General features: G+C 65.3%; 104 protein-coding genes and 1 tRNA gene (1 of these 105 running past the window's edge). 60 read left to right on the top strand and 45 right to left on the bottom strand.

The window, feature by feature from the left end:
• The 10 genes from B5F40_RS03490 to B5F40_RS03450 all read left to right on the top strand — a co-directional run.
• Nucleotides 1–1,152, top strand: partial view of a MiaB/RimO family radical SAM methylthiotransferase gene (locus B5F40_RS03490; RefSeq protein ID WP_087192990.1) — the 3' portion only. Its footprint begins 171 nt before the window's first position; only the last 1,152 of its 1,323 coding nucleotides appear in the window; its start codon lies off the left edge, out of view; its stop codon occupies nt 1,150–1,152.
• Complete coding sequence (locus B5F40_RS16575) at nt 1,152–1,757, top strand: hypothetical protein (protein ID WP_239442892.1); 606 nt, start codon at nt 1,152–1,154, stop codon at nt 1,755–1,757. The genes B5F40_RS03490 and B5F40_RS16575 overlap by 1 nt, the downstream gene beginning before the upstream one ends.
• A gap of 3 nt (nt 1,758–1,760) precedes the next feature.
• Nucleotides 1,761–2,222 (top strand): C39 family peptidase, encoded by a 462-nt coding sequence (locus B5F40_RS16570; protein ID WP_239442891.1) that lies wholly within the window; start codon nt 1,761–1,763, stop codon nt 2,220–2,222.
• 93 nt (nt 2,223–2,315) lie between these two features.
• Entirely contained in the window at nt 2,316–3,272 is a 957-nt protein-coding gene (locus B5F40_RS03480) for a PhoH family protein (protein ID WP_087192989.1), read from the top strand.
• A gap of 5 nt (nt 3,273–3,277) precedes the next feature.
• Nucleotides 3,278–3,739 carry an rRNA maturation RNase YbeY gene (gene ybeY / locus B5F40_RS03475; RefSeq protein WP_087192988.1) on the top strand — a complete coding sequence of 154 codons (462 nt, stop codon included), beginning with the start codon at nt 3,278–3,280 and terminating at the stop codon, nt 3,737–3,739.
• Nucleotides 3,740–3,771: 32 nt separating this feature from the next.
• Nucleotides 3,772–4,221, top strand: a complete 450-nt coding sequence (locus B5F40_RS03470) for a diacylglycerol kinase family protein (RefSeq protein ID WP_087192987.1) — start codon at nt 3,772–3,774, stop codon at nt 4,219–4,221.
• A gap of 16 nt (nt 4,222–4,237) precedes the next feature.
• Entirely contained in the window at nt 4,238–5,152 is a 915-nt protein-coding gene (gene era, locus B5F40_RS03465; RefSeq protein WP_087192986.1) for a GTPase Era, read from the top strand.
• Between the two features lie 355 nt (nt 5,153–5,507).
• Nucleotides 5,508–7,037 carry a PASTA domain-containing protein gene (locus tag B5F40_RS03460; protein WP_087192985.1) on the top strand — a complete coding sequence of 510 codons (1,530 nt, stop codon included), beginning with the start codon at nt 5,508–5,510 and terminating at the stop codon, nt 7,035–7,037.
• Between the two features lie 5 nt (nt 7,038–7,042).
• The gene (gene recO / locus B5F40_RS03455; protein ID WP_087192984.1) at nt 7,043–7,810 is read left to right on the top strand and encodes a DNA repair protein RecO; all 768 of its coding nucleotides are present in this window, start codon (nt 7,043–7,045) and stop codon (nt 7,808–7,810) included.
• A gap of 22 nt (nt 7,811–7,832) precedes the next feature.
• Nucleotides 7,833–8,126, top strand: coding sequence for a TIGR03905 family TSCPD domain-containing protein (locus B5F40_RS03450; RefSeq protein WP_087192983.1), 294 nt, complete (start codon nt 7,833–7,835; stop codon nt 8,124–8,126).
• Here B5F40_RS03450 and B5F40_RS03445 read toward each other — a convergent pair.
• Nucleotides 8,111–8,896, bottom strand: coding sequence for a C39 family peptidase (locus B5F40_RS03445; protein WP_087192982.1), 786 nt, complete (start codon nt 8,894–8,896; stop codon nt 8,111–8,113). The genes B5F40_RS03450 and B5F40_RS03445 overlap by 16 nt on opposite strands.
• A gap of 174 nt (nt 8,897–9,070) precedes the next feature.
• Here B5F40_RS03445 and B5F40_RS03440 point away from each other — a divergent pair, with 174 nt between their 5' ends.
• The 7 genes from B5F40_RS03440 (at nt 9,071) to pnp (ending at nt 14,989) form a co-directional block, all read left to right on the top strand.
• The gene (locus B5F40_RS03440) at nt 9,071–9,751 is read left to right on the top strand and encodes a response regulator transcription factor (protein WP_087192981.1); all 681 of its coding nucleotides are present in this window, start codon (nt 9,071–9,073) and stop codon (nt 9,749–9,751) included.
• A gap of 19 nt (nt 9,752–9,770) precedes the next feature.
• Nucleotides 9,771–10,925, top strand: a complete 1,155-nt coding sequence (locus B5F40_RS03435) for a sensor histidine kinase (protein ID WP_087192980.1) — start codon at nt 9,771–9,773, stop codon at nt 10,923–10,925.
• A 77-nt stretch (nt 10,926–11,002) separates the two neighbouring features.
• Complete coding sequence (locus B5F40_RS03430) at nt 11,003–11,302, top strand: nucleotidyltransferase family protein (RefSeq protein ID WP_087192979.1); 300 nt, start codon at nt 11,003–11,005, stop codon at nt 11,300–11,302.
• Nucleotides 11,299–11,631: a HepT-like ribonuclease domain-containing protein gene (locus tag B5F40_RS15815; RefSeq protein ID WP_140396397.1), complete on the top strand. Its 333-nt coding sequence runs from the start codon at nt 11,299–11,301 to the stop codon at nt 11,629–11,631. The genes B5F40_RS03430 and B5F40_RS15815 overlap by 4 nt, the downstream gene beginning before the upstream one ends.
• A complete protein-coding gene (locus B5F40_RS03425) occupies nt 11,628–12,080 on the top strand; it encodes a GNAT family N-acetyltransferase (RefSeq protein WP_140396396.1) in 453 nt (150 codons plus the stop codon). The genes B5F40_RS15815 and B5F40_RS03425 overlap by 4 nt, the downstream gene beginning before the upstream one ends.
• A 215-nt stretch (nt 12,081–12,295) precedes the next feature.
• A complete protein-coding gene (gene rpsO, locus B5F40_RS03420; protein WP_087192977.1) occupies nt 12,296–12,583 on the top strand; it encodes a 30S ribosomal protein S15 in 288 nt (95 codons plus the stop codon).
• Between the two features lie 174 nt (nt 12,584–12,757).
• On the top strand, nt 12,758–14,989 hold the full coding sequence (gene pnp / locus B5F40_RS03415; RefSeq protein ID WP_087192976.1) for a polyribonucleotide nucleotidyltransferase: 2,232 nt from the start codon (nt 12,758–12,760) through the stop codon (nt 14,987–14,989).
• Between the two features lie 184 nt (nt 14,990–15,173).
• On the opposite strand, the gene B5F40_RS03410 is transcribed toward pnp, so the two are convergent.
• On the bottom strand, nt 15,174–15,380 hold the full coding sequence (locus B5F40_RS03410) for a hypothetical protein (protein WP_087192975.1): 207 nt from the start codon (nt 15,378–15,380) through the stop codon (nt 15,174–15,176).
• Between the two features lie 221 nt (nt 15,381–15,601).
• Between B5F40_RS03410 and dapB the strand changes: the two genes are divergently transcribed.
• The 16 genes from dapB (at nt 15,602) to hflX (ending at nt 36,021) form a co-directional block, all read left to right on the top strand.
• Nucleotides 15,602–16,369 carry a 4-hydroxy-tetrahydrodipicolinate reductase gene (gene dapB / locus B5F40_RS03405; RefSeq protein ID WP_087192974.1) on the top strand — a complete coding sequence of 256 codons (768 nt, stop codon included), beginning with the start codon at nt 15,602–15,604 and terminating at the stop codon, nt 16,367–16,369.
• Nucleotides 16,370–16,479: 110 nt separating this feature from the next.
• Nucleotides 16,480–17,379, top strand: a complete 900-nt coding sequence (gene dapA / locus B5F40_RS03400) for a 4-hydroxy-tetrahydrodipicolinate synthase (protein ID WP_087192973.1) — start codon at nt 16,480–16,482, stop codon at nt 17,377–17,379.
• A gap of 195 nt (nt 17,380–17,574) precedes the next feature.
• The gene (locus B5F40_RS03395; RefSeq protein ID WP_087192972.1) at nt 17,575–19,470 is read left to right on the top strand and encodes a ribonuclease J; all 1,896 of its coding nucleotides are present in this window, start codon (nt 17,575–17,577) and stop codon (nt 19,468–19,470) included.
• Nucleotides 19,471–19,568: 98 nt separating this feature from the next.
• Nucleotides 19,569–22,091 carry an FtsK/SpoIIIE family DNA translocase gene (locus B5F40_RS03390; protein WP_087192971.1) on the top strand — a complete coding sequence of 841 codons (2,523 nt, stop codon included), beginning with the start codon at nt 19,569–19,571 and terminating at the stop codon, nt 22,089–22,091.
• Nucleotides 22,092–22,104: 13 nt separating this feature from the next.
• Nucleotides 22,105–23,178 (top strand): helix-turn-helix domain-containing protein, encoded by a 1,074-nt coding sequence (locus tag B5F40_RS03385; protein WP_087192970.1) that lies wholly within the window; start codon nt 22,105–22,107, stop codon nt 23,176–23,178.
• A gap of 144 nt (nt 23,179–23,322) precedes the next feature.
• Nucleotides 23,323–23,820 carry a YajQ family cyclic di-GMP-binding protein gene (locus B5F40_RS03380; protein ID WP_087192969.1) on the top strand — a complete coding sequence of 166 codons (498 nt, stop codon included), beginning with the start codon at nt 23,323–23,325 and terminating at the stop codon, nt 23,818–23,820.
• An 11-nt stretch (nt 23,821–23,831) separates the two neighbouring features.
• Nucleotides 23,832–25,178 (top strand): 30S ribosomal protein S12 methylthiotransferase RimO, encoded by a 1,347-nt coding sequence (rimO, locus tag B5F40_RS03375; protein WP_087192968.1) that lies wholly within the window; start codon nt 23,832–23,834, stop codon nt 25,176–25,178.
• Between the two features lie 29 nt (nt 25,179–25,207).
• Complete coding sequence (pgsA, locus tag B5F40_RS03370) at nt 25,208–26,359, top strand: CDP-diacylglycerol--glycerol-3-phosphate 3-phosphatidyltransferase (RefSeq protein WP_239442890.1); 1,152 nt, start codon at nt 25,208–25,210, stop codon at nt 26,357–26,359.
• A 306-nt stretch (nt 26,360–26,665) separates the two neighbouring features.
• The gene (gene recA / locus B5F40_RS03365; protein WP_087192966.1) at nt 26,666–27,724 is read left to right on the top strand and encodes a recombinase RecA; all 1,059 of its coding nucleotides are present in this window, start codon (nt 26,666–26,668) and stop codon (nt 27,722–27,724) included.
• A gap of 325 nt (nt 27,725–28,049) precedes the next feature.
• Nucleotides 28,050–28,466 carry a regulatory protein RecX gene (locus B5F40_RS16565; RefSeq protein WP_239442889.1) on the top strand — a complete coding sequence of 139 codons (417 nt, stop codon included), beginning with the start codon at nt 28,050–28,052 and terminating at the stop codon, nt 28,464–28,466.
• A 604-nt stretch (nt 28,467–29,070) separates the two neighbouring features.
• Entirely contained in the window at nt 29,071–30,603 is a 1,533-nt protein-coding gene (rny, locus tag B5F40_RS03355; protein ID WP_087193048.1) for a ribonuclease Y, read from the top strand.
• Nucleotides 30,604–30,615: 12 nt separating this feature from the next.
• Nucleotides 30,616–31,713: an ATP-binding protein gene (locus B5F40_RS03350; protein WP_087192964.1), complete on the top strand. Its 1,098-nt coding sequence runs from the start codon at nt 30,616–30,618 to the stop codon at nt 31,711–31,713.
• Nucleotides 31,714–31,852: 139 nt separating this feature from the next.
• Nucleotides 31,853–32,197 carry a stage V sporulation protein S gene (locus tag B5F40_RS03345; RefSeq protein ID WP_087192963.1) on the top strand — a complete coding sequence of 115 codons (345 nt, stop codon included), beginning with the start codon at nt 31,853–31,855 and terminating at the stop codon, nt 32,195–32,197.
• Between the two features lie 7 nt (nt 32,198–32,204).
• Nucleotides 32,205–33,566, top strand: a complete 1,362-nt coding sequence (miaB, locus tag B5F40_RS03340; RefSeq protein ID WP_087193047.1) for a tRNA (N6-isopentenyl adenosine(37)-C2)-methylthiotransferase MiaB — start codon at nt 32,205–32,207, stop codon at nt 33,564–33,566.
• Entirely contained in the window at nt 33,556–34,518 is a 963-nt protein-coding gene (miaA, locus tag B5F40_RS03335) for a tRNA (adenosine(37)-N6)-dimethylallyltransferase MiaA (RefSeq protein ID WP_087192962.1), read from the top strand. The genes miaB and miaA overlap by 11 nt, the downstream gene beginning before the upstream one ends.
• A gap of 186 nt (nt 34,519–34,704) precedes the next feature.
• Nucleotides 34,705–36,021 carry a GTPase HflX gene (gene hflX, locus B5F40_RS03330; RefSeq protein ID WP_087192961.1) on the top strand — a complete coding sequence of 439 codons (1,317 nt, stop codon included), beginning with the start codon at nt 34,705–34,707 and terminating at the stop codon, nt 36,019–36,021.
• 559 nt (nt 36,022–36,580) lie between these two features.
• Here the strand turns inward: hflX and lexA are convergent.
• Nucleotides 36,581–37,219, bottom strand: a complete 639-nt coding sequence (lexA, locus tag B5F40_RS03325; RefSeq protein ID WP_087192960.1) for a transcriptional repressor LexA — start codon at nt 37,217–37,219, stop codon at nt 36,581–36,583.
• 823 nt (nt 37,220–38,042) lie between these two features.
• Here lexA and nrdR point away from each other — a divergent pair.
• From nrdR to B5F40_RS03295, 5 genes are all read left to right on the top strand, one after another.
• Nucleotides 38,043–38,489: a transcriptional regulator NrdR gene (gene nrdR / locus B5F40_RS03315; RefSeq protein WP_087192958.1), complete on the top strand. Its 447-nt coding sequence runs from the start codon at nt 38,043–38,045 to the stop codon at nt 38,487–38,489.
• A complete protein-coding gene (gene dut, locus B5F40_RS03310; protein ID WP_087192957.1) occupies nt 38,486–38,935 on the top strand; it encodes a dUTP diphosphatase in 450 nt (149 codons plus the stop codon). Before nrdR ends, dut begins: the two co-directional genes overlap by 4 nt.
• 72 nt (nt 38,936–39,007) lie before the next feature.
• Nucleotides 39,008–39,397, top strand: coding sequence for a MerR family transcriptional regulator (locus tag B5F40_RS03305; protein WP_087192956.1), 390 nt, complete (start codon nt 39,008–39,010; stop codon nt 39,395–39,397).
• Between the two features lie 174 nt (nt 39,398–39,571).
• A complete protein-coding gene (locus B5F40_RS03300) occupies nt 39,572–40,057 on the top strand; it encodes a hypothetical protein (RefSeq protein ID WP_087192955.1) in 486 nt (161 codons plus the stop codon).
• A gap of 736 nt (nt 40,058–40,793) precedes the next feature.
• Entirely contained in the window at nt 40,794–41,363 is a 570-nt protein-coding gene (locus tag B5F40_RS03295; RefSeq protein ID WP_087192954.1) for a hypothetical protein, read from the top strand.
• A gap of 137 nt (nt 41,364–41,500) precedes the next feature.
• Here B5F40_RS03295 and B5F40_RS03290 read toward each other — a convergent pair whose 3' ends face one another.
• The 3 genes from B5F40_RS03290 to B5F40_RS03280 are packed head-to-tail and all read right to left on the bottom strand — an operon-like array spanning nt 41,501 to nt 43,012.
• Nucleotides 41,501–42,046: a phosphatase PAP2 family protein gene (locus B5F40_RS03290; RefSeq protein WP_087192953.1), complete on the bottom strand. Its 546-nt coding sequence runs from the start codon at nt 42,044–42,046 to the stop codon at nt 41,501–41,503.
• A gap of 10 nt (nt 42,047–42,056) precedes the next feature.
• On the bottom strand, nt 42,057–42,533 hold the full coding sequence (locus tag B5F40_RS03285) for a low molecular weight protein-tyrosine-phosphatase (protein ID WP_239442888.1): 477 nt from the start codon (nt 42,531–42,533) through the stop codon (nt 42,057–42,059).
• Nucleotides 42,530–43,012: an acyl-CoA thioesterase gene (locus tag B5F40_RS03280; RefSeq protein ID WP_087192952.1), complete on the bottom strand. Its 483-nt coding sequence runs from the start codon at nt 43,010–43,012 to the stop codon at nt 42,530–42,532. Before B5F40_RS03280 ends, B5F40_RS03285 begins: the two co-directional genes overlap by 4 nt.
• Nucleotides 43,013–43,053: 41 nt before the next feature.
• On the opposite strand from B5F40_RS03280, the gene B5F40_RS03275 reads away from it, so the two are divergent.
• The 3 genes from B5F40_RS03275 (at nt 43,054) to B5F40_RS03265 (ending at nt 45,722) form a co-directional block, all read left to right on the top strand.
• On the top strand, nt 43,054–44,226 hold the full coding sequence (locus B5F40_RS03275) for an Mbeg1-like protein (RefSeq protein WP_087192951.1): 1,173 nt from the start codon (nt 43,054–43,056) through the stop codon (nt 44,224–44,226).
• Between the two features lie 110 nt (nt 44,227–44,336).
• Nucleotides 44,337–45,230, top strand: a complete 894-nt coding sequence (locus tag B5F40_RS03270) for a prenyltransferase (protein ID WP_087193045.1) — start codon at nt 44,337–44,339, stop codon at nt 45,228–45,230.
• Nucleotides 45,231–45,245: 15 nt separating this feature from the next.
• Nucleotides 45,246–45,722: a hypothetical protein gene (locus B5F40_RS03265; protein WP_087192950.1), complete on the top strand. Its 477-nt coding sequence runs from the start codon at nt 45,246–45,248 to the stop codon at nt 45,720–45,722.
• A gap of 166 nt (nt 45,723–45,888) precedes the next feature.
• Here the strand turns inward: B5F40_RS03265 and gluQRS are convergent, their stop codons facing one another.
• The 19 genes from gluQRS to B5F40_RS03170 all read right to left on the bottom strand — a co-directional run bounded on the left by gluQRS (nt 45,889) and on the right by B5F40_RS03170 (nt 65,699).
• A complete protein-coding gene (gluQRS, locus tag B5F40_RS03260) occupies nt 45,889–46,830 on the bottom strand; it encodes a tRNA glutamyl-Q(34) synthetase GluQRS (protein ID WP_087192949.1) in 942 nt (313 codons plus the stop codon).
• 279 nt (nt 46,831–47,109) lie between these two features.
• The gene (locus B5F40_RS03255; RefSeq protein ID WP_239442887.1) at nt 47,110–48,474 is read right to left on the bottom strand and encodes a phenylacetate--CoA ligase family protein; all 1,365 of its coding nucleotides are present in this window, start codon (nt 48,472–48,474) and stop codon (nt 47,110–47,112) included.
• Nucleotides 48,475–48,479: 5 nt separating this feature from the next.
• Nucleotides 48,480–48,914 carry an amino acid-binding protein gene (locus B5F40_RS03250; protein ID WP_087192947.1) on the bottom strand — a complete coding sequence of 145 codons (435 nt, stop codon included), beginning with the start codon at nt 48,912–48,914 and terminating at the stop codon, nt 48,480–48,482.
• On the bottom strand, nt 48,911–49,522 hold the full coding sequence (locus B5F40_RS03245; RefSeq protein ID WP_087192946.1) for an indolepyruvate oxidoreductase subunit beta: 612 nt from the start codon (nt 49,520–49,522) through the stop codon (nt 48,911–48,913). Before B5F40_RS03245 ends, B5F40_RS03250 begins: the two co-directional genes overlap by 4 nt.
• Nucleotides 49,515–51,269: a thiamine pyrophosphate-dependent enzyme gene (locus B5F40_RS03240; protein WP_087192945.1), complete on the bottom strand. Its 1,755-nt coding sequence runs from the start codon at nt 51,267–51,269 to the stop codon at nt 49,515–49,517. The genes B5F40_RS03245 and B5F40_RS03240 overlap by 8 nt, the downstream gene beginning before the upstream one ends.
• A gap of 86 nt (nt 51,270–51,355) precedes the next feature.
• Entirely contained in the window at nt 51,356–51,796 is a 441-nt protein-coding gene (locus B5F40_RS03235) for an FHA domain-containing protein (RefSeq protein ID WP_087192944.1), read from the bottom strand.
• A gap of 23 nt (nt 51,797–51,819) precedes the next feature.
• Nucleotides 51,820–53,052, bottom strand: a complete 1,233-nt coding sequence (locus B5F40_RS03230; RefSeq protein ID WP_239442886.1) for a D-alanyl-D-alanine carboxypeptidase family protein — start codon at nt 53,050–53,052, stop codon at nt 51,820–51,822.
• 157 nt (nt 53,053–53,209) lie between these two features.
• Entirely contained in the window at nt 53,210–53,638 is a 429-nt protein-coding gene (locus B5F40_RS03225) for an amino acid-binding protein (protein ID WP_087192942.1), read from the bottom strand.
• A 3-nt stretch (nt 53,639–53,641) separates the two neighbouring features.
• The gene (locus tag B5F40_RS03220) at nt 53,642–54,946 is read right to left on the bottom strand and encodes a phenylacetate--CoA ligase family protein (protein WP_087193044.1); all 1,305 of its coding nucleotides are present in this window, start codon (nt 54,944–54,946) and stop codon (nt 53,642–53,644) included.
• A gap of 156 nt (nt 54,947–55,102) precedes the next feature.
• Complete coding sequence (locus B5F40_RS03215) at nt 55,103–55,750, bottom strand: CDP-alcohol phosphatidyltransferase family protein (protein ID WP_087192941.1); 648 nt, start codon at nt 55,748–55,750, stop codon at nt 55,103–55,105.
• A gap of 228 nt (nt 55,751–55,978) precedes the next feature.
• A complete protein-coding gene (locus B5F40_RS03210) occupies nt 55,979–56,335 on the bottom strand; it encodes a 4Fe-4S dicluster domain-containing protein (RefSeq protein ID WP_087192940.1) in 357 nt (118 codons plus the stop codon).
• Between the two features lie 7 nt (nt 56,336–56,342).
• On the bottom strand, nt 56,343–57,431 hold the full coding sequence (locus B5F40_RS03205; protein ID WP_087192939.1) for a hydrogenase large subunit: 1,089 nt from the start codon (nt 57,429–57,431) through the stop codon (nt 56,343–56,345).
• 1 nt (nt 57,432) lies between these two features.
• Nucleotides 57,433–58,167 (bottom strand): NADH-quinone oxidoreductase subunit C, encoded by a 735-nt coding sequence (locus tag B5F40_RS03200; RefSeq protein WP_087192938.1) that lies wholly within the window; start codon nt 58,165–58,167, stop codon nt 57,433–57,435.
• A 3-nt stretch (nt 58,168–58,170) separates the two neighbouring features.
• Complete coding sequence (locus tag B5F40_RS03195) at nt 58,171–58,614, bottom strand: NADH-quinone oxidoreductase subunit B family protein (protein ID WP_087192937.1); 444 nt, start codon at nt 58,612–58,614, stop codon at nt 58,171–58,173.
• 16 nt (nt 58,615–58,630) lie between these two features.
• Nucleotides 58,631–59,512 (bottom strand): complex I subunit 1 family protein, encoded by an 882-nt coding sequence (locus tag B5F40_RS03190; protein WP_087192936.1) that lies wholly within the window; start codon nt 59,510–59,512, stop codon nt 58,631–58,633.
• 18 nt (nt 59,513–59,530) lie between these two features.
• Nucleotides 59,531–61,480, bottom strand: a complete 1,950-nt coding sequence (locus B5F40_RS03185; protein WP_087192935.1) for an NADH-quinone oxidoreductase subunit 5 family protein — start codon at nt 61,478–61,480, stop codon at nt 59,531–59,533.
• Nucleotides 61,481–61,636: 156 nt separating this feature from the next.
• A complete protein-coding gene (locus B5F40_RS03180; RefSeq protein ID WP_239442885.1) occupies nt 61,637–63,055 on the bottom strand; it encodes an MATE family efflux transporter in 1,419 nt (472 codons plus the stop codon).
• 532 nt (nt 63,056–63,587) lie between these two features.
• Entirely contained in the window at nt 63,588–63,839 is a 252-nt protein-coding gene (locus B5F40_RS03175) for a GlsB/YeaQ/YmgE family stress response membrane protein (RefSeq protein WP_087192933.1), read from the bottom strand.
• Between the two features lie 387 nt (nt 63,840–64,226).
• The gene (locus B5F40_RS03170) at nt 64,227–65,699 is read right to left on the bottom strand and encodes a helix-turn-helix transcriptional regulator (RefSeq protein WP_162610870.1); all 1,473 of its coding nucleotides are present in this window, start codon (nt 65,697–65,699) and stop codon (nt 64,227–64,229) included.
• 320 nt (nt 65,700–66,019) lie between these two features.
• Here B5F40_RS03170 and B5F40_RS03165 point away from each other — a divergent pair, with 320 nt between their 5' ends.
• From B5F40_RS03165 to B5F40_RS03155, 3 genes are read left to right on the top strand one after another with little or no spacing between them, the layout of a single operon-like run.
• On the top strand, nt 66,020–68,878 hold the full coding sequence (locus tag B5F40_RS03165; RefSeq protein WP_087192931.1) for a molybdopterin-containing oxidoreductase family protein: 2,859 nt from the start codon (nt 66,020–66,022) through the stop codon (nt 68,876–68,878).
• Between the two features lies 1 nt (nt 68,879).
• A complete protein-coding gene (locus B5F40_RS03160) occupies nt 68,880–69,563 on the top strand; it encodes a 4Fe-4S dicluster domain-containing protein (protein WP_087192930.1) in 684 nt (227 codons plus the stop codon).
• Nucleotides 69,564–69,565: 2 nt separating this feature from the next.
• Nucleotides 69,566–70,453, top strand: coding sequence for a dimethyl sulfoxide reductase anchor subunit family protein (locus B5F40_RS03155; protein ID WP_087192929.1), 888 nt, complete (start codon nt 69,566–69,568; stop codon nt 70,451–70,453).
• Nucleotides 70,454–71,604: 1,151 nt separating this feature from the next.
• Here B5F40_RS03155 and B5F40_RS03150 read toward each other — a convergent pair.
• Both B5F40_RS03150 and B5F40_RS03145 read right to left on the bottom strand, forming a co-directional pair.
• Complete coding sequence (locus B5F40_RS03150; protein ID WP_087192928.1) at nt 71,605–72,171, bottom strand: hypothetical protein; 567 nt, start codon at nt 72,169–72,171, stop codon at nt 71,605–71,607.
• Between the two features lie 31 nt (nt 72,172–72,202).
• Entirely contained in the window at nt 72,203–73,396 is a 1,194-nt protein-coding gene (locus B5F40_RS03145; RefSeq protein ID WP_087192927.1) for a hypothetical protein, read from the bottom strand.
• 67 nt (nt 73,397–73,463) lie between these two features.
• Here B5F40_RS03145 and B5F40_RS03140 point away from each other — a divergent pair, with 67 nt between their 5' ends.
• Complete coding sequence (locus tag B5F40_RS03140) at nt 73,464–73,682, top strand: helix-turn-helix domain-containing protein (protein ID WP_087192926.1); 219 nt, start codon at nt 73,464–73,466, stop codon at nt 73,680–73,682.
• 382 nt (nt 73,683–74,064) lie between these two features.
• Here the strand turns inward: B5F40_RS03140 and B5F40_RS03135 are convergent.
• Together B5F40_RS03135 and B5F40_RS03130 are read right to left on the bottom strand one after the other, a co-directional pair.
• Nucleotides 74,065–74,141, bottom strand: a tRNA-Pro gene (locus B5F40_RS03135).
• A 77-nt stretch (nt 74,142–74,218) separates the two neighbouring features.
• Nucleotides 74,219–75,802: a response regulator transcription factor gene (locus B5F40_RS03130; RefSeq protein ID WP_162610869.1), complete on the bottom strand. Its 1,584-nt coding sequence runs from the start codon at nt 75,800–75,802 to the stop codon at nt 74,219–74,221.
• Between the two features lie 217 nt (nt 75,803–76,019).
• Here B5F40_RS03130 and B5F40_RS03125 point away from each other — a divergent pair, with 217 nt between their 5' ends.
• Nucleotides 76,020–77,999: an FAD-binding protein gene (locus B5F40_RS03125; RefSeq protein WP_087192925.1), complete on the top strand. Its 1,980-nt coding sequence runs from the start codon at nt 76,020–76,022 to the stop codon at nt 77,997–77,999.
• A 147-nt stretch (nt 78,000–78,146) separates the two neighbouring features.
• Here the strand turns inward: B5F40_RS03125 and coaBC are convergent, their stop codons facing one another.
• The 5 genes from coaBC to ileS all read right to left on the bottom strand — a co-directional run bounded on the left by coaBC (nt 78,147) and on the right by ileS (nt 85,085).
• Nucleotides 78,147–79,361 carry a bifunctional phosphopantothenoylcysteine decarboxylase/phosphopantothenate--cysteine ligase CoaBC gene (gene coaBC, locus B5F40_RS03120; RefSeq protein ID WP_087192924.1) on the bottom strand — a complete coding sequence of 405 codons (1,215 nt, stop codon included), beginning with the start codon at nt 79,359–79,361 and terminating at the stop codon, nt 78,147–78,149.
• Nucleotides 79,354–80,376, bottom strand: a complete 1,023-nt coding sequence (gene hemH, locus B5F40_RS03115; RefSeq protein WP_087192923.1) for a ferrochelatase — start codon at nt 80,374–80,376, stop codon at nt 79,354–79,356. Before hemH ends, coaBC begins: the two co-directional genes overlap by 8 nt.
• 221 nt (nt 80,377–80,597) lie before the next feature.
• On the bottom strand, nt 80,598–81,632 hold the full coding sequence (locus B5F40_RS03110) for an RluA family pseudouridine synthase (RefSeq protein WP_087192922.1): 1,035 nt from the start codon (nt 81,630–81,632) through the stop codon (nt 80,598–80,600).
• On the bottom strand, nt 81,629–82,240 hold the full coding sequence (gene lspA, locus B5F40_RS03105) for a signal peptidase II (protein WP_087192921.1): 612 nt from the start codon (nt 82,238–82,240) through the stop codon (nt 81,629–81,631). Before lspA ends, B5F40_RS03110 begins: the two co-directional genes overlap by 4 nt.
• Before the next feature lie 4 nt (nt 82,241–82,244).
• Nucleotides 82,245–85,085, bottom strand: a complete 2,841-nt coding sequence (ileS, locus tag B5F40_RS03100) for an isoleucine--tRNA ligase (protein WP_087192920.1) — start codon at nt 85,083–85,085, stop codon at nt 82,245–82,247.
• A gap of 1,051 nt (nt 85,086–86,136) precedes the next feature.
• Here ileS and B5F40_RS03095 point away from each other — a divergent pair.
• Nucleotides 86,137–87,009 (top strand): DegV family protein, encoded by an 873-nt coding sequence (locus tag B5F40_RS03095; RefSeq protein WP_087193042.1) that lies wholly within the window; start codon nt 86,137–86,139, stop codon nt 87,007–87,009.
• Nucleotides 87,010–87,214: 205 nt separating this feature from the next.
• Here B5F40_RS03095 and dinB read toward each other — a convergent pair whose 3' ends face one another.
• Nucleotides 87,215–88,453, bottom strand: coding sequence for a DNA polymerase IV (dinB, locus tag B5F40_RS03090; RefSeq protein ID WP_239442896.1), 1,239 nt, complete (start codon nt 88,451–88,453; stop codon nt 87,215–87,217).
• Between the two features lie 321 nt (nt 88,454–88,774).
• Between dinB and B5F40_RS03085 the strand changes: the two genes are divergently transcribed.
• A complete protein-coding gene (locus tag B5F40_RS03085) occupies nt 88,775–89,905 on the top strand; it encodes a pyridoxal phosphate-dependent aminotransferase (RefSeq protein ID WP_087192919.1) in 1,131 nt (376 codons plus the stop codon).
• 323 nt (nt 89,906–90,228) lie between these two features.
• Here B5F40_RS03085 and B5F40_RS03075 read toward each other — a convergent pair whose 3' ends face one another.
• Both B5F40_RS03075 and B5F40_RS03070 read right to left on the bottom strand, forming a co-directional pair.
• On the bottom strand, nt 90,229–92,850 hold the full coding sequence (locus B5F40_RS03075) for a heavy metal translocating P-type ATPase (protein ID WP_087192917.1): 2,622 nt from the start codon (nt 92,848–92,850) through the stop codon (nt 90,229–90,231).
• Between the two features lie 131 nt (nt 92,851–92,981).
• Complete coding sequence (locus B5F40_RS03070) at nt 92,982–93,284, bottom strand: metal-sensing transcriptional repressor (RefSeq protein ID WP_204217313.1); 303 nt, start codon at nt 93,282–93,284, stop codon at nt 92,982–92,984.
• Between B5F40_RS03070 and B5F40_RS03065 the strand changes: the two genes are divergently transcribed.
• The 5 genes from B5F40_RS03065 (at nt 93,261) to B5F40_RS03045 (ending at nt 98,063) form a co-directional block, all read left to right on the top strand.
• Nucleotides 93,261–94,142: an SOS response-associated peptidase family protein gene (locus tag B5F40_RS03065; protein WP_342395011.1), complete on the top strand. Its 882-nt coding sequence runs from the start codon at nt 93,261–93,263 to the stop codon at nt 94,140–94,142. The genes B5F40_RS03070 and B5F40_RS03065 overlap by 24 nt on opposite strands.
• A gap of 663 nt (nt 94,143–94,805) precedes the next feature.
• Nucleotides 94,806–95,036: a hypothetical protein gene (locus B5F40_RS03060; RefSeq protein WP_087192914.1), complete on the top strand. Its 231-nt coding sequence runs from the start codon at nt 94,806–94,808 to the stop codon at nt 95,034–95,036.
• Nucleotides 95,037–95,413: 377 nt separating this feature from the next.
• Entirely contained in the window at nt 95,414–95,698 is a 285-nt protein-coding gene (locus B5F40_RS03055; RefSeq protein ID WP_087193040.1) for an ArsR/SmtB family transcription factor, read from the top strand.
• Nucleotides 95,699–95,797: 99 nt separating this feature from the next.
• The gene (locus tag B5F40_RS03050; RefSeq protein ID WP_015538806.1) at nt 95,798–96,016 is read left to right on the top strand and encodes a cation transporter; all 219 of its coding nucleotides are present in this window, start codon (nt 95,798–95,800) and stop codon (nt 96,014–96,016) included.
• Nucleotides 96,017–96,140: 124 nt separating this feature from the next.
• Nucleotides 96,141–98,063, top strand: coding sequence for a heavy metal translocating P-type ATPase (locus tag B5F40_RS03045; RefSeq protein ID WP_087192913.1), 1,923 nt, complete (start codon nt 96,141–96,143; stop codon nt 98,061–98,063).
• Between the two features lie 282 nt (nt 98,064–98,345).
• Here B5F40_RS03045 and B5F40_RS03040 read toward each other — a convergent pair whose 3' ends face one another.
• The 4 genes from B5F40_RS03040 to B5F40_RS03025 form a co-directional block, all read right to left on the bottom strand.
• Nucleotides 98,346–99,320 (bottom strand): sensor histidine kinase, encoded by a 975-nt coding sequence (locus B5F40_RS03040; RefSeq protein WP_087192912.1) that lies wholly within the window; start codon nt 99,318–99,320, stop codon nt 98,346–98,348.
• A gap of 23 nt (nt 99,321–99,343) precedes the next feature.
• Nucleotides 99,344–100,123 carry an ABC transporter permease gene (locus B5F40_RS03035; RefSeq protein ID WP_087192911.1) on the bottom strand — a complete coding sequence of 260 codons (780 nt, stop codon included), beginning with the start codon at nt 100,121–100,123 and terminating at the stop codon, nt 99,344–99,346.
• A complete protein-coding gene (locus B5F40_RS03030) occupies nt 100,120–101,037 on the bottom strand; it encodes an ABC transporter ATP-binding protein (RefSeq protein ID WP_087192910.1) in 918 nt (305 codons plus the stop codon). Before B5F40_RS03030 ends, B5F40_RS03035 begins: the two co-directional genes overlap by 4 nt.
• A 287-nt stretch (nt 101,038–101,324) precedes the next feature.
• Nucleotides 101,325–102,026, bottom strand: coding sequence for a response regulator transcription factor (locus B5F40_RS03025; protein ID WP_087192909.1), 702 nt, complete (start codon nt 102,024–102,026; stop codon nt 101,325–101,327).
• A 184-nt stretch (nt 102,027–102,210) separates the two neighbouring features.
• Between B5F40_RS03025 and B5F40_RS03020 the strand changes: the two genes are divergently transcribed.
• The 5 genes from B5F40_RS03020 to B5F40_RS03000 all read left to right on the top strand — a co-directional run bounded on the left by B5F40_RS03020 (nt 102,211) and on the right by B5F40_RS03000 (nt 108,038).
• The gene (locus B5F40_RS03020) at nt 102,211–102,615 is read left to right on the top strand and encodes a hypothetical protein (protein WP_087192908.1); all 405 of its coding nucleotides are present in this window, start codon (nt 102,211–102,213) and stop codon (nt 102,613–102,615) included.
• Between the two features lie 81 nt (nt 102,616–102,696).
• Entirely contained in the window at nt 102,697–103,389 is a 693-nt protein-coding gene (locus B5F40_RS03015; RefSeq protein ID WP_087192907.1) for a response regulator transcription factor, read from the top strand.
• Nucleotides 103,386–104,390: a sensor histidine kinase gene (locus B5F40_RS03010; RefSeq protein WP_087192906.1), complete on the top strand. Its 1,005-nt coding sequence runs from the start codon at nt 103,386–103,388 to the stop codon at nt 104,388–104,390. The genes B5F40_RS03015 and B5F40_RS03010 overlap by 4 nt, the downstream gene beginning before the upstream one ends.
• Before the next feature lie 98 nt (nt 104,391–104,488).
• Nucleotides 104,489–105,169 carry an ABC transporter ATP-binding protein gene (locus B5F40_RS03005; protein ID WP_087192905.1) on the top strand — a complete coding sequence of 227 codons (681 nt, stop codon included), beginning with the start codon at nt 104,489–104,491 and terminating at the stop codon, nt 105,167–105,169.
• 1 nt (nt 105,170) lies between these two features.
• Nucleotides 105,171–108,038, top strand: a complete 2,868-nt coding sequence (locus tag B5F40_RS03000; protein WP_087192904.1) for an ABC transporter permease — start codon at nt 105,171–105,173, stop codon at nt 108,036–108,038.
• A 220-nt stretch (nt 108,039–108,258) separates the two neighbouring features.
• Here the strand turns inward: B5F40_RS03000 and B5F40_RS02995 are convergent, their stop codons facing one another.
• The 3 genes from B5F40_RS02995 to B5F40_RS02985 form a co-directional block, all read right to left on the bottom strand.
• The gene (locus B5F40_RS02995; protein WP_162610868.1) at nt 108,259–110,100 is read right to left on the bottom strand and encodes a DEAD/DEAH box helicase; all 1,842 of its coding nucleotides are present in this window, start codon (nt 110,098–110,100) and stop codon (nt 108,259–108,261) included.
• 885 nt (nt 110,101–110,985) lie between these two features.
• Nucleotides 110,986–111,972 carry a hypothetical protein gene (locus B5F40_RS02990; RefSeq protein ID WP_087192902.1) on the bottom strand — a complete coding sequence of 329 codons (987 nt, stop codon included), beginning with the start codon at nt 111,970–111,972 and terminating at the stop codon, nt 110,986–110,988.
• Complete coding sequence (locus tag B5F40_RS02985) at nt 111,959–112,363, bottom strand: PadR family transcriptional regulator (protein WP_087192901.1); 405 nt, start codon at nt 112,361–112,363, stop codon at nt 111,959–111,961. The genes B5F40_RS02990 and B5F40_RS02985 overlap by 14 nt, the downstream gene beginning before the upstream one ends.
• A 312-nt stretch (nt 112,364–112,675) precedes the next feature.
• Here B5F40_RS02985 and B5F40_RS02980 point away from each other — a divergent pair, with 312 nt between their 5' ends.
• A complete protein-coding gene (locus B5F40_RS02980; RefSeq protein ID WP_087192900.1) occupies nt 112,676–113,071 on the top strand; it encodes a metallopeptidase family protein in 396 nt (131 codons plus the stop codon).
• Here the strand turns inward: B5F40_RS02980 and B5F40_RS02975 are convergent.
• Nucleotides 113,065–114,033, bottom strand: coding sequence for an EamA family transporter (locus B5F40_RS02975; protein WP_239442883.1), 969 nt, complete (start codon nt 114,031–114,033; stop codon nt 113,065–113,067). The genes B5F40_RS02980 and B5F40_RS02975 overlap by 7 nt on opposite strands.
• Nucleotides 114,034–114,416: 383 nt before the next feature.
• On the opposite strand from B5F40_RS02975, the gene B5F40_RS02970 reads away from it, so the two are divergent.
• On the top strand, nt 114,417–114,857 hold a 441-nt coding region (locus tag B5F40_RS02970; protein WP_239442882.1), incomplete at its 3' end, for an ATP-binding protein.

Raw genomic sequence — 114,857 nt, 5'->3', positions numbered from 1 at the left:
GTCCGACGCGCCCTGCGGGCGAACGACCGGGCGCTCGTGGTCGTGACTGGCTGCGCCGCCGCGCTCGACCCTTCGTTCTTCGAGGGGCTCGACGATCGCGTGGAGGTGGTGGGGAAAGCCGCGCTGCGCGAGCGCATTGCGGAAGTGGCCGACGCCCTGTCCTCATCGCAAGCGACCCTCGGCGAGGGCGACGCGGTCGCGGCGGAGGAGGCGTCCGTGCCCGTGGCCCATGACGGTGCGTCCCTCCTTCGCGTTGGGACGGGGTTCCGCACGCGCGTGGGCGTGAAGGTGCAGGATGGCTGCGACAACGCGTGCTCGTTCTGCATCGTGCACGTGGCCCGCGGGCGAGCGGCGAGCCGCCCTGCCGACGAGGTCGTGCGCGAGTGCGCCGCCTACGCCGCCGCCGGCGCGAAGGAGATCGTGCTCACGGGCATCAATCTAGGGTCGTATCGCGACGTTGGCGCGTCCCGCTGCGATGCGCGAGAGACGCGCCTTCCCGATTTGCTGGAAATGCTCCTCGACGAGACGGCCGATCTGCGCGCGCCGAACGAGCCGCCCGTGCGCTTCCGCATCTCGAGCATAGAGCCGCGCGATGTGGGCGGCGATCTCGTCGAGGTGCTGGCGCGTTCCGAGGGCCGTGTGTGCCGCCATCTGCACCTGCCCCTGCAGTCCGGCAGCTCAAAGGTGCTGCGCGAGATGGCGCGCCCTTACGACGCCGCAGCGTATTTAGCGCTCGTGCACGAGCTGCGCGAGCGCGTTTCGGGCATCGCGCTGTCGACCGACGTCATCGTGGGCTTTCCAGGAGAGACGGACGGGGACTTCCAGGAGACGCTTTCGCTCTCGCGAGCTTGCGGCTTCTCGAAGATCCACGTGTTTCCGTACTCAAGGCGCGCAGGGACTCCTGCGGCGGCGAGGGAAGACCAGGTAGGTGCCGCTGCGAAGGCCGCGCGCGCCGCGCGTTTGCGCGCGCTGTCCGACGAGCTGCGCCGCGCCGATTACGCTCGGCGCGCGGGTTCGGTCGAGCTCGCCCTTGTCGAGGAGGACGGTCTCGCCACTGTCGAAAGCCATCATCGCGTGGCCGCCCCGCCCGGTGCTGCGCTGGGGTCTCTCGTGCCAATCCGCCTGCCCGAATGTCCCGCAGAGGAGCTCTGATGCCCATGATCGGCCCTGATCGTGAAGAGACGCGCGAACTCGCTCGACGGCGCCTCGAGGACCGGCGCGCCCGCATGCGAGAGCGTCAGAGCCCCCCGCGTCGAAAGATCGCGCGCTTCGATGCGTCCGCGCTTGTCGAGGTCGCGTCTAGGACTGCCGAACGCCTCGGTCCCAAGGGCCTTGCGGCGCTCGGCGCGGCATTCGCCGCCATTTTGGCCCTTGCCGTCCTCGCCGCAAGAGGATGCTCGGCATCGTACGAGCCCGATTCGGCTCCTTCGCCGGCGCCCGAGCCCTCCGTCGCGCCGGCGCCCGAGCCCGAACCCGATCCGGTGGACGAGGCCGCGCTCGCGGCGATCCTCGGAGGCGACCTTGCCGCTTCCCTCGTTCAGGCGGCCGAGTCGGGTGGGGACGAGGCTTGGATCGCCGCGCACCCGGAGGCTTTCGCCGTGGACGGCGAGGCCGTGCAGCGCAAGCTTCTCAAGCTGGCCGCCGAGGAGCCGCTAGCGGTGCCGTTCGTTCGCTCTTTTCCCGATCTGTACCCCGCCGAGACGGCCGACCCGTGCGACGCTCCTGCTCAGGGCGAGGTTCCTCGGCTCTACCAGTGAGATGTGCGCTGGGGCGGCACCGTGTACTCGTCGACGGCCTTCGCGCTCACGGGCTGCTGTCCGACGTCTCTTTCGATGGTCTATCAGGGACTTACCGGCAAGGGCGATCTGTCGCCCTACGACATGGGACAGCGTGCGCGCGAGGGCGGCTACGAGACGGAGTTCGATGGCACGGATCAAACCTTCCTTGTCGCCGAAGCACCGAGCTTGGGCCTTTTCTGCGAGCAGATCACCGTAGACGCCGATGCCCTGCGCGGCGCCCTCGCGGCCGGCCGGATCGTCATCTGCAACGTCGGTCCTGGTGACTTCACCGAAGGCGGTCACTTCTTCGTGATCACCGGTGTTGACGACGAGGGGAGGCTTAGGATCAACGATCCCTACTCGGCCGTGCGATCCGATCAATCATGGGATGTCGACCAGGTGATCTCCCAGACCATGGCGCTCTACGCCTATTCCGCTGCCTGACGTCGCGCTTTCCGCCGCATCCTGCGACGGACCGTTTCGTCTCGGTTCGGTATCGCCCGCGCGGCTCGGCGGACGACGTGGTACAATGCCCTCATGACAGACCAGACGCAAATCACCCTCACGGCCCCGCGCAGCGTGAACATGGCGCTCATCGTGGGACCGGCCGACGAGATACTCCATGTCGTGCAAGACGCCTTCGCCGCCCGCATCACCGTGCGCGGCGACACCATCGTGCTCGAGGGCGACCCGCTCGAGGTGCAGTCGCTCACGGCGCTGTTCTCCGACCTCATCAAGCTCGTGGAAGGCGGCGGCGAGCCCACGCTCGAGTACGTGCGCCACGCCATCGACCTCTTGCGCACGGCCGAGTTCAGCCCTGCTGCGCTGCGCGAGGACATCCTGCTCACGTACCGCGGGCGGGCCATCCGCCCCAAGACCGCGGGTCAGAAGCGCTACGTGGACGCCATCCGCGAGCACACCGTCACCTTCGGCATCGGTCCGGCGGGCACCGGCAAGACCTACCTCGCCATGGCCATGGCCGTGGCCGCGCTCAAGCGCAAGGAGGTCGGCCGCATCATCCTCACGCGCCCGGTGGTGGAGGCGGGGGAGAGCCTGGGCTTTCTTCCGGGCACGCTCACCGAGAAGGTGGACCCCTACATCCGCCCGCTCTACGATGCGCTGTTCGACATGACCGACATGGAGCGCGCCACCCAGCTCATCGACAGCGGCGTCATCGAGATCGCCCCGCTCGCGTTCATGCGCGGGCGCACCCTGAACGACAGCTTCATCATCCTCGACGAGGCGCAGAACACCACGCCCGAGCAGATGAAGATGTTCCTCACGCGCCTGGGCTTCGGCTCGAAGATGGTGGTGACGGGCGACGCGACCCAGCTCGACCTGCCGCGCGGCGTCTCGGGGCTCAAGGGCGTGCGCGACGTGCTCGACGGCATCGAGGACATCGCGTTTTGCGGGTTCTCCGGCAAGGACGTCGTGCGCCATTCGCTCGTGGCAGCCATCGTCGCGGCCTACGATCGGGCAGAAAGAAAGGCTTGAACACCATGGACATCCAGATCAACTACGATTACCGCAAAGACGACCTCGAGAAACTGCCCTTGCACGAGCTCGTCCAGTTCGTGCTCGCCCGCGAGGGAAAGCCCGAGAGCACGGAGGTGTCCGTGAGCTTCGTCACCGACGAGGCCATCGCCGAGCTCAACGAGCGCTATCGCCGGAAGTCCGGCCCCACCGACGTGCTGTCCTTCGAGTGCGATGGGGCCGATGACGACCTTTCGCTTACGGCTCAGGAGGCGGCTCCCGTCTTCGAGCTGGGCGACGTCGTCATCGCGCCCGACGTGGCGGCGCGTCAGACGCGCGAATTCGGAACCACGTTCGAGGAGGAGGTCAGCCTGCTTCTCGTGCACGGCCTTTTGCATCTGTGCGGTTACGACCATGTCGCCGACGACGAGGCCGAGGTCATGGAGAGGCGCGAGGCCGAGATCCTCGGAGCCTGGTCGAAGCGCTGAGGACGACGATCGCCGTGGAAGGACCTTGCGCCATGGACGAGGAGGAGCGCCGCCGGGCCGCGCGCACGGCGAGCGGCTTCGTCCGAAACGACGAGGATAAAGCGAGCGGATCGCGCGCGCGCTTTCCGCTGACCCGCGCGTTCGGATGCGCTTGGAGCGGAGTCGTCTACGCCGCGCGCTCTCAGCGCAACATGAAGATACACCTCGTCGTTGCTGCGGCGGCCGTCGTGTTGGGGTGCGCGCTGCGTATCGATGGCCCGTCATGGGCGGCCGTGCTCGTGTGCGTGGGATCCGTGATAGCCGCCGAGCTCGCGAACACGGCCGTCGAGTCGGTGGTGGATCTCGTCTCTCCCGAGTACCACGAGCTCGCCCGTCGCGCGAAAGACTGCGCTGCGGGCGCCGTGCTCGTCTTGTCCCTCGCCGCAGTTGCGGTGGCATGCGCTGTGTACCTGCCGCCCATCTTGGCGATTCTGACCTCATAGCACGCAGGTGGAAAGGATGTCTGTGGAAACAAACGAACCGTTCAAGTCGGGCTTCGTCACGCTCGTGGGAAGGCCGAACGCCGGCAAGTCGACGCTCGTGAACGCCATCATGGGCAAGAAGATCGCCATCACGTCGAACACGGCGCAGACGACGCGCCACCGTTTCCGCGCGGTGCTCACCCGCGAGGGCTTCCAACTCGTCCTCGTGGACACGCCGGGGCTGCACAAGCCCCACGACGCGCTCGGCGAGGAGTTGAACACATCTGCGCTCAAGGCGCTCGAAGACGTGGACGTGGCAGCCTTCCTCGTGGACGCGTCCAAGCCCGTGGGCACGGGCGACGAATGGGTGGCGGCGCAGCTTTCTCGCACCCGCTCGAAGAAGATCCTCGTGCTGTCGAAGATCGACCTCGTGGACGACGCCGAGCTCGACAGGCAGCGTTTCGCCGCTGTGCGGCTAGGGTCGTGGGACGCGGTGATGGAGCTGTCGAGCGTGACCGGCGAGCATGTGCAGGACTTTGTCGACACGGTGGTGTCGCTGCTGCCCGAGGGGCCCGCATGGTTTCCCGCCGACATGGAGACCGACCAGCCCATCGAGGTGGTGGTGGCCGAGTTCATCCGCGAGAAGATACTGCGTTCCTTTCGCGATGAGGTGCCCCATGCCATCGGCGTGAGCGTGGAGGAGATGACCTACGATCGCAAGAAGGACCTTCACCGCATCTACGCCGTCGTCTACGTGGAGCGAGACAGCCAGAAGGGCATCATCATCGGCAAGGGCGGCGCTGCCATCAAGCAGGTGGGCACGGAGGCGCGCCTCGACCTCGAGCAGCTGCTCGGCACGCGCGTGTTCTTGGACCTGTCGGTGAAGGTGAAGAAGAACTGGCGGCGCGACGCGAACCAGATCCGCCGTTTCGGCTATGGCGAAGGCGCCTAGGGCCGTTCGTTCCGTTCGGGGCGGGCGAACAGCGCGCAGGAGCCGTCGGATTCGAAGAATGGCTCGAGAGGGATCGGGCTTGCCGACCTCCGCACCTTCGCGCCGCTTTGGAAGCGCCTGATCGTACGGCTCGCGAGGGGGTTTCCGGAGGAGAGGGCCTCTCACCGGCGAAGTCGACTGCCTGTGCTTTGCCTTTCCCTGCGCGGGTCCGGCTCTGCCCGTTCGCCCTTCGAACGGGTCCGTAGTTCTGCAGGTATTGTCACGATGGGGGTCGGGCAGGCGTTTGTCCGGGGCGCGGGCGCCGTTTTCCGCTACAATTACGCTGTAGGTGTCATTTGCGAGGGAGTATGTCAGCATGATCTGTCCTCATTGCCATTCGGAGAACCGCGACGGCGCGCGGTTCTGCAACGACTGCGGTCTACCGCTTTCGGGCAAGATCGCGGAGCTCGCCGCCGCCGTTGATAAGGCCGAATCCGATTCCGCCGCCGACGCGGGTGCGTCGAAGGCCGTTCCCGGCGGAGGCGACAAGGACGATTCCTCCGTCAGCTCCGACCCTGCGCCCTCGCCGTCGAAGGCCCGCGCGGGCGCCTCTGGTCCCCTCGACCCCTCGGCGCTGCCCTCCATCGATGTGGCGGGCGTGAACGTGGACGAGAACGGCGACGCGTACGACTTCGGCCCGCTTCCCGGCGCTTCCGAGGAGGGTTCTTCGGAAGAGGGCGCGGACGTCGCACGCGCTGCCGACGATCTCGCCCCCTTCGTGCCGAAGCGGCCGGCTGCCGAGGAGGTCGTGCATGGCGCCGATCTAACGGGCATCGACGAGTGCCTTGTCGATGCGAGCTACGTGCCTCCTGCCGCTTCCTGGCGTTCTGGCGACACGATGGAGATGCCCCGCGTAGAGGGCGACTCCGCGCCGAAGCAGAAGGAGTTTCGCGCGCCCGATGCGAACGCGAAGCGGGGCGGCAAGGCCAAGGTGGTCGCCATCGTGCTCGCCTGTCTGGCCGCGCTCGGACTCGCGGCTGCCGGCGCAACGTACTGCCTTGAGCTGTGGGGCGGCAAGATGCTCCCCGACGTTGTGGGGATGACGCAGACCGATGCCGTTTACGCGCTCGAAGGAAAGGGATTCTCGGTGCGCGTGCTCGAGGTGAAGTCCGACGAGACCGAAGGCGTCGTGCTCCTCATGGATCCCGGTGCCGGCACGCGTATGGAAGAGGGCACGGAGGTCACCATCCATGTGGCGGCTTCGCGTTCGATTCCCGAGGGAACGGTGGGCGTCCCGCGCGACGAGGCAGCGAACCTGCTGTCGGCCGAAGGGTTCGAGAACGTGACGTACGCAACGGAGGAGTCCGGCGAGCACGAGGGGCTCGTGCTGTCCATCGACCCGGCGCCCGGTACGAAGGCGACCGCCTCCACGCCGATCACCGTGACGGTGGCGGTTCCCTACACGATCCCCGACGTCACGGGCATGACGTGGGACGAGGCGAAAGCGGCTCTCGAGGAGAAGGGCTTCTCCGCTGCGGTTTCCTATGTCTACGACGAGAGCGTGGAGGCGGGGACGGCCATCGGCACCGATCCGGCGGCGGGCTCCAATGCGGCCCCCGGAGCCTCCGTGGTCGTCAACGTGGCGCTTTCCCGAGCTGCCGAGCTGGAGAGCGCGACATGGGGCCTGTTCTCCGAAGGCGCTTCGATCAACATCGGCGGTGTCGACTACCTCGTGTCGAGCTGCGATGCGGTGGCCTACGAGGGGAGCGAGACCACGTCGTTCACCATCACGGCCAAGCCCTACACGACGCTTCTGGGCGTGACGCTTCCGCTGGAGGCGCGCTCGGTGTCCGGCACCATCGTGTGGAACGCCGACAACACGGTGGCCTCCATCACGGGATCGTAAGGCCCGTGCCCCAGCCCACTTACGATGCGCGCGGCATCGTGCTGCGCAAGACGAAGCTCGGTGAGAGCGACCTGATCGTAACGCTTCTGTCCGAGGACGGCTCGCAGCTGCGCGTGGTCGCGAAGGGGGCGCGCAAGCCGACGAGCCCGTTCTCCTCCCGCCTCGAGCTGTACTCGGTGGTCGACGCGCTCGTGGCTCGCGGCCGGAGCCTCGACATCGTCAAGGAGGCGCGCCTCGTGGAGAGCAACGAGCGCCTGCGCCGCGATTTGGAGCACGCCGCCTGCGCCGCGCCTATGGCCGAGCTCGTGGGCCGCGTCGCCCAAGACGGCCTCGAGAACCCTCGGCTGTTCGCGCTGACGCGCGCTGCGCTTTCGAGCTTGGGCCGCGTCGAGGCGGCGCGCGCGCCTGCGATCGTCGCCGGCCATCTTCTGAAGGCGCTCGCCTTCGCGGGGTTGAGGCCGAGCTTCGACGTGTGCGCCGTGTGCGGGCGGGTGATCGACTTGCGCGCAGCAAACGAAGCGGCGCTGTCGTACAGCGAGGGCGGCGTCGTGTGCTCTGCGTGCCGCGGCGAGGTGGAGGCGGTCGCGCTTCCCGTTTCCACCCTGGGATGGTGCCGGGCGTTTCTCGGCTCCACGTTCGCCGAGATAGAGGCCATGGACGTGGATCCGTCCGCATCCTTCGCCGCGCTCAGGTTCTCTCAGCGCTGGGTTCGCGAGCATGTGGGCGCGAACCTCAAGTCCCTCGATTTTTTGTTCACCTGCGGGTTGTTCTAAGCTTAACCGAAAGGAGACGAACATGCACACCTATATTCCTCGCGGCGTGTGCTCGCGCGCCATTCACCTCGAACTCGATGGCGAGCGTGTCGCCCATGTGGATTTCGTTGGCGGTTGCGACGGCAACCTCAAGGCCATCTCGAAGCTGGTCGAGGGCATGACGGTGGACGAAGTGGCCGCCGTGCTGGAGGGCAACACGTGCGGGCGTCGCTCGACTTCCTGCGCCGACCAGCTCGTGCGCGGTTTGCGTGAGGCGCGCGAGGCGGACTCTGCGGGCGCCGCATCGGATGGCGTCCCCTCTCATGCGGCCGTGTAGGCCCACAGATTGAGGCACTGGCTGAGCACTTCGTCGAACTTCCAGGTCCGAGCCGTGCGCTCAGGGCTGTTGGGGTCGCGTACGACGAGTTGCCCGCGTTCGTCGATGCCTGCGAGTACGATGAAGTGGCCTGTCGTGGTGAAGTCGCCCGGCCCGACGCTCGCGATGACGGGCGAACCTGACAGGATCGCTCCGCGCACGCTCGCCTCGTTCGCGGGAAGCTCCTCGGCGACAAGCCCCGCCTCGGCCGCGCCCTCCGTCATGAACGTCCAGGCGGTTCCGTCGGGCGTCGCGCAGCCGAGGGCTTCGGAGAGAGCGCCCATATCGGCCGGCGTCCGGTCATCGTGCCCGGTGAGAGCGATGTACACCATGGACAGGCACGTGGGACCGCATCCCGACTCGCCGAAGGCGTCACCGGCGTAGCGCTCTGAGGCCCAGGAAGGATCGCGCTGGTAGAGCTCGGGAACCTCGCCTGCGTGCCATTGCTCCTTCGGCGTGCTGCGGGGCCCGGCGGGCTCGTTGACGGGCGCGCCCTGCGCCCCTGTCGTCAGCTTTTCGAACGCTTCGACCGTCCACCAGGCGACCAGGCCGAGAATGCAGGCGAGCGCGAGGGCGCATACGAGGCGGACGATGCGGCTCGGGCGAGGCGGGCGGCGTGCGAACACAGGCCTCGCGCGCCGCCCTCGACGCGGTGTCCGGGCGAGGCGGTCGAACCTGCGACCTGCGGCGTTCTCGAGAGGCGCTGGTCTGATCGAGTTGGTGTATGTCATGGATTCTCCTTTCCGTCGTCCCAGATTGTGCACCGAAAACCTCCTTGTCGTCTCGGAAGATCGGGCAACCGATTGCTTAATCTTTCCTTAATTCCGAAACGTGTGGAAACGCATTGCCCCCTCTGGGGCTACAATGGCCGAGACGAAAAGCAGGACCGGACGGGAAGGGGCGGCGTGGAGGAGAAGAAGCGGGTTTTCGTCTGCGACGATGATCGGGCCATCGCCGATTTGGTCGGTCAGCTTCTGGCCGAGGCGGGTTTGGACGTGCGTGCGTTCTACTGTGCTGCGGATTTGCTCGCCGCCTTCGATGTCGAGCCGGTCGATCTCGTGGTGCTCGACATCATGATGCCGGGTATGGACGGGTTCGCATGCTGTCGGGAGATACGTCGTGCAAGCAGCGTCCCCATCGTGTTCCTCACTGCGAAGGACGAGGAGGTTGACAAGGTGGTCGGCTTAGAGCTTGGCGCCGACGACTACGTGGTCAAGCCCTTCAAGCCTCGCGAGCTCGTGGCACGCGTGCGCGCCCGTCTTCGCCGCGTCGCATCCCCTGCTCGTTCCGTGTTGGAAGCGCGCGGGATCGCCCTCGACGAGGACGCTTACGCGGCGACGTTGCATGGCGAGGCGCTTCCCCTCACGCCCAAGGAGTTCGCGATCCTCGCGCGCCTCCTGCACGCACAGGGCCGCCCCGTCTCCTCGCGCGACCTCTTCGAGGGGGTGTGGGGAGAGGAGGCCAACGCCCAGTCCAACAACACGGTTATGGTGCACATCCGCCATCTGCGCAAGAAGCTTGCCGCCGTCGACTCGTCGCAGGAGTTCGTCGAGACGGTGTGGGGCGTGGGCTACAAGCTGGAGTAGGGAGAGGAGGAGGGTCGGAATGCCGACGAATCAGGCGCCTCAGCGCGCGCGGCTCGCCCGCGCCATCGTGGGGCGCACGATGGCGGGCATCGCGATCTTCACGGCGGCCTTCGCCGCCGTGTTCTTGTCGTTCGACGCGCTCGTGAAGCCCGAGCTTTCCAATTTCTTGTACTTCGAGGTGATGGGCGGCAACCGGGGCGCATCGTGGCGGATGTACGACGCGCTGACGACGCTTTACCTCCCCATGGTGGCGCTCCTGTACGCCGCGGGCGTCTTCCTCTTCGTCCGATCGGGCGTGAACCGTGCGCTGTCGTACTTCGACGCGCTCTACAGGGCGGCCGAGGGCATCCTCGCCAAGCGCGATGACGTCGCCCCGCTTCCCCCGGAGCTGTCCGAGACCGCTGCGGCGCTCGGCGCGATCAAAGAGGAGCGCGAGCGCGCCGAACGTGCCGCGAAGGCGGCAGAAGAGCGCAAAAACGAGCTCGTCGCCTACTTGGCCCACGACATCAAGACCCCGCTCACCTCCATCATCGGGTATCTGACGCTGCTCGAGGAATCGCCCGACCTGCCTGCGCCCGCGCGGGCGCGCTACACGGGCGTCACGCTTGAGAAAGCGTACAGGCTCGAGGAGTTGCTCGACGAGTTCTTCGAGATCACGCGCTACAACCTGCATGCCATTCCCATCGAGCGCTCGCGCTTCGACGGTGCGCTGTTCTGCGGCCAGGTGATCGACGAGTTCTTCCCGCTCGCCGAGGCGCGTGGGCTGCGTCTGGTCTACGAGGGGCCGCAGGAGCTGTGCGTGTTCGCCGACGCGGGCAAGGTGGCACGCGTGGTCGACAACGTTTTGAAGAACGCGGTGGCCTATGCCGATCCCGGCACCGACGTCGTGGTCCGCACTTCCCTCGCGAAAGGGGAGGGCGGCTACGTGTGGTGGGAGATCACCGTCACCGACCGCGGACGAGAGCTTTCCCCCCAGCACCTCGAGCGCATCTTCGAACGATTCTACCGCGCCGACGAGGCGCGCGGCGGGCAAGCGGGCGGCGCAGGGCTGGGATTGGCCATCGCGAGGGAGACGGCGCGTGCCCACGGGGGCGACATCTACGCCTCGAGCGACGCCGGCCTCACGTCGTTCACCGTCTGGATCCCCCAGGGCCCGAGCGTGGCGCGCGGGTAACGTCGCCGGGCTGCGTCGAAAGGGGCGTGGTATGCTGGAGGAAGCGACCGGACGCATCGCGAGGGAAAGGAGCGGCAGTGAAAGGCGTTTTGCCGTTCGGACAGCTTGAAGCCGAGCTGAGGCGCTTGGTTCGCAAGTACCATGCGCGCGACGCATACGTGTTCGGTTCGTATGCTCGCGGAGATGCCGAAGCCGATTCCGATCTCGACGTTCTCATCGAGGGAGGTTCCTCTTTTGCACCGACCGACATCTTCGCCATCGCGGAAGAGCTGCATCTTGCCTTCGGCAAGCGGGTGGACGTGTACGAGCTCGAGAAGCTCGACCGCGGAACGGCGTTCTACCGCGAGGTCATGAAAGATCGGGTGCTCGTCGCATGAAGCTGGACGATGAACGCCGCCTTGCGCTTATCGGGTCCTTGGGGCATGGCTTGATCGCGCACCTCCGAGACAATGCCATCGATCGAGATGCGATCATGACCGATCGCGTCGTCCAGTGGACCATCACCGCGCCTCTCTACAATATCGGCGAGCAGGTATGCTGCTTGCCGGACGCGTTCAAGGAAGCCCACCCCGACTTCCCCTGGTGCAAAATTGTCGGCATGCGGCATCGTCGCGTGCACGATTGCATCGACACCAACTGGTCGATCGTCGCGGATGCCGTGCTGTCGGACGTGCCGGACTTCATAAGGCGGCTCGAGAGCCTATGATCGAGCTCGTCGCCTACGAGCCTCCGCTCAACGATGCGCTCTTCGCGTTCCTCGAGCGCTGCCTCCCGGAATCGGGGCGCTCGTTCGACCTGGCGGGCCGCCACGCGTACCTCGAGCGCATAGAGGACGGATTCGACGCCTTTTGGTGCCTCGTCGAGGACGGCAGGGACGTGGTGGGCTGCGTGGGCCTGCGCGAGCTCGAACCAGGTGCGAGCGAGCTCAAAACGCTGTTCCTGTACGAGCGCCTACAGGGTCGGGGATGGGGCCGCCGCCTTGCCGAGCGCGCCATCGCCCGCGCCCGCCTTCGTGGCGACGCCGCCGTGTTCCTCGACACGACGTCTGCGAGTCGAGGTGCCATCGCGCTCTACCGTCGGCTGGGCTTTCGCGAGATCGACCGCTACAACGACAATCCGGCGGCCGACGTCTTCATGCGGCTCGACCTTCCTTGAGGCTCCCCAAGCTGCCGCTTTGTGCGAAAGCTGTGGGCGGCGCCGAGCGCGCTTGCCGGGTGCGCGGCTTGTCGGTACAATAGGCGGGCTGCGAAAACGCAGGCACTTCCCGCTTGGTCCGCATGCGTCCACCGCATGCCTCTCAGAGGGAAGCGCGCACGCAACGCGCCTCGCGCGCGACGATGCGGCGAAGGCCGCGAGAAAGGTGGAAGAACATGCCCAGCAAGCTCAGCATCACGAAGGAGCGCACGGCGGAGCTCATCAAGGAGTACGGCAAGGGCGAGGCCGATTCCGGCAGCCCGGAGGTGCAGGTGGCCATCCTCACCGAGCGCATCCGCAACCTCACCGAGCACCTCAAGGTGCACAAGAAGGACAACCATACCCGCCGAGGCCTCATGATGCTTCTCGGCAAACGCCGCGGCCTCTTGAAGTACATCAAGAACCGCGATATCGAGGAGTACCGCGCCCTCATCAAGAAGCTCGGCATCCGCGACACCATCTAGCAGCGTACGAGAGCCCGCCTTGGCGGGCTCTCGCATAGGCGCCCTGCGAGGGCGCGCGCGATGCGGTCGGAGGCGCATGGGCGCCTTCGCTCGCGACCGGCGGCACGGGGCCGCCGCGTCGAAGAAGCTTGGCCGCACTAGGGCGTCCAAGGCAGAAGAGAAAGAAAGAGCAGTATGGAAAAAATCGTCGAATCCTTCGAGCTGTACGGCAAGCACTACCGCCTTGAGACGGGCGAGCTTGCCAAGCAGGCCACCGGCGCCGTGCTCGTCACCCAAGGCGAGACGACCGTGCTCGTCACGGCTGTGATCTCGAAGGAGGAGAAGGACTACGACTTCTTCCCCCTCACGGTGGACTTCATCGAGAAGATGTACGCCGTGGGCCGCATTCCCGGCGGCTACCTGAAGCGCGAGGCGCGCCCTTCCGACAAGGGCACGCTGACGGCCCGCATGGTGGATCGCCCCATCCGCCCGGGTTTCGTCGAAGGCTTCAAGCGCGAGGTGCACATCGTATGCACGACGCTCGTCGTGGACAGCGTCAACCCGCCCGACACCATCTGCGTGGGCGGCGCGTCCGCGGCCCTCATGCTGGGGGCGGCGCCCTTCGACGGCCCGGCCGCCTGCGTGCGCATCGGCCGCGACGTCGAGACGGGCGAGTTCATCGTGAACCCGACGTTCGAGGAGTCCGAGCGCTCCGACCTCGAGCTCACCATCGCCGGCACGGCCGATTACATCTCCATGGTCGAGGCCGGCGCCGACGAGATCTCCGAGGAGGACATGCTGGCCGCCATGGCGTTCGGCCAGGAGGCCATCGCGGCGTTCTGCGAGGCGCAGCAGCGCTTCCTCGACCGTTGCGCCATCGAGCCGGTCGAGTGGCCGGTGCACGTGGCCGATCCTTCCATCGCCGAGCGCGTGGCCCCTCGTCTCGACGAGATGGGCGCAGCCCTGCGCGATGCCGACAAGCTCGCCCGCATGGCCAAGGTGGAGGAGCTCAAGGCCCGCATCAAGGAGGAGAGCTTCACCGACGAAGAGCGCGACGCTTGGAAGGCCGACATCGCCGCCGAGCTCAAGAAACTCGAGAAGAAGGCCATGCGCGCCATGGTCATCGAGACAGGCGAGCGCGCCGACGGTCGCGCGCCCGCCGAGATCCGTCCGCTCCACATCGTGCCGGGGTACCTGCCCCGCGTCCACGGCTCGGGATTGTTCCAGCGCGGTCAGACGCAGGTGATGAGCGTCTGCACGCTCGGCATGCTCAACGAGTGGCAGCGCCTCGACACCATCGATCCCGCCGAGGGCAAGCGCTACATGCACCAGTACAACTTCCCTCCGTACTGCACGGGCGAGACCGGCCGCATGGGCGCGCCGAAGCGCCGCGAGATCGGTCACGGGGCGCTCGCCGAGCGCGCGCTCCTGCCGGTGCTGCCGAACGAGGACGAGTTTCCCTACGCCATCCGCGTGGTGAGCGAGGTGCTCGAATCCAACGGCTCGTCGTCCATGGCCTCCACCTGCGGCTCGACGCTCGCCCTCATGGACGCGGGCGTGCCCATCAAGGCGCCCGTGTCAGGCATCGCCATGGGCCTCATCAAGGAGGGCGACGACGTGGTCATCCTCTCCGACATCCAGGGCATCGAGGACTTCCTCGGCGACATGGACTTCAAGGTGTGCGGCACGGAGAAGGGCATCACGGCCCTGCAGATGGACAACAAGGCCCGCGGCCTGTCCGTGGACATACTCGCACGCGCGCTCGCGCAGGCCAAGGAGGGGCGCGCCCACATCCTCTCTGCCATGCTCGACACCATCGCCGAGCCGCGCGCCGAGCTTTCTCGTTTCGCACCGCGCATCGAGACGATCCACATCCCCGTGGACAAGATCCGCGACGTCATCGGCAGCGGCGGCAAGGTGGTTCGCGGCATCCAAGACGAGACGGGCGCGCAGATCGACATCCAGGAGGACGGCACCATCCACATCGCGGCCGTGGAGGGCGAGGCCGGCGAGGCCGCCAAGGCCATGATCCTCGGCATCGTTAAGGAGCCCGAGGTGGGCGAGGAGTACGAGGGAGAGGTCGTTGGCATCAAGGACTTCGGCGCGTTCGTGAAGCTCACCGCCGCCAAGGACGGCCTGCTCCACATATCGCGCGTTGCCAACGGCCGCGTTGGCAAGGTGGAGGACGTGCTCAGCTTGGGCGACGTCGTGAAGGTGAAGGTGCTCGAGGTGGATCCGAGCACGGGCAAGATATCGCTCGACCGCCTCGACAAGCCGGACGCCCCCGAAGGCTCGGCGCCCTCCCGCGAGCGCTCCGACCGTCCGCAGCGCGAGGGCCGTCCTGATCGGGACAACCGTCCGGGCCGCAGCGGCCGCGAGGGCCGCGGTGCGGGTGGGCGCACGCCGCGCCGACGCCATGACGCGTAGCGTTTCCGGCGCATAGGCGCCGGAAGGTCGATTGAGCGGGGGCCGCATGCGGCCCCCGCTCCCCTGAGTCCATGAGCCTCCGGTTGTCATTCTGCGCGTAACGCGAAGCCGCGACGCGGTCGTTTCGGGAGCGGAAGCCGAGCGACGATGGCCGAAAGCGCCTCTGCGGGCACCGAGCGGGATGCTAAAGCACGAGCAACGTTGAGAAAAGGGAGATGGCGAACATTGCCAGTCCGGTGATGATCACGATCACCCCATTTCTCCGGGTCTTCTTTGCCTGTCCAGGCTCTTCGCGCAATTCCTTCTTCGTCGCTTTCAGCGGCATTGCCGTCATGAATATTCCAAGGCCGACGATGATCAAAGGGAAAGTGAGCTTGAAGACGTAGTACACGATCGTTTCCTTTCGGTCCGAATCTCAAAGCAGCGATCTACTTTTTCTGTCGCGGATAGCATAGCGGGATGAATCATAAACCCTTGTAAAATGATAACATTTTTCTCGCCGAGGTGCGGCCACGCCGTCGAGGAGGCGAACCGCCCGGCCGAAGACGCGCTTTCCTCCGGCGCGAGCGTGGTAGGATAACGAGCGGATGCAAAATGAAAGGCAGGAATCGCATGATCAGAGTAGCAGTGTCGGGGTGCGCGGGCCGCATGGGCGCCACCGTCGTGGAGGCGGTGGGCGCCGCGCCGGACATGGAGGTGGCCTGCGGCATCGACCCGCACGGGCAAAGCGGGGCGTTCCCCGTGTTCGCCAGCGTGGCCGAGGCGCTCGAGGGCGCGGAGTTCGACGTGCTCGTGGACTTCACGCAGCCCTCCGTCGTGGCGGGCAACCTGCGCGCGGCGCTGCCGGCGGGCGTCGACTGCGTGGTGGGCACCACCGGGCTCTCGAACGCCGTGCTCGAGGAGCTGGTTGCGCTCGCCCCTGCGGGCACGTGCCTGTTCTACGCGCCGAACTTCACCACGGGCGCCGTGCTCATGATGGAGTTCGCGAAGGCCGCGGCGCCCTACTTCCCGGAGGCCGAGGTCATGGAGTTCCACCATTGCAACAAGAAGGACGCCCCCTCGGGCACCGCGGTGCGCACGGCCGAGATCATCTCCGCGGCGCGCGGCGGGCGCGCGAGCGAGGCGCCGGGGCGCGAGACCGAGATCGAGGGCGCCGAGGGCGCCCGCGGCGCGCTCGTGGAGGGCGTGCCGGTGCACTCCATACGCTCCATGGGCTACGTGGCCAGCCAGGAGGTCGTGTTCGGCTCGCTCGGCCAGACGCTCTCCATCCGCCACGACTCGTGGGACCGCGAGTCCTACATGCCGGGCGTGCTGCTGGGCATCCGCAGCGTGGGCGAGCGGTCGGGCCTGATTGTAGGTTTGGAGAACTTCATGTTGTGAGCGCGGTACCAAGCCTGCGTTCGTGGCATAATAAACGTTTGTACGATAGGCAAGGTTTGGCCCGACGGATGCCATCCGTCCTCCGCCGTGCAATGAGATGAGGAGTCAGCATGTCGCAAGAGCCCCGTTTCGGCCGCATGATCCCGGCCATGGTCACTCCATTCGACGAGAACCTCGAGCTCGATGCAGACAAGGCGCAGGCGCTCGCCACGCGTCTTGTGGAGGGCGGCAGTGACTCGCTCATCATCAACGGCACGACGGGTGAGAGCCCGACCGTGTTCTATCCGCAGAAGATGGATTTGTTCCGCGCCGTGGTGGAGGCCGTGGGCGGTCGCGTGCCCGTCATCGCGAACGTGGGCGACAACTGCACGGCCGACACGGTGGACTTCGCACGCGAGGTGGCGGAGCTTGGCGTCGACGGCTTCATGTGCGTGGTGCCGTACTACAACAAGCCCCCGCAAGAGGGTATCTACCAGCACTTCCGCACCATCGCGAACGCGGTGGAGCTGCCCGTCATCCTGTACAACATCCCGGGCCGCTGCGTGGTGAACATGGAGGCCGAGACCACGCTGCGCTTGGCGCGCGAGTGCGCCAACGTCGTGGCCGTCAAGGAGGCGTCGGGCAAGCTGGACCAGGTGAAGGCCATTGTGGAGGGCGCGCCGGAAGGCTTCGCCGTGTACTCGGGCGACGACGCCGCCACGTTCGACATCATGCGCTTGGGCGGCGCCGGCGTCATCTCCACCATCGGCAATGTGGCCCCTGCGCGCATGAAGGAGATCGTGGATCTGTGCGCGGCGGGCGACTGGGAAGCGGCCGCGGCCGCGAACGAGGCGCTCATGCCGCTTATGAAGGGCCTGTTCGAAACGTCGAACCCCATCCTCGTGAAAGAGGCGCTCAAGCTCTTGGGCTTCCCGGTGGGAGGCGTGCGCCTTCCGCTCGTGGACGCGACCCCCGCGCAGTCCGAGCGCTTGGCCGCCATCATGAGGGAAGTCGGCGTGCTCGAAGTGTAGAAAGGACGCGTGGAAGGGGAGGCTCGTCCGCGCGCGAAGAATTGGAGCAGAGCGTCGCCAGGCGGCGTCCTGCGATAGCCGCGCGATGCGGGCGCGAGCTGTGGACGGAGGGCCCGTGGCTCGCCGATACGGACTGGGCTCTGTGCGGGTCCTCGTTTACGCGTGCCCTGCATCACGCCCGAAGGAAGGTTCGATATGGAAGAAAAGAAACCGCGCGGAGCGCGCGGCAATGGAGATGCGCGCCAGAATGGCCGTGCGACCCGCAAAGGCGACGCCCATGGCGGCGAAAGCGGCACCAAGAAGACGCGGTCGTACAAGCATGTGCAGCTTGAGCATGAGCGGCCCCAGCTCACAAAGGCGGGGTCGCAGGGGCAGGGAGGCCGCCGGCGCCAGGATGGCCAGCGGAGGCGCAGCTTCGCCTCGCCGAAGAAGGATCCGAACGCCACGCTCAAGATCATACCGCTCGGCGGCCTCGACGCCATCGGCAAGAACATGACGGTCTTCGAGTGCAAGGGCGACATGGTTCTCGATGATGCGGGTCTCATGTTCCCCGACGACAACCATCCGGGCGTCGACCTCATCCTGCCCGATTACACCCATGTGCTCGAGAACGCCGACAAGCTGCGCGGCATCATCATCACGCACGGCCACGAGGATCATACCGGCACGCTGCCGTACCTCATGAAGGACCTCGACCGAAGCGTGCCCATATACGGCACGAAGATGACGCTCGGGCTCATCGAGGGCAAGTTCGCCGAGCACAGGATCAAGAATGCCAAGCTCGTCGAGATAAAACCCGGCGACCAGGTCAAGCTCGGCTGCTTCACGGCCGAGTTCTTCGCCGTGAACCACTCCATCCCGGGCGCGGTGGGCGTGTTCCTCCAGAGTCCGGCCGGCAACGTTTTGCACACGGGCGACTTCAAGCTCGACCAGACGCCCATCGACGGTGTGACCACCGACTTCGGCGCGCTGTCGAAGTTCAGTCAGATCGGCGTGGACCTCATGATGAGCGACTCCACGAACGCTCAGAACCCCAACTTCACGCCGTCGGAGGCCGAGGTTGGCAAGGAGTTGGCGAAGATCATCGCACAGGCCAAGGGCCGCGTCATCATCGCTTCGTTCGCCAGCCACATCCACCGCATGCAGCAGATCTGCGACGCGGCGGTGGCCAACGGCCGCAAAGTGGTGGTCACGGGCCGCTCGATGATCCAGAACACCGACATCGCGCGACGTCTCGGCTATCTCGACGTCAGCGACGCCGACCTTATCGACGCCTACGACCTCAAGGGTATCCCGCCCGAGCAGGTCGTCATCATGTGCACGGGCAGTCAAGGCGAACCGCTCTCGGCGTTGGCGCGCATCGCCAATGGCGAGCATCGCACCATCGCCATGGAGGAGGGCGACACGGTCATCATATCGGCCACTCCCGTTCCTGGCAACGAGAAGGCTGTCACGCGCGTCATAAACGGGCTGGCCAAGATCGGTGCGGACGTCTACGACAAGAGCCGTGCGCGCGTGCACGTGTCCGGCCACGCCGGTGCCGAGGAGCTGAAGCTTGTGCTTTCCATCGTGCAGCCCAAGGCGTTCATGCCGGTGCACGGCGAAGCCACGCATCTGCGCGCTCATGCCAGGCTGGCCGAAGCCACGGGCGTGCCAAGCGACAACGTGTTCATCTGCGAGAACGGAGAGTCTCTTGAGCTGTCGTCGCGCGGCGTGCGGCGCGGCGAGACGGTGCAGTCCGGCATCGTGTTCGTGGACGGGCTGTCGGTTGGCGATACGTCTCAGGATGTGCTCGACGAGCGCAGCGCCCTTGCGGCGCAGGGCTTCGCGGCCGTCGCGGCCGCGGTGTCGGGGAAGAGGAAGGGGCTTTCTGGAGCGGTGCAGGTCGAGATGCACGGCATCACCGGAGGCGACGACGATTTCCTCGTTCGCGAGGCTCAAGCTGCGGTGAAGAACGCCCTTCTTCGCCAGCTCGACAAAGGCGGAGGCGCCAAGGAGCTCAAGAAGGCCGGCAAAGACGCGCTTTTGTCGCTTCTATGGGAGCGCACGAAGACGCGTCCCATGGTCGTTGTCAATTTGCTTGAGGTTTAGGCTATAATGGCTGCATGCGCCCTCGTGCGCATGCAGCGCTCTATTCGCCGAAACCATTCGGAATCGCACAGCAAACGCAGCACGAAGGAGGGCAGGGCGTGGCCCGACAGCCAGCATCCGCACACACATCGAAGGCGAGGCGGTCCGCTTCGAAGCCGAAGGCGCGTTCCGGCTCCCCTTCTCGGATCGGGGAGCGCGGGGCGAAGGCCTCGCGAGCTCGGTCATCCGAGAAGGCTCGGTTTTTCGATGAGCGCACGCGTCGAGACGTAACCGGCGTTGCCGTTTCGGTGCTCGCCGTGGCGCTGTTCGCAGTGGCGGTGCTGCCCTCCGATGCCATCGTGACCTCGTTTCTGTCCAAGACCCTGCACCTCTCGCTCGGCCTAGGAGCTTACGTTCTGCCCTTTCTCCTGCTTGCGATAGGGGTGAGCTTCCTCGCCCGTTTCGAACGCGAGCGCGTGCCGGCACGCGTCGCCGTGGGCCTCGTCATGATCTTCATCGCGGCGCTTTCGCTGCTTTCGCTCTTTACGCCCGCTTCCGCTCCTGACGCCACCGACAACCTGTTCTTGCCTGGCGAGCTCGTCGCGCGCGGCGGCTACGTAGGCGCAGGCATAGCCTGGGTTGGGCTGTCCTTGCTCGGCCAGGCGGTGTCGTGCATCGTCCTCGTCGGCGTCGCAGCGGCGGGGCTCGCAGTGATCGGAGTGTCGATATCGAAGCTCGTCGAGCGCGTGCAGGAAGCCCGCGCTGCGCGATCCGAGTCCGAGAAGGACGCCTCCGTTCTCGCCGCGCCTCCATTCTCGAGGATCAAGCGCTCCTCGGCGGCCAAGGTTCCCGTCGTGCCCACCATGGGGGAGGCCTTCGAGGCGGCCGCGACGAACGTGCTTCCGCTCAAAGGTCGCTCTTCAAACGGGGAGGGGGCTATCGCCAAGGGGCGCGCGTCTCGCGCGAAGCGCCCCTCGCAGCCGATCGACGGGCAGGCTTCGGACAAGGCCCCGCAGACGCTCACTCGCAAGCTGGGGCGGGCACGCGACGAGGGTTCCGACGAGGCCTCCTCCGTCGCCAAGCCCCGGTCGACCACGCCGCTTGCCGCGCCCCGTCCCGCCGATGGGTTTGAACTGCCGTCCATGGATCTGCTCGCCACATCGAAGAACCCCAAAAAGGATCTCGCCTGCGATGCCGAGCTCAAGGAAACTGCGGGGTGCCTGCAGGAGACGCTCGAGAGCTTCGGCATCATGGCCGAGGTGGTGGGCTGGGTGGCCGGACCCACGGTGACGCTGTTCAAGGTGGATCTTCCCGCCGGCGTGCGCGTGAGCCGCATCACGGCGCTCGAGGCGGACATCGCGCTTGCGCTGGCCGCGCCTGGCGTGCGCATCTTCGCGCCCATCCCCGGTACGAATTACGTCGGCATCGAGGTGCCGAACCGCACGCGGCAGAGCGTGCTTCTGGGGGACGTCATCAAAGACGCTCCGGCCGGACCGCTCATGATCGCCGTTGGCAAGGACGTTGAGGGGCGCTCGATCATATCCGACCTTGCGAAGATGCCGCACCTGCTCATCGGCGGCACCACCGGCTCGGGCAAGTCGGTGTCCATCAACGCCATGATCATGTCCATCCTCATGCGCGCCACGCCCGCCGAGGTGCGCTTCATCATGATCGACCCCAAGCGCGTGGAGTTCACGCCCTACAACGGCATCCCCCACCTCTACGTACCCGTGGTCACCGAGCCCAAGGAGGCCGCGAGCGCGCTGTCATGGGGAGTGGCCGAGATGGAGCGGCGCCTGAAGGTGTTCTCCAAGGTGGGCGCGCGCAACATCGGGCAGTACAACGCCAAAGTGCAAGCTGAGCAGGCAGCCGCCAAGAAGGCCGAGGAGGCGGGCGGGGAGCCCGTCGTCTCAGAGCTGGGAGCCGAGCTGCCCTACATCGTCATCATCATCGACGAGCTCGCGGACCTCATGATGAACGTGGGCAAGGAGGTGGAGTTCTCCATCAGCCGCATCGCGCAGCTGGCGCGCGCGGCGGGCATCCACCTCATCGTGGCCACGCAGCGTCCCTCCACCAACGTGGTCACGGGCCTCATCAAGGCGAATATCACGAACCGCATCGCCTTTAACGTGGCTTCCGGTATCGATTCGCGCGTCGTGCTTGACACGCCGGGTGCCGAGAACCTCATCGGTTTGGGGGATCTGCTGTTCAGCAAACCCGAGTATGCCAAGCCCCAGCGCATCCAAGGCTGCTACGTGTCCGAAGACGAGATCAACGCCGTGGTGACAATGCTGAAAGAGCAGGGTGAGCCGGAGTACCATTCCGAGATCCTCTCCACGAACCTCATCACGCTCGGCGCGTCGCAGCCGGACGGCAGCGGAGGGTCGTGCGCGAGCGACGACCCGCTTGTCTGGGAGGCTGCGGACATCGTGGTGTCGAGCGGACTCGGATCCACATCTAACATCCAGCGCCGGCTCAAGGTGGGCTATTCGCGCGCAGGACGTATAATGGATTTGTTGGAAGAAAAGGGCGTCGTGGGGCCGCCGAACGGCAGTAAGCCCCGCGAGGTGCTCGTGGACGCCATGGAGCTTGAGACGCTGAAGGCCTTCGAGGCGAACGACGAGGCGGGCCCGAGGGAATGACGAGGTGGCGCGGATGACATTTGGAACGATCCTGCGGGAAGCCCGCGAGCGAAAGGGGTACGATCTGGCCCAAGCGGCCCGTCGCCTGCGCATCAGACCCGACATTCTGCGCGCTATCGAGGAGGGCGACTTCGCTCGCATGCCCCCTCGGGGATACACGCGCAACATGGTGAACGCCTACGCGCGGCTCGTGGGGCTCAATCCCAGCGAGATGACGCGCCAGTACATCGACGAGGCTTACGCTTACCAAGTGGGCTGCGCGCGCACCGACCAGCCCTTGCGTCGCGAAGGAGGGGGGCGTTCGAGGCGAACGCGCTCTGGGGCGGCGCAGTCCGAGGAGGAGCGTCCTCCGCGACAGAACGCCTTCGGGCGCACCCTGTACGACGACCGGCGCGACTACGCGCGTGGCGACGGAGCCCGTGCGGCGGGTGCGGGCGGGCGTCGGCTCGAGGGCCGCACGCATCCGAGTCGGCATGCGGCTTTGCCCAACACCCAGTACACCAACTTCTATGCGGGGCCCAAGGCGCCCAATGCCGTTCAGTCGAAGCTTCCGTTCGTCATAGCCGGCGGCGCGGTCCTCGTCTTGCTCGTGGTCGTGCTGGCGTTCGTGTTCGGCGGACAGAAAGCCGAGGAGGACGGGCCGAAGGTTCATGTCTCGGGCCTCTCCGATCCGACGACCGAGGAGTCGCAAAACGATGCGGAGGACGCCCAAGGGCGGCCGGAGGAAGATGCTGCCCAGACGAAGCCCGAGGAGGTCGCGCCCACGAGCGCGAAGGTGGAGGTTTCGGTGGCATCGGGCGAAGAGGCCTGGCTCGATGTGTACGAGGGGGATGTCATCACGTTCGGCGACAGCGTCGCCGGTCCGGAAACGCTCGACTATGAGGTGACCGATGTGCCCCTTCGGGTGGTCACTTCGAATCCCGACGCGGTGAGCGTCACCGTTAACGGGGAGGGGGTGGAGCCTGCGGCTGATGAGTCCACGGGGGTCTACACCTACGAGGTGGACTTCGCGGCCGTTCTGGAGAAGTGGAAGGCCGACCATCCGGACGCGGCGGACGAGGGAGCAGGCGAGGACGAAGGGGTCTGAGGACGCCTGCGCCCTTTCTTCCGGAGCCCGCCGCCGTGGACGAGCTTTGAAATCGTTAGCTGCGGGCCGGAAATGCGCTATCCTGTTCCGATACGGAATCACGCGCGCTCCGAGCGGGGCGACGCTCGTTGGGAAGGAGCAGCCATGGCGAAGGAATCCAGCTTCGATGTCGTGTCGACCGTTGACATGCAGGAGGTCGACAACGCGTTTCAGCAGGCGAGGAAGGAGCTTGCGCAGCGTTACGACCTGAAAGACTCCGGCGCGGAGATCTCGCTCGACAAGGCGGGCAGATCCATGACGGTGTCCGCCCCGTCCGAGTTCGTGGCAAGGCAGGTCGTCGATGTCGTGGGCTCGAAGCTTGTGCGTCGAGGCATCGATCTTTCGGCTGTCAAGTGGGGCGAGGTCCAGCCTGCCGCCGGGCAGAGCGTGCGCCAGACGGCGAGCATCGTCGAAGGCATCGAGAAGGATGTGGCCGGGCGCATCAACAAGGATATCAAGGGCACGAAGCTGAAGGTGAAAGTGCAGATCGAAGGTGACAAGCTGCGCGTGAGCTCCTCGTCTCGCGACACGTTGCAGGAGGTCATCGCCTTTCTGAAGGGTCGCGACTACGGCCAGCCGTTGCAGTACGTCAACTATCGATAGGCCCTGGTCGCATGGGTGCGAACTTCGAGGGCGCGCGCCGACCTTCCGTTGCCTTCGTCACGCTCGGATGCGCGAAGAACGAGGCCGACACGGCGCGCATGCGCTCACGTCTCGCCGAGGCCGGGTTCGCTCTGGCCGACGACCCCGGGCTCGCCGATGCCGTGGTGGTGAACACATGCTCGTTCATCCAAAGCGCAACCGAGGAGAGCATAGAGGCCGTCTTCGATGCTGCCGGGCTGCCCAACGTCGAGGCGGGTGCGCCGCTCGTGGTGGCGGGCTGCATGCCGGCACGCTACGGCGACGATCTGGCTGACGAGCTCGTCGAAGCGCGCGCGTTTCTGCCGTGCTCCCGAGAGGACGACATCGCGGTCGTCATGGCCGACGCCCTCGGCGTCTCGCTTCCGCTTCCGGACGTCCGCGAGGGCCGTGAGCCGTTGGGTGGCGCGGCGGAGGGGCGAGAGGGCGGAGCGCGGGCTGCCCTTCCGTACGCCTACGTGAAGATATCGGATGGCTGCGACCGTTTCTGCTCGTACTGCACTATTCCCTTCATCCGCGGGCGCTACCGAAGCTTTACGTTGGAGCAGGTGCGTTCGGAGGTTTCGTCGCATGTGGAGGCGGGGGTGCGCGAGATCGTGCTCATCGCGCAGGACACAGGCAGATGGGGCGAGGACTTCGAAGAGCCTTCGAGCTTGGCCGAGCTCGTCTCGACGCTTGCCGAGGAGTTTCCGGACACGTGGCTGCGCGTCATGTACCTGCAGCCAGAGGGCGTCACCGAAGCCTATCTCGATGTCGTGGCGGAGCATGCGAACGTGTGCCCTTACTTCGACATCCCCTTGCAACATGTGGATGCGGGGATCTTGCGCGCGATGAACCGCACGGGTTCGCGTGCTGAGTTCGAAAGGCTTGTCGAGCGCATCCTCTCGCGCGTGCCGGACGCGACGCTGCGCACGACCCTCATCGTGGGCTTTCCCGGCGAGACCGAGGAGCTTTTCGAAGAGCTGTGCGATTTCGTGGAGGAAGGGCTGTTCGACTACGTGGGCGTGTTCCCCTACTCGCGCGAGGAGGGCACCCGTGCCGCGCGTTTGGACGGGCAGGTCGACGAGGACGAGAAGGCGGAGCGGGCGCAGCGCCTGCGCGACGTTGCGGACGCTGCGAGCGCGCCTCGCATCGCAGCGCGCATCGGCAGGGAGATGGATGTGATCGTGGAGGGCGCGGAAGAGGACGGGCAGATCTACGGACGCGCGATGTGCCAGGCGCCCGAGGTCGACGGAGTCACCTACCTCCCCTCCGGCGAGCCGGGCGAGGTGGTGCGCGTGCGCATCGGCGACACGCTGCTCTACGAGATGGAAGGGGAGTGAGCCCCGTGTCGCCGAGAGGGTCGCGTTGTGTGGGGCCCACGCCTGCCGGAGGCTTGTGGACGCCGGCCAACATCGTCACGCTCGTGCGCATCTGCCTCGTGCCGGTGTTCGTGGTGGCCCTCATCAGCCCGTGGCCCCAGTGGCTGGGGCTGCCGCAGGTGGCCGACGATGCGAAGGAGCTTGTCGCAGCAGGTATTTTCATCCTCATATCCTGCACCGATTGGCTGGACGGCTACCTGGCGCGCAGTCGAGGCGAAGTGACCGACTTCGGCAAATTCATGGATCCCCTCGCCGACAAGATACTCGTCGCCGCAGCGCTTTTGGCGCTTGTCGAGCTGGGGTCGATGCCGAGCTGGGTGGTGCTCGTCATCTTGGCGCGTGAGTTCATCGTTTCGGGCGTGCGCATGACGGCGGCGAGCGAGGGCGCGGTGATCGCGGCTAGCTGGTACGGCAAGGCCAAGACCGTGTTCCAGATGGTGGCCATCGTTTTGTTCACCGTGAAGGACAGTCATATGGCCGGGAGCGTCCATGCGGCGTTCTCGGACGGTCTATGGCTTTTGAGCTGGGGCGTGATGGTCATCGCGCTTGTCCTGACGGTCGTGTCGATGCTCGACTACATCGCGAAGGCGCGGCGGCTCATCGGACTCGCGCGTGCCGACGGGGCCCCTGACGCCGACGCCGCGGAAGTCTCGCTCGACGCGCTCGCGTCGCGGGTGCTCGATGCCGCACGAGCCTCCGGGCGCACGGTGGGTACGGCCGAGAGCCTCACGGGAGGCCTCGTGGCGGCGACGCTCACCGATGTTCCGGGCAGCTCCGAGGCGGTGAGGGGCGGTATCGTGAGCTATGCGGCAGCGGTCAAACGCGATGTGCTCGGCGTGGATGCGGACGACATCGAGCGATTCGGCGTGGTGAGCGAGCAGACAGCGGTTGCGATGGCCGAGGGCGCGCGCCGCGAGCTCGGCTGCGACGTTGCGGTGGCCGTGACGGGGATCGCCGGACCGGGCGGAGCCGAACCCGGCAAGCCCGTGGGCACGGTGTGGCTCGGCGTGGCCGACGACGCAGGTTGCCGAGCGCGCCTCCTTTCGTTCGAAGGCGGACGACGCGAGGTTCGCGAGCAGACGGTTCGCGCTGCGCTCAAGGCGCTGCTCGAATCGCTCGAGGAGGGTTCGACGCGCCTATGACCGCGCGCATCGCGCGAGGGGCCCGTATGTTCGGGGCGTCCGGAGGGGCGTTGGAACGATGCTGGAACCGTGTTGGAGATACGTCGAGGGCGCGGCGCGCGGGTATCGTCCTCGCGAAGGAGCGGCACCTGGTCGAAGCGGGTTTCCGCTGGACACACGCCATGCGGGCGTCGAATGACGGCGCTATGCTGAGATGCGCAAGCTTGTTTCGCGAATCTGCTTGACTAACAAACATACGTTCGTATAATGGAGAAGACGAAAGCAAGGTCGTCGGCATGCGAACGGCCGGGGAAGAGAAGGAAGCGCATGAACGAAGAGAAATCGAAGATGCTCAAGCTGACCACCGATCAGATCGAGACGAAATTCGGCAAAGGCTCCATCATGAAGTTTGGCGAGGGCGGGCAAGATCTCAACATAGGCGTCATCCCCACTGGTTCTTTGCCGCTCGACGCCGCCCTCGGCATCGGTGGCGTGCCGCGCGGGCGCATTGTTGAGGTGTACGGGCCGGAGTCGAGCGGCAAGACGACGCTCGCCTTGCAGATACTTGCCGAGGCGCAGGCCATGGGGGGCATCGTTGCCTTCATCGACGCCGAGCACGCGCTCGACCCCGTGTACGCCGCGCGTTTGGGGGTGGATATCGACGAAGTGCTCATCTCGCAGCCCGACACCGGAGAACAGGCGCTCGAGATATGCGATATGCTCGTACGCTCGGGGGCCATCGACGCGGTTGTCGTCGACTCGGTGGCCGCGCTTGTGCCGCGTGCCGAGATCGAAGGCGAGATCGGCGACACGACGGTGGGCCTGCAGGCGCGCCTCATGTCGCAAGCGCTGCGCAAGCTGGCAGGGTCGCTTTCGAAGTCGAACACCACGTGCATCTTCATCAACCAGCTGCGCGAGAAGATCGGCGTGATGTTCGGCAACCCGGAGACCACGACGGGCGGTCGTGCGCTCAAGTTCTTCTCGAGCGTGCGCATCGACATCCGCCGGATTGACTCCATCAAGAAAGACGGTGAGATCGTGGGCAACCGCGTTCGCGCCAAAGTGGTGAAGAACAAAGTGGCCCCTCCGTTCCGACAAGCCGAGTTCGACCTCATGTATGGCGAGGGCATCTCGCGCGAAGGGTGCATCGTCGACATGGCTGTGGAGGCGGGCGTCGCCAAGAAGTCGGGGGCGTGGTACACCTATGGCGAGGAGCGCCTCGGTCAAGGTCGCGAGGCCGCCAAGCAGACGCTCAGGGAGAATCCTGATCTGCGGGAGGAGCTTGAGGCGAAGGTGCGGGAGGCGTTCGACATCCCCATTGTCGCGCGCGCAGCGGAGGAGGCCGACTCGTTCTCGCCGGTGGCCAAACCTGCGAAGAAGAAGTAGCATGTCCGAGGCTCCTGAAGATCTCCGTGCGCGGCTGCGTTCGCAGATCGCTGCCATAGAGGGCAGCGGTTCCTCTTTCCGCAGTCGCGCGACCGGTTCGTCGTCAGTGCGCGCGTTGTCTTCGAGAGGACGCGATGCGGATTTTGAAACGTCCTTGCCGGGACGTCGCGGAGATTCGGAGCCTTTCCTCGACCATCCGGAAGCGCATGGCGCGGAGCTCGTCGCACGTTCGGAAGGTTGCTGGGAAGGCGCCGCGGGCTCGGGTGGGGCGAAAAGGTCCCGGGGCACGGGAGGCCGCGAGGCCGCTTTTCGCAAGATCGAGCGCTTGGCCGCCTCGCGGGAGCAGGCAAGCACCGCGCTACGTCGTCGCCTCGTGCGGGAGGGTTTCGATCCCGACGACGTCGAAGAGGCGGTTGGAAGGGCGCTCGCCTGCGGACTTGTGGACGATGCGCGCTACGCCGACGTGCTCGTGCGCAGCCGCTTGGCGCAAGGGCGCGGTCGGCAGGGGATCGCGTCCGAGCTTTCCGACCTCGACATCGATCCGGAGGGCGTGGGAGCGCTCGCGGATGCCGACGAGGAGGGGTCGGGGGAGCTTGAGCGGGCGCTCGCGCTGCTCGAGCGTCGTCCCCCTCGCGCGAAGAACCAACGGGATGCAGCGTATCGCCGTCTTGTGCAGAAGGGGTTCGGGGCGGACATCGCCGCATCGGCGGCTCGCCTTTGGACCGAGTCCAAGGATGCCTGAGCGCGTGCGCATGATTCCGAAACGGCTTGCGGCAAAGGAGGGCGCCTCCTCCTTGAAAGAGGCCCGGAAGAAAGGACTCGGAACGTCTGCGGGCGTTGGAGCTGGTGCGATCCTCGCGATTCCCGAGGGGCTTGCGATCGGCCCTGGTGATTCTGACCGCGCGATCTTCGAGGCCCCGTGCATGCCGGGGCGCTCGAACGATTTTGGGGAGGGGGCGCTGGTCGCTTGCGAGAGTGGCCTGGCGCTTCGCCGCGGTTCCTCCGATCTGCGGCGAAGCCCTGTCGATGGTCGCGGGTCTCGGGCGCCGAGGAGGGCGGGGTCGCAGGAGCCGGCTGCCCATAGGGCCGATAGCCCCTTTCCGTCCGAGAGTTTTGAAGATATTTCCGGCAACGGGGCTTTTACAAATCAACTGCAACCCTTATCATATGTTACAGCTTGAGTGATGCGTACCCGGTAAGGGTACTTTTTATAGAAAAGTTCATACGATGCCACCCGTATCGCGTGCGTTCGCTCATGCCCGGTTTCGCCGGGATTTTTTATGATTGCAAACTATGACAACCGTACTATCAGACAATGTGAACGAAAGGGGGAGCGCATGCTCGAGATCACTGAGATCGTTTGGCTGCTCGTCGGAGCCGTCGTCGGCATCGCCCTCGGCTTCGTCGTCACCCGGTTTCTGGCAAACACGTCCACCAAACGTGCGGCGCAAGAAGCCGAATCCCTGGTGTCCGACGCGAAGCGGCAGGCCGAGACGCTGCGCCGTGAGGCCGTCATCGAGGCGAAAGACGAGGCTTTGCGCCTCAAGCAGGAGGCTCAGGCTGAGAACAAAGAGCGTTTGCGCGAGGTGCGCGCAGCTGAAAGCCGCCTGTCCCAGAGGGAGGAGCTGCTCGACCGCCGCGTGGAGTCGCTCGATGCGCGCGAGCATCAGATATCATCCCAGCAAGGCCAGCTCGACCGCCGCGAGCGTGATCTGAGCGCTGCCGAGCAGGAGGTCAGTCGCCGCCTCGAGCGCGTTGCCGGGATGTCGCCGGATGAGGCGAAGGCGGAGCTTCTCGACACGCTCAAGGACGAGGTCGCCCATGAATCCGCGGCTATCATCCGCGATGCCGAGGCCCGCACAAAGGCCGAAGCCGACAAGAAGGCCCGTTCGATCTTGAGCCTGGCCATTCAGCGCGTGGCTGCCGATCACTCGGCGGAGACGACCGTGTCCACCATACACATCCCTTCGGATGACCTCAAAGGCCGCATCATCGGCCGCGAAGGGCGCAACATCCGGTCGTTCGAACAGCTTACCGGCACGAACCTCATCATCGATGACACGCCCGAATGCGTGACCATATCGTGCTTTGATCCGGTGCGCCGGGAGATAGGGCGCGTGACCATGGAGAACCTCGTCGCCGACGGGCGCATCCATCCTGCGCGCATCGAGGAGATGTTCGCCAAGGCCGAGGCGTTCGTGAACCAGCGCGTCCAGGAGGCTGGCGAGCAGGCCGCTTTCGACACGGGCATTCACGACCTGCATCCCGAGCTCGTGCGCACGCTCGGGCGGCTGCGCTACCGCACCTCTTATGGACAAAACGTGCTCAACCACTCGCTCGAGGTGGCCTACCTTACGGGCGTCATGGCTTCCGAGTTGGGGCTTGATCCGGTTCCGGCCAAACGGGCGGGGCTTCTGCACGATTTGGGCAAAGCCGTGGACCATGAAGTCGAGGGCAGCCATGCTGTCATCGGGGCCGACCTTGCGCGGCGTTTCGGCGAGAGGCAGGAGATCGTTCACGCCATCGAGGCGCACCATAACGATGTGGAGCCGTCGAGCGTGCTCGCCGTGCTCGTTCAAGCAGCCGATGCCGTGAGCGCGGCGCGTCCTGGCGCCCGCAAGGAGACGCTCGACGCGTACGTGAAGCGCCTCGAGAAACTTGAGGAGATAGCGAGCTCTTACAAGGGCGTCGAGCGCACCTATGCCATTCAGGCAGGGCGCGAAGTGCGCGTTATGGTCGAGCCGGAGACGGTGGACGAGGCCGCCACGACGGTGCTTGCGCACGACATCGCGCAGCGAATCGAGGACGAGATGCAATACCCCGGCCAGGTGAAGGTCGTGGTCATCCGCGAGAGTCGAGCGATCGGCATCGCGAAATAGGAAGCGTCCGGCATGGTCGACGAAGCGCTCGAGAGCTTCATAGAAAACGTGTGTGGCGACGGCCATCTTCGTGTCGAGGCTGACCTCGGAGATGGCTTCGTTCGCTTGAGGAGCGCAGAGGCCGAGCGTCGCCAGGCCGCTCATGATATCCGGGCGACAGAGGACATCGTCATCGAGATGCTGAGGAACGCCCGCGACGCTCATGCCGCGAGCATATTCATGGCCGCAACGCGCGAAGATCGCCGCCGCCGTCTCGTCATGCTCGACGATGGGGACGGGATACCGTCCGCCATGCACGAGCGCGTGTTCGAACCCCGCGTCACCTCCAAGCTCGACACCATGCACATGGACAAGTGGGGCGTGCACGGGCGAGGCATGGCGCTCTACTCCATCGCCGTCAACGCTGTGTCGGCGCGCATCGCCGCGTCGGACGTGGGAAAGGGCTCGTCGTTTGTCGTGGAGACGGATCTCGGAAGGCTCGGCGAGAAGACCGACCAATCCACCTTTCCCACGTTCGAACGCACCGAGTCGGGCAGCATCGCTGTGCGCGGTCCGAAGAACATCCTGCGGACCGCTTGCGAGTTCGCGCTCGAGCATCGCCGCACCTGCACGGTCTACGTGGGTTCGGCCACCGACGTGGCGGCGACGCTCTACGCTTTCGGCCTCTCATCGCTCACTTCTGCTTCACGTGCGTTCTGCACGGACTCCGCGAAACTCCCCGTGTGCAAGCGGCTTGCGACGGCGGCGGATCCGGCTTCCCTCGCCGAAGAGGCTGCACGGCTCGGCTTGGTCATCTCCGAACGTTCAGCGCGGCGCGTCATGGACGGCGAGATCGAGCCGCTCGAACCGCTTGTCAACCGAGTGCGTATCGCGGGGGAGGGGACGCCTGGAGGGAGCCGCACGGAAAGACCGCCGAAACGCTCCAAGCGGAACGGCGACGCGCGGGGGCTGCGCGTCGACCAAGCCGATCTCGAGCGGTTCACCGCCGATGTGACGAACGCCTTCGCCTCGTTGGCGCGCGACTATTATCTCGTGCCCGATGTGCGGCCCGAGGTGCGCGTGGGCAAGGAAGGGGTCCGCGTCTTCATCCCCGTTGAGAAGCTGCTCTAACGTTCGGGCGTATGCGCAGGTTGCGAACCATGCGTGGAATGGGTAGAATGACACAGGCGCCAAATTGCGCCGTGAACGCACGACGGCATATTACATAAGACAAACGCACGTGTAACGGACCATACGAAAAAGGATATGCATGTCCATGATCGGTAGCAAGCCGGATGTCGGCTGTTTGAAGGTTTCGTCGAAGTCGTCGCCCGCATCTGTGGCGGGTGCCATCGCCGGCATGGTGAAGGACGGTGTGTGCGTTGAGATCCAGGCTGTTGGCGCGGGTGCGGTGAACCAAGCGGTGAAGGCCATTGCCATCTCGCGCGGATTCCTGTCGCCGGTCGGCATAGAGATCGTCTGCGTTCCCTCGTTCGCCGATATCGTGATCGACGGAGAGTACCGTACGGCTATCCGCTTCGCCGTCGAGCCGCGTTACTCGCATGTCGCCGCATCCGGCGACGATGCGTTCGATGCCCGCCCCGTTTCCCGCTGACACGCCCATGCAGACTCCATTCACGAACCTCACGTTCTGCATCCGCACGTTCGGATGCCAGATGAACAAGCACGACTCAGAGCGCATCGCAGGCATGCTCGAGGGCCTTGGCGCGCTGCCCGTCGAAGCGATCGAGGACGCCGATATCGTGGCGTTCATGACCTGCTGCGTGCGCGAAGCGGCCGATACGCGCCTGTACGGCCAGGTCGCATCGCTTAAAAACGTGCCGCTTCGCACGGGCACGCCGCTATCGAAACGCATCGTCGCCGTTGGGGGGTGCATCGGGCAGCGGGACGGCGAGAAGCTCGTCGAAGAGCTGCCCCATCTCGACGTGGTGTTCGGCACGCACAACCTCGGATCGTTGCCGCGCTTGCTCGAGGCCGCCATCGATGAGGGGGGGCACCAGGTCGAGGTGCTCGACGCCGCCTCGTCGTTTCCAACCGAGTTGCCCACGGCGCGTGAGCACGATTGGGCGGCTTGGCTGCCCATCACCATCGGATGCAACAACTTTTGCTCCTACTGCATCGTGCCCTACGTTCGCGGACGGGAGAAGTCGAGGCCGCTCGAGGACATCGTGGCTGAAGCGGAGCGCTATGTAGATGCGGGCGTGAAGGAGATCACGCTGCTAGGCCAGAATGTGAACTCCTATGGACGCGACCTTTACGGATCGCCGCGGTTCGACGAAGTGCTCGATGCGCTCGACGCCACGGGCGTTGCGAGGCTTCGATTCGCCACAAGCCACCCGAAGGATCTCACCGACGGGGTGATCGAGCGGTTCTCCTCTCTTCGCTCCCTCATGCCGGCGTTGCACCTGCCCGTGCAGTCGGGCTCCGATGCGGTGCTGGCGGCCATGAACCGCCGCTACACCCGGGCTCACTACCTCGAGCTCGTGAGGAAGCTGCGCGAGGCGTGTCCTGATATCGCCTTGTCCACCGACGTCATCGTGGGATTCCCAGGAGAGACGGACAAAGATTTCGAGGACACGTTTCGACTTGTGGACGAGGTCGGCTACCATCAGGTGTTCACGTTCATCTACTCGAAGCGCGAGGGAACTCCGGCGGCGAAGATGGAGGACGCGGTACCGCATGAGGTCGTGCAAGGACGTTTCGACCGTCTTGTGAACCTCGTTCAATCGCGTGCGTTCGAGGCGAACCAGGCCGATCTGGGCGCTATTGTGAATGTGCTCGTCGAAGGCGCGTCGAAGCGCGACGAAGGGTTGCTCGCAGGAAAGAGCCCTAAGAATCAGACCGTCCATGCCCCCGTGCCCCCGGGGACGACGGCGAGGGCGCTCGCCGGCTCCATCGTGTCTGTGCGCATCGACGAGGCGAAGACATGGTACCTGTCAGGAGAGGTCGTGAATGGTCGCTGATCCCGCTGCGATGATGCTGCGGGCTCCCGTGGTGTGTGTGGTCGGTCCGACGGCGTCGGGCAAGACCGACCTTGCTCAGGCCATCGCGCTCGCATTGGGCGGTGAGGTGGTGAGTGCCGACTCGATGCAGGTGTATCGGGGCATGGACATCGGCACGGGTAAAATCCCATTTTCTGATAGGCTCGTGCCCCATCATGGCCTCGACCTCGTCGATCCTGGGCAACCGTTTTCGGCTGCGCTGTTCCAGCGCTATGCGCGAAAGTGTTTTCAGAACATCGATGCGCGTGGGAGGCGCGTCGTGTTGGCCGGGGGCACGGGGTTCTACGTTCGCGCCGCCATCGATGGCTATGAGTTTCCTGCAGGTGAGCAGGTGGGCAATGCCGTTCGCGAGCGATGCGCGCGCATAGTCGAACGGGAAGGGTCCGCAGCGCTTTGGCGAATGCTCTCAGATCGCGACCCGGCGAGCGCGGCCCTCATTCCCGCGGGCGACGTGAAGCGCGTCGCCCGCGCGCTCGAGCTTTTGGAGGCGGGGGGCTCCTATGCGGAGCAACGGGCGCGGCTTGCAACGATCCCTCAGGTCGTCCCTGCCTTGTTCGTTGGTTTGGCGGTGGATCCCTCCTTGCTGAAGGATCGCATCGATGCACGGGTGGATGCCATGATGGCGGCAGGACTCGTCGACGAGGTCGCCGGATTGCTCGCAAGGGGGTTTCGCGAGGGCGTCACCGCCCCTCAGGCAATTGGATACAAGGAGATTGCGTCTGCGCTTGACGGGAAGGTGTCGTTTTCCCAGGCGGTCGAGCAGATCAAGACGGCCACACGTCGCTACGCCAAGCGTCAGCGCACGTGGTTTCGCAAAGATGCCCGCATCCGCTGGATCAACGCGAACGACGGCGATTCGGACGCCCTTCTCGAGCGGGCCCTCGAAGCGCTTAGAGGAGATGCCGTCCGTTAACAGAGCGCCCTCTGCGAAGCGGCGCCAATGCGCCCGCGCGATGTCGATATGCTATGATGTGCGAGCGCTTCAAAGCGTTTGCGCCCTCGTCGTCGGACGGGGGTGTCCATGCAGCCGAGGCAACCTTTTCAATATCGTGCTTTGTCGTTTTCGGCCGTTTCGGTTGCATCAGGGAAAGGATGTCTTATGTCCGAATTCGAATCTGCTATCGCTCGTGGCGCCATGACCGTTTCCGAAGAGCGTCGCGAGCGCGCCGTGCTCGTTGGGATTGACCGACCGGGTGCGGCATGGCCGCTTTCATCCTCGCTCGCCGAGCTCGAGCGCCTTGTGGACACCGCCGGAGCGGACGTGGTGGCGGTGACCTCTCAAAGGCTCGAGGCTCCGAATCCCAAGACCTTCATCGGCGCCGGAAAAGCCGAGGAGGTGGCCGAGCTCGCTCGCGCCCACGCGGCCGATCTTGTCGTGCTCGATGACGAGCTTACCCCGTCGCAGCAGGCGAATCTCGAGAAAACGGTAGGACGCGATGTTAAGGTCATCGATCGTACCGCCCTCATCCTCGACATATTCGGACTTCACGCAACCAGCAAGGAGGGTCGCTTGCAGGTGCGGCTTGCCCAGAACGAGTACCTTCTTCCACGGCTCAGAGGCATGTGGGCCCACCTTGCCTCAAACCGCATGGGAGGCGGCGTGGGATCGCGTTTTGGCGAGGGCGAGAGCCAGCTCGAGGTCGATCGTCGCATGGTGCGCAAGCGGATCACCTCCATCAAGCGCGAACTCGCGCACCTTTCCGAGGTGCGCGCAGTGCAGCGCGAATGCCGTTACGAAAGCGGCATGTTCAAGGTCGCGTTGGCCGGTTATACGAACGCGGGAAAGTCGAGCCTGCTCAATCGATTGACGAACGCAGATGTCCTCGCATACGACAAGTTGTTTGCCACGCTTGACTCAACCACACGTCGGTTCGAGCTGCCTGAGGGCCGGGAGATCACGATCACCGATACGGTCGGTTTCATCCAGAAACTGCCAACTACGCTCGTGGAGGCGTTCAAATCAACGCTCGACGAGATCACGGGAGCCGATCTTGTGCTGCAAGTGGTGGATGCTTCTGCTGAGGAACGCTGCGAGCAGATAACCGCCGTCGAGGAGGTGCTCGGGCAGATCGGCGCGCAGGATCTTCGCCGGGTGCTCGTATTCAACAAGTGCGACCTTCTCGAAGAGGAGGATATGGCCGCTCTCAGGGCGCGCTACGCGCAAGCTCAGTTCGTGTCGGCGGCGACAGGGGAGGGCGTCGACACGCTTATCGAGCATATCGCGCGCGTGGCGTCGGCGAGCGATGAACGGCTCGACGTGCTCGTGCCGTACAAAAGGGGCGACCTCGTCTCGCTCGCCCATGAACGATGCAGAATCCTGTCCGAAGTGCATGAGGAGGAAGGCACGCATCTCGTCATGCTCGCCGCGCCTTCGTTCGCGGAGGCGTTCCGTCCTTTCGCGACTAGTGACGACTGATCGACGGTCGCTCCGTGCTGTTGGAAGAGCATGGAGCGACTGGAAATGGCCGCCCTATAACCGAGGAGGGAAAGAAAAAGGGGAGGGCTGAAGCCCCCTTTGCCGCATCCTCTTTGATCTTTTTTTTTTTGGGGGGGGGGGCGTATTGGCTGCCCATCCTGGGCGGAAACGGTTTTTGCGGACGGACGCTATGATAAAGCACCGCATGCGGAATGGATCTTACAAGCAGCGTGGGGTCGGGCTTAATCGGGATGATCGAGCCTTAGACTCCTCCCCAGCTATCAGAATTGCCTCGCTCGATTCCTGATGGACAGACGTCGGAAACGGCCTCGTCAAGAGGTTCTCGCCAGGCTGCACGACCTGTTTGGCCGCGCCGACGTTTGGAACGATCCGCTCTGAACGGATGCAAGCCAGTAGGCGCCCGTGCGATTGCGGAAAGCACGGGCAGCCTTCTGCGAGCTTCAATGCGCCTGACATGCCCATCGTCCTTTCGCTGGGGATCGATCCGATCCGCTGTCGAAAGCTGCGTGGCCAGACTTCGTGCGAGAGACTGCGCGGGCTACAGACGGCGGAAAACTGCGACCACCTTTCCTGCGATGGAGCAGTCCGTTGTGATGATGGGCTCCATGGAGGAGTTCTCGGGCTGAAGGCGAATATGGTCGCTTTCCTTGTAGAAACGCTTGACCGTCGCTCCATCGTCTATGATAGCCACGACGATGTCCCCGTTGTTCGCCACCGGCTGCTCTTTCACCACGACATAGTCCCCATCGTTGATGCCCGCTTCGATCATGCTTTCGCCACGTACGGAGAGCAAAAACGAAGGGGAGTCGCCCACGATGTCGGTGGGAAGCGATATCGTGTCGGTGATGTTCTCCTCGGCAAGGATAGGGGATCCAGCTGCCACATTGCCCACGAGCGGCACGTTCACGATCTTGTTGAAGCTTGGTTGCACTACGTTTGTGGCAAGCGCCGCATCTTCAAGAGGGTAGGTGAGCGCAATGGAGCGCGACTTGAGAGGATCACGCTTGATGAGCCCCTTCTGTTCGAGGGCTTTGAGATGCACATGCACCGTTGAAGGGGAGGAGAGGCCCAGGGTTTGGCAGACTTCGCGCACCGTCGGACCATAGCCCTTTTCCCGAATGCACTCCTCGATGCAGTCAAGCACGGCCTGCTGTCGTTTCGTCACTTTCTCGGACATTCCCCGTCCTTTCCTTTAAGCGAACAAATGTATCGATTTGTATTGACATGAACTTTTGTTCGTTCTATTATATATGCGAACAAAGGTTCTACGCAAGAGGAAAGAGGGAGAAAAATGAAGAATTTCGAGGAGAGGTGCTTTGCCTGGAGTTCGTCTGCTTTGAAGTCGGAAACCCTCGGGTTTTCTCCGCGAACAGGGGCCGTTGTCGCGTTTCCCGGCTGGCGTGCACAGGGCATCGCTTGCGAATCGCATCGTTTGGCCGGGTCGTTAAGGCGCATACGGGGTCTTCTGTGCGAAACCGAAATGGTTCGCGCCCTGCGCGACGGCAGCGCACGGGGCGCGGCGTACGGATTCGTCGAGCCCTGGCAGGCTGTGGTGGTCGGCGGAGTTTGCGCCGCGTCATCGCTAGTCGCTATCATTGCGACTTTTTGAGGGGTTCGCATATCGCTGCTCTGCCAAAACGGACTCGACTCTTTTGGTCTTCTGCCTTCTCAGCTGAAGTGCGCGCGAGAAGGGTTTTTACGCTTCTCGATTTAATCGCTCGGAGACTTCGCTCCTACGCGTTTCGTTCCTTTTCGCAAACATGATCTGACGCAGCGACAACTGGCGTTTACTGGGGCGCAAGAATCCAAGAGCTTCTTTCGCTACCGTGTTCGGCATATCGGCATCGACTCCTTTTCAAGACGCGAGTGCTCCTTCCTGGCCACTTCCGGTCAGCTTCCGCATCGAAGTGAGCGGGAGCAATTCTGGTGATTCCCAACGGTTGATTGAACCACAATATCTTGTATGCTAACCTGAATGAAAATCGATTGAAGGAGCCTCTATGCGCTGCCCCTCCTGCGGGAATCCCGATTCCAAGGTCGTGGACTCCCGTCCTTCCGAAGACGGTACGGCTATTCGCCGCCGACGAGAGTGCCTTGAATGCGGAAGGCGCTTCACCACGTATGAGCGCTTGGGTGAGAATCCTCTCATCGTGATCAAACGGGATGGGTCGTCCGAGGCGTATGATCGGCAGAAGCTGATGCGCGGGCTTCTGATGGCGTGCGCGAAGCGTCCAATCTCACCTGAGCAGATCGGGGCGCTCATCGACAGCATCGAGTCCGAGCTTCGCAATGCGTCTAAGACGGAGATCGGGTCGAAGGAACTTGGCGACATGGCGCTTGTGAGGCTCGCTAAGCTCGATGACGTGGCCTATGTCCGTTTCGCAAGCGTGTACAAGGATTTCCAGAACGTCGAGGAATTTGCCGCGGCGCTCGAGGGGCTGCGATGACGACGCCGGTACGTGTGCCGCTTCGCGCCCTCGACCCTGACCTGCCTCTCCCGACTTACGCCTATGCGGGCGACGCCGGGGTCGATCTGCGATCAACGCGCGATGAGGTGCTGCGGCCGTTTGAACGCAGGCTCGTTCCGTGTGGCGTGGCTCTTGCCCTGCCGCGGGGGTACGCCGGCTTCGTGCTTCCGCGCAGCGGTCTCGCCGTCAAGCACGGTGTCTCGCTGGTGAACGCTCCCGGCCTCATAGACAGTGACTATCGCGGCGAAATATGCGCCGTGCTCGTGAATCTCGATCCACATGAGGAGTTCTTTGTGAAGCGGGGAGATCGCATCGCCCAGCTTGTGATTATGCCGGTGCCGCCGTTGTCTTTCGAGGCGGTCGACGAACTCCCTGACACTGATCGAGGATCTGGGGGCTTCGGAAGCAGCGGTGTGGGTCTTTGAGGCCGCCTCTCCCATCAATTAGAGTTACTCTAATTGATGGGAGAGGCGCCTATGGAAGGAGAAGGATCGTACATGTTTGCGGAACATGCTGGCGCAAACGAGCTTCCATGCCTCGGTATCGCTGAGGTAGCCGATTTGACGGGCATATCCGCGTTTACTATCAGGTACTATGATAGGTGCGGATTCTTTCCCGGGCTCGCACGCGACCGACGCGGCGTTCGTTCGTTCTCTCATGCGGACGTTGCCCAGCTTCGTTTCGTTGACGCGCTGCGCAAAAGCGGGTTGTCCATTGAGGGCATCCAGTACTACGTTCGGCTTCAGCGGCGCGGCATCGCTTCGTCCGACGAACGATTGCCCATCGTACGCGCGCAGGAGGCGGCGCTCGAGTGCCAAGTTTCCGGACTCGAAGAATGCCTCAAGCGGCTTCGTTCGGCCGAAGCCGGTCTTCTGTCCGCGAATTGAGGACCGAAAGACGTTTTGCGGGCCACAACTTGGTCGTGACGGCATGCGAAAACCCCGGATTCCAGGTGTCAGAGGTCGTCCGAAGGCAAAACGGGGCCTTAGAACGGCTCTCCGAGCCTTGTTGGTAAAATAGCTGATCAAAAGCTTAGAATGGGCAAATGAAAGGTGCTGGTAATGATGGTAGGTCGAAATGCTTCTTCTGAGCCGCCTCGAGAACCCGAAGATGGACAGGAACGCGATCTTGATCTTGGCGTGCGGAGCGATTCCGAAGGCTCGTCAGCATCGCTGCCGAATCCACAGGAGGTATCCGATTTCAAAAGCGCGCGCACGCTTGCCACGGTGGCGAGCATTGCCGGTCCCGTATCCGTCTTTATCGGAGGCATGCCGTTGAGTGCGACGGGTGTTGTGTGCGCCGTTATCGCACTTTGGAGGTTCGGGAGATTGGCTGCTGGGAACACACGGCTTTCCGCGGTGGCGGCAAGATTGCGGCGATCAAGCATGGTCGGTCTGGTCGTGTGCGCCGTGGCTTTCGCACTGAATGCAGTGGCATTCTTCACCTTGCTTCCCGAGATCATTCAGATGGTAGAGACCGGTGAGCTGGGATTTGCCGTGGGAAGCGGTGCCGAAGGCGTGATTGAACCGAATTCGACCTGGGGATAGCGCTACGCGCACTGAATCGAGAGCCCGCTTGTCCGTTTCCTGGATGCGCACGCCATGCGGGCATCCTCGGTGCCGAACGACCTCCACCTCTTTGGGTTTCAAGATTATTGATAATATATCTTATGTAAACTTGAATGCAGGTTGAGCCGTTTTCGCAAAAGACTCTACCTGCATCACCTGAGCGTAGCTTTGTATGGATTGCGCGAAGGGAGCTTAAACCGCTGCGACTGCCTCCTGCGTGGTGCGCTTCGCGGTCGTGATCGGTTTTGCGAATTTCGGCTATTGACGTTCATGTTCTCGTTGCGCGGATGCAAAATCCATGACGCGACGGGACGGTCACGTCCTTTGCGGAGTAACTGCTCAATCGATCATCCGCTTAGTTGGCTCCTGCGCGTCGCAAGTATGGCTTCGCGACCGCTCTTCGAATGCCGCGCGATCGAGTTCCCTCCTGTTTCAGCGATTCTTCCGGCGGCGCCTGTCTAACCGGTCGGCGAAGCGAAGCATGACTTGCGCGCAAATTGTAGCTGCTTGCGCGTTATCGAATTCCTGAGCGAAGTGCCCTTCGACAGGCGCTGCGCGAATTCGCGCGGTCTTTCTTCCGGTCGCTTTTGGCTATGCAGTGCGAATCTTTTCGGGTAGACCAGCGGACGAAAAGCAGAAACTCGAACGGGTGGTAAAATGATGTTTTTTAAGTTACAATATAGGGCGCTGTATATCCACTAGAGAAGGAGATGCGATGGTGGCGAACAAGAGGGTGCTTGCTGCTTTGATGACGGCGGCCCTGGTTTCGTTCGGAGGGTTAACGCTTGCCGGTTGCTCGCAGAGCAATTCGGAAGAGATCGTACGTGAGGGGGTGACCGAAGAGCTTGAGAGTCTGAAGCGCCTTGACGACAGTCTTTTGGACCAACTTTCCACTAATGCTGAAATGATCCAATTGACCATGTACGGTGTCGATCCAAAAGACTTCGCGTCCACCTATCTGGATGGGTTCGACTATCGGATCGACTCCGTGACGGTCGAAGGCAATAAGGCGACGGCCGTCGTCGTGCTCACCTGCAAAAGCACCAGCGTTTTCGCCGAGACGCTTGAGGCGGCGTACGAAGAGATGGCGAACGACGATTCCCTGATGGACCTCTCTCCGTACGAACGCAATGACCGAATCGGTCAAGTCATGATGGAGACCCTCGAGAGCATCCCGGTTGCTGAAACCGCACCCATCAATCTGGAGTTCCAGCTCGATGGAAACATGTGGACAATCACTCCCGAATCCGAGAAGTCTCTTTCTACTGCGCTGTTCTCGGAGTAGGTGCGAAAAGGTCGGCTGTCCGAATGCCGTCCTAAAGCCATCGCGAGGACGAGAGGACCGGTCGTACGACCGGTCCTCTCGTCCTTCCCCGCCTCATTCGCAACAGCCTCTTTTCGTCGCGCGCAATAAGAGAAGATCTAGCTTTGTAAGAAGGCTTTGGGCCAGAGCCTTTTGACGAGCCCTACGGACAGCAAGCCGAAACAGACGCCGAGGATGGCGCCGGCAAGGATGTCGGACGGGTAATGCACGTAAAGGTAGATGCGAGAAAGTGCGATGAGCGCAGCGATCAGAACGGCGAGCGCCTTTGCTATGCGCACGCCCGGACCGTCTTTCGGCAGGCAGCACACCACCGTTGCGGCAGCGAAGGACACCATCGAATGATTCGACGGAAACGAGCTTCCCGATGGCGCTGGAATGAGCAATCCGGAGAATTCAAGCGCTTCGAAGGGCCGTACGCGTCCAAACAAAGGTTTCAAGACGAGCATTCCCACCGCTGCCGTCACCGCCACCGCAACGAGCATGGCAATGCCCCAAGCTCGCCGCTTCGGTTGCACGATGAGTGCGGCCGAAGCGGCGAGCCATACGAGGGCGATGTCGCCAAGGTGCGTAGCAAACAGCATAGCGGCATCGAGCGCGGGCGAGCGCACGTGCTCCTGGACGAAGTCGAGGATGGCGTAATCCATGCTCTTGGCCTCAGCAGCGCGTTCCGGCGCGAATCCAGGACAAAAGCCCTGTGCAGCCGGCCACGACGTCGTCGTAGGTCGTCTCGAAATCCCCGGTGTACCAAGGGTCGGCCACATCGCGTTCGGAACCAGCGAATTCGAGCAGCTTCGCGCAGCGGCCTTCAACCTTGCGTCCAAGCTGGCGACGTGTATCGCGCAGATTGGCCTCGTCCATAACCACGAACAAGTCCCATTTCTCCGCATCCGCACGACTGAGCCGGCGCGCTCTCTTGCCGTCGCAGGAGATGCCAGCTGAGGCGAGCATGCGTTGCGTTTCAGGATGGACGGGGCTTCCTATCTCGTCATCGTGCGTAGCAGCCGACGCCACGAGAAGCGCTTGCTCCATCCCCTGCTTGCGCGCGAGATCTTTCATCACGAATTCGGCCATGGGGGAACGGCAAATGTTGCCGTGGCAGACGAACATGATGCGGAATGGCTTGCTCATCATTCATCTCCCCTCTCCTGCTTGCTGCCGCGAGGCGCGCGATCCCCTTCCGCCGGCTCGAGAGCCTCGGCGTAGCGCTCGTAGAGCTCGGGCAGCGCCCGTTTCACGCTCACGGGTTTGAACGTCTTCGCATCCACGAGGCAGTGGGTGCTTTCTCCGGTGCAGCAGGGTCGAGCTGCGTCGGGATCCTGCCCCTGCTTGAACACCTCGTAGGCGTAGACAGTCCTCGTCGGACGCGAGGACACGACACGCGTGCGCACCATGACAGCGTCTCCATAGCGCAAGGGCTCTCCGAAGGATATCGAGAGGTCCACCACTGGCGATACGAACCCTGCTTCCTCGATGCGCTTGTAGGGAAACCCGATGGCTTCAAGAAACGCGGTGCGCGCATCCTCGAAGTACAGCAAATAGTTCGCATGGTAGACGATGCCCATCATGTCCGTTTCGGCATACCGTATGGTGATTGGCGTGCAAACCCGCATGGTCTTGAGTTCCGTCCCATCTGATCGGCTACAATACAGGTATGAGCAACATCGTAGCGTATATGGCCAAGGAGCAGCGAACCTTCGCGGAATCACCGTTTAATCCGGTGGACTCGCTCGTGTTCTCGACGCTCGCCTACCTCAATTACGAGATGGCTCCCTGCCTGCCCTCCTCCCCTTCCGAGCGCATGCTGCTCCATGACGTGGCAATGCTCACGGACTGGAACGCGCTCACCTTCGGCAGTTGGATGGAGGACGCAAAAGGCACGGTCGCATTCCTGCGCGCGCTGTCGTCGAGCCGCCGTATGCGCGACGTGCGCGCCTCCTTCTACGCCAACGAGGTGTCCGAGACAGTGGAGAAGCAGTTCAGTGCGGTGACGCTGTCCTTTCCCACCTCCGAAGGAGAAGCGTCTTACCTGGCCTTCCGTGGCACCGACGGGAGCTTCACCGGTTGGAAGGAAGATTTCAACCTGTGCTTCAAGCGGGTCGTTCCCTCTCAGCGAGCTGCTGCGGCCTACGTTTCGGGCGTGGCGTCTGCAGTGGACGGGACCCTTCTCCTAGGTGGGCATTCCAAGGGAGGCAACCTCGCCGAGTACGCAGCGCTCACTGTGGACGAGTCCGTCTTCGACCGCATCGCTGGCGTATTCAACCACGACGGCCCTTCGTTTTTGGAGGATCCCTCGCCGCGCATCGACGAGGAGCGCTTCTGCCTGCTCCTGCATAAAACGGTGCCGGAGTCCTCGGCGTTCGGCATGATTCTCGAGCGGAGGGCCGATTATCGCGTCGTGGCGTCTTCGGCGCTGTCGGTGTTCCAGCACGAGCCGTTCACCTGGCAGACCGCGGGCCAAGACTTCGTATACCAGGATGCGCTCAACCCGTCAGCTGTGGTGTTCGACGCGGCTCTCGACGCTTGGCTGCGCGGAAGGACTCCCGATGAGCGCGAACGGTTCGTCGACACCGTGTTCGAGCTGCTCTCCTCCACGGAGGCGGTTTCTTGGGGCGAGTTCCAAGACAAGCTGTTCGCCAACGCTCGCCAGTTGCTCGGATCGGCTACGCAGCTCGACCCCGAGACGAAGCGGTTCGTATGGCAGACCGTCGCCGCGCTCGGCGGCATTCTCAAAAATGAAGCGATCAGACGGTTCAAGCCCACGTCGCGGCCGAGGTTGCCGCGCGTGCGGGCGCGTTATGGGCAAGGGAAAGGAAGCGAAGGATGAGCGCAGGGGCGCATGGTTCTGTCGACGGGGTCGGAGGGGCCTTTGGCTCGGAAGGGGCGAACGGAAAGGGGAACGGGGAGGAAAGCGCCCGCTCTCGCCTCACGGTTCGCATGGCCGTTCAGCTTGCGGCGCCGCATACTTGGCCGGCGGCAATCCTGCCCGCTCTCGTGGCGACCGCCGCCGCCCTTGCGCGTATGCCTTCCGTGTCGGTGATGATGACGTGCGCGTTGCTCGTCATCTGCGTGCTCATGCAGTCGGCTGTGAACACGTTCAACGACTACTACGACTACGTGAAGGGCTCCGACTCGCTCGACGACAACGTTGACCCCGCCGATGCCGTGCTCGTTTACAACAACGTGAACCCGCGTTCGGCGCTCGTCCTCGCTGTCGGGTTCTTGGCCGCAGCGTTCGTTATAGGAGCCTACGTCGTTTGGGTCGCCGGCTGGATCCCGCTTGCCATAGGCGGTGCCGGTGCAGTCGTCGTCGTGTTGTACTCTGCCGGCAAGACGCCGCTTTCCTATCTGCCCGTCGGCGAGCTTGCGAGCGGGTTCGTGATGGGCGGTCTCATTCCGCTCGCGTGCTATCAAGCTCTGACCGGCTCCTTCGATCTGCGTGCGCTCTTGTGGGCCGTGCCCACCATCATCGGCGTGGGGCTCATCATGCTCACGAACAACGCATGCGACATCGAGAAGGACACGGAGTCGGGCCGCCGAACGTTGCCCGTGCTGCTTGGCCGCGCGCGCACACGACGGCTGTACCACGGCGCGGTGTACGCATGGGTGTCTGCCATCATCGTGCTCGTGATTGCGTTTTTCCCGGGCGGAGTCGTGGTGCTGCCATTCATGCTGATGGCGGCTTACCCCCTGTTCAAGGCGCTTTTGTCCAATCCGCTTGCACCTATCTCGCGCATAGGCGCCATGGCGCAGGTATGCGGCGTGAACGTCGCCCTCGGAGCGTTCTATGCTGCCGCCATCTTGGCTGGCGGTGCCGTGCTCGTACCCTGACGCGAAGGAGTCTCCATGGAAGCAACCGTCGCCGCTTTTGCGGCAACGCTCATCGTTTTGGCCGTGTTCGCGATCATGGGCGTTATGCTCTGGCGCGGTTCATGGCTCGCCTTGCTCGTGGACGATGCGTCCTGTTCGGAAGAGGACGCATCGTCATGTCGGGCACTTGGGCGACGCATGGCCGTCGTGCTCGCCGTGTGCTGCGCGCTCATGGCCACGCTCGTGCTGTTCCTGGCAGCAAGGCTCGCTGGCGCGCACGACCTCGCATCGATCGCGACGATGGCCAACAATGCCGCGTTCCTCGCGTTTGTCGTGGCGCTCGCTTGGTTCTTCGTCGTGCAGCGACCCAACCGTCCGGAAGGGGTGGAGGATGCCGTTTCGAGACGCGCCCGCACAGCGCGTCTCGACCACTTGCATACGCGAACCATCGTGTTCGTGGTCGCCGTTATCGTCGCCGTTATCGCTGTCGGCATGCTCGCCGCCCTCGCGTAAGGGACATGCCGGGAGCGTATCGAAGACAGAGGGCTTGGCGCGCCTTCTCATGAGGCGACGGCCGAGGCTGGTCGCGTCGCCTCTTTTCCGCGCTCTTTCACTTGATGGAGGCGGTTGGGATGGAGATGCGGGGAAGAAAAGCCATGGCAGCCGCTCGATTCGAAGCCTAGCGCCACTGCAGCTGAACGAGGTCGGGAAAGGTCGCGTGAAGGGCGGCGAGGTCGAATGACCGCAACAGCTCCTCGGGGGTAACGGGATCGCAGGTGGGCGCGAGGCCTGTGATGCCGGCGATATGTCCGATGACGCCAGCAGGCGTCTTGAAGCGCTCGATCAGCGCGTCGAGTGCGGCGTCGTGATCGCGCTTCGAGAGCCGGCGGTCGCGTTCGGCGACAAGAAGAGGGATATGCGCATAGGTCGGATGCGGCAGGCCGAGCAGCCTTTGCAGGTAGAGCTGCTGCGGCGTCGAACATAGGAGGTCAACGCCGCGCACTACCGACGTGATGCCTTGGGCCGCATCGTCCACGACGACGGCTAGCTGGTAGGCGAAGGCGCCGTCCGAACGCTTCACGAGGAAGTCGCCGCAGTCGGAGGCGAGGTTCTGTTCGTAAGGCCCCTGCACCTGATCGATGAAGGCGATGCGCTCGTCGGGCACCATCAGGCGTTGTGCAGGCGTGCGCTCTCGTGCGCGAGCCATCCGCTCTTCGTCGCTCAGGTTGCGGCAGGTGCCCGGGTACACCGGTTTCTCACCGCGGTGCGGCGCCGAGGTCGCATGCAGGTCGGCGCGCGTGCAGAAACAGGGGTAGACAAGGTCGCGGGCGCGCAGCTCGTCGAAGGCCGCGCGATAGGCCTCCGTGCGGTCGTGCTGGAAGTACGGACCCTCATCCCAGAGAAGCCCGAGCGCTTCAAAGTCGCGTCGCACTGCATCTGCGTATGCGGGCTTCGAGCGCTCGGCATCGAGATCCTCGATGCGCAGCACGATCTTTCCGCCCTGCGATTTCGCCACGAGCCACGCCACGAGCGCCGCGAACACGTTGCCTGCGTGCATCCGCCCCGTCGGAGACGGCGCGAACCGGCCGACAATGTCGGTATGCGAAGGAATTGCGCCCATCGGTCCTCCTCCTGTCGATGCGCAATCGCCGATCGCCCTCCCGTAGGAGCGCATAGCGGTGCCAGCTGCTGCAAAACCTTCGATTTTGGCGGTATCTCGAACGCGAGATGGTCGATTCGAACGAGCTCGCCCGCATGTGCCCAGGTGATGGCTTGCATGGCTCGTCGACCTGGAAAGCGAAGCGCCGAAATCGGGAGTTTTGCAGCAGGACGCTCGTCAAAATCGACGGTAGGGCCGCCGCTGCTGTCGGGGCCTCAGCATGCGCGGCCCCGACTAGAACTACTTCCGCAGATCCTCGACATGCTTGGTCTTGCCGAGCGAGCGCTCAATGCCGCCGGGCTCGACGAGCTTCACGCGCACGCCCACGAGGAGCATGCCCTTGAGCCTCTCCTCGATGGAGCGGCGCAGGTTCTCCATGTCCTCGAACGAGTCCGAGAACGCCTCGGGCTTGAGCTCCGCGTGCACGGTCATACGGTCGAGGCCGCCTTCGTTGTCCACGACGATGCGGTAGTGCGGCGTGACGCCGTCGATACCGGCCAGCACGTCTTCCACCTGGGAGGGGAACACGTTCGTGCCGCGGATGATGAGCATGTCGTCCGAGCGCGCCCGCACTTTCTGCATGCGCGCCGTGGTGCGGCCGCACGCGCAGGGCTCCGTGACCACGCGGGTCAGGTCGTGCGTGCGATAGCGCAGCACAGGGATAGCCTGCTTTCCGAGAGGCGTGAGAACGAGCTCGCCCATCTCGCCTTCCGCCACCGGCTCGCCGGTGTCGGGGTCGACGACCTCCCAGAGGAAGTGGTCCTCGGCGATGTGCTGCGTGTCGCGCGAGGCGAGGCACTCGCCCGACACGCCCGGACCCATAACCTCGGTCAGGCCGTAGTTGTCCGTGCACACGATGTGCATGCGAGCCTCGATCTCGGCCTTGAGGCCCGGAGGGCACGGCTCGCCGCCGAAGAGCCCTACGCGCAGCGTCGACTTCTCCCAGTCGAAGCCCATCTTCTCCCCCACCTCGCACATGTGCAGGGCGTAGGACGGCGTGGCGACGAGCACCGTGGTGCCGTAATCCTCGATCATGGCGATATGGCGCTCGGTGTTGCCCGAGCCTGCGGGAATCATCATGCATCCGAGCCTCTGCAGCCCGTAGTGCAGGCCGAAGCCGCCGGTGAACATGCCGTAGCCGAACGCCATCTGCGCGCGGTCGCCCGGCACGACGCCGGCCATCTGCACGAGGCGCATGATGCAGTCGGCCCACATGTCCATGTCGTGGGCGTTGTAGCCCACCACGATGGGCTTGCCCGTGGTGCCCGAGGAGGCATGCAGCTCCGCCACCTCGGAAAGCGGCACGGCGAACAGGCCGTAAGGGAACGTGTCGCGCAGGGCGGACTTGTCCGTGAACGGCAGCTTGCGCACGTCTTCGAGCGTGCGGATGTCGGCGGGCGACACGCCCCGCTCTTCCATGCGGGCTCGGTACCATGGCACGCGCTCGTAGGTCCAGGCCACCTGCGCGATCAGCTTCTCCAGCTGGATGGCGCGGATGCGTTCGCGCGAGGCGCACTCGATGGAGGGGTTGTGGATGGGCAGGCCTGAGAAGTCGCCTGCCGCGGCGGCGGCCAACGCCGCGCCTTTCACAGTGACGTCGGTCACGACGCTCACGCCCTTCGGTCCGCAAGCGGCGCAGCAAGGTCGGCTTTGCGCACGAGCTCCACCGGCTGGGCGGCCAAAAGCTCCTCCGCTCGAGCGATATCCTTCACTGAGAGCACGATGAACGTGGAGATGAGCGAATAGCTGTACGTCACGTTGATGTCGCAGTCGGCCATAACCCCCATGACGCGCGCAAGCTCGCCAGGCTCGTCGTTCAGGCGCAGGCACAGCACATCGGCAGCTGTAGCTGCCGCGCCCATGTCGGCCAGCACCTCGAGCGCGCGGGCGGGGTCGTCCACCACGAAGCGCACGATGCCGTAGTCGCCCGTGTCAGACGCGCTGTAGCCGCGCACGTTCACGTGCGAATCCTCGAATGCGTCGAGCACGCGGCGCAAGTGCCCAGGACGGCTCTCCAAAAAGACGCTGATCTGCTGAACGCTCATGACGCGTTTCCCCTCTCCGCTTCTTCGGCTGCGCGGGCGAAATCGAACCCTGCTCGGAACGCGGCCACATTGGCCTCCACAGTTCGGGTCGGCACGCGTCGCGCGATCACGCGTTCCCAGGCATTTTGCGGGAAGGCCAGGCGCGTGGCGAGCGCCCCCAGCAGCACCACGTTCACTGACTTCGGGCTGCCCACCTCGCGGGCTATCTCGCCGGCGGGAATGAGCGTGGCTCCGGCCGCCGCGAGCGTCTCCTGCGGATGCTCGGGCATGGCCGCGCGCCCGATGAGCACAGGCAGCGGCTGAATGGACTCATCAGCCACCAGGAGATAGCCGCCCTCGCGCACGTTGGCCAGGTTGCGCAGGGCCTCGGTGGTCTCGAACGACACGACGCAGTCGGCCCGTCCGGGATCGCTCACCATGGAGAGCACGGGTTCTTGCCCGAAGCGCACGACGGTGGTCACCGCTCCGCCGCGTTGGGACATGCCATGGATTTCGGACACTTTCGCGTCGTACCCCGACTCGAGGGCTGTATGGGCCAAGAGGTCGGCGGCGAGGATGGTGCCCTGCCCGCCGACGCCGCAGAGGAGCACGGTGGTCGCGCTACCCATGGGAGCCTCCTTCCGACGGCGCGTCAGGCTGCACGATGGCCTTGAACGCGCAATACTGGGCGCACTGGCCGCAGCCGATGCACTGCACGGGGTCGATGAGCGCATGGCCCTCGGCGTCCTTGGCGATGGCCGGGCAGCCGAGCGTCGAGCACACGCCGCAGGCGGTGCACGCATCGGTCACGGCGAAGGCGGGCTTCCTCACGCGGTCGATGAGCACGCAGGGGCTGCGGAACACGAGCACCGAGAGTTCCGGGTTGGCTACGGCCTCCTTGAGCGCGCGCCGGGTGGCCAGCGCGTCGTTAGGATCGACGGTGCGCACATCCTCCACGCCAACGGCGCGCACGATGCCCTCGAGATCGAGCTCGCGCGAGGGTCGCTTCTGCAAAGTCTCTCCATTGAAGGGGTTGCCTTGGCGGCCGGTCATGGCCGTCGTACGGTTGTCAAGCACGCACACGGTGCCGCCGCCTTTGTTGTACACGGTGGAGATGAGCGCCGACAGACCCGAGTGGGCGAATGTCGAATCGCCAATGACGCCCACGACGGGGCGATGCTCGACGTTTGACCAAGCCAGTTCAAATCCATGAGACATGGATACCGAAGCGCCCATGTCCACGCACGTGTCCATGGCCGAGAGCGGCGGCAGCGCGCCGAGCGTGTAGCAGCCGATGTCGCCCGTCACCACGGCCTTCATACGAGAGAGCTCCTTGAACACGAGGCGATGCGGACAGCCCGCGCACAAAGCCGGAGGCCGTCCGGGCACGTTGTCTGGCGCTGGCAGATGCGCAGGCCGTTCCAAGCCGAATGCCGCGCGCACAAGACCTGGGCTGAGTTCGCCATCGCGCGGCATCTCGCCAGGGAACGGGGCCAGTTCGATGCCCAAAGCGCGCACGCTCTCAGAAAGGTACTCAGAGGCCTCTTCCACCACGTAGAGGGCTTTCACGCTCGCGGCGAAGGCGCGCAAGCGCTCGGCCGGCAAGGGCCAGGTGCACCCGAGCTTGAACACGCTCGCCTCCGGAAGCGCTTCGGCCACGTGCTGGAAAGTCGCTCCCGCGCACACGACACCTATGTCGTCTCCCCTGCCCACGACCTCGTTGTAAGGGCATTCCTCAACCCAGGAACGCAGCGCGTCGATGCGTTCGAGCTGCGTTTTGCGACGAGGCTTTGCGAATGCGGGCATCATGACCCACTTCGCCGGATCGCTTTCGTAGGGCTTGGCTTGAACCTCGGTCCGCTCCCCCGGCTCGACCGGTGTCTTCGTGTGGGACACGCGCACTGTGGAACGGATGAGCACCGGCACGTCGAAGCGCTCGGACAACTCGTAGGCCTCGCGTGCGAAGCGCAGCGCCTCAGCCGAGTCGGCGGGCTCGAGCATGGGGATGTGCGCCGCGCGGGCGTACCAGTGGGAGTCCTGCTCGTTCTGCGACGAGTACATGCCCGGATCGTCCGCAGCCAGGATCACGAACCCTCCCCCAACGCCCGTGTACGCTGCGGTGAAGAGCGGATCGGCCGCCACGTTCACTCCGACATGCTTCATCGTCGACAGCACACGCGCGCCTGCAGCGGAGGCCCCCAGACCCACTTCCGCAGCCACCTTCTCGTTCACGCACCACTCCGCGTACACGCCGTCTTTGCATGCGAACGCCTCCATGGTCTCGGTGGACGGCGTGCCCGGGTACGCCGTTGCGATACGCGCTCCGGCCTCCCATGCTCCTTGGGCGATGGCTTCGTTACCCGACAACAGTTCCATAGGCGAACCTTCCTTGAATGCTGACCCGAAGGCTATTGTACGGCAAAGTGCGCCGCAAAGGCGTCGCGTCCTTGCGGCGCAACCCCTCATTCCTCTTTGTAGACGAGGCAGAACGCTCCGATCTGGACGATGTCGCCGGATGCGAGCTTTCGGCTCTCAACGCTGTCGTTGTTCACCCATACGCCGTTGAAGGAGTTGTCGTCGCGAATGACGTAACCGCCCTCGTCGGGCTCCACCGTGGCATGAGAGCGCGACACGGTCATGTCGTTCAGGAACACATCGCATTGCGGGCTGCGTCCGATGGACAGAGGAGCGTCGCCGAGCTGGAACGTCACGCCGGAGGACGGACCGCGCACCACGTGGAGAACGGCGCGCGCCTGCGGTGCAGCGTCCACGGAAGGCGGGGCGTCTTCGAGCGCTACGGGTTCGAAGCGCTGCGTTGCGCCGAGCAGCTTGAAACCGCACTGAGGACAGACGGCGGCGTCGGGATCGACTGTATTGTTGCATACGGGGCAGAGCGTGGTCATGGCGTATCCTCTCTTGGGGCCGCTCATTCGGCGGTCTTGTCGATGACGAGCGGTGTCTCGTTCAACGTGACGGACTGAGCTGACTGGGGCTGGCCCGAGAAGCCGCGGAACAACCGGTCCCACCAGATGCCCACGCCTTCGAAGAAGTCGGGCGCGTCGAGATCTTCGCACGCAACGAGGTCGAGCGTGGCGATCTCCTCGTTGCGTTGCTTGAACGTGATCGTGCCCACCTTGTCGCCTGCGCGCACGTCACCGTCGAGCTTCTCGAAGGACGTGGTCTGGCTCACGTTGCCGTTGAGGTCGAAGATGTCGATCGACGCGCTCGGGTCGGACAGCGTTGCGTTCACGGTCTTGTCGATCCAACCCTCATGGGCAACCTTGGCGACGACGGGAACCTCCATGCCTTCATACATCGTCGTCTCGGGGCTGTTGGCCAAAGGATAGGATACAAGGTGCCCGTAAACCCACTCGCACAGTGTTTTGGCGTCCTCGAAACGCTGAGCCTCCGAGGACGAATGGATGACGATGGCGTACAGCTCGCGATCACCGTTGTCGGCGGCGCCTGCGAACGAAGGGCCTGCCAGGGCGGTAAAGCCGGTCTTGACGCCGATGGCGTGCTCGTAAACGTCGAGGAAGCCATCGGTGGACTCCAGATGGATAGTCGTTTCCGCACCGCCGCGCGTCACAGCGATGTCGGTGCTGCCGCCAGCCACGATGGAGCGGAACAGGTCGTTTTTCATCGCATGGCGGACCACGGTTGCCACGTCCGCCGCCGTGCTGTGAAGATCGCCTGCATACTGGTCGTAATCAAGTCCGTGAGGATTCTCATAGACGGTGTCGGTGCAGCCAAGCTCCGCCGCTTTCGCGTTCATCCGCTCGACGAACGGCTCCACGCCGCCTCCCACCGCTTCGGCGATGGCTACGGCCGCATCGTTTCCGGACGGCACGAGCAGCGCCTTGAGCGCCGTTTCCAGATCCATGACGTCTCCAGCCTGCAGCCCTGCCGACGACTCCCCCACTGCCGCAGCGGCTTCGGACACGAAGACAGGCGCGTCGAGCGACGTTTCGCCCGCATCCACCGCGTCGAGCGCCACGACGGCGGTCATGATCTTGGTGATGGAGGCGATCTGCGTGGGGCTTTCGGCGTTGCGCTCGAAATACACGGTGCCGTTCTCGTCCATCACGAGTGCGTACTCGGCGTCGATGCTGGGGCATTGCGCCACGGACAGCCCTCTCGCGTCGACGGTCTGTCCCAAGACGACATCGGCCTTGCGCACGTCTGCGAAGGCGTTTCGGGAGAGGGGAAGGCACAGGGAGAAAGCAAGGACGAGCGCGAGGGCGCACGTTGCAAAGGACGTGCCGACCGTCTTCGCGCATAGGCGTCGCGACGGCGATCCGATATGTCCGCGCATGCTAGTCAATGCGGTAGAGGTCCGCGGCCCGAACGGGTTCGAAGCCCGCTTCGGCGAGCTTGGACTCGACGCTCTCTCCCCCGTCGATCTTAAGAACGTCAATCGCGGAATCCGCGCTCACTGAGAAGCAGTAGCCGTACTCGACGTTGACGCCCCGGTCATCCAGGCTTTCGAGCAAGGAGGCCAAGCCGCCCGGAGCGTTCGGCACGCGTACGGCCAAAACCGGCGTCACCGTTGCACGGTAACCGGCCTCTCGAAGAGCCTTGGCGGCAGCTTCGGGCGTGTCGCACAACATGCGGGCGACGCCGAAATCGGCCGTATCCGCCAGATTGAGCGCATGCAAGTTGATGCCGGCCTCCGAAACGACGCGGCAAGCAGCCGCGAGGCGGCCCTTCTCGTTCTCCAGGAACACGGTCAGCTGCGAGATCATGGGCTACCTTCCCTCCCTCAGGTCGATGACGCGCTTCGCTTTGCCCTCGCTGCGGGCGATGGTCTTCGGCTCGACGATCTTGACCTCCACCGATACCTGCAGGTTGCTCTTCAGCTCCACGCCCAGGCGGCGCTTCAGATCCTCGATCTTGCGCACCTCGTCGATGGGGAAGTCGGGGACCGTCTCCACCTGCAGCTCCACGTGGTCGAGGGGTCCTCGCGTGGTGAGGACGATCTGGTAGTGCGTGGCGATCTCCGGGAAGCCGGTGATGACCTGCTCGATCTGCGAGGGGAACACGTTCACGCCGCGGATGATGAGCATGTCGTCGGTGCGGCCGCGCAGCTGGTCGATCTTGCGGTGCGTGCGCCCGCACGCGCACGGCTCGGAGATGATGCGGGTGACGTCGCGCGTGCGGTAGCGCACGAGCGGGCAGCACTCGCGGGTGAGCGTGGTGATGACGAGCTCGCCCCACTCGCCGTCGGGCACGGGCGCAAGCGTCTCGGGGTCGAGGATCTCGCAGTAGAAGTGGTCCTCGGCCACGTGCAGGCCGGCGCGCTCCGCGCACTCCATGGCCACGCCGGGGCCCATGATCTCGGAGAGGCCGTACACGTCGCAGTACTGGATGCCCAGCTTCGAGGCTATCTCCTCGCGCATGTTGTCCGACGCAGGCTCGGCGCCGAAGATGCCGCCGGAGATCTTGAACTCGGTGGCCGGGTCGTAGCCCATCTCGATGGCGGTGTCCGCGATGAGCAGGGCGTAGGAGGGCGTGCAGGCCAGGATGTCCGTGCCGCAGTCCTTCATCATCTGCACCTGGCGGCGCGTGTTGCCCGAGGAGGTGGGGATGACCGAGCAGCCCATGGCCTCGCCGCCGGCGTGCGCGCCCAAGCCGCCTGTGAACAGGCCGTAGCCGTAGGACACCTGGATGGTGGAGTTCTCGTCGCCGCCCACCATGGCGATGCCGCGGGCGAAGCAGTCGCCCCAGTTCTTGAGGTCGGACGCCGTGTGGCCCACCACCGTGGCCTGGCCCGTCGTGCCGGAGGACGCGTGGATGCGCGCCACGTCCTTCTGCCCCACGGCGAACAGCCCGAACGGGTAGGCGTCGCGCATGTCCTGCTTCACGACGAACGGGAGGCGCTCCAAGTCCTCGAGGGTCTGCAGGTCGTCGGGGGTGACGCCCGCCTCCTTGAAGGACTGCTGGTAGAACGCCACGTTGTCATAGGCGTGGCGGACGCTCTGCTTCATGCGCTCGAGCTGGAGCTCTCGCAGCTGCTCGCGCGGCATGGTTTCGATGTCTGGCTGGTAGTACACCTCGCAAATCACCTCTCATCGTTCGAACATCGGGCGGATGACTCTGCTCGCCCGTTGCTGCATAGTGTAGCGGTTGCCGAGCCGACTGGGCGAAAAACGCGCCAAAAGAGCGTTCTGCGGTGCAAGGCGGCGCCCCATCCGTCCTTTCGTGCGGCTCTAGCCCTCCGCTTCAGAGCGGAGGGCGGCACGGATGCGCAAGAGGGCCGTGCGCGCATAGTAGATTGTGGTGGCAAGTGCGAGCGCGAGGCCTGCGTACACGAACCAGATGCTCCACGAGCACGCTTGCTCGTTCAAGCCCGGAAGCCAAGAGGCATCAACGATGCCGAGGCCCGGCACGAGCGGCCAGTTCAGGAGCAGTCCGGCGAATCCGACGAACAGCAGCGTCGTGGCCACCTTGCCCGGGAACACGACAGGCACGCGCACATGGTAGCGCTTGAGTGCAATAGCGCCCCCTATGAGCAGGAGCAGATCTCGAACGAGCACGACGAAGATGATCCACAGGGGCAGCCGTCCTGCCAAGAACAAGCCCGTCACCCCGGCTATCATGAGGATGCGGTCAACAGCGGGGTCGAGCAGCTGCCCGAGGCGCGACACCGCGTTCGTGCGGCGTGCGATCTGGCCGTCGACCCAATCCGTGCCTGCGGCGATCGCGAACAAAAGCGTGGCCGCGAGGTCGTGGCCGTCGAGCAAAAGCACGAGAAACACGGGGACAAGGCACAGCCTGACGGCCGAGATGACGTTCGGCAAGGTGAGGATGCGGTCGCTTACCTGCTGGGAACCGTCCTTCGAACCGTTGCCGCGCATCGTCCACCAGCCTCCTTTTCCACGCATGCCCTCGCGCGAAGGCCGGATCCGCGGATCCGGCCTTCGCGCGAGCCTATTCGTCCATTCTAGCAGGTTTCCCCATCGCATTCGCCCCGTTTCGCCGCTCGACAGCTTCTCCATCGGCCTCCCCTGCTGGCGCGGCCATGCTCGAGGGGGGCGTTTCAGACGGCAGGGGCCCCGCTCGAAAGGCGGGGCCCCTGTATGATTCTAAGCTGTCTTCTCGGCTTTCGGCACGTCGAACGTGTCGGTGCGCTTCTTTGTGGCCGGGGGCGCGTAGCTGGGTTCCATGGACAAGCAGGATTTCGGACACTCGCGCACGCAACTGCCGCATTGCACGCAGCGGAAGCGGTCGATCTTCCAGGCACGGGCGGCTTTGTCCACCTCGATCGCCCCGCAAGGGCAGCGCCTTTGGCAGATGCCGCACAGGATGCAGGCGGTCACGTCGTTGCTCACGTGGCCTTTGAGCCCAGGCGGAGGCGTCTTGGTCTGAGAAGGGTATTGGATCGTCTCGGGTTCCTTGAACAGGCCTCCGAGCGTCATCTTCCCGAGTTTGAATCCTCCCATGGTCCTCCTACCTTTCCGTGCAGCTGATGCAGGGGTCGATGGTGAGCACGATCATGTTGACGTCGGCCAGGTCGCAACCCGACAGCGCTGTGGTCATGCCCGCCAGGTTCTGCGAGGTGGGGGTGCGCATGCGCATGCGCTCGAGGTTCTTCGTGCCGTTTCCGCGCGCGTAGTAGTAGCATTCGCCGCGCGGTTGCTCTACGAGATTGGCCGCCTCGGCACCGTCGGCGGGCGACCCCTTGACGCTCACGGCGATGTCTCCGGAGGGAAGCTGCGCGATCATCTCCTCAATGATGTCGATGGACTGCAGGACTTCGAGGGCGCGCACTTTGACGCGAGCGTAGCAATCGCCCTGGGTGTCGAGCACGGGCTTGAAGTCGGAGAGGCGTCCGTATCCGCCGTTGCCGAGCATGCGCACGTCGTAATTCACGTTAGACGCGCGGGCGAACGGCCCCACCATGCTCATGGAGAGGGCGTCCTCGTGGCTGACGAAGCCCACGCCCACGGTTCGGTTCTTGACCGAGGTGTCTTTGAGGAAGGCGTTCATGATCTGGCTGTAGTCGTCTTTGATGCCCTCGAGGACGCGCTTGATCTCGGCGAGCTGGCCCTCGTCGATGTCGCGGACCACGCCGCCCACCTTCACGACGCTGAAGATGACGCGTCCGCCCGTGGTCTTCTCGAAGATGTCGAGCACGCGCTCGCGCAGTCGCCAACAGTGCATGAACAGGCTCTCGAATCCGAACGCGTCGGCGGCCAGCCCCATCCACAAGATGTGAGAGTGCACGCGGGACAGCTCATGCCATATGACGCGTAGGCATTCGGCGCGCTCGGGGATCTCGACGCCCATGAGCCGCTCCACCGTCTCGGCGTAGCCCATGGAATGGCCGAAGGCGCAGATGCCGCAGATGCGCTCGGCCACGTAGATGAACTGGTTGTAGTCGCGCGTCTCCACGAGCTTCTCGAGGCCGCGATGAACGAAGCCGATCTGCGGGATGGCTTCGACGACTGTTTCGTCCTCGACCACGAGATCGAGATGCAAAGGTTCGGGCAGCACCGGGTGCTGCGGGCCGAACGGGATGACGGTCGCCTTCCCCATGCTACTCACCTTCCTTTTCGGTCGCGCTCGGTTCGCGCCTGGCCTTGGCTTCCATGGCGGCTCGCACTTTGGCGGCTTTCTCGGGATCCATGCCGGCAAGCTTCTTTTCGAGCTCGGCGTTCCCTGCGGCAGTTTCGGAGGCCTTCTTTGCCTTCGCGGCGAGCGCGGCTTTCACACGTGCGACTTTCTCTGGATCGACGCCGGCCAGGCGCGCGTCGAGATCGTCGCTCCCTGAGGGCTCGATGGGCCCGCGCGGCTTGCCCGGATGCGCATCAGGATGCCCTGCCAGGTACTCGGCCTGCGCCGCGCGAGCAGCGGGCTGGCGCTCCTTGGCCGCTTTTGCGGCGGCGAGCTTCCTCGCCTTCTCACGTGCCGCCTTCTGCTCGGGCGATATGATGGTCATGGGCTCCTTCTGCGCGAGCGCGTAGAAGTTCCCGCCGAAGTCGATGGCGATGTCGGAGATGCTTACGCCGAACAGGTCGTGAACCTCGTTCTCGAACACGAACGCCGCTAGGAACTGATCGGTGATGCTGGGCACCACCGTGCTCGGGCCCACGCCCTTTATCTCGTGGTTAGTCAGCACCCCGTCTCTCATGAATGTGTAGATGAGATCGACGCCCTCCTCGGCGTTCACTGCGAGCAGCTGCACGAAGCGCGCGCCCTCGGCTTTCTTCTCGGCGGCGAGCGCGGGCAACTCCTCGATACAGAGAGGGACGAACTCCGTTTCCAGCGTCATATCCTACGCCCCCTTCCTCTGCGCCTGCAGGGCCTTCGATTTCTCCTCCAGTATGCCGAGCGCCTCGACCACCGCGTCGATGATGGCTTCGGGGCGCACGGCGCAGCCCGGCGCATACACGTCGACGGGGATGGCCTGGTCGACACCGCCTATCACGTTGTAGCAGTCATGGAAGATGCCGCCAGAGCATGCGCAGATGCCGCATGCCACGACCACCTTCGGTTCGACCATCTGGTTGTATATCTCCTGCACCACCTTGATGTTCTGCTCGTTCACGCTGCCGGTGACGAGGAATATGTCGGCGTGCTTGGGATTGCCCGTGTTCACGATGCCAAAACGTTCGACATCGTAGCCTGGGCACAGCGCTGCGAGCACTTCGATGTCGCAGCCGTTGCAGCTCGAGGCGTCGTAATGGATGACCCACGGTGATTTGGTCGCATACGTCATGGGAGAGCTCCTTTGTTTACATCAGGTAGGGGGCGTACGCAAGCGCGGCGATGTTCACGCCGCCCGCAACGAGGGCCACCACCCATGCGGATTTGAGCAGCGCCTGCCATTTCACACGCGCGAAGTTGTTGTCGATCCAGATTTCCAGGAAGTACACGAGCACGGCAACAAGAACGGCCACGAGCGCCGATACCGGAGAGCCCCAGATGAAGAACAGGGCCGTCCAACCAAGGAACAGGATATTTTCGCACCAGTGCATAACCTCGACCTTCGCGAGCGTGCGTCCGCTCATCTCGGTGGTGATTCCCTTGACGATCTCCTGGTGCGCGTGGTGCGAATAGGACAGGTCGAAAGGCGACTTTCGCAGCTTGATGGTCAGCACGAACAGAAAGCCCAAAAACGCCGGCCAGGCGACGACGACCGCAGGGGCCCCGAGTGCGAAAGCGCCTGCGACGTCGAAAGTGCCCGAGGCCATGAAAAACGTCACGGCCATGAGCAGCACCATGGGCTCGTACGCCATGACCTGCAACGTCTCGCGCATCGCGCCGATCTCCGCATAAGGCGAGCGTGTGGAGTATGCAGCCACGATGAAGAACAGTCCCGACAGCGTGACGACGAACACGCTCATGAGAAGATTCCCGCCGCTGAAGAAGATGCCGCCGGCGATGAGGGTGAACACGAGAGCGCACGTGACGTAGGCGCCTTCGGCGGAGTTCACCGACACGTTGTCCTTCTCGATGAGCTTGCGCACATCGTAGTAGGGCTGCAAAAGCGGAGGGCCCACGCGACCCTGCATGCGTGCTGACACCTTGCGGTCAAGCCCGGCGAGCAGACAACCCAGAACCGGCGCCAACACGGCGAAGGCGAGGGTGCCGATGAGGACGGAAAGCAACGACATGTCGTACCACACCCTTTCCTAAAACAATCCCGGCACAGACACGGCTGCGGCCGCGAGAGCCACGATGATGACGGCCGAGCAGCATGCTGTTCCGATCGGCGCGATACGCCGCTCTCCGAACACGTCCTCGAGGTACCAGTTGCGGGCCGAGGCCGTCGAGGTGCCTGAAAGCGAGTTCCGGAACGTGCGCTCACCGTTATCGCGGCTCACTCCCGCAAGATAGATGTCCACCTTGCGGGCCTTCGTGCGACCGAGGCCCGCGAACAGCACAACGATGACCGCGATCGACAGGACGGACGAGATCCACAGGTTGGAGAAGGAGATGTCCTGCCCGAGCATCCCGTAGACGCTGTAAACGTAGGGCTCCACCGCGAACCACGAGATGACGGGAAGCCCCGCGCAGCACAGTATGACGAGAACGGCCATGACCATGACCGCCGTCCATTCGCTCGTGTGAACGTCGTGCTCCACGTTCTCGCGGGCGGCGGCGATGCCGGAGAGCTTTCCGAGCCATTTCGCCCAGAACATGAACGTGGCTGCCGAACCGAACGCAAGGACTATGATGAGCATCACCTGCCCCATCTCGGCGAAGGAAACGAGGGTGGCCCACTTAGCCACGAGCATGCCGAACGGCGCGATGAACATGCACAGGATGCCGAGCATCATGAAGCGCGAGAGGCGAGGCATGCGCTCGAAGAGCAGATCCATGTCCTCGATGTCTCGACTGCCGATGTGGTGCTCGGCCGTGCCGACGCAAAGGAACAGGAGCGACTTCGCGATGGCATGGAACAGGATGAGGAACGCCGCCGCCCAGACGGCTTCGGGGGTGCCGACGCCGGCGCAGGCGACGATCAGGCCGAGATTGGCGATGGTCGAGTACGCGAGCACGCGCTTGGCGTTCGACTGGGAGATCGCCATGAACGAGCAGAGCGCGAACGTGATGCCTCCCACGAGCACCGTCATGATGGAGGGCATGGCCGCAAGCAGCCCACCCTGCGAGGCGAAGGCGCCAGCGTACATGATGGGAGAGAGTTTCACGAGCAGGAACACGCCGGCTTTCACCATGGTTGACGAGTGCAGAAGCGCCGAGGTGGGCGTCGGCGCCACCATGGCGCCGAGCAGCCACGTGTGGAACGGCATCTGGGCGGCCTTCGTGAGGCCGGCGAGAGCAAGCGCTGTGACCGGCAGCGCGACGAGAGCCGGATTCATGATGCCGATTTGGAGAAACTCGACCAGCGACAGCGTGCCCAGCTGGATGGCGCAAGCGTACAGGGCGACGAGGAAGGCGATGCCGCCGATCAGGTTCATGATGATCTGGCGAAAGGCGTTTCTGACAGCCTCCTCTGTGCGGGTGTAGCCGATGAGCAGGAACGAGCAGACCGTGGTGACCTCCCAGCCGGTGAACAGCCACACCATGTTGTTCGAGAAGACGATGAGGAACATTGCCGAGAGGAAAGCGAACATGAGGGCGAAGAACGTCGGGCGTCGGTCTTTCGCGCCCTCTGGCTCGTGGGCTTGGAAATCCTCCATATACCCGAGGGCGTACACGCAGATACCCGATCCGACGACACCGATGATGAACGCCATGAGCAGCGACAGAGAATCGAGGTAGAGCCCTTGCTCGACGGGCAAGCTGTGGGCGAAGGCGAACTCGAACGCAAGCGAGCCAACCACTTGCACAACGGCGAGCACGCAGGCCGGCACGTTCTTGTAGCGGATGCCGAAGAACAGGATGGCCGCGGCGACGAGCACGCTCACGATCGTGCAGGCGTAGTCGACCACAGGCGAATGGAAGTCAAACGAGATCCATGGAGCGCTCAGGTAGGAGACGACCAGCCACACGGATGCGACCCCGACCACAAGTGCGGAGACCGCGACGACGACGTTTCTCGCACGGTTGTCGCGCACCGCGAGCAGCACGCCCGCCACGACAAGCGGGAAGAGGATCAAAAAGCCAAGCAGGGCCACGGGGCTTCCTCCTTCATCCTATCCGATGCCGATGTACAGAAGGCGACCAGACGTCGCCCGCTCATGTACTCTATCAGAGAAGAGGGGCCGGTCCGGCGGCTGGAGGGAGGCGGGGGATATTGCTCGGTAAAAGGGGGCGAAAGGCCTTTCGCCCGCTCAGGGCAACCGTTTGCCGGCGCGTTCTCCCGAAGAGCGCTCGTCGGATTCCGCAGCGAGCCTGATGCGACCGAGGCGGCGCCATTCTGCTGCGAGGAATCCTGAGACGATGAGCGTCGAGGTGATATCTGAAAGGGATGGAGCGAGCCATACGCTCTCGAGCGGCGTGACGGGCAGCAGATGCGGAAGCGCGATCGGGCAAACCAACAGCAAGGGAATGAGGAACAGGATCTGGCGCGTGAGCGTGAGAACCGTGGCCTTGACCGCCTGCCCTGTGGCGTCGAAATAGTTCGATCCGATGATTTGGACGGGCAGGATGGGGATGAACATGAGGTATAGCACGAGGGCCCACGCCGTCTCGTCCAGGTACCGCTCCGGCAGTCCGAAGAGGTGCGCATACATGTCGGGCGCAAAGACGACCGTGGCCCACAGGGGCGTGGTGACGACCACGCCGAGAACGATTGCCTGCACGAGGGCGCGCTTCATCCGCCGGAAGCTGCGTGCGCCGTAGTTGTACCCGATGATAGGCTGGGCGCCCATGGCAATGCCCATGGACGGCATGAACGTGAACATGCCCACGGCCGAAAGCACCCGCATGATGGCGAGCGCCCCGTCCGAACCGAGATCATCCGCCGAGCCGTACGAGACGAGCAGGTTATTGATGATCATCGACGAGACGGCCCAGCCGAGTTCCGCAACCGCCGGAGCCATGCCGAGGGCGCAGATGCGCAAGGCCATCCGAGGCCGGAAGGAGCGCAGGGGCCCAACGAGCGGCAAAGGCGAGTCCTTTTTGAGGAAGAACTGCATGACGAACGCCGCCGATACGCCCCAGGAGCACACGGTGGCTAGGCCAGCGCCGCGCATACCGCCGTCGAGCACCACGATGAACAGGTATCCGAGCACCACGTTCGAAGCGGTTCCGACGAGCATGGATCCGAGCGCGCGGTTGGGCCTTCCCGCCGTGCGGATGAAGTTGTTCATACCGAAGGAGATGAACTGAAGAGGGCAGCCTGCGATGATCACCGCCATGAAGTCGAGTGCGAGCGGCAGCACGGCGCCGTCGGCGCCAGAGCAGCGCAAAACGGGCTCGAGGGTAAGCGGTGCGGCTGCCCACAGCAGCGCCGCAGCGCCGAGCAAGAGGACCAGGCTCGTGCCCATCACGCGCTCGGCCACGTCCTTCCTGCGCTCCCCCAGCTTGATGGCCGCGAGCGCGTTGCCGCCCACGCCCACGAGCATGGCCACGGCCACGAGCGCCGTCATCGTGGGATTCGCCACCGTGGTGGCGGCCAAGCCATCAGCGCCCACTGCGTGGCCCACGTACACGGCGTCTATCACGTTGTAGAGCATCTGCACGAGGACGCCCGCCACAGCCGGGACGGAGAATTCGAGCAGCAGCTTGAAAGTGCCTTCGGTTCCCATCCGGTCGATGTCGCTTCGCCGCGTTTCGCCGCGCGAGGCCTCGTACGACGATGCGCGTTTCGAACCCGCTTCGGACTCAAGGGAAAAGTGTCTGCCATTGCGCTCCATGAACGCCAGTATACGAACGCCTCGATAAACAGGCAACATAAAATCGCGAACCCGCAAGCCGGCGCGAATGGCGGCGGCGAGTGGCGCCTCGGGTCGGTCGAGCTTTCCCGCATTTCTGGAGTCGCCGAGGCCGATCCCGCGTGAGCGAGGCGGATCTCTTCGTCGGAACCCCTTCGGACATCGAATGCGGCGGCCCCTTCGCGGAAAAAGATGCTCGGGGCTCTTTGGACGGCGCCCCATGGAAAACGGCCGGAGCAACGCTCCGGCCGTGAGCGCGAGCTCGCCTTCGGAGCGGCGATGGCTCGCATGAGCCGCATCTTGCGGGAATTCGGCGAGAGCGGCAAGGAGGTGCGAAGGGCCTTTGAAAAAGCACGGCAGCGCCGTCGTCCCAGCCCCTTCCGTCTCGGACGACGGCGCTTTCGCGCTATGCTCGCCTGCCCGTGAGCAGGTTGATGGCCCCTATGAGGATAACCGAGCCGACGAGGGCGACCACGAACGACCACAAATTGAAACCGGTGAACCCTTCCGCCCCGATGATGCTCATGACAAAACCGCCGATAAGCGCTCCCACGATACCCGTCACGATGTTCTTGACGAGGCTGCCGTCGGTTTTCATTATCATATTCGCTATCCAGCCTGCCAACCCTCCGATAACGATCCATACGATTATGCTCATGGCGATCTCCTTTCCGGATGCTTGGGCTTGACGCTGAAAGCATAGGCGAGGCCTTTCTTTTGGAGCCGCCGGAAGGATGCGCCGTATACGTTTCGTGGCCCACGTGTTTCGCGAAGGTGGGAGGGGGACCGCTCCCCCTCCCCGCCCTTTCCGCGATGCGGGACCCGTCACGCTCGATGGCGCTCGGAGAATCCGATGCTTTGCCAAGGGGCCGATGCGCTCGCGACTCTCGCGCTGCGCCCGCGGTGCGGATGCCGCCGGCCTCGCCCTCCGCGTCGGCCACGGCCGGAGTCTAAAGCATGTCGAGCGAAGGATGCAGAGGGAGGATGCGATCCCCCTCCTTTTTTTTCTCTCTCCGCATCCTTCGCGACCCTTCTGCGCCTTTCATCATGCTCGCTCGGCGAACGGCTCCCTTCCCCCTGCGTCTTTTTCCGGATGCGCTTCGCAGGCGTAGGTCTCGTAATGGTCGATGAGCTCTTGGCGCGTTCTGACCCCCGCTTTGTCGTACACGCGCCTGAGATACGAGCTCACCGTCCCAGGGGAGAGGTACATCTCTTCGGCGATCCTTTGCCGGTTGCGGCCGTGTAGGGTGAGGGCGAGCACCTTCGCCTCCTGGGAGGAGAGCCCGAGCTTCTGCGAGTATCGCAGGATCACGGACTCCTGGAACGGCTCGGCGGCGACTATGTCTGTCGAGGACGAATCAGATGGGGGATTTCGCCGCGCGGAGAGGAACACGAGCACGAAGACGAAGACGGATTCGCACGCGGCGATCAGCACCGCCGTTCCGAACACGAGAGCGTTCTCGACGTGGGCATCGGAGAGGGCGACGGCTATGGGGACGCCCAGGATGTTGCCGACGAGCAAGGATGCCTGTCCGAGCAAGAACAGCATGACCGGGTGGCTTCCCAGCTCGCGGGACACCACGAGCGAGCAAACGAGCATCGCGATCTCGATGCTCGAACGACAGTAAGCGTTGGCCGCGACGGTGGCGCTGGCCGGCGTGAGGGCTATGACGGCCGCAGCCAAGGCGAGGATCGCCAGCGGCGAAAGGACGAGAGGCTGCGACCATCCCAGAACCCCCTTTCGCGTTTTCTCGTGCATGCCGATGGCTATGGCGAGCGCCACGAGGATGAGCGACAGCATGAGGGCGAAAAGATTGTACAGGGAAAGCACCTTTTCTTCGGGATCGACGAAGCGGGAAAGGCCGCACAGAATCCCCACGAAAAGGCTGATCGCGAAAATGCTGGCAAGCGCTTTGGCAAGAGCGCTCCGGGAGGCGCGAGGCGACGAAGGAACGCCCGTGAGCAGCTTTCCGTGGGCTGCGATCGTCGCAAGGCAGTTGAACGCGGCGAGCAAGGCGAGCAGGGCCCAGCGGTGCTGGGGCACAAACGACGCAGCGATCGCCGACAGCAGGAACGTGAACGCCAAGACAAAGGGAAGGGCCTTCAGAAAATCGCTCGTGCAAACCTGGGAGAACACGCTGAACCAGCCGAGCAGCAGCCCTGTCGACGCGAGGCGCAGGGCGATCCGGACGACGAGCCCGCCTCCACTGTCGAGAGGCAGCGCGCTTTCCGCCGCCGTCGCGCCGATGGCGACCAAGGTCATACAGACCATGTAGAGGGAGAAGACCCTCCGTCCCGACAAAAGCGTTTGAAGCGGCAGGTGGGCGAACACGAGAGCCAGCAGCAGGACGACGGCGACAACGCCGGAAACATACGAGGCGGGCGATGTCAAGACGTACTGAGATGTGGGAAGGTCGTACAAAAGGGGTTTGTAGTACGCGATGAAAAGCCAGACCGTAAAGAACCCGACGCCGCAGAGGCAGGGCGCCGTATTGCCCCGAACCGAAACGACAGACATCTCCCTCCCCCTCGTTTTCTCTCTCTCGCTTGATGACGAAGCCTCTATGCTTTCGATTGCCAGAATCCCCTTTGACCGTCGAGTATACCCCCACTCAGCCCTGATCTGACAGAAAACAGGCGCCCTACGGTGCCGAACAGGAAAACTCGCACGCCATGATGGCATACATGCGTTCTGTTTCCAATAAGAGAGCGCTCGGGATGGCATACAGGATGGGGGTTCCGAGCGTAATCTCGCTCCATCAGCCGCCCTTGCGGCCGTCTGGCTCAGGACAGCCGTCCAGAGCGGCTTGCGTCTAGCACGACGAGAAGGAGGAATGCATGCCGAGCACAACGATGTCGAGAAGGAGTTTTTTGCAGCTTGCGGCAATCACGGCCTCGGCGGCGACCGTGGCGGGCGCCGCATCCGAGCCGTTGCAGGCTCTGGCCGAAGTGGAGGAGGGATCTTCGAACGAAGTGAAGCGCATCCGCACCGCGTGTCGCGGATGCGGCAAGATGGAGTGCGGGGTCTGGGTCACCGTCGAGAACGGCCGCGCCGTCAAGGTGGAAGGCGACGAGAGCGCACGTCAGTCGAACGGCAACTGCTGCGGCAAATCGCAAGCCTCCATCCAGGCGGCCTACCATCCAGACCGCCTGAAATACCCCATGAAGCGCACGAACCCGAAAGGCGGGGATCCCGGTTGGCAGCGCATCACGTGGGATGAGGCGTACGACGCGGTCTATCAGGGGCTGAGCAACCTGTACGAGAAGTACGGCAACACCACGTTCACGTTCATGACCGGAACGAGCCGCATGTGGGGCATGTCCGCTCCCGGCTACATGCAGCTCGTCGATGGCATAAACGACGTCGGCGCCGCGCAGATCTGCAAGGGACCGCGTCGCGAGGCGGGCGCCCTCACCATCGAGAACGGCATCCATTTCCAGGCGTTGGTGGACCGTCCGCAGGTTCTGGTCCAGTGGGGAACCGACCAGACGCAGTCGAACTACGACGACTCGTGCCGCACGACCGTCGAAGCGCTCACGCGTGCCCAGACCTTCATCTCCGTCGACCCTCGCAAGTCGAACATGGGCAAGGAGGCGGATTACCATTTGGCGCTGCGTCCCGGCACGGATGGAGCGCTTCTCATGGCGTGGACCAGGATCGTGATGGAAGAGGAGCTCTATGACGACCTGCTCGTGAAACGTTGGTCGAACGCGCCCTTCCTTCACGTCGAGGAGCTTGAGCCGAGCGGCTGGATCGGCGTTTCGGGCAACGTCTCCCCTGCGTTCGAGGTGAAGACGCGCCTGCTCAAGGAATCCGACATCAAAGAGGGCGGAGACCCCAAGAAGTTCATGGTGTGGGACAACCTGCACGACAGGCTCACCTACTTCGATGCGAACGAGGAGGGCGAGCATGCCGGTATGTGGGAAGGGCAGACCGAGCACGACATCTCGACCACCGGCTTCGAGTACGAGCCGACCGGAGGCTGGGTCCCCGACCCGATGCCCTTCCCGGTCGACATCGACCCGGCGCTCTGGGGCGAGTTCGACGTGACGCTCAAGGACGGACGGACCGTGAAGGCGAAGCCCGTCTTCCAGAAGTACTGGGACGAGTGCGTCAACGAGATGACCCTGGAGAAGGCGGCCGAGATCTGCGACGTGCCCGCGGAGACGATCTACGATGCGTGCAAAGCGTGGGCGACGCGCGTCGATCCGCGTCGCGGAAACGGCGGCCTGAACACTCAGCTAGCCCCCGAGCAGGTCGGTCGTGCCATCCAGAACTTCCGCACCGCGTACATCCTTGCGTTCATGACCGACAACTACGACACGCCCGGCGGCAACCGCGGCGTGACGAACTCGACGGTTGCCGCCGGCGGCTGCGCCGCTCCGGCGAAGACCCCGCCCTCCACCGAGCCGAACCTGACGACGCGTGCGAAGATCGTCGGCGGCGACAAGTTTCCGGTGACGAAATGGTGGAACAACTGGGTGGACCAGACGTCTGTGTGGGACGCCTGCCACACGGGAGAGCCCTACCCCATCAAGGGCTGCGTCTGCTCGGCCGCGAACTTCATGTGCCAGAGCAACGCCGCCTACGCGTGGGAGGCGCTGCAGCAGATGGAGTTCACGTTCTACATCGATCTTTGGCCCATCGCCGGCGCGCAGCTGGCCGACATCCTGGTGCCGACGCGCCATTGGCTTGAGATCCCCGGCTTCCCGCGCGCCTCCCAAGGCGCGTCCGGCGCGGTCGGCGCCAACGTCAACTGCATCGATCCGCCTGCGGAAACGGGCTTCGAGCCGGAGATCCTGTGCAACATCTACAAAAGGTTCGGCGTTCCTTTCTACGACACGAAGGACGGCGGGGATGCATGGGATCGCCCGATAGAGGCGTTCCTCGACAACGCGGTCAGCAGCATGGGCATGACCTGGAAGGAGTACGTCGACGAGTTCGAGAAGAACGGTTGGTGGGACGCCAAGAAGCTCTACCCCGAACGCTGGGGCACCTACCGGCGCTACCAGATGGGCTACCTGCGGGGCAGCGGCTCGGTCGAGGGCAACCTGCCGGGCATGGAGACGCCGACGATGAAGGCGGAATTCTGGTCCACCATACTCGAAAGCATCATCGACAGCGAAGAGCTTCCGCATTACGAGGAGCCGCCGATGTCCCCGGTGTCAACGCCCGAGCTCTATGAGGAGTACCCCTTCAACATGACAACCGGCCGCCGCATTCCCGTCTACTTCCATTCGGAGCATCGCCAGCTTCCCTGGTGCCGCGAGCTGTGGCCTGTGCCGCGCATGGAGATCAATCCCGAAGATGCGTACGAATTGGAAATCGAACAGGGCGACTGGTGCTGGATCGAGTCGAAGTGGGGCAAAGTGCGGCAGACCGCCGACTTGTGCTACGGAGTGAAGAGGGGGGTCATCAACTGCGAGCACACCTGGTGGTATCCGGAGTTGGAGCAGGCGGACAAAGGCTTCAAGCTCTCGGGGATCAACTGTCTTGTCAACAAGGACGCGCAGGATCCCATATGCGGTTCCAGCCAGCTGCGAGCCTACCCGGTGAAAGTCTACAAAGCGACTCCGGAGAACAGCCCGTTCGGCAACCCGGTGCCGTGCGGCGACGACGGCACGGAGATCATTCACACCTGCGACGATCCGCGCCTGAAGGAGTGGCTGCCGGTCTACGAGGGAAGGGAGGAATAATATGGCTCGGTATGCGATCATCACCGACTTGAACCGCTGCACCGGATGCCTTGCATGCAGCGTGGCGTGCAAGGTCGTGAACAACGTGCCCATCGGAAACTACTGGAACAAGGTTATGCGCATCGGACCGAATCCGAAGTGGGAAGGCGCGCAGAACCCGGATGTCGAGCTCTACTTCCTGCCGGTGACCTGCCAGCACTGCGCCGACCCCGAGTGCGTGAAGGTGTGCCCCACGGGCGCCTCGCGCAAGCTCGAGGACGGCACTGTGCAGGTGGACAAGTCCAAGTGCATCGGCTGCCAGTTCTGCGCCATGGCCTGCCCCTACAACGTGCGCTACCTCAACGAGGAGGAGGGCGTGGTGGAGAAGTGCACCCTCTGCGAGCAGAAGGTCGCCCAGGGCGAGCTCCCGCAGTGCGTGGCCCAGTGCGGCGGGCGTGCCCGCTGGTTCGGGGACTTGGACGAGGGGATCGAATCTTTCGAGGCGCCAGCGGACTGGATAGCCCTCGAAGAGGATCTCCCTTACGGGTCGGAGCGGCCTTACGAGGCCGTGACCGCCGGAAGGGTGAGGCTTTCCGACTTCGTCGACGAGTTCACCGAGTCCGACGTGCATCATTTGACCGACGTGGGCAACAAGCCGAGCTGCGCTTACATCTTGCGCGGCAAGACCTGGCAGGGAAGGGAGTAACCATGGAGCTCCAATGGCCTCTGATTATCTTCACGGTGCTGCTCGCGTGGAGTTGCGGCGTGTTCGCAACCCAGGGCGTGCTTGCCCTCAAAGGCGAGGGCAAGGAGATCCAGATGCCCGCGCTCATCACCTCGGTGGTCCTGTTGGCCGTGTCCGGCATCGCCGTCTTCTTCCACCTGCAGCACTGGGAGCGCATTTTCAACGGCTTCGGTCACATCACCTCCGGCATCACGCAGGAGCTGATCGTGATCGTGGTATTCGCGGTGGTGGCCGTGGCGTACTTTGCCATGTTGCGCAAGAGCGAGGACGGTGCGACCGTGCCATCGTGGCTGGCCGTCGCCGCCATCGTTGTCAGCGTGGTTCTCGCGGTCGTGTCGGCGCATAGCTACATGATGGCTGCGCGCCCGGCATGGGACACCTTCGCGTGGCCCCTCGCCATGCTGTTCGGCGGAGGCGCTGCGGGCGCTCTCACGGTCATGGCCATGCTCTCCGCCAAAGGTGGCGGATCCGCGATTGGCGGCCTGCTCGCCACCGCGTTGACGGCCGTTTCTGCTGTTGCCGCTGTCGCTCTCGTAGCGGTGTGGCAATTCTCCTCCGGTGCCTTCGAGGACGTTGGGTACCATTTCGACCCGACGGCCCCGACAAGCCCCCTCGTCGACATCGCAGCCGAAACCAACGTCCTTTCAGGGGATCTGGCGCCCTTGGTCTGGCTCGGCATCGTGGCCGTGGGCGCGCTCGCTCCCGTCGTCTGCGCGGTCCTTGCCAGGAAGAAGGGCGGCAAGAGCTGGCTTGCCCTGGGCTCTGCCGGCGCGGCGTGCGCGGTCCTCGGCGCCGTGTGCCTGCGTGTGGCCTTCTACGAGCTTGGCCTCTCCGTGTTCATGCTCTACTAGGGTTTCGGCCGCGCCGCGTTTTCGACCGGCGCGGCCGAACCGGTGCAGCTCTTCCTTTTCCATCGGCTGAACTGCTCGGAGCCCCCTCCGACGCCGGCCTTCCCTCAGTGAGAGCCCCTTGGCGGGAGTGGCTCGCCTCCCCCAACCCCCTTGCAAACAGCGAGCCACTCCGTCAAGGGGCTCTCACGCTCGTCCTGCTATGCCGCAGAAAGGGGCTCCACTGTCCAGCCGCGCCAACGACAAGCGGACGGCCGACATGGCGACGAGAAAGGCGGACGAGCCCTTCTCGTCAGTGCGACCGCCTTGGTCGAAGCGCTCGCGAAGGAGCGCGGTCGAATGCCGACCTGGCAAAGAGGCGCGTTTAAAGGCGGCGAGGCGAAGAGCTGCGGGGAACCCCTCCGCGGGATCTGCGGGGCTGGGAAGGGGGTTCGAAGGGCTTTCGCGTCCGTGGTTGCCCCGAAAGCTCCCGCACGGAACGTCGAGGCGAACCGGGCCGTGGTTGGGATGGGGGTTGCAAGGTGTTGGCGAAGCGCGTGGCCTCGGTGTCCCGACCCGAGGGACAGCAGGGGCGCCGGCGGCTGGCGCCCTTCACGGCCCGCAGAAGCTGACGACGTACCGAGCGGGGTCGAGCAGGGCGATGGGGCGGACCTTCTCGGCGAAGCGGCGGTAGAAGTCCGCCAGCTCCCCTCGGTGCACCACCCCCGCTCCGCGACGGCCCGCGCCAGCGGCGGCACGTCGTCGGCCTCCGCACGGCCCGAATCCAGCGCCTCCGCCGCGCGCAGGGCGCGCCCCCGCGCTTTGGCGAGCGCCCCCACCTCGTCGAAACTCTCCTCCAGGTTCCATTCGAGGGCCGCCTCCCGCATTCCTCCGCCCGGCATTGCGGTCGCCTCGTCGCGGGCGCGGTTCTCGGGGAGGCCCGGATCGAACAGCGCGTCGGGCAAGCCCACGCGGCCTGCGGCGTGGAGGGCGTCCTCGCGAAGGCGGACCGCCAGATGGACCGGCTGGATGGGATCATGGACGATCTGGAGAGGCGGAAGAAGACCGCCTTCGGGAGGACGAGGGGGCGCGGGCGGCGATGACCGCCGTCGGGCGGGATCGCCATCGGCGCCCTCGGCGGGCGGCGTGGCTGCCGAGGGCGCCGCTCCGAAGCTTTACGCGGCGTGGCGCATGCCCAGCCCCGAAACCTCCCCTATGCACGCGCCGATCGACTCCTCCAGCACCGCCGGCTCGGCAGACGCGCGCCATGCGGCGTAGAAGGCCGAGGCAACGTCGGTGCCCCAGGGCATGCCGCCCGTCTCGGCGGGCCGCGCCCCGTCGTAGTTGCGCCGCAGCCTCGTCTTGCGCCAGCCCCACTCGCCGTCCTCGCCCCGCGCGTACTTCTCCCCGCGCTCTATCTGGCGGAACAGCAGGTCGAGCGGGGTGCTCCTGGACATGAAGTCGGCGTCGCTGTCGTACTTGCCCCTCATGAGGCCCATCGATATCACCGCGACCATCCCGCAGGGCGAGTAGCTCTCCTCCTCGAACCAGTCCCTCAGAAGCGCCGCCGACGCCACCAGGAGCCTGCGGCAGCTCTCGGCCAGCCGCGCGTCGCCCCTGTCGCGCAGGACGTTGCCGGACAGCCGTCCGGCGAACTCCAGCAGCTCCTCGTCGGTGCGCACCCGGCCCATGGGGTTGCGCCCGCAGCATCCGTCGGTCCTTGCGGCGGTTCCAGCCATCATGCCATCCTCCTGTCGAAGCCGTCTTCGTCCCCTACTTGGTCGCCCCGCAGCCGGAGCACTTGTACCCGGTGACGACCGTCTCGTCCCAGGCGTCTTTGACAAGCACCTGCTCATCCCACGCCTCGCTCACCAGCACGGTTTCGTCCCAGGCTTCCTGCACTACAACGCTGGTATTATGAGCACCAGCCGTCGCACATATAGTATTATTAATGATCGCATCTTTGCTATGTTGGGTATAAGATGCAGCATCTGGGAACATACTTCCACATCCATTACACACGATCCGCCCCTCTTTCACCGCATCATGGTGGATCGTGTCGTACACGGCGTCGTGGTGCACGGTCTTGTACTCCGCCTCGTGGTGCACCGTCTCGGTCTGGGCCACCCAGCTATGGGCGTGGGACGGGGTGGAGGGTCCCTCGTCGGGCTTGGAGGGAGGGTCGGACGGCGCGGTGGAGGTCCCCCCGCCGTTGGGGTTCGACGGGTTCTCCACGCTGGGGGCGGATGGTTCGGACGTCACCTCGCCGGCGCTGCCCGGCACGGAGGGTCGGCCGACCGCCTCCTCCCGCACGGACTGGGCGCCCTCCTTGCCCGCCTCCTCAAGCTCGTCGGCTGCGGCCTCCAGCTGCTCCTTGGTCATGTCCTCCACGGCCAGAGGCTCCAGATCCTCCGACACCGCCACGGATCGCCCATCCGGCCCGACCTCGAACGCCGTCGGCTGCTCGGGCAGCCTGTAGGTGGAGCCGTCCCCGTTCACCGGGGCCTGGACCACCCGCAGGGAGTACGGCCCCTCGGGCAGCTCCCCTATGGGCGCGGCCTCGTTGGGGGCGACCTCCACCGCCCCGATCACCGCCAGGCCGTCCTTCCCCAGCACCTCCGCCACGGCCTTGGTGGACTCGGGACCCGCGCCTTCGGCCTTGACCGTCGCCTCGACCCGGGCCAGGACGGCATCCGCCTCCTGGGACGTGGACGAGGGGCCGGAACCGCCCGTCTCCTGGGGCTGGGAGGAGGCCAGCCAGACCCCCGCCCCCACCGCTGCGACCAGCACGGCGGCGCACACGATGGCGATGGCGGCGCGGCGCTTAGTCCACCATGCGCATGTCAGGAACGCGGGACGCTTGCGGGCCTCGAAGCGCACTCCGACGCTTTCTTGCTCGCATCCGTCGCACGCCTCAACAACTTCAGAAGCATCCTTGGTCACAGACTCCTCTTCCGCTCCTATCATGGCTCCTCCGTTTCAAAGTAGATTAATACGTCTACCTCCTAAAGATTGTAGCGCATATCGTATCCCTATGGATGAAGACTTCTTAAAGATGCTTGGCTCGCGCATACGAGAGCGCCGCCTAGCGCAACGTTTATCGCAGGATAAGCTCGCGCTGATGATCGGCAGCTCGAAGGGCAAGGCGTACATCTCACGCATTGAATTGGGAAAATGCAACATAAGCATTGTGGTTCTTCATCGCATAGCCAAGGCTCTGGATGCGAAAGTTAAAGACCTCATCGATTTCTAAGAACAAGGTTCGGCTGCCTCGCATCATGATCTTCGGCGATTTCCCATAGCTCGCTTTTGCATATTCGTATCAGACGAGAAGCTTGGCGTTTTCCCGACATATCCCACTGTCTCCATGCTTTAATCGATTAGAGCAGACCATCTGTCTCCATGGCAAGTGAGATTGGGTATCTGCCGCAAACTCCGTATCGAACATACCGGACGACGAGCATAAGCAAGGACAAATTGGCATTCAGAGCGATTTAGGTTTGCGACCTCCGCCGTTTATCGATAAACGCAAGCCGTTCGACCATTAGACAATAATTAGACAACGCCACTTCGCAATTACCCCGAAAAGCAAAGCAGGTCGGAAGCGTTTTCAGCTTCCGACCTGCTAGTTTTGCTGGTCGGGTTGACAGGATTTGAACCTGCGACCCCTTGACCCCCAGTCAAGTGCGCTACCAAACTGCGCCACAACCCGTTATCGCATTTGATCGGCTGAAAGCCTCTCAAACAGCGCAGATTATAATAACCGTAACCCAACCGTTTTGCAAGATGCTATTTTGAGCGGATTTCCCCGTCCGCCTCCTCCACGCTTTGAAGCAGTTCCTCGCGGGTGTGCACGCCGATCTTTCGGTACACGGACTTCGTGTGCGCCTTGATGGTGTTTTCGGACACCACGAGGCGTTCGGCGATGGAGGCGATGGTCCTGCCGCGCACCAGCTCGACGAGCACTTCCTTTTCGCGCGCGCTCAAGCCGTACCGCTCGCTTGCCGTCTCGCACTGCCGCGCGATGGCTTGAAGCAGCGACCTCGTCCGTCCTTCGTCGGATTCCCCGCTATCGCCTCCATCGCCGAACGCCTCGTGGCGTCCGAAAGGGGCAAGCGGCGCAAGATACTCGAACGAGTACTCTTCCTCGTCAAGACAGTTTATGCGAAACAGGCTGTAGGAACGGTTGCTGAGCAGCATGATCCCCAGAGTGAACAGCGCGTACGTGACGCCGAGCACGGCCAGGGCAGACGTTTGAGGGCCGAACAAGCGTTCCATGCCGCCCATCGCCGAGCCCGACAGGAGGCCGGCGACGTTTGCGAGCATCGCCCCCGAGAACAGGCGCGTGGGGTTTTCACCGGTGGCGGCGGCGATGGGCCCGAGGGCGAGGTACACCATGGCGAGGAACAGATAGTAGCCCGTGTACAGAAAACTCGGCACCGCGAACGCGATTCCTCCATCGCCCAGCAGGTGCGCGAGCATGGCGGCGCTCAGAAGGAAGAGCACGAAGCCGGGCACGAGAAGCACGTTGCGCCGCTCCGCGACCGACTCCGCCAACGCGATGGCGACGAGGGCCACTGCGGCCACGGCGAGCACGGCGGGCCAGGTGGTGGCGCTGGCGAGCACATCCTGCAAGCCGGCGGTGTTGCGCAGGTAGTTGTAAGGGATGGAGAACACGGCGATGCAGACGAAGAGCAGCGCGGGCGACTTCCGCTTCGCCACAGTGCGGGCCCGCCACGTGTTCGACGACTCTTTCAACAGGTCGCGAGCGTGCAAGATGCAACCGAGCGATGCAAAGGGCAGCAGGGCGAACACCGTCGCCGACAGCGCCAAGGGCAGCAGCGTCTCCACCAGGTAGAGCGCCACGGCCAAGGCCGCCGCTGCCAGCGTCACGAGCAGCTGCTCGCCTTTGGGATTGAGGTACTTGTACAACTCGCCCCACATGACGATCATCGGCGCGGCCCCAAATGCAACGGACGCGTTTCCCAGGTAGTTGCACGCCGGAGAGCGCAAAGCCAGGTTGCCGACCACGAGCAGGGCCACGCCCGCGGCGAGCGAGACGGTCGCGAACACGATGACGCCCCGATGCTCCATGAGCGGGGCGAGCCTTCGCGACGACAGGAACGTCGTCAGGAAAACCGATAGCGTACACACCGAGTTGACGAGCCAGGCGCTCCCGGGTTCCACCTCCGCTTGAGCGCCCAGCACCGTCTCCAAGAATGTGACCGAATGGAGGAAGCCCCACTGCAACGCCATGCCCGCCAGCGCCAGCAAGATGCCGCGGGCATGTCCCGCGCTGTACACCACGGCCTCTCCCGCCGCTTCGACGGCGCGCGAGCGCCTGTTCGCTCCGACTTTTGTTCGCTTGGACATGCCCTCCCCTTTCGTCCGCTCCCCGTGCGGTACGCCGATCATACCGCGTTGCACGTCCTTCTTCCTTACCCGCAGCGGGTAATTTTCGAGTGGAGGCGTGAGAAATTCACCTTCGACGGGTACTAGGCCGTCCGGAGGGCCCTGTCTAAAATCGCGAGCATCGGGCAGTCGGGAGCCGACCGGCCCGGGCACGAAGGGAATCGCGAAGGAGGGCATCATGGAACTGACGAGAAGGAGCTTCCTCGGCATGGCGGGCGTCGCAGGACTCGCCGCGGGCGCGAGCCTGGCGGGCTGCGCGCCGGCCGGAGGATCGCAAGACGCGGGCGGCAACGGCAGAGACGACTCCGCGAAGGACGGCACCGCGTCCAAGGGCGCGTCGAAGAATGCGGTTGCCACGTACGCATGCGACCTCTGCGTGTGCGGCGCGGGCAACTCGGGGCTTTCGGCGGCGGTCGACGCCGCTCAGCGAGGATTGGGCGTAGTCGTGCTCGAGAAGCAAGGCGGCACGGGAGGCGGCGGCATCGGCACCGAAGGCGTGTTCGCCGTCAACTCGGAGATGCAGCAGGAGGCGGGCATCTCGATCGAGCCGGCCGACATCATCTCCACGGAGATGGAGTACTCGCACAACCGCGCGAACGGCCTCAAATGGTTCGACCTCGTGCAGGCTTCGGGCGAGAACATCTCGTGGCTCAAGGACTGCGGCGTGAACTTCACCGGCGTCGTGGACGACTACCACGGCGGCAAGTTCGAGACGTTCCACTGGTTCGGCGAGAACCGCGCGCACGACGACTTCTCCCCCGCCATGACGAAGACGGCGAAGGACCTGGGCGTCGAGTTCCTCATGAACTGCCCGGCGGTGGAGCTCATCGTCGACGACGCGGGCGCGGTGGCGGGCGTGTACGCCCAGAAGCTCAACGGCGACTACGTCCAGGTGAACGCGAAGGCCGTCGTGCTGGCCACGGGCGGTTTCGCCAACAACGACGAGTATCTGCAGGAAGGCGGCTTCTCCGACACGGCCAACGTCGAGCGCTTCCTGTACGGCTACGACGGCGACGGGGTGCGCATGGCGCTCGAGGCTGGCGGCGCAAGCGACATTCCGCGCATGTCGGGCCTCATGCAGCTCACCGTGTCGGGCAAGCCGGGCGGCGAGTACGGCACGTACGGGCGAGGCGACGGATTGGTGGTGGCCGGCCACAATCCCTGCGCCATGTGGATCAACGAGGACGGGCAGCGCTTCTGCGCGGAGTCGGCGGGCGTCGAGAACTGGATGAGCGACATGATCCCCTCGCTCGTCCATCGAAAGCTCTACTCCATCTACGACGCGAAGGTGTTCAAGGACGCCTACGACGGCATGATCGCGCCGCGCATCTCCTGGGAGGAGACGCAGGCCGAGCTCGCCGAGCGCATCGAGCAGAACCCGCACAACGACTTCTTCAGCGCTGACACGCTCGATGAACTGGCGAAGAAGGCATGCGACGCCCTCGAGCTCGATTTCGACACGGTGAAGGAGTCCATCGACGCTTACTGCGAGATGTGCGAGCAGGGCCGCGACGCGTACTTCGGCAAGCCGAAGGAGTACCTGCAGAAGCTGGAGAACCCGCCGTTCTACTTCAGCTACATGCCCCAGTCGGTGATGGTCACCTTCGGCGGCATCCGCACGAACCGCAAGATGGAAGTCGTCGACAAGGCCGGCGCGCCGGTGGCGGGCCTCTACTCCGCCGGCGTGGACTCGGCCGATCTATGGCCCAACATCTACACCATCAACGTGCCGGGCGGCACGAACGCGAACAACATCAACTCGGGACGCTTCGCAGCCAGGTCTGCCGCAGAGTACATCGGCGACGGCAAGGCGGGTGCCGTGACGTTGGAAGGCGATACGAGCGAGTCGAAGCCCGAGCGCACGTGGGGCATGCCCGAAGGCGAGCTCAAGGACGGCGAGTACACCGACACGCAGTTCGGTATGTTCAGCGACATCGCCGTGACGGTAACGGTGTCGGGCGGCAAGATAGCCTCCATCGACCAGGAGAGCGAGCTCGAGACCTCCTATGTGGGCGTGGCGGCCATGGAAAGTGTGCTCATCCCGGCCGTGATCGAAGCGCAAAGCGTCGACGACGTCGACACGGTGGCGGGTGCCACGCGCACCTCGCAAGGATTCCTCACGGCCGTGGCGAAGTGCTGCGAGCAGGCGGCTTCGTAACGCATCCGTCTCGGCGATCCGGCCCGCTTTCCCCTCCCTTGCGCAACGCGGGCCGCATGACGACGCGAAGGGGCGCGGGCTTGGGATCCCGCCCCTTCGCGTCGTCCACCTTCCGTCTGCCCGCCATAGCGGGCAGACGGATTCGTCTCACCTCAAAAACTGGACGGCTTTGTCGAGGATCTCGTCGGCGAGGCGGCTTTTGGGCATGCGGGGCAGCTCCTCGACCTCCTCGGCGTCCACGAACCACACGGCGTTGTCGTCGGTGCCGAAGGCCATGCCCTCCCCCACCTGGTTGGCCACCACGAAGTCGGCGCGCTTCGCGGCGAGCTTCGCCTCGGCGTTGGGCACCACGTCGTTCGTCTCGGCGGCGAACCCCACCACCACCTGGCGGTCCTTGCGCGCGGCGAGCGTGGCCAGGATGTCGGGGTTCTCGACGAGCTCGATGGCGCCGAGTTCGTCGCCATCGCGACCCTTCTTGAGCTTGCGGTTGGAAACGGCGCGCGGACGCATGTCGGCCACGGCTGCGGCGAACACGGCGATGTCGGCGTCGCGGAACGCCTCCTCGGCGGCTGCGAGCATCTCGCGGGCCGTGCGCACCCGAACGACGCGCACGCCTTCGGGTGCGGGCAGCGACACGGGGCCGGACACGAGCGTCACGTCGGCGCCGCGCAGGGCGGCCGCGCGCGCGATGGCGTAGCCGGTCTTGCCCGACGAGTGGTTCGAGATGTAGCGCACCGGATCGATGGGCTCGACAGTGGGGCCGGCGGTCACCATGACGCGCCGGCCATCGAGGTCGCGGCGCACGCCGAGCTCGTCGAGGGTGGCATCCACGATGTCCCCTATGTCCGCGAGGCGGCCTTTGCCCACGTCGCCGCAAGCCAGGTAGCCGTCGCCTGCCTCGACGATGCGCGCGCCGCGGATGTGGAGCTTGCCGATGTTGTAGCGCGTCGCGCCGTTGTCGTACATGTTGACGTTCATGGCCGGCGCGATGATAAGCGGCGCCGTGGTGGCGAGCGCCGTCGTGGTGAGCAGGTCGTCGGCGATGCCGTTGGCGATCTTGGCGATGACGTTCGCGGTGCACGGCGCGATGAGGAAGGCATCGGCCTCTTGGGCGAGCGAGACGTGGTGGATAGGGTCCTCCGGATCGTCGAACAGGCCCACGGCCACCTTCTCGTGCGTGAGGGCGCGGAAGGTCGTCGGGCCCACGAACTCGGTCGCGTGCTCGGTCATGACCACCTTCACGTGCACCCCCGCCTTTTGGAGCGCGCGCACGATCTCGCAGGATTTGTAGGCGGCGATGCAGCCGGTCACGCCCAAAAGGACGGTTTTGCCTCCGGCGGCTGCGGCATCGGCGTTACCCATGTCGGACCTCCTTCAGATACGGATGCAGCACGTCGGCAAGCACCTTGAGGTGCGCGCGGCTGCGGTCAAGGCACGGAACGTAGAGAAACGAGCGCGCGTCGGGCGTCTGCCCCGCTTTCCTCAGACAATCGAAGTAGTGCGGTTTGAGCTCGTACTCGATGTCGTAGAGCGTCTCGAGGCAGTCGACGGCGAAGTTCGGGCACACGAAGAACACGCGTCCCACACCCGCTTCGGCCCAGCGTGCGAGCACGTCGCGCGTGAAGGGCGAGAGCCATTCACGCCCCTTGTCGAAGCGGCATTGGTAGCCGATGGTCCAGCGGTTGCGGTCGATGCCGAGCTCTCCGGCGACGGCCAGGCTCGAAGCGCCCGTCTGCAGCTCGTAGGTGTCGCCCGTCTCAATGTCGGCGAGCGGGATGGAGTGGAACGAGAACAGCACCTTGTCGTCCGCGTCCGGTTGAAATCCCGCATGCTCGATGGAGGCGGCGATGGCGCGGATGTAGGTGGGATCGTCGTGGTAGTTGTCGATGATGTCGCAGGGGACGTCCCACCGGGCCTTTCTGAGCGCGCGCTTTACGCCGTCGGAGACGGCGCCTGTGGTGGAGTAGGCGCTTTGCGGGTAGAGCGGCAGCACCACGAGCCGCTCGCAACCGGCGTCTTTGAGGACTCGCACGCTGTCCAAGATCGTGGGCTCGCCGTAGCTCATGGCGCAGCGCACCATGACGTCCAAGCCCTCGTCGTCGAACGTCCTCTGCAGACCGCTTTCGAGCTTTCGGTGCGCCACGTCGAACGGGGATCCCTCGGCGGTCCAGATGGCGCGGTACTTCTCCGCAGAGGCGCGGGCGCGCTTCGGCAGGATGAACAGATGGAGCACGAACCACCATCCCAGCCGGTTCATCGGCGCGATGCGCGGATCCGACAAAAAGCGCGCGAGGTATTTGCGCACGGCGCGCGGCGTCGGCTCGGTCGGCGTGCCCGTGTTCACGAGCAGCACCCCGCAGCGGTTGCCTTCTGGCACGATCGATCACCTTCTCGAGAAAAACCCGTGGCGGGACGCGTCCCCACCCTTTAAAACCCGCTACAGTGTAGCCCATCGCGCTTGCACGGGGCCGACGAACGTCGAAAGAACGGAAAGAAGCGAAAAAACCAGATGAGCGGCCTTGTCCGTGCGCCCGGCAGCCTCCGCCTCGGCCCGGTGCGGGTTGGATGCCGTCTTTTGGCCAAAGGCTTCGGGACCGCTCACAGCAGCGGGCGCGGTGCGGTTGCGAGCGAGGCGGCGACCTCCTCCCCCGCCTCGGTGCGGCCCAGGCTGCGCGGCGCGAGCCCTTCGAGGACCTGGGCGAGGTCGCACGGCAGCGCGTCCTTGAAGTCCAGCTCTTCTCCGGTCAGAGGATGCTCGAAGGAGAGCCTGAACGAGTGGAGGAACTGCCGCTTAAGGCCGAGGCTTGCGGAAGGGTCCTTCGGGGCGTGCGCGACGTACACGGGATCGCCCACGAGCGGGTGGCGCGCGTACTGCATGTGGACGCGGATCTGGTGCGTGCGCCCCGTGAACAGCTTGCAGTCCACGAGCGTGTAGCCGTCGTCGCGCGCGCCGTGCTCGAAGCGCTCGAGCACGCGGAACGTGGTGACGGCCTCGCGGGCCGAGGGGACGTCGCGCACGGCCATGCGCGTGCGGTCGTGCGCGCTGCGCGCGATGGGGGCGTCGACCATGCCCGTGTCGTGCGCGACGACGCCGTGCACGAGCGCGAGGTAGCGCCTGTCCACCGCGCGGTCGCGGATATCGGCCATGAGGGCGTAGCCGGTCGCGTCGTCCTTCGCGGCCAGCATGAGGCCCGTCGTGTCGCGGTCGAGGCGGTGCACGATGCCGAGGCGGTCGTCCTCGCCCTGCACGTTGCACAGGTGGTCGGCTCCGCAGCGGTGCACGAGCGCGTTCACGAGCGTGCCGTCGCAGTGGTCGGCGGAGGGGTGGCACACGAGCCCCGCCTGCTTCGACAGCACGATGAGGTGCTCGTCCTCGAAGCGGACGTCCAGATCGATGGGCTGGCCTGCCACGGGGCCGCGGGCGGGCTCGTCGGGTGCCTCGTAGACGATCGTGTCGCCCGCGGACACGGCGTGCCGCTTCGTCACGGTCGCGCCGTTCACGCACACGGCGCCCTCCTCCACGGCGCGCGCGGCAGCGCTGCGGCTCGGGTAGAGGCCGCGGGCGGCCAGAAGCGCGTCGAGGCGCTGCCCCGCGTCGTCGGCGCAGACGGTGTGGGAGAGCAAGCGCGTCATCGGGGGCCGGCCCCTTCGCCGTCTGTCGGAGCCGCCGCAAGGGCGCGGTCCTCACGGCGCCATGCGAACGCCATGCCCGCAAGGAAGATCGCGAACCCGCACGTCACGCCGATGTCGGCCACGTTGAACACGGGGAAGTCGATGAACACGGGCTCGATGAAGTCCACCACGTAGCCGAGCGTGAACCGGTCGAGCGCGTTGCCGAGCCCTCCCGCCACCACGAGCGCGACGCCTGTCGTCTCGAGCGCGTTGGGCCTCTTCGAGAACGCGAAGAGGTAGGCGGTCGCGGCGGCGCACACGGCAAGCGACAGCACGCCGAGCGCGAACGTCGAATCGCCGAACATGCCCCACGCCATGCCCGTGTTGTGCACGAGGTGGAAGCGCACGAGGCCGAGGATGGGGCCCGTGACGACGTCGCCCTCCTGCCAGCCTCCCGACACCCAGCCCTTCGTCGCGACGTCGAGGGCGAACCATGCCGCCGCGACGAGGACGAACAGGATCGCGGAGCGCGCACGGCCCGGACGGCTCGAACGCGGCTCGAGGTCACCCGCTGCGGCGTCGAGGTCGGTGGAAGGGTCGCGTCCGGGCGCGTTCGTCTGCTCGTCCAAGGGCCTACCCCTCCTCCGAAAATCCGATGGCGTCGAGCGCGTCGCCGCAGCGTTCGCAGACGTCCGGATGGTTCGGGTTGCCGCCGAGCGCGCGGAAGTTCCAGCAGCGCGGGCACTTCTCGCCGTCGGCGGGGCGGATGGCCGCGGAAAGCTCCTCGCCTTCGGCGAAGTCCACGCCGGAGACGATGAACAGCTCGGCGAGCGCGTCGGCGCCGAACGCCTCGAGGGTCGCAAGCTGGTCGGCGGGCGCCGTGAGGACGACCGCCGCTTCCTGGCTCTTGTTGATCAGCTTCGAGGCGCGCGCGTCCTCGAGGGCCTTGGTCACGACTTCCCGCGCTTCGAGCGCCGGGGCGAACGCGTCGATCTCGGCCTGCACGTCGGCAGGCAGGGCGGGTGCGAAGTCCGTGCGGGAAGGCCAGCCGGCCAGCTGCACGCTGCTCGGACGGCCGGGCTTGCCGCGCATGGCCTCGGGGTAGTGCTCCCACACCTCGTCGGTGGTGAAGGAGAGCACGGGCGCGAGGATGCGCACGAGCACCTCGAGGATGTTCATGAGCACCGTCTGCACGGCGCGCCGACGCGGGCTGTCCGGCGCTTCGGAGTACAGGCGGTCCTTCGCCACGTCCATGTAGACGGACGACAGGTCGTTCACGAAGTCGTAGGCGGCGCGGTACACCGCGTTGAAACGGCAGGCGTCGTAGGCGGCTTCGACCTCGACGAGCAGCGCGTGGGTCTTCGCCATCATGGCGCGGTCGATGGGCTCGAGGTCGTCCCACGACTTCGCGATCAGCTCGTCGGAGAAGTCGTCCAAGCTGCCCAGCAGGAAGCGGAACGTGTTGCGGAAGCGCCGGTAGGCGTCCGACACCTGCTTCAAGATCCCGTCGGAGATGCTCACGTCCTGCGAGTAGTCCACGCTCGCCACCCACAGGCGCAGCACGTCGGCTCCGTAGGTGTTCGCCACCTCGGCCGGGTCCACGCCGTTGCCGAGCGACTTCGACATCTTGCGTCCCTGTTCGTCAACCGTGAAGCCGCAGTGCATGACGGACTTGTACGGCGGCACGCCGTAGGCGCCTATGCTAGTGAGGAGCGACGACTGGAACCATCCGCGGTGCTGGTCTGAGCCCTCCAGGTACATATCGGCTGGGAAGCGCAGCCCCTCGGCCTCGCGATGCCTGAGCACGGAGGTGTGCGACACGCCGCTCTCCCACCACACGTCGAGGATGTCCTTCTCGGGGACGAGCTCGGAGCAGCCGCAGGTCTCGCACTTCACGCCGCGCGGCAGGTACTCGGACGGCTCGCGCGTAAACCACGCGTCGGCACCTTCTTTGTAGAACAGGTCGATCACCGCGTCGAACGTCCGCTCGTTTGCCACCGTGTTGCCGCACTTGGCGCACTTGAACACGGGGATGGGCACGCCCCAGCTGCGCTGGCGCGAGATGCACCAGTCGGGACGGTCGGCCACCATGGAGCCGATGCGATTCGACGCCCACGCGGGAATCCATTCCACGTCGTTCTCGATGGCGCGCAGCGCGTTCTCGCGCAGGCTGTTCTTGCCCATCGACACGAACCACTGGTCGGTGGCGCGGAAGATGACCGGCTCGTGGCAGCGCCAGCAGTGCGGGTAGCTGTGCACGATCTTCTTCTCGGCCACGAGCGTGCCGCGCTCGCGCAGCCATGCGATGATGGCCGGGTTCGCCTCGTCCACGTCGAGGCCCGCGAAGGGGCCGGCCTCGTCGGTGAGCACGCCGTTGTCGTCCACCGGCATGAGCAGCGGCACGTCGAACTCCAGCGCCACCAGATAGTCGTCCTGGCCGTGGCCGGGAGCCGTGTGCACCGCGCCCGTGCCCGAGTCGAGCGTGACGTGGTCGCCGTAGATGACGGTGCCCTTGAGGTCCTGGCGGACGGGGCACGTGTAGGTGAGGCCGGTGAGCTCGCGGCCCTTGAGCGCGACGGGCTCGCCGCTCTCGCCGCGCACGAGGTCGTAGGACTGCCAGCCCGCGATCTCGGCCACCTGCTCCACCAGCTCGCGGGCGAAGATCATGTTCGCTCCGTCGGCGACCACCATGACGTAGTCGGCGTCGGGGGCCAGCGACACGGCCGTGTTGGCCGGCAGCGTCCAGGGCGTCGTGGTCCAAATGAGCACGTAGGCGCTGCCGGTCGCGCCCGCAGCCTCGAACACGCCGGGCATCGCGTCCAGCTTGAAGCGCACGAAGATGGACGGCGACTCCTCGTCCGAATACTCGATCTCGGCCTCGGCGAGCGCGGTGTGGCAGCGCTTGCACCAGTGGATGGGCTTGCGGCCGCGGTACACCGAGCCGTCGAGGTACATCTTCTTGAACACCTCGACGTTGCCGGCCTCGTAGTTGGGGGTGAACGTGAGGTAGGGATGATCCCAGTCGGCGTTCACGCCGAGGCGCTTGAAGCCCTCGCGCTGCACGTCTACGTACTTCTCGGCCCACTCGCGGCAGAGCCGGCGCAGCGTGGGCTGGTCGATCTTCGCCATCTTCTCGGGGCCGAGCGTCTTCTCCACCATGTGCTCGATGGGCTGACCATGGCAGTCCCAGCCGGGCACGTACGGCGTGAAGTAGCCGCGCTGCGCATAGGACTTGTTCACGAAGTCCTTGAGGATCTTGTTGAAGGCGTGCCCGATGTGGATGGGGCCGTTGGCGTAGGGCGGGCCGTCGTGCAGGATGTGCGGCTTGCCGTCCTTGTTCTTCTCGAGCACCTGTTCGTAGATCTGCTCTTCCTCCCACTTCGCCAGCCGCTTCGGCTCGTTCTCGGGCAGGTTCGCCCGCATCGCGAAGTCGGTTTTGGGAAGGTTCATCGTGTTCTTGTACGTGTTGCCCACTGGGACGTGCCTTTCCTCGTGCCTGAACGCCTTGGCGCCCGACACCGCCGCGCTTCGGCGCCGGCGGTTCTTCGTTCGTCAAACTTGGACAGTATAGGGAAAAACTGCCCACTGTTCCACCGCCGCGGCGGACGCGTCGCAAGAAAACCGCAGGGGGCCGCGAAAGGGTCCGGCGCGGAAAAAAGGAAGGAGGCTCCGCCGCGAAGCGGTTTCGTCGATGCCGGACTGCTCCAACGCGCGCGACAAAACGGGTAGGTTGTGCAAGTTTTTTCGCTTTTGCGAGCAATTCCCGACCACGTCCGACCGTTTTACGAATCGCGGCGGGAAAACCCCAGGTGAAAAAACGACTTCCCTCCCCTTCCGTTCCCAAAAACGAAAAAACTTGCCATTCTGGGCGGTTTCGGCGTTCCCGTGCGAGTTACGGGTCTTTGCTTCGTCGGCGTGCTCTTCGGTTTTTTAAAGCTGGGGCTTCCGTGCGAGCCGCGAGAGAGAGCGGGATCGATGCCTGCGCAAAGGGGCGGAGAGCAAAGAGGGGCGTTTCCCAAGCGGGGAAAGGCAAAACGACCGCAACGGTTCTGATGCGAGCGGAGAAGGACTGCGAGAAAATCCGACACGTGGTCGAGAGGCAGGGGGAGCGACCCTGTCGGCGAGAGCCCCGCTTGGCGGACGGCTTCGAGCTTTCGGAGGCGCGGCGAAGGGAAGACGAGAAAAAGGGGCCTATGGGCCGCGCCGTCTCGCAGGGAGGCGACCTCGCAAAGGGAAACGACAGAGTTCAAAGCGACGTCGAAGACGGCAGGCGTTTGCAAAACGAGGGTTCTCGCATCGGGGACGGCACGGGCGCGGCAGGCTCTTCAACGCTTGAGAGCCGCAGAGCGACATCGCAGAACGTCTGCGACAAACCCAGCGTCTCCGTGGCGAAGGGTCCATTGCGGGCGAACGCGTCGACAACGGCCGCACGTGCTGCATGCATTGTGTGCTATATTTCATCCGGTAAGGAAAAGCGCGGCCGCGCATGTGGGGCGAGGGCCGCGGGAATGCACGGGAGGCCCCGATGGACTTCGAAATCGTCACCGATTCCAGCAGCAACCTCAAAGAGGAGATGATCGACGAGTTCGGTCTGCACATCCTGCCGCTCACCTTCATGGTGGACGGCGAGCAGTACCAAAGCTACCTCAAAGGCGAGCACACCGATCTGGCGCAGTTCTACACGATGATGCGCGAGGGCAAGGTCATCACCACCTCGCTGCCGAATCTCGCCGAGGCCGAGGCCCTCATGCGCGGGCTCTTGGAGCAGAGCCGCGACGTGCTGTACCTCGGCTTTTCCAGCGGGCTGTCGGGCACCTACGAGGCCGTAGAGCTTCTGACGAAGCAGCTGGCCGCCGAGTTCCCTGACCGCAAGGTGCGCGCGGTGGACACGCTCGCGGCCTCGGGTGGGCAGGGGCTGCTCGTGTGGCACGCCGTGCAGAGGGCGCGCGCGGGCGCGTCCATCGACGAGGTGCGCGACTGGGTGGAGGCCAACAAGCTGCATCTGGCCCATTGGTTCACGGTGGACGACCTCATGTTCCTGTTCCGCGGAGGGCGCGTGTCGCGCACGAGCGCGTGGGCGGGCACGATGCTCAACATCAAGCCGGTCATGCACGTGGACGACGAAGGGCATCTCATCCCGATGGAGAAGGTCCGCGGACGTAGGAAGTCGCTCAACGCGCTGGTGGATCACATGGAGAAGACGGCGTGCGCTCCCATCGGCGAGCAGACGGTGTTCATCACCCACGGGGACTGCGTAGAGGACGCCGAATACGTGGCCGAGCAGGTGAAGAGCCGCTTCGGCGTGAAGGAGGTCGTCATCAACTACGTGGATCCCGTCATCGGCGCCCACTCCGGCCCCGGCACGATGGCGCTGTTCTTCCTCGCGAGCGAAAGGTAGGGCTTCCGAACGTGCTGGATGTCGTTTCCGACATCCAGATCGACATCCACATTCCCGACAGACGGAAGAACCGGGATGGCGAAATGTATGGGCGATGGCTCGTCTTGGCTCTGGTTCTTGCATTCGCAGCTGTCGCTGCTGCCGTGTTCGGGACGCTTTGCGTTTTGGGGGTTCGCTGACTCCTTCGCCCTCGCGTGAGACGGGGCTATTTGTAGTCCGCCGGGTTCTTGCTGGCGGATCCGGTGGTGTTCTCCTCGCCGCGAAGCTCGCGTCCGAAGCGGACGGCGGACTCACCGAACTTGTCCTTCACGAGGTCGGTGGCCTCGATGAGGCCGCGGCGCTTGCGTGCATCCGGGATGGACGGCCGCACGTCGTCCTCGCTCGGCGCGGCTTCAGCGAGGTCGAACAAGCTCTCCTGCACACCCTCGCCGTCTTCGAACCCCGTCATCCCCACGCCGATGAGGCGCACGGGCATGCCGGGTCGCCACAGCTCGTCCATCATGCGGTACAGAAGCGGCGTGTAGGCGAATTCGTCGTCGCTGGGCGTCGCCAGCTGACGCTGCACCGACCGCACGCTTCGGTCGTCGTAGCGCACACGCAGGCTGATCGTGCGGCCGCGCAGGCCCTTGCGGCGCAGGCGACGCCCCACCTTCGCCGCTATGGTGGCGATGGCGCCCTCAACCTCTTCGCGCTCGGTGAGGTCCACTGCGAACGTCATCTCGTTGGACACCGACTTCACCGAGTCGTCCTGCGCGACGGGCGCGTCGTCTCCGCCGTTCGCCCGCACGTGCATGACATGGCCGTTCTTGCCGAAGACGCGCAACAGCATGCCCTCGTCCGCGTCGGCGAGCTCGCCGAGCGTGCGGATTCCGCAAGAGCGCAGTTTCTCCTCGGCCGCGGCCCCGATGCCGCTCATCGTGCGGACGGGGAGGGGCGCGAGGAAGTCCCGCTCTCCTCCCGGATACACCACGGTCAGTCCGCGCGGCTTGTCCATGTCCGAGGCGATCTTCGCGATGGTCTTCGACGTTCCCACGCCGATGGAGCACGTGACGCCCATCTCCTCGATACGCTGCTGGACTCGCTGCGCGACGCGCACGGGGTGCTCGCGGTTCACCGGTGTGGGCGACACATCCAGAAACGCCTCGTCGATGCTCACCTGCTGCACGTACGGCGTCTCAACGCGCAGGATGTCCATGATGGCGTTCGACATCTCGCGGTAACGGTCGAACCTCCCGCGCGTCCAGATGGCGTGGGGGCACAGGCGGTATGCGGTGGACGAGGGCATGGCGCTGCGCACGCCGTAAGGGCGCGCCTCGTAAGATGCCGTCGACACAACCCCGCGCTTGTCGGGATCGCCCCCCACGATGACGGGCTTGCCGCGCCAAGCGGGATGATCGAGCTGCTCGACCGAGGCGAAGAACGCATCGAGATCCACGAGCAGGATGGCCGGACCCTCCCAAGGCGGAAGCGGGAGAGCGCCTCGCTCAGTGAATGCAGCGACATCTGCGCCGACGGCTTCGCGCGCCGAGCCGCCCTCTGGGCCGACCGGCGCTTTGCTGGCGGTATGTGGGGATTCCCGTCTCATGTCGCGCATAAGTCTAGCACGCCGCGCCCGCGCGTCGCCGATTTGTGCTAGGATATTCATCCCTTGACCCATCGGGGGGCAGGAGGGCGCGACCGCACGACAACAGCCGGCTGAAACGTCCCTCGGGCTTGCGCTGCATGCCCGTCGGCGGCACGCGAAGGACCGTCGAAAGGAGAGACGATGGCGCCGCATCCGACCCATGCGCAGTCCGGAGTTCGCGAGTGCGTGACCGCCTTGCCGGAGCAGCTGCTCCCGCCGCCTTACGAGCTCCGCACGGAAATGAACTGGATCGATTTCTCGGGAACTGCGAACCCTCTCGGCACTCCCCCGTCGTTCATACGCGCCATGAAGGATGCTCTGGCCGCCGGCGAGCTGAACTACCCTCCTGATCGCGAGGCGCATGCGCTGCGCGGCGCGCTCGCGCGCAAGTTCGGCCTTCCCGTCGGCTCCTTTCTCGTCGGATCCACCGTGGGCGACATGGTGCGCGCCGTCGCGCAGACCTATCGGCCCTGCACCGTGGGCGTGGCCGTTCCGGGCCCGGCGGAATACGCGCTGGCGGCCGGCAACGCAGGACACCGCGTCGTGGAGATCGCGGGTCCTGGCGGATTCGTCGTCCCCGATCCAACGGCGGCGGAGCGCTGCGGAGCCCGCTTCGACGCGGCCGTGCTGGCCAACCCGGGCTACCCGACGAGCCGCCTCCTGCCCGAACCCACCTTGCGCGCCTACCTGGACGCTTGCAACTGGGTGGTCGTCGACGAGCGCTCCATCGAGCTGACATTGGGCGGCGAGAGCATGGCGGGCCTCGTGTCAGAGCACCGCAACCTCGTAGTCGTGAGATCGTTCTGCGAGCCGTTCGCCATGCCGGGCGTCCCCGTCAGCTACTGCATCGCGCATCCCGACACCATCGCGCAGATCGCGCGCTTCTACGACAGCTCTGGCGTGCCCATGTTCGCCGAGGTTCTTGGCGAGCTCTCCCTGTCCGAAGCGGAGCACCTCGAGCGCACGCGCGAGTTTTTGGATAGCGAGATCCCCTGGCTGCAGTGCATGCTGAACCTCGTTCCGGGCATCGATATCTTTCCTGCCGAGGCGAACTACGTCATGTGCTCGTTCGACGAAGGGCCGGAACTCTCCCTGGGCGTTCGCAGCGTCGAGGAGCTGGCTGCGCGGCTGCGGCTGGCAGGCTTCCTCATCCGCAAGCTCGAGGGGACGCCGGGACTCTCAAACGGACGCTATTTCTGCGTGGCCGTCCGCACACGCGAGGACAACGAGAAGCTTATCGCCGCGTTACGCGAGATCGTGACAGGCTGCTGAGGATTCCCGTTCTGAGCTCGCGCATCGATCCTTTTCCCGCAACGATGCTCGTCCTTTTGCGATTCTCGCCCGGAAGAAGTCGCGCGTTTGAACCCTGCGAGCCGCGAACGCGTTCGTAGTGGCACCCTGGGCGAACGTCACGAGCGCCTCGTCGCTCGCGGACGTCTGAAGCGCGAAGCTTGCCGAGAAAAAACGCTCGTTTCTGCGAGGAGCGCCTTCGCGTTCCGGAAGGCGCTCCTGGTCGAGCGGCGCCTCGCGCTCCTGCCTCACGAAGCCGTTGTGCGTCTTGGCCGCCGCGAGTCAAAGACGAGGACGCGCCGCGCTCACTTCACCGCATAGCCCGCCTCCGCGATGGCGGCGACAAGGGTCTCTTCGGGCACGTCCCGGCTCATCTTCGCGGTGGCGGTGCCCGCGCCGAGGTCCACGACCGCCTCTTCGACGCCGTCCACCTCTTCGAGGGCCTTCTTCACGTGCGCGACGCAATGCTGGCACATCATGCCCTCCACGTGCAGGGTCTTCTCCATGGTCGTCTCCTTTCCCTTCGGCGTTTTCACGCCCTTCTCCGTTTCCCTTCCCGCTCCGTCGGATGCTTCGCCCCCTCCGCGAGGCGCGCTTTCCGCAGAGCGCGGCCCCTCGACGGGACGGATGGCGCCCTCGCCCGCCGCGAAGCGGGGACGCCATCCGCGCAGCCGCAGGGCGTTGGCCACTACGCACACCGAGCTCAAGCTCATGGCCGCCGCGGCGATCATGGGGTTCAGGTTCACGCCCCAGCTTGAGAGCGCGCCGGCGGCCACGGGGATGCACACGGCGTTGTACACGAGCGCCCAGAACAGGTTCTGCTTGATGGTGCGCATCGTGGCGCGCGAAAGCTGGACGGCGGCAGGCACGTCCATAAGGTCGCTTCTCATGAGCACGACGTCGGCGCTCTCGATGGCGATGTCGGTGCCCGCGCCGATGGCGATGCCGACGTCGGCGCGGGCGAGGGCGGGCGCGTCGTTGATGCCGTCGCCCACCATGGCCACCGCCCCCTTCTCGGCCAGGCGGCGGATCTCGCGCTCCTTGCCTTCGGGAAGCACACCGGCCACCACCTCGTCGGCCCCCACCTCGCGTTGGATGGCGGCGGCGGTGCGCTCGTTGTCGCCGGTGAGCATGACCGTGCGCACGCCCATGGCGGAAAGCTCGCGCAAGGCGGCGGCGCTCGTGGGCTTCACGGTGTCCGCCACGGCCATCACGCCGAGCGCTTGGCCGTCTTGCGCGAAGAACAGCGGCGTCTTGCCTTCGTCGGCGAAGCGGCGCGCCCTTCGCGCAAGATCGCCCACATCCACTCCGCGCGCCTCCATCATGCGCAGGTTGCCGGCGATGGTGGGCCGGTCGTCCACGAGCGCCTCAACGCCCTCTCCCGGCACCTGCGAGAACCCCTCGACGATGAGCGGGTGCGCGCCTCGGGCGCGGGCGTGCTCGACGACGGCGCGCGCGAGCGGATGCTCGGACTTCCCTTCGATGGACACGGCGGCCTCGAGCAGGCGTTCCTCGCCGACGCCGGGAGCTGCGGCGACGTCGGTCACGCTCGGCGCGCCCTCGGTCACCGTCCCCGTCTTGTCGAGCACGACGGTCTTCACGGCGTGGGCGGTCTCAAGGGCTTCGGCGGATTTCACGAGGATGCCGCTTTGCGCCCCGCGCCCGGTGCCCACCATGATGGCGGTGGGCGTGGCCAGCCCGAGCGCGCACGGACATGAGATGACGAGCACGCTCACGGCGTGCGAGAGCGCCGTTTCGAGCGACGCGCCCGCGCCGAGCGTCCATGCGGCGAACGTGACGAGCGCGACGGCGATGACCGCGGGTACGAACACGCCCGATATGCGGTCGGCGAGCTTCTCCACCGGGGCTTTGGTGGAGGTGGCCTCGTCGACGAGGCGGATGATACCGGCGAGCGTCGTGTCGTCCCCCACGCGGTCGGCGCGCATGGCGAACCAGCCCGTGCGGTTGACGGTGGCGCCCGTCACCCGGTCGCCCGGACGCTTGTCCACCGGCACGCTCTCGCCGGTCACCACCGATTCGTCAACGGTTCCCGCGCCCTCGATGAGCGTGCCGTCCGCCGGCACGCTCTCGCCGGCACGCACCGCGAGGATGTCGCCCTCGCGCACCTCGTCGATGCCGATGCGCTCCTCGCGGCCCTCGACGAGGCGGGTCGCCTCCTTGGGGGCGAGGTCCATGAGCTTGGCGATGGCATCGGTCGTCTTGCCCTTCGCGCGCGCCTCGAAGTACTTGCCGAGCGTGATGAGCGTGAGGATCATGGCGGCCGATTCGAAGTAGAGGTCCATCGCGGCCGTATGCGCGGCATGGACGTCGCCCGCGCCGAGCGCGTAGCCTATCTTGTAAAGCGCGTAGACGCCGTAGAGCGTCGACGCCGCCGACCCGAGCGCGATGAGCGAGTCCATGTTCGGCGCGCCGTGGGCGAGCGTCTTGAAGCCCACGCGGAAGGACTTGAAGTTCGCGAAGACCACGGGCAGAAGCAGCAGGAACTGCGTGAGGGCGAAGGGCATGACGTTCGCCTCGCCCAAGAAGAAGCCCGGCAAAGGCCAGCCGAACATATGGCCCATGGACAGGTAGAACAAAGGCACGGTGAAGACGGCGGACACGATAAGGCGCGTGCGCACGCGTTTGGCCTCGGCCGCAGCGTCGGCCACAGGACGCGTTTGCACCGAGCGCCCCGTCGATGCCGAACTTTTCTGTTCGGGCCGTGCGAACGCGCCGTAGCCCGCTTTTTCCACAGCGCGCTCGACAGCGTCCACGGCTCCGGGGACATCGTCAAGATCGACCTCCATGGTGTTTTTGAGCAGGTTCACGGCCACGTCCCGCACGCCGTCCACTCCGCGCGCCGCTTTCTCCACGCGCGCCGAGCACGCCGCGCAGGTCATGCCCGTGATGTCGAACGTTCTCTTCACAAGGGTTCCTTTCCGCGCCCCGCCTTGGGCGGGCGTCGTCGATGGGAGCTTTTGCCCGCGCCCGCGTGCGGGCGAGGGCCTTGTTGGGCCGCGCTGTACGCGGGCGGGCCTTACGGCACCGCAGGGCGCAGTCAGCGCGAGAACTTCCGCAGGAGCTGCATGACCTCGTCGACCACCTCGACGTTGCCGCGCTGGATCTGCTCGACTACGCAGGTTTCCAGGTGGTCTTGCAGCATGATCTCCGAGATGCGGTGCACGGCGCTTTCGGCGGCTGCGAGCTGCACGAGGACGTCGCCGCAGTAGCGGTTGTCCTCGATCATGCCCTTCACGCCGTTCAGCTGGCCGATGACTCGGTTGAGTCGCTTTTGCAGGTCATCTTGCAGCGCAGCCGAGCGCGGCGTCTCCTTGCGATGGCAGCAGCCTTGCTGTTCCATGGATATCGTCCTCCTGTATACCATATGCCCCCTCGGGGCATGTTCCCGTCAATGGCAGTATATGCCCCCTCGGGGCATTGTCAAGCACCGTTCATCAACGAAAGGGAAATCGACAGCGCGCGAATCGGGCTCATGGTACAATGCAGCGCCCAAAGGCAAAGGGATCGTCGGAAGGATCTGGCTGTGTGCAGACGTTTCGTCGCGGTCGACCGAGCCGAGGTCGCGCGCGTCGCGACCGAAGTCGCGCGTGCGCTGGAAGCTCGCGGGGACGCATGCGAAGGGCTCGGCGCTCTTGACGCTCTCGACGACTTCCAAGCGAGCCTGTCTGAGCCGACTTCGTACAGGCCGTCGGCTCGACACGATGCTTTCCCTTCGTCTGTGGTAACGCTCATCGTGCCGACAGGCTTTGGAACGCAGCTTGCCGTCGCGGATATGACCTGGGGATATCAAGTCCCCTGGAAAAAAGGGGTCGTGTTCAACACGCGCATAGAGACGGCTCTCGGCAGCTCCTCGAACATGTGGCGTGTGTCTCTCGAGCGCCGTCGCTGCCTCGTGCCGGCTTGGAGCTTCTTCGAGTCCCATGCGACCGAGACGGTGCCGAGCCCGCGCACCGGAAAGCCCATGCGCCGCCTCTACTCTTTTGCCCGCGCGGACGGCACGCCGCTTATTCTGGCGGGCATCCACGAGGCGGGGCGTTTTTCGCTCGTGACGACCGAGCCTTCCACGGTCGTCGCGCCGGTGCACGACCGCATGCCGCTCGCACTCAGCGCGGACGGCGCCGCGTTGTGGCTCGTCGGCGATTTCGCGACGCTCCTCGACCTTGACTCGCCCGCCCTCGAAGCCGAGCCGACGGGCTGAGGACCGAGCCTCAGGCGAACGAGAAACGGCCTATGGCTTCGAGGCGTTTCGATGTCGTGCGCAGTTGTTTCGACCGAAGCATCTGCGCACGATAAAGCAAGGGCAGGGAGCACGTCAGCGCCGCAGGCCTGATCTTGCGGTTCCCTAGCTGTCCAAACCGCTTCTCGGCAGACGGAAAGTAGCATGACCGTCGGAAGACGCTCCGTCGACAACTCGCATGCTGCCGCTTTTCGTCGGATTCGCGTGCGCCCGTCGCGCTTAGAAGCATGCGAGCCGCAAAGGGTTGCCCTTGCCGGATTCGAACCCTGCCAGCCCATTGGGATGCGACCGCGAAGCCCGCGCATGCACCCCAGCATGAGGCGAATGGGACCCTGCATCCTTCCATTTCTCGACGAGGAGCGCGTTTCGCCCTGCGCTCTAGGCGTCGCCCGGTCGGACATCGGACCGGCACTACGCTTCAGCGTCCTTTGATGCGCCCGCGCGGTCAAACCGCACGCCGACCAGACTACCCGCCAAAAGGACAGCCGCTCGCATCCGGCCGACGCCCGGTCGGACAGGGACGTCTTTTCCTCATGTCGTCGACAGCCGTCGACATGGAAACAGATAACGCGACGCGCAGAGGCTGGCGCACGAGCGCGTCGCTTATGCGCAAAAACGCGCACGGTGCAGATCGGTCTGCCGGCATCAACTTCCGGCTGGCATCTCCGGCATCACGTGGAGCACGGAAAGCCCGACGTTGACGAGCTCGACAGCCATCGCGACGCGCTGCGCCGGGGAGGCGACGACAAGCCTTGCGGCATCGCCTTCATGGTCCTGCTGCAGAAGGCGGCCGAAACCGTTGCGATGCCCAAGGCCTTCGGATCACGGGCGCTCAGTCGCTGGCTTCGAGCGTAGCGCTTCGCTCCGGCGATTTGGGCGCCATTCGGCTCCAGGTCCTTCCCCGCTTTGAGGAACGCAACGCCACCGCAACGTTGCGGGAAGGCAAGTCGAAGCGGTCTTCAGAAGGATCGTGCCTCTTTCGTCCGACCCCTCGGCGGTTCCCCTTCTCTGGGCTTCCCCTGTTTTCAATAGAAATCTCCCGGATCCCTTGACAACATGTCGTCCTCTCCTATACTTATGAACAGTTGTTCATATGTTTGGAGGTGATTATGGAAGAGAAGGACGAGATGGTCCGATCGGGTTCGAGCTCGGACATCGCAGCCCGAGGACTCGAGCGCGAAGACGAGTGCGCTTGCCCGGCCAGCATTGTCGAGCGCTTCGAGATCGAATCCATGCCCGACGAGGAACTGCTCTACGACCTGGCCGACCTGTTCAAGGTGTTCGGCGACACGACGCGCATCAAGATCCTCTACGCCCTCATGGGCACGGAGCGGTGCGTGGCCGACATAGCCGACATCATCGGCGCCACGCAGAGCGCCGTGTCGCACCAGCTGCGCACGCTCAAGCAGGCCCGCCTCGTCAAGTTCCAGCGCGACGGCAAGAACGTCATCTACTCGCTGTCGGACGACCACGTGTACACCATGCTGGCCCAGGGCATGACCCACATCTGCGAATGACGAGCGCCACCGACACGTACAGATGTTTCACGTGAAACATCTCGCCCGGAAGACGAAAACAGGAGAGCGCCGGCAGCGGCGCACGTGAAAGGAAGAACCATGCGCAAGGCTTTCAAACTCCAGGACCTCGATTGCGCGAATTGCGCCGCGAAGATGGAGAACGCCATCAAGGGCATCGACGGCGTGAAAAGCGCCACGGTCAGCTTCATGACGCAGAAGCTCGTGATCGAGGCCGACGACGACTGTTTCGACGCCGTGCTCGACGAAGCGCAGCGCGCCTGCTCGAAGATCGAGCCGGATTGCGTCATCCTGCGTTAACCCACCGACCATCGAGGGGGCGCCTGCGCACGAGCGCGCTCGCCGCACTTTTCACGAACGGATGTTTCACGTGAAACACTCCGGCGGCGTTCCGCGCCCTCGATCGAACCGAAAGTTGAAATCGATGAACAAGAAACAGAAACGAACGAGGAACCGCATCGTCCTCGCCATCGCGCTGTTCGCCGTCGTCTACGTGATCGCCGAGCTCATGCCGCTCGCCACGTGGCTCGGAAGCGAGACAGCCGCGCTCTGGGTGGAGTTCGCGCTCTTCCTCGTCCCCTACCTCATCGCCGGCTACGACGTGCTTTTGCGCGCGGCGAAGAACATCGGCCACGGCCAGGTGTTCGACGAGAACTTCCTCATGAGCGTGGCCACCATCGGCGCGTTCGCGCTGGTGCTGTTCCCCGACAGCGACCCGCACATGGCCGAAGGCGCGGCCGTCATGCTGTTCTACCAGGTGGGCGAGCTGTTCCAAAGCTACGCCGTGGGCAAATCGCGCAAGTCGATCGCCGACATGATGGACATCGCGCCCGATTTCGCCAACGTGGAGCGCGACGGGCGGCTCGTGCAGGTCGACCCCTACGAGGTGGCCGTGGGCGACGAGATCGTCGTCAAAGCCGGCGAGCGCGTGCCGCTCGACGGCGTGGTGGTGCGCGGCTCCTCGCAGCTGGACACCGCGGCCCTCACCGGCGAGTCGGTGCCGCGCGAGGTGCGCGAGGGCGACGAGATCATCTCGGGCTGCGTCAACATGAGCGGCCTCATCACCGTGCGCGTGACCAAGCCTTATCGCGAGTCCACCGTGAGCCGCATCCTCGAGCTCGTGGAGAACGCGGCCGAGAAGAAGGCCAAGACCGAGAACTTCATCACCCGCTTCGCGCGCTACTACACCCCGGCGGTCGTCGGCATCGCGGCGCTCTTGGCCATCATGCCGCCGCTTCTGCTGGGCGGCGGCTGGTCCGACTGGGTGCAGCGCGGGCTGATCTTCCTCGTGGTGTCGTGCCCCTGCGCGCTCGTCATCAGCGTGCCCCTGTCGTTCTTCGGCGGCATCGGCGGCGCCTCGCGCCTCGGCATCCTCGTGAAGGGCAGCAACTACCTGGAGACGCTGAGCCGAGCCGAGACCGTCGTGTTCGACAAGACCGGCACGCTCACCGACGGCTCGTTCAACGTGGTGGCCGTGCACCCCGCCTCCGGCATCGACCCCGACCGGCTGCTGTCCATCGCGGCGCACGCCGAGGCGTACTCGAACCATCCGATCGCGCTGTCGGTGCGCGCGGCCTACTCGGGGCCCATCGACCAGCAGCGCATCGACGACGTGCAGGAGCAGAGCGGCCACGGCGTGCGGGCGCGCATCGACGAGCACGTGGTGTACGTGGGCAACGACAAGCTCATGAGCGCGTGCGGCGTGGACTGCCGCGACTGCGAGCTGACCGGCACCATCCTGCACGTGTCGCTGGACGGCGAGTACATCGGCCACATCGTCATCGCCGACGTCATCAAGCCCGACGCGGCCGAAGCCGTCGCCGCCTTGCGCGCGGCCGGCGTGAAGAAGACCGTCATGCTGACGGGCGACCGCGCCGACGTGGCCGCAGCCGTGGCGAAGGAGCTGGGCATCAACGAGTTCCGCACGCAGCTTCTGCCCCAAGACAAGGTCGCGGAAGTGGAGAAGCTGCTCGAGGAGACGCATGCGCACGGAACCGGCAAGGGCAAGCTGGCCTTCGTGGGCGACGGCATCAACGACGCCCCAGTGCTCACCCGCGCCGACATCGGCATCGCCATGGGCGCGATGGGCTCGGACGCGGCCATCGAGGCGGCCGACGTGGTGCTCATGGACGACAAGCCGTCCAACATCGCGCGGGCGATCGGCATCGCCCGCAAAACCATGGGCATCGTGTGGCAGAACATCGTGTTCGCCCTCGGCGTGAAGTTCCTCGTGCTGATCCTGGCGGCGGTGGGCATCGCGAACATGTGGCTCGCTGTGTTCGCCGACGTGGGCGTGGCCGTGATCGCCATCTTGAACGCCATGAGGGCGATGAACGTGAAGAAGTAGCCGCAATCGGACGACCCTCCCAGCTAGGTGCGACTGCGCTCGGCGCGCCGAGCGCAGTCGCACCTAGGCGCTCATCGCAGATGGAAGCGAAGCGCCGAAGCGGGAAGAGAGCTCCGCATACGTGCGAGCTCTCAGAGGCTTGGCAGAGTGCAGGCTGCATGAGGGCAGGCGCTTTGAGAGACGACGCTCGAAGAAGGCGAACGCGGAATCCTGAGGACGTCGATTCCCGTCATTCAGGACGGCGAGGCCGCAAAGCAGGATCGGCGTCGCTCGTCGGCCTCGTCAGTTTTCGCACGACGCCGCGCTCGCCCCCATCCGCATCGCGCAGGGGCGACCGGGTTCCAACACGAGGTCGAAGCGCAGCCAGAACGCGCCGTCGCGGCGCTGGGCTGTCGCATCGAGCGAGGCGCCCATGAGCTCGGAAAGCGAGCGCGCGATGGCCAATCCCAGCCCCGAGCTCTCGCCTCCGCGCGCGGCATCCGCCGTGAAGAACGGTTCGAACAGCCTTTCCATCTCGCTCTCCGAAAGCTCGTCGGCATCGTTGGCCATCGTCACGACCACGCGGCCGTCCCCGCGCACGGACACGGCCGCCTCGAACGACCCTTTCGCGTAGGCGCCGACGTTGCCCAGCAGGTTCTCTAGCACGCGCTCGAGCGCTGAGGGGTCGGCCAGTGCGAAGACCGGGCGCGCGGGGAGGTCGACCCGCACGTCGAGCCCGCGCTCGGAGAGGAGCCGGTGGCGCTCGGAGAGCGCTTCGCGCACAGCGCGGCAGACGTCCATCTCCCCGATCTCGAGGCGCGCATCGCCCCCGCGCGCCTGCGACAGCTCGTAGAACTGCGCGACGAGGCGCTGCAGCGCGGCGGTCTTGCGCCGGACGGTGTCGAGAGAGGCGCGCGCATCGTCGTCAAGCGCGTCCCCATCCATGAGCGCCAGGTAGCCCACCATGGCGGTGAGCGGCGTCCTCAGGTCGTGGCTCAAGCTTTCCACCTGGGACTTCAGCCGATCCTCTTGCCGCGCGCACTCGACTTGCCGCTCTTGCGCGGCCTCGAGCACCCGGTTGACGGCCTCGAGAAGCCCCTCCAGCTCGGCGCAGGGCTGCGGCAACCGCGCCATGCGGTTGTCCTCGATGCGCTCCGCGATCTCGGCAAGCTCGGCGCTCGTCTGCCGGATCGAGCACTTGAGCAGCGCGAGGCGCGCGGCGAGGAGCGCCGCCGCCGAGAGCGCGAGGGCGAGAAGCACTGCGAGGATCGCCTCCATCCGCACCTCCTTCCTTTCTTCCGCTACAGCTCCGTCTTCTCTGCCCGCCACAGGCCCCAAGCGCCGAACGCGACGATCCCCGCGAATCCCGTGACGAGGCACTTCGCCAAACCCGAAGGGGTGCTCCATAAAAACTCGGCGGCACCGCTCTGGTTGATGAGCACCTCGCTTGAGAAGAAGTTCGCGGGCATCCAAGCGGCCACGGCGGCAACTGGCTCGACGAAGCGACCGATGCCGTCGAACAGCGCGGGGACGAAGTAGACGACCAAGAGAAACACGAAGAAACCCGCCCCCGACGCCGGCAGCGTCGCGCACACGGCAACGACGAGCACGACGCACGCGACGGAGAACGGAAGCGTCGCTGCGATGCCCTGCAGCAAATAGCTCGTCGGCTCAAGCCCCGGCCCCTCCAAGAGCGCAAACGCGCTGCCGATGAACACGATGAGGAATGCCGCTATGCTGATCAGGCCCAACACCGTGGACACGAGGCATTTGCCCAAAAACAGGTCGCGCCGTGACAAACCATGCGCAACAGCGTTCTTGAAGGTGCCGTCCTTACCCTCGCTGGAGAACAAGTCCCACACGAGCAGACCCGCCACGAAGAACGTAAGGCTCAAAGCGGAGACGACGTTGCTCAGGGAGAATCGCACGGTCGCATACGGGAAGCCCGGATCGAACGCGCCCATGCCAAACAACAGCAGGTTGCCCGCCAAGCCGAGCGCGCATAACAGGCCGGTGAACATGTAGAACTCATGGCCGTGGACAATGCGGTACCATTCGCTTTTCACGTAGTTCAACATCATGCGGCCCCCTTTTCCTTCAGATCGAAATAATACTGCTCGAGCGTCATTCGGCGCCGCTCGAGTCGAAAGATGCCCAGGCCGTGCGCGCTCGCAAGACCGCTGTAAGCCTCGATGGGATGCTGCGGACTGAGGATGCGTACCGTGGCGTCGGGCAGCACCTGGTAGCGATCATGCACGCACTCCCGTTCGAGCAGCACGGCGTAGCGCGAGGGGTCCGACACGGCGATATCGATGCAATCGGCGCATCGCGCGCGCAGCGTCTCGGCACTCACCTGCTCGAGCAGACGCCCCCGCCGCAAAAACGCGTACTCGGTCGCCACGTGCTCGAGTTCTGCGAGATGGTGGCTTGACGTCACCACGGTCACGCCTCGCTCGCGATTGAGCCTCTCGAGCAGGGTTCGCACCTCGGCGATGCCGCTCGGGTCGAGTCCGTTCGTCGGCTCGTCCAAGACGAGCACCTCGGGCTCTCCCATGAGGGCCATCGCCAGCCCGAGGCGCTGCCTCATGCCCATGGACAGATCCCCTGCGCGACGCTTTGCCGCCTGCGCCAACCCCACCGCTTCCAAAAGCGCATCCGTTTTGCCCTCCCCCGGCACGCCTTTTCGGATACGGCAGCACTCGAGGTTCTTCTCCACGCTCAAGCGAGGGTAGAATCCGGGCTGCTCGATCAGCGCGCCGATGCGCGAACGCCGCCGCTCGACGGCTCGCGCGTCGTGTTCGCCGAACAGCCGTACCTCCCCCTGCGTGGGGAATGCCAGGCCGCACAAGATTTTGAACAGGGTGGACTTGCCCGCCCCGTTGTCGCCCACGACCCCGAGCACCGTTCCGCGGCGCACCGCGAGGCTCACGTCGTCGAGGGCGGCAACGGAACCATAGCGTTTCTTCAGGCCCCTTGCTTCGATAACCGCCTCCATAAGGAAGCGCCTCCTTTCCTCCTATTCGCACGTTGCGGAAAAGACGATAGCCGACCCTCTTGAAATAAGTCCTCAAGAAATCCTAAGGAAAGAATAAAGACGCTCCTCGAATGGCTGCCCTGCCGCATGCCGAAGGCCGCCTTCTCGCACGGGTGCGGTGCGCGCCCATCGTTTTCTCAAACACGGCGGCCGCTCCGCGCGGGTAAGTCGATGCAAGGCGGACGCCCCAACGCGGGTTCCACGCCAGAGGGCGAACCGCATGGCGCTCGGAGGGGCGCTCCGAGCGCTCATGCCAGCTTGAAACCGATGCCCCAGACGGTCTTCACGTACTCGTCCTGCGCGCCGGCGGCCGAAAGCTTCTTGCGGATGTTGCTCACGTGCACGTTGACGGCGTTCTCCTCGCCGTAGTAGCCGCACCTCCACACCAGCTCGTAGAGGCGCTCGCGCGAGAACACCCGGTCGGGCGCGCGCATGAGCACGTGGAGTATGTCGAACTCGCGGACGGTCAGGGCCACCTCGACGCCGTCGAGCGTCACGCAGCGGCGCGCGGCGTCGAGGCGCAGACCCCGATGGACAAGCACCTCTTCGCCGACGTCCGCGCCCAATGTTGCCGAGGCGCCCTGCGCGCGCCTGAGCACCGCATGGATCCGCGCGGCCACCTCGTCGGGGTCGAAGGGCTTCGTCACGTAGTCGTCGGCGCCCAGCTTGAGCGCGGCCACCTTGTCGGAGGCGCCCGCCTTCGCCGACACCACCACGACGGGCGTGCGCGCGCCCGCTTCGCGCATGCGCCCGATGATCGCCGGCCCGTCCATGCCCGGCAGCATCATGTCGAGCAGGACGAGGTCGAACGGCGCGCGCTCCATGCGTAGAAGCGCCTCGGTGCCTGAGAAGGCCGAAACCGCCTCGAACCCTTCGCGCGTCGCGATGCGCGCCAGAAGCGCGTTGATGTCCGGATCGTCTTCCACGACGAGGATGCGCCCTGCGTCCATGCCCTCTCCTTCCGAAGCCATCCCCGTCTGCGCCCCAAACCCGGTCGCGGACGGCCTGGGTCCATGATACCATCGCCGCGTCCGCGGCACGCGCATGGCGACCGGTATTCGACGCGGTGACGGGCGCCTTGCGTTCCAGAGCCGACCGCCCTGCATGCGCGGAGGGGCGCTACGCTGGGGCCTTATGAGCGACGCGCGCGACATCGGACGGCATGACGACGGGCCTCCGCCCCTGCGGGCGGGACGCGCGCTCGTCGTGGTCGCGCGCTGGCTGCTCGCGGCGGCATGCGCCGCGGCCATCCCGCTTGCCTTCGACGCCCTTGCGCTTCCCGCGCGCCTCGGCGCGTTCGCGGCGCTGAGCTTCCTTCTGGCCAACGCCCTGTGGCAGCACCTTCCGCTCACGCCCGCCTGCCTTGCGGCGTTCGCCGCCTCCGCGCTGTTCGCCGTCGTCGTGGTCGCCCTCGTCGACGCGGGCGGGGCCTCCGATGCGGGGAACCTGATCTTCTACCTCTGCTTCGCGGCGCTCGGCGCAGCGCTCGCCCGCCTCGCCCTCAAGACGATCGACCGGACGGCCAGACGCCGCCTTTGAGCGTTCCGCCCTTCGCAAGCGCCCCGTCCCCCACCGCCCCCGATCTGCTACCATAGGCGGCGAACCGAGGGAAGGATCGCCATGCGCATACTCATCGTGGAGGACGATGCGGCCATCGTGGGCAGTTTGACGGATCTGCTGCGGCGCGAGGGCTACGAGACGCGGCACGCGAGCCGCCAAGACGACGCGGTGGCGCTCTTGGGCGCTGAGCGCTTCGACCTGGCGCTCGTGGACGTGGCGCTCGCGCAGGGCAACGGGTTCGCGGTGTGCGCGGCGGCGAAAGGGGCCGACCCCGCGCCCGCCGTCATCTTCCTCACCGCCTCCGACGACGAGTTCAGCACGGTGGCGGGACTCGACATGGGCGCCGACGACTACATCGCCAAGCCCTTCCGCGCCCGCGAGCTGCTCTCGCGCATCAAGAGCGTGCTGCGCCGCACGTCGGGCGCGTCGGCGGCGCTGCGCCTGGGCGACGTGGAGGTGGACCCGGCGGCGGCCACAGTGCGCAAGGCGGGCCGCGAGGTGCAGCTGACCGCGCTCGAGTACCGGCTGCTATTGCTCTTCGCACAGAGCCAGGGGCGCCTGGTCACGCGCGAGCACGCGCGCAACGCCATCTGGGACAGCGCCGGCGAGTACGTGAGCGACAACACCCTCAACGTGTACGTCAAGCGCCTGCGCGACAAGATCGAGGACGACCCGGCCGACCCGAGGCTCGTGCTCACGGTGCGCGGCCTCGGGTACAAGGCGGGCCCCGCAGCGGAAGGCGGCGCGCGATGAGCGTCCTGCGCAACCGCTCCTTCGCCGTCGAGCTCGCCCTGATGGCGGGGGCCCTCGGCGCGGCCGCCGCGCTCGCCTTCGCGCTGGCGGGACCGGGCGCGGGGATCGCCGCCCTCTGCTCGCTCGCCATCGCCTGCGGGCTCTTCGCCCTGTTCACGGAGCGCCGCCATCGCGAGATCGCGCGCCTCGCCGAGGAGGTGGACGCGGTGCTGCACGGCGGGCGGCGCATCGACTTCTCGGACTATCGCGAGGGCGACGTGGCCGTGCTCAAGAACGAGCTGGCGAAGATGACCGCCGCGCTCTTTGGCGCCACCGAGCGCCTCGGGCAGGAGAAAAGCGCGCTGGCCGACGCGCTGGCCGACGTGTCGCACCAGATCAGAACGCCACTCACGGCCATCGGCCTGCTGGTACCCGCCATCGAGGAGGCCGAAAGCGAGGCCGAGCGCACGCGCGCCCTGCGCGAGCTGGAGGTGCTCGTGGAGCGCGTGGGCTGGCTCGTGACGACGCTCCTCAAGCTGGCGAAGGCCGACGCGGGGGCCATCCGCGTGCAGGCCGCGTCCGTGGACGTGGAGCGCCTCGTGCGCGACGCGATGGCCCCGCTGGCCGGCGCGTTCGACCTGCGCGGCGTGGCCTGCGAGGTGGACGTGGAGCCGGGCGCGTCGTTCACGGGCGACGCCGCGTGGTCGGCCGAGGCGCTCGGCAACGTGCTGAAGAACTGCCTCGAGCACACGCCCGCCGGCGGCGTCGTGCGCGTGAGCGCGTCGGAGGACGCCGTGGCGCTGCGCCTGCGCGTCACGGACACGGGGCCCGGCATCGCGCCCGAGGACCTGCCGCGCCTGTTCGAGCGCTTCTACCGCGGGGCGGGGTCGGAGGGCTTCGGCATCGGGCTCTCGCTCGCCCGCTCGCTCGTCGTCGCCCAAGGCGGCACGCTGCGCGCCAGCAACGACCGCGCGACCGGCGGCGCGCGCTTCGACTTCGCGTTTCCCAAGGTCGTGGTGTGAGCGCGCCCAAGATGACGATTTCGTAATGCGGGGTTCACGCCGCCGCAACCGCGCGATGGGACACTGTTCGTAGAGAATCGAGCGAAAGGCGAAAACCTATGGACATCCTCACCACCGAGCGGCTGACGAAGGTGTACGGGCAGGGCGCGACGGCGCTCAAGGCCCTCGACGGCGTGTCGCTCTCCATCGCGCAGGGCGAGTTCGTGGCCATCGTGGGCTCGTCGGGCTCCGGCAAGTCGACGCTTCTGCACCTCATGGGCGGCGTCGACCGCCCCACGTCGGGCACCGTGCGCCTGGCCGGCGCCGACGTGTACGCGCGCTCCGACGAGGAGCTCGCGGTGCTGCGCCGCCGCGAGGTGGGGCTGGTCTACCAGTTCTACAACCTCATCCCCGTGCTCAACGTGGTGGAGAACATGACGCTGCCCGTGCTCATGGACGGGCGCAAGGTGAACGAGGATCGCCTGCGCACCCTCGTCGAGGCCTTAGGGCTGCGCGGCCACGAGGGCTTCCTGCCCAACCAGCTCTCCGGCGGCCAGCAGCAGCGCGTTGCCATCGGGCGCGCCCTCATGAACGCGCCGGCCGTGGTGCTGGCCGACGAGCCCACCGGCAACCTCGACTCGCGGAACTCCAGCGAGATCATGGGCCTGCTGCGCGACTCGAACCGCCATTTCGACCAGACGCTCGTCGTCATCACGCACGACGAGGACATCGCATGCGCGGCCGACCGCGTCATCGCCATCGAGGACGGGCGCGTGGCCTCCGACGAGAGGCGGCGCTAGCATGGGCATCTTCACGCGCTTCACGCTGCGCTCCCTCGCGAAGAACCGCGTGCGCACCGCCGTCACCGTGGCGGGCATCGCGCTGTCCACTGCGCTTCTGGCCGCCGTGCTCACGAGCGTGGGCAGCATGCAGGCGGCGCTTATGGAGCGCACCATGGCCACCGAGGGGTCGTGGCACGTGTTCTCCTCGGAGCTGTCCGCGACCGCCGTCGACGCGCTTGCGGACAGCGACCAGGTGAGCGACCTCATGACGTTCACGAAGGGCGGCACGGCGGCACTGTCGGAGGAGGATGCACGCAACCTGGGCGACTTCTTCACGCTGAAGAGCATGCCCACCGTGGCGAAGGGGTCGGACGAGCCGATGGGCGCGCCGTACGCGCTCATGCCCGAGCTTGTGGAGGGCGGCATGCCGCAGACCGCGGACGAGGTCATCCTGCCCGACTACCTCAAGGGCGAGACGCTCGGCGCCGACGGCAGCGGCGGCGTGCGCTCGGACGGCCCGATCGCGGTGGGCTCGGCCGTGGAGGCCGACCTGGGCGTGCGCGTCCTCGGCGACGACGGCGAGGAGTCCATCGAGGACCCGCGCACGCGCACGCTCGTCGTGACCGGGTTCTACGAGCGCCAGCCTCCCTTCCTGGCGAACAACTACGCGGTGGCCACCTCTTCGTCGGTGGCGATCAACGCCGCCGGCTCCCCTGCGGGCATCGGCGCGGGCGAGGGCGATGCGACGATGGGCGCGTACGTGGTGACGCGGGGCATCGGCAGCTTCGACGAGATGCGCGCGTTTTTCGAGGAGGCGACGGGCTTTCCCCAATCGGACGCGACCCTGTACCACGGGAACCTGTTCCCGTACCTCGGCATCTCCGACGGCCGGCCCATCTGGGGCACGCTCTGGGCGGTCGCGGCCGTGCTCGCCGTGGTGATCGTGGCGGCGTCGGTGACGCTCATCTACAACTCCTTCGCCATCTCGGTGGCCGAGCGCACGCGCCAGTTCGGCCTGCTGGCCTCGCTCGGCGCGTCGAAACGGCAGCTGCGGCGCACGGTGTTCGCGGAGGCGCTGGTGCTGGGCCTCGTGGGCGTGCCGCTCGGGCTCGTGCTGGGCGTCGCCGGCACGGCCGGCGCGTTCGCGGCGTCCTCCGAGGCGTTCGCCTCCCTCGTGAGCGGGGTCGAAGGCGTGCCCGTGCACGTGGACCCACTCGTGCTGGCATCGGCTGCCGCGCTCTCGCTGGCCACCCTCGTGGCGAGCGCCTGGGTGCCGGCCCTGCGGGCGAGCCGCGTGTCGGCCGTCGACGCTATACGGCAGACGCAGGACGTGCGGCTGTCCAGGCGCGCGGCGCGGCGCGGCGCGGCCGGGGCGGGCGCCGCCGTCAAGCTCGGCTGGCGCGGGAAGCTCTTCGGCGTGCCCGGGTTCGTGGCGCACCGCAACCTCTCGCGCTCCGCTTCGCGCGGGCGCACCGTGGTGGCGTCTCTTGCGGTGAGCGTCGTGCTCATCGTGGCCACCGGCAGCCTGGCGGATGCCCTGGCGCCCATCGCCGACAGGGCTGGGCGCGGCGGCGCAGGTAGCGGGGCCGACGTCACGGTGTCGGCGCACATGGACTCCTACGAGCAGGGGTCGACCGTCGATTTGCACTCCTACGCCCAGGAGCTCGACCGGTTCCTCGAGCAGGCGCGCGCCGTCGAAGGGCTCGAGTTCCTCGGCTCCACGTGCCAGGGCCAGGCCGAGGCCGTCATTCCCGCGGGCATGATCTCGCCCGAGGCGAAGGCGGCGCGCGAGCGCATCGACGCCGAGAGCAACGGCGCGTACAGCGCCCCGAGCTTCAACGCGCAGGGCGACTATCTTGGCTCCGTGGCGCTGTTCTACCTCGACGACGCCTCGTGGCGCTCGCTCGTGGCGGAGCTCGGCCAGGACGAGGCGGCGTTCTGCGACCCCGACAACCCGCGTGCCATCGGCCTGAACGCGTTCCAGGGCACGCTCATGGACGGCACCTACGTCTCGACCGCCCCCTTCGCCGCCGCGGGCGACGTGGACCTGTTCGCCATCGAAGGGCGCGAGGGCTTCTCGACGCTGGGCGTGCGGGAGGGGCCCGACGGCGGGCTGGTGGCGGGCTACCTCGACATCGAGGACCCCGAGCGCATCGAGCTCCTCCCCCTCGACGACGTCGCGACGAGCGTCGGGATCGAGGTGGGCGCGCTCACCGAAGGGGAGCCCGATGCTTTGAACGCCTTGGCCGCGAGCAGCCAGTTCCCTGCGCTCGTGCTGCCCGAGAGCGCGGCGGCCGCTCCCGAGGACGACCGTTTCACGAGCCCGTTCACCTACTCGTTCGCGAGCTTCTCCTTCAAGGCGGCCGACCACGCGAAGGCCGCCGAGGAGCTCGAGGCGCTCGGGAAGGGCCTCGACGGCGTCTCCCTGTACGTGACCGACCTCGCGGAGAGCGCGCGTCAGAACCGCCTGATGACGCAGGCCATCCAGCTGTTCGTGATCTGCTTCTCCGTGATCATGGCGCTCATCGCGGTGGCGAACGTGTTCAACACGCTGGCGAACAGCATCATCCTGCGCACGCGGGAGTTCGCGGTGCTGAAGTCGATGGGCATGGGCGGCCGCGCGTTCGCCCGCATGCTCGCCTACGAGTGCGCGAGCTACGCCGCGCGCGGCCTGGCGATCGGCCTCGTGGCGGCGACGGCGGTGGCGTGGGCGCTCTTCCAGGCCACGTCGCTCGCGTTCGCGGGCAGGGCGTTCTCGCTGCCGTGGCCCTACGTGGGCGCCGCCGTGGGCGTGGTGCTGGCGGTGCTCGCCATGAGCGTGGCCTACGCGCTCGTCCGCACCCGCGCCGGCAGCATCGTGGAAGCCTTGAGGACCGACGCGATCTAGGAGAACGAAGGAACGCTGCCCGCTGCAACAAGCGGGCAGCGGGCGTTTTTTATCCAAGAGAGTGAAGCTCCCCCGTTGTCATCATGAGCGAGCGAAGCGAGTCGAAGGATCCCGTGCGGCGATAGCTGCGAACGCTACTGCTGACGCCGCACGGGATCCTTCGACTCCGCTCGCTGCGTTCGCTCCGCTCAGGATGACAACGGGCGCGCCCCTCTCGACCTTATGCGTCCCAAGCGTCCTCCTCGGCGGCTTTGACGATGCGCCAGGCGGTGTAGCCATCCAGCTCGTCGAAGCGGATGGCGCGGAAGACGTAGTCGGGCACGCGGCCCTGGCGGTGCAGGCGCTCGATGTCGCGGCGCTGCCGGGCGTCGGCCCTCCCCTTGCGCGCCTTCGCGGCGCGCTCGCTCTTCGAGCGCTCGATCAGATGTGTGATCAGCTGGCCGGCCTGGGCCTTCGTCAGCTCGCCGTCGAGGCCGTCGTAGAGGTCGGAAAGCTCCGCCTCCGCGCACAGCTTCTCGATGAGCGCGATCTGCTTGGGCGAGGCCGGACGGCTCCCCCATCTGTCGGCGCTCTTGCGATCCCACAGCTGCCGCTGGTCGGCGGCTTTGCGCGAGAGACGCTCGTGAGCGGCGTCGAGCAGCCGCTGCAGCGGCTCGCGCTCGCTCGCGGACAGGACGAGCCCCGTCTTGCGGTCGACGATCTCCAGCACCGACGCGCCCACGAGGTCGACCGGCGCGATGCGCAACACGACGCGCTCGGTGGAGATGGTGAGCGACCCGTCGCCCAGCTGCACCCAGTTGACGTCGTGGAGGTCCCACCCCTCGTCGCGTCCGAGCACGTCCACCCGCTTCGCGCGAAGCGCCCAGGACAGCGGCGTCTCATCGAAGGAGAGGAAGCGCTCCTCCATCGTGCTGAGCGGACCCTCGACAGCCTGTCGCCGGTAGCGCGCGAGCACTTTCTCCGGATCGAGGCCCAGAAGCGTGGGCGCGGCGCACAGACCGCTGTCGTAGGTGATGCCCACGCAGTCCACGAGGCGCACGCTCTCCTTGCCGGGCCCGCGCCTGAGCCCGCGGCCCACCATCTGCGTGTAGAGCGTCGGATTCTTGGTCGGACGCGCGATGAGCACCGTCTCGATGCCCGGGATGTCGGTGCCCTCGGTGAGCACGAGGTTGTTGACGAGGCACGGGAACTCCCCGCGCCCGAAGCCCGAGATCAGCCGCTCGCGTTCCTCGGGGCTCGTGTTCGCCTCCACCACCCGAGCGCCGTCGATGAGCCGCGCGAGCTCGTAGGCGTGGTCGACGCTGGCGGCGAACACGAGCGTCTGCCCTTGCGCGTAGCGGCGGTACGCGGCCGCTATCTGGTCGTTCGTCTCGGGCGTGTTGAGGGCCTCGTCCAGATCGCGCAGCCGGAAGTCTTGTTGGCCGGTCGTTGAGTTGCGGCTTGTCTTGATCTTGCGCGCGTCGTAGTCCACCGTGACCTGACGGCAGTCGATATCGGCCAGATGCCCCTGGTCGATGCCCCATTTGAGGTCGCGAGCAAACACGATGCGCTCATACACGTCCGACAGGCGCACCTTGTCGCCGCGGTTCGGTGTGGCCGTGAACCCCAAGTGCAGACGCGGCTTGAAATAGTCGTATATCTTGCGATACGACGGCGCCACCGCATGGTGAGCCTCATCGGTGATGACAAGGTCGAAGTCATCGGGCGCGAAGCGGTCGAGCCGGCGCACGAGCGACGCCACCGACGCCGCCACCACCGGCTCGCCCGCGCTCGCGCGCTCGGCCATCTCGATGCCCACGGGCACGTCGTAGTAGGACTGCGCCTGCTCGAGGATCTCCTTGCGGTGCGCCAGCACGAGCACCCGCCCGCGTCGAGCGAGCCGCGCGAACGTGACCGTCTTGCCCAGCCCGGTGGCCATCTGCACGAGGTAGGAGCCCGGAGGCAGGGCGTCGCACACCTCGACGCACTCCTGCTGGTAGTCGCGCAGCTTCAGTGTCGAGCGATCCTGCGTCGCGGTCTCCCTTCCCTCGATCGGCCATCCTTTCGGAAAAGCATAGCACACTTGTTCGCATTGTGGGCGCAGGATGCGAATTCCGCCGCATGGAACGCCCCTTCCCGATGTCCGGTTTCCCGCAGGCAGGCTCGCCTCGCGGCGACGCGCACGAAAGTCCGCTTCCATTGCACAAAAACAAGCGAAGTGAAAGATACGGCGGGGCCGTCCCGGTCGCTTCCGCGCTCTCTGCTTCCCGGCCGCACGAGATGGGCGGCGTTTCCGCAGGTCGCCGAGAGCCAGGTCTTTCGTTCCACAGCCTCCTCCATTCACGTCGCGGGTTTTTGTGCAGCGCATGCCGGAATACGCGCACGCACCCGTCGGCGGCACCGATCACAGCCCCAATGCCGGAGCGGAAAGCAGAATCCCGCAAAAAAGGCTTCGAGAGAAAGAAAACGCCCGGAGTGGTACTATGCATACCGCTTTGATGTTTGGCAACGTGCGCTCTATCCACGGCTTTGCTTACCGTCCGCGACCCTGCTTACTATCAACGGCGGTTCACGAAAACCATGCGGGACGCCCCTCTCAGCCCAGACGACCGCATGCGCAGCTTCCGCTCGATGCCCGCACTGGAAACACCCTTCATGAGCTGCGAGCCGAAGATGACGTTCGAAGGTTGGCGCGCTGCGCGACCGGGCCTCCGCTCAACCATTCTGAGTCCTCCTGAAGCCGGCGCCTTCATCTCCCAAGGCGCCCTGTCGATCGGAACATCGGCAGAGGCCGCATTGGGGCCCTCGCTCTTCTTGGCGAATCGCACGGCGCGCCCCGCACGCGCGAGCGCTCGCGCCGTCTTCTGCTCTTGCGCCGCACGATGGCAGTCTCGGAAACGATCACCTCGCCGATCCGCTTACCCATAGGCGCACTGCGGCGCAAAATCCCCTCAGAGCGGTTTACGCCTCACCGCGCCTTGAACGTCTTCGCGGCGACGCCCACCGTGTCGATGGCGAGCGACAGCACGACGATCCCGCAGAACGCCGGCTGCACGTTCGACAGCACCTGGAAAAGGGCCCCCTCCGGCGCCTCGACCGTCGAGGCGAAAGCCTGCACGATGGCTTGGGAGTCGACTATCTGGTAGTTCGCGAGCCAGAAGACCGCGAGCGCGGCGGCCGCCACGTTGGCGACGAGCGACACGATGAAGACGCGCTTGGTGTAGCGTCCCTCCACCAGCTTGAAGCTCTCGCCTGCCACGCTCACCAACACCCACGCCACAAGGATCCAAGCCGATGCGCGGATGGCCTCGACATCGAAGAGATCGAAGGGCGCGCCATCCGCGCGGCGGCAGAGCGCGTTCAAGATGTTGGGAAACAGCAGAAAGACAACCGCGAACGCGATGGAGAACACGATGCCGGCCACCGCCTCGCCGCGCGTGGAGCTTTTTCCGCGCGGGACCGGCGGCAGGTCGTCGAGCGAGCCCATGACCTCCACCCGGACGCCCTTGCGATGGAACACGGCGAACAGCACTGTGACGAACGTGAAAGCGAACGACGAAGCCGCTATGATCGAGCCGAGCCATCCGAGCCCTTCCTCAAGACCGTCGCCGCCTCTGCCAGTGACCACGGTCAGCGCCGAGGACAGCGTGATGCCGCCGACGACGCATGCGAGCACGATCTTGAGCACGAACAGGTACTGCGCGTAGTACGGCTGGCCGATGAGGCACGCATCCTCGTCGGCGGTGTACTTTCGCACCATCTCGCCGGGCGTGCCCAGCTCGGTGAGCACGACGCGCACGTCCTTCTGCGTGGGCGGCAGGGCGCCGCACCGCTCGTCCAGCATATCGGAGATGAGCGTGCGCAGCTCCTCAGCCACGTCGGCGCGCTGCTTGGCGGGCAGTCGGCGCGTGACGGCGTAGAGATAGCGTTCCACAAGGTCGTTATCGTAGGGCATCTTCGTCGTCCTTCCCCTGTTCGGCTGCATCCGCACAAGACTCGCCGACTGTCTCGCCATCGGCCCGCAGAAGGCCGTTCACGCCTTCGCAGAGCACGCGCCACTGCTCCTCGACCGCGCGCAGAACGTGCAACCCCTCGGGCGTGGTGCGGTAGTACTTGCGCGGCTTCGAGCCGCCGTGGTCCCATTCGCTTTCCAGCAGCCCCTGGGCCTCGAGGCGCCGCATGAGCGGGTAGAGAGTGTTCGCCTCGATGGGGATGCCGTGGTCGGCGAGCGATTTCACCAACGCATAGCCGTACGCCGGCTCGCGCAACCGGCTGAGCGCCAGCATGACCAGCGTGCCGCGGCGCAACTCCAACACCATGCTCGACACGATGTCGTCCCGCTCCATACGCCCCCTCCCCTCTTCGTCGCTTACCATGCGTTGTGCACTATACCATAGATTACACATTAGTGTGTGATACACAGTAAAAAGCAGCGGACGCGTGACCGTTCGCATCCTGAGCGGAGAGCCACCGAGCACGAAATCGAAGAAGCCCGCGCGGCGACAGCCGGAAAGGTCGCAGCTGACGCCGCATGGGCTCCTTCGGCTCGCAGCGCCCGCTCAGGATGACGACAAAGAAAAAGGATGCCGCGCCCGCTTCCCCCGCGCCTTCCGCTATACTCGTGTCAGTGGAAGACGGCGGCGGCGAAGGAGGCGGATATGCCCCGCATGACGGACGAGGAGTTCGAGGCTGCGGTCGAAGAGGCCCTGGCAGGCATCCCCGAGAGGTTCCTCGGGGCGCTCGAGAACGTGGCGGTCGTGGTGGAGGACGAGCCCGACGACTATCATTTCGAAATTATGGATGAACCCGACTGCCTAGGCGCGTCGGTGCAGGGCGACGAGCTCCTGGGGCTGTACGACGGCGTGTCCCTTTCCGACCGCGCCGACGGCTACGACGGCGGCCTGCCCGACGTGATCACCGTATTCAAAGGACCGCATGAGCGCTGCTTCAGCTCGCGTGCCGAACTGGTGGAGGAGATCGGCAAGACGGTGGTGCACGAGATCGGCCACTACTTCGGCATCGACGACGATCGCCTGCACGAGATGGGCTACTGAACGCGTTCCCCCTCCGAACGCCGATGAGGGCGTACGCGCATCGTGGGCCCTTGCGCGATCACGACGCCGGCCAGAATGGCGACCACGCCCGCAGCCTGCACGGCACCGATGCCCTCCCCCAGCACGATGATCGACACGAGGATGCCGCACGGCAACTCCGAGGCCGCGAGGATGGTGGACACGCCAACCGGCAGCTTCGGTGTGCCGATGCCAAACAGGAGGACCGGCACGAACAGCACCGTCACGGCCAGCAGCACTCCGTAGCCCGCGATGCCCTGGAAAAGCACGCCCGATGGGAAGTAGCCTGGGCATACGACGACGCCCACGACAAGCGACCCCAGGCAGATGAAGAACCCGCGCTGGAAGGACGGCATGTCGTTCTCCACGTGGCCCGACAGGTACATGAACGCCGCACACGACACCGCCGAGAGCAGCGCGCACGCGATGCCAACCGGATCGAACGACGCGAAGTCCACATCGGAGGAAAGCAGGCCGCTCGCGAGCACCGTGCCCGCCATGATGACGACCGCGGCCGTCACCTGGGCCGCATGGGGCGGCTTGCGCGTGGCGACCACCTGGATGACGATGCCGATCCACGTGAACTGGAACAAAAGCGTGATGGCCACCGCCACCGGCAGCTTCGAGAGCGCGATGCTGTACAGCACGCCCGTGGTGGCCGTGACCATGCCGGTGCCCGCGAGCTTGAGCAGCCTGCGAGCGTTCATTGGCACCGCGCCCTTGTTGCGCGCGGCCTCGACCGCGAACGCGAGGCCGAAGAGCAGCGTGCCGAACAGCGCCTGGCTCATGACCGTCTGAGGCCACGCGAAGCCGGCGGCGAACGCGCTTTTGGCCACCGTGCCCATGGCGCCGTAGCTGGCCCCGCCAAGGAAGACGGCCAGCGCGTATTTCAGAAGCGGTGAACGCATGCCGCCCATGGTAGCACACAGGCGCGCGCACGGCATCCGAAGACCCTTCGCCCACGCATTCGACAGCAGCAGCGTTTCAAGGGCTTCGCTGTCTGGGATCGGGGCGCCCTTGTCTCGTGGGGCGCTTCGGCAGCCACCGGCGCACGCTGACGCAAGCTATGCTCGGCGAAAGCGTTCGGTGCCGAAAGCTCGCAGCGCGCAGGGCTTCCCCGCACCACGTGAATCGCCTTCGTGATCGAGCCGACGGGAAGCCTCGGACGTCACCGCTGCGCTCGAAAGCGTTTCCCCATCCACGAGGCGCGCCTCCTCGGGATGGGATGCCGAACGACTTCCCAAATGAACGAACGACCTGCCTGCGCACGCACATCATTTCACGTATAATTCCCTCAAGGCAATACCGACTGCAAGGAGGACACCGCATGGATCTCAACAAGCGTCCCGAGGACATGGAGCGAATCACCACGCCTGAGCTGGCGCGCGCGTTCATCGACGAACAGGTGGAGGCCGTGCGCGCACAGGTGGGCGACCAGAAGGTGCTGTTGGCGCTCTCCGGCGGTGTGGACTCGTCCGTGGTGGCGGCGCTGCTGATCAAGGCCATCGGCAAGCAGCTCGTCTGCGTGCACGTGAACCACGGCCTTATGCGCAAGGGCGAGAGCGAGCAGGTGGTGGACGTGTTCCAGAACCAACTCGACGCGAACCTCGTGTACGTGGACGCCACCGACCGCTTTCTCGACCTGCTCGACGGCGTGGCCGAGCCCGAGGCGAAGCGCAAGATCATCGGCGCCGAGTTCATCCGCGTGTTCGAGGAGGAGGCCCGCAAGGTGGCGGGCGAGGTGGGCTTCCTCGCGCAGGGCACCATC

It is taken from the genome of Gordonibacter sp. An230, from assembly GCF_002159915.1.
GTDB lineage: Bacteria > Actinomycetota > Coriobacteriia > Coriobacteriales > Eggerthellaceae > Rubneribacter.
This window is presented reverse-complemented; position numbering and strand designations above follow the sequence as displayed.

Bases quoted from the DNA above. Each gene is read 5' to 3' on its own strand.
- B5F40_RS16575 (WP_239442892.1), top strand. From the start codon at position 1,152: ATGCCCATGATCGGCCCTGATCGTGAAGAGACGCGCGAACTCGCTCGA.
- B5F40_RS03480 (WP_087192989.1), top strand. From the start codon at position 2,316: ATGACAGACCAGACGCAAATCACCCTCACGGCCCCGCGCAGCGTGAAC.
- ybeY (WP_087192988.1), top strand. From the start codon at position 3,278: ATGGACATCCAGATCAACTACGATTACCGCAAAGACGACCTCGAGAAA.
- B5F40_RS03470 (WP_087192987.1), top strand. From the start codon at position 3,772: ATGGACGAGGAGGAGCGCCGCCGGGCCGCGCGCACGGCGAGCGGCTTC.
- era (WP_087192986.1), top strand. From the start codon at position 4,238: ATGTCTGTGGAAACAAACGAACCGTTCAAGTCGGGCTTCGTCACGCTC.
- B5F40_RS03460 (WP_087192985.1), top strand. From the start codon at position 5,508: ATGATCTGTCCTCATTGCCATTCGGAGAACCGCGACGGCGCGCGGTTC.
- B5F40_RS03450 (WP_087192983.1), top strand. From the start codon at position 7,833: ATGCACACCTATATTCCTCGCGGCGTGTGCTCGCGCGCCATTCACCTC.
- B5F40_RS03445 (WP_087192982.1), bottom strand. From the start codon at position 8,896: ATGACATACACCAACTCGATCAGACCAGCGCCTCTCGAGAACGCCGCA.
- B5F40_RS03435 (WP_087192980.1), top strand. From the start codon at position 9,771: ATGCCGACGAATCAGGCGCCTCAGCGCGCGCGGCTCGCCCGCGCCATC.
- B5F40_RS15815 (WP_140396397.1), top strand. From the start codon at position 11,299: ATGAAGCTGGACGATGAACGCCGCCTTGCGCTTATCGGGTCCTTGGGG.
- B5F40_RS03425 (WP_140396396.1), top strand. From the start codon at position 11,628: ATGATCGAGCTCGTCGCCTACGAGCCTCCGCTCAACGATGCGCTCTTC.
- rpsO (WP_087192977.1), top strand. From the start codon at position 12,296: ATGCCCAGCAAGCTCAGCATCACGAAGGAGCGCACGGCGGAGCTCATC.
- pnp (WP_087192976.1), top strand. From the start codon at position 12,758: ATGGAAAAAATCGTCGAATCCTTCGAGCTGTACGGCAAGCACTACCGC.
- dapB (WP_087192974.1), top strand. From the start codon at position 15,602: ATGATCAGAGTAGCAGTGTCGGGGTGCGCGGGCCGCATGGGCGCCACC.
- dapA (WP_087192973.1), top strand. From the start codon at position 16,480: ATGTCGCAAGAGCCCCGTTTCGGCCGCATGATCCCGGCCATGGTCACT.
- B5F40_RS03395 (WP_087192972.1), top strand. From the start codon at position 17,575: ATGGAAGAAAAGAAACCGCGCGGAGCGCGCGGCAATGGAGATGCGCGC.
- B5F40_RS03385 (WP_087192970.1), top strand. From the start codon at position 22,105: ATGACATTTGGAACGATCCTGCGGGAAGCCCGCGAGCGAAAGGGGTAC.
- B5F40_RS03380 (WP_087192969.1), top strand. From the start codon at position 23,323: ATGGCGAAGGAATCCAGCTTCGATGTCGTGTCGACCGTTGACATGCAG.
- rimO (WP_087192968.1), top strand. From the start codon at position 23,832: ATGGGTGCGAACTTCGAGGGCGCGCGCCGACCTTCCGTTGCCTTCGTC.
- recA (WP_087192966.1), top strand. From the start codon at position 26,666: ATGAACGAAGAGAAATCGAAGATGCTCAAGCTGACCACCGATCAGATC.
- B5F40_RS03350 (WP_087192964.1), top strand. From the start codon at position 30,616: ATGGTCGACGAAGCGCTCGAGAGCTTCATAGAAAACGTGTGTGGCGAC.
- B5F40_RS03345 (WP_087192963.1), top strand. From the start codon at position 31,853: ATGTCCATGATCGGTAGCAAGCCGGATGTCGGCTGTTTGAAGGTTTCG.
- miaB (WP_087193047.1), top strand. From the start codon at position 32,205: ATGCAGACTCCATTCACGAACCTCACGTTCTGCATCCGCACGTTCGGA.
- miaA (WP_087192962.1), top strand. From the start codon at position 33,556: ATGGTCGCTGATCCCGCTGCGATGATGCTGCGGGCTCCCGTGGTGTGT.
- hflX (WP_087192961.1), top strand. From the start codon at position 34,705: ATGTCCGAATTCGAATCTGCTATCGCTCGTGGCGCCATGACCGTTTCC.
- lexA (WP_087192960.1), bottom strand. From the start codon at position 37,219: ATGTCCGAGAAAGTGACGAAACGACAGCAGGCCGTGCTTGACTGCATC.
- nrdR (WP_087192958.1), top strand. From the start codon at position 38,043: ATGCGCTGCCCCTCCTGCGGGAATCCCGATTCCAAGGTCGTGGACTCC.
- dut (WP_087192957.1), top strand. From the start codon at position 38,486: ATGACGACGCCGGTACGTGTGCCGCTTCGCGCCCTCGACCCTGACCTG.
- B5F40_RS03305 (WP_087192956.1), top strand. From the start codon at position 39,008: ATGTTTGCGGAACATGCTGGCGCAAACGAGCTTCCATGCCTCGGTATC.
- B5F40_RS03300 (WP_087192955.1), top strand. From the start codon at position 39,572: ATGATGGTAGGTCGAAATGCTTCTTCTGAGCCGCCTCGAGAACCCGAA.
- B5F40_RS03295 (WP_087192954.1), top strand. From the start codon at position 40,794: ATGGTGGCGAACAAGAGGGTGCTTGCTGCTTTGATGACGGCGGCCCTG.
- B5F40_RS03290 (WP_087192953.1), bottom strand. From the start codon at position 42,046: ATGGATTACGCCATCCTCGACTTCGTCCAGGAGCACGTGCGCTCGCCC.
- B5F40_RS03285 (WP_239442888.1), bottom strand. From the start codon at position 42,533: ATGATGAGCAAGCCATTCCGCATCATGTTCGTCTGCCACGGCAACATT.
- B5F40_RS03280 (WP_087192952.1), bottom strand. From the start codon at position 43,012: ATGCGGGTTTGCACGCCAATCACCATACGGTATGCCGAAACGGACATG.
- B5F40_RS03275 (WP_087192951.1), top strand. From the start codon at position 43,054: ATGAGCAACATCGTAGCGTATATGGCCAAGGAGCAGCGAACCTTCGCG.
- B5F40_RS03270 (WP_087193045.1), top strand. From the start codon at position 44,337: ATGGCCGTTCAGCTTGCGGCGCCGCATACTTGGCCGGCGGCAATCCTG.
- B5F40_RS03265 (WP_087192950.1), top strand. From the start codon at position 45,246: ATGGAAGCAACCGTCGCCGCTTTTGCGGCAACGCTCATCGTTTTGGCC.
- gluQRS (WP_087192949.1), bottom strand. From the start codon at position 46,830: ATGGGCGCAATTCCTTCGCATACCGACATTGTCGGCCGGTTCGCGCCG.
- B5F40_RS03250 (WP_087192947.1), bottom strand. From the start codon at position 48,914: ATGAGCGTTCAGCAGATCAGCGTCTTTTTGGAGAGCCGTCCTGGGCAC.
- B5F40_RS03245 (WP_087192946.1), bottom strand. From the start codon at position 49,522: ATGGGTAGCGCGACCACCGTGCTCCTCTGCGGCGTCGGCGGGCAGGGC.
- B5F40_RS03240 (WP_087192945.1), bottom strand. From the start codon at position 51,269: ATGGAACTGTTGTCGGGTAACGAAGCCATCGCCCAAGGAGCATGGGAG.
- B5F40_RS03235 (WP_087192944.1), bottom strand. From the start codon at position 51,796: ATGACCACGCTCTGCCCCGTATGCAACAATACAGTCGATCCCGACGCC.
- B5F40_RS03225 (WP_087192942.1), bottom strand. From the start codon at position 53,638: ATGATCTCGCAGCTGACCGTGTTCCTGGAGAACGAGAAGGGCCGCCTC.
- B5F40_RS03215 (WP_087192941.1), bottom strand. From the start codon at position 55,750: ATGCGCGGCAACGGTTCGAAGGACGGTTCCCAGCAGGTAAGCGACCGC.
- B5F40_RS03210 (WP_087192940.1), bottom strand. From the start codon at position 56,335: ATGGGAGGATTCAAACTCGGGAAGATGACGCTCGGAGGCCTGTTCAAG.
- B5F40_RS03205 (WP_087192939.1), bottom strand. From the start codon at position 57,431: ATGGGGAAGGCGACCGTCATCCCGTTCGGCCCGCAGCACCCGGTGCTG.
- B5F40_RS03200 (WP_087192938.1), bottom strand. From the start codon at position 58,167: ATGACGCTGGAAACGGAGTTCGTCCCTCTCTGTATCGAGGAGTTGCCC.
- B5F40_RS03195 (WP_087192937.1), bottom strand. From the start codon at position 58,614: ATGACGTATGCGACCAAATCACCGTGGGTCATCCATTACGACGCCTCG.
- B5F40_RS03190 (WP_087192936.1), bottom strand. From the start codon at position 59,512: ATGTCGTTGCTTTCCGTCCTCATCGGCACCCTCGCCTTCGCCGTGTTG.
- B5F40_RS03180 (WP_239442885.1), bottom strand. From the start codon at position 63,055: ATGGGAACCGAAGGCACTTTCAAGCTGCTGCTCGAATTCTCCGTCCCG.
- B5F40_RS03175 (WP_087192933.1), bottom strand. From the start codon at position 63,839: ATGAGCATAATCGTATGGATCGTTATCGGAGGGTTGGCAGGCTGGATA.
- B5F40_RS03170 (WP_162610870.1), bottom strand. From the start codon at position 65,699: ATGTCTGTCGTTTCGGTTCGGGGCAATACGGCGCCCTGCCTCTGCGGC.
- B5F40_RS03165 (WP_087192931.1), top strand. From the start codon at position 66,020: ATGCCGAGCACAACGATGTCGAGAAGGAGTTTTTTGCAGCTTGCGGCA.
- B5F40_RS03160 (WP_087192930.1), top strand. From the start codon at position 68,880: ATGGCTCGGTATGCGATCATCACCGACTTGAACCGCTGCACCGGATGC.
- B5F40_RS03155 (WP_087192929.1), top strand. From the start codon at position 69,566: ATGGAGCTCCAATGGCCTCTGATTATCTTCACGGTGCTGCTCGCGTGG.
- B5F40_RS03150 (WP_087192928.1), bottom strand. From the start codon at position 72,171: ATGATGGCTGGAACCGCCGCAAGGACCGACGGATGCTGCGGGCGCAAC.
- B5F40_RS03145 (WP_087192927.1), bottom strand. From the start codon at position 73,396: ATGATAGGAGCGGAAGAGGAGTCTGTGACCAAGGATGCTTCTGAAGTT.
- B5F40_RS03140 (WP_087192926.1), top strand. From the start codon at position 73,464: ATGGATGAAGACTTCTTAAAGATGCTTGGCTCGCGCATACGAGAGCGC.
- B5F40_RS03130 (WP_162610869.1), bottom strand. From the start codon at position 75,802: ATGTCCAAGCGAACAAAAGTCGGAGCGAACAGGCGCTCGCGCGCCGTC.
- B5F40_RS03125 (WP_087192925.1), top strand. From the start codon at position 76,020: ATGGAACTGACGAGAAGGAGCTTCCTCGGCATGGCGGGCGTCGCAGGA.
- coaBC (WP_087192924.1), bottom strand. From the start codon at position 79,361: ATGGGTAACGCCGATGCCGCAGCCGCCGGAGGCAAAACCGTCCTTTTG.
- B5F40_RS03110 (WP_087192922.1), bottom strand. From the start codon at position 81,632: ATGACGCGCTTGCTCTCCCACACCGTCTGCGCCGACGACGCGGGGCAG.
- B5F40_RS03095 (WP_087193042.1), top strand. From the start codon at position 86,137: ATGGACTTCGAAATCGTCACCGATTCCAGCAGCAACCTCAAAGAGGAG.
- B5F40_RS03085 (WP_087192919.1), top strand. From the start codon at position 88,775: ATGGCGCCGCATCCGACCCATGCGCAGTCCGGAGTTCGCGAGTGCGTG.
- B5F40_RS03065 (WP_342395011.1), top strand. From the start codon at position 93,261: ATGGCAGCAGCCTTGCTGTTCCATGGATATCGTCCTCCTGTATACCAT.
- B5F40_RS03070 (WP_204217313.1), bottom strand. From the start codon at position 93,284: ATGGAACAGCAAGGCTGCTGCCATCGCAAGGAGACGCCGCGCTCGGCT.
- B5F40_RS03055 (WP_087193040.1), top strand. From the start codon at position 95,414: ATGCCCGACGAGGAACTGCTCTACGACCTGGCCGACCTGTTCAAGGTG.
- B5F40_RS03050 (WP_015538806.1), top strand. From the start codon at position 95,798: ATGCGCAAGGCTTTCAAACTCCAGGACCTCGATTGCGCGAATTGCGCC.
- B5F40_RS03045 (WP_087192913.1), top strand. From the start codon at position 96,141: ATGAACAAGAAACAGAAACGAACGAGGAACCGCATCGTCCTCGCCATC.
- B5F40_RS03040 (WP_087192912.1), bottom strand. From the start codon at position 99,320: ATGGAGGCGATCCTCGCAGTGCTTCTCGCCCTCGCGCTCTCGGCGGCG.
- B5F40_RS03035 (WP_087192911.1), bottom strand. From the start codon at position 100,123: ATGATGTTGAACTACGTGAAAAGCGAATGGTACCGCATTGTCCACGGC.
- B5F40_RS03030 (WP_087192910.1), bottom strand. From the start codon at position 101,037: ATGGAGGCGGTTATCGAAGCAAGGGGCCTGAAGAAACGCTATGGTTCC.
- B5F40_RS03025 (WP_087192909.1), bottom strand. From the start codon at position 102,026: ATGGACGCAGGGCGCATCCTCGTCGTGGAAGACGATCCGGACATCAAC.
- B5F40_RS03020 (WP_087192908.1), top strand. From the start codon at position 102,211: ATGAGCGACGCGCGCGACATCGGACGGCATGACGACGGGCCTCCGCCC.
- B5F40_RS03015 (WP_087192907.1), top strand. From the start codon at position 102,697: ATGCGCATACTCATCGTGGAGGACGATGCGGCCATCGTGGGCAGTTTG.
- B5F40_RS03010 (WP_087192906.1), top strand. From the start codon at position 103,386: ATGAGCGTCCTGCGCAACCGCTCCTTCGCCGTCGAGCTCGCCCTGATG.
- B5F40_RS03005 (WP_087192905.1), top strand. From the start codon at position 104,489: ATGGACATCCTCACCACCGAGCGGCTGACGAAGGTGTACGGGCAGGGC.
- B5F40_RS03000 (WP_087192904.1), top strand. From the start codon at position 105,171: ATGGGCATCTTCACGCGCTTCACGCTGCGCTCCCTCGCGAAGAACCGC.
- B5F40_RS02990 (WP_087192902.1), bottom strand. From the start codon at position 111,972: ATGCCCTACGATAACGACCTTGTGGAACGCTATCTCTACGCCGTCACG.
- B5F40_RS02985 (WP_087192901.1), bottom strand. From the start codon at position 112,363: ATGGAGCGGGACGACATCGTGTCGAGCATGGTGTTGGAGTTGCGCCGC.
- B5F40_RS02980 (WP_087192900.1), top strand. From the start codon at position 112,676: ATGCCCCGCATGACGGACGAGGAGTTCGAGGCTGCGGTCGAAGAGGCC.
- B5F40_RS02975 (WP_239442883.1), bottom strand. From the start codon at position 114,033: ATGCCGTGCGCGCGCCTGTGTGCTACCATGGGCGGCATGCGTTCACCG.